This is a genomic window from Mesorhizobium sp. B2-8-1 (assembly GCF_006440955.1).
Lineage (GTDB): Bacteria > Pseudomonadota > Alphaproteobacteria > Rhizobiales > Rhizobiaceae > Mesorhizobium.
On sequence record NZ_VFTX01000004.1, the window covers coordinates 1 to 110,390 of the forward strand.

Below are 110,390 nucleotides of genomic sequence, written 5' to 3' on the forward strand. Positions count from 1 at the left end.
GCAAGGGTGGGGGCAAGGGTGGAAGCAAGGGGTCAAGTCGTGACGGTGCGATGGAGATCGAAACCGGGCTGATACCCAGTTCAGTCAACGCAACAAACCCTACGCAGGTAAGATCTTTCAAAATTTTCGAAGGCAAGGGATGTCGCCGCGACTACGCACGGTTTTGCCCGACGAAACCGATGGGTAAATGCGACCTTGAAAGCCAGATCGAACGGCTTTCACCTGCGTGCAGAGATTTCGTCGAGAAGCATCGGTGAAGTTGCGTGGCTATTATGCTAATGTAGCTATCTCTCATTCGATGCGTCAGTCTGACGATAGGTCCTCAGCTGACCGTCTGTCGAGCATGGCCGCGGGAAATAAACATCCCTGGCCCGAGCCGGTTGCGGGGCCTGTAGCTGGAGGGCCGTCAACGGGCCATGAGGAGAAAAAGGGCGAGAAACCGGGATCGCGACGCAAATCCTATGTCCGACAATCGGAACATTGCCGCTGCGATCGAGGCTTGCTACGACGCCGCGTTCGAGTTTAGGCAGTGGCCCGCAGCGCTTCAAATGCTGGCCCACTCCCTGGGAGCCACAAGTTGCGTTATCCGCACCTGCGATCCAACTCACCCGTTTCGTAGCGATCAGCGATCGCCGACCGCGCTCAGACCCGATTCGACCGAACATGCCGAATTCGCCGCCCTTTGGATCGAAAGAATCGAAGGTGCTCCCGATCCGCATGAACGTAGACCGCGCAAGAGGTTGGCAAAACTGACAGACAGCTTCGTTGTCGAGGATGAGATCACCACTCGTGATGAGCGCGAGGTTCTCCCTTATTACCAAGAAATCGCGCGTCCAGGCGACCGGGAATGGTGGGCTGCAATAGACTTCATGGTGAAGGATCGAAGGTGGATGCTCTCGATGTTTCGTGACGCTCATAAGGGGCCATTCTACCGGAATGAAGCCGAGGATTTCTTGGCGATCGTTCCGTCGATGGTTCGCATCATCAGTGCTGCGGAAAAGGTTTGGGAAACGGCAGTCGAACCGAACCTGGCCATTCTGGATCGGATGGGAAGCGCAGCGCTGTTGCTGAATTGCCGAGGCCGCGTCACCCGCTACAATAAACACGCGGAAGCTCTGCTTGGTACTGGCCTCGTTATCCACGGTGGTCGTCTCCGGGCGGCAGATCGGCCCAGTGATTCACGCTTGCAGAAATTGATCGCAGGCGTGGTCAGCCAATGCGGCGACTTGAGCGACGGGGAGCCCGTTTTGATTGCTCGCGAGGGTTCGCCATGGCTTCTTGCTGAAGCCATTCCGATGACCTCGTTCGTCCATGACCTCTTTAACGGCGGAGACGCGCTCCTCTATTTTACCGATCTTGTGGCCGAACCGGCGCTACCCAAGCAACTGATAAGGCACGCCTTTCAACTAACAGCAGCCGAAACGCGGCTGGCCTGCCGCCTTGCCGATGGCCGAGGTATAGGCGCGGCAAGCTCTGCCCTGGGAATTGGCCGTGAAACCGCCAGAACCCAGCTCCGTGCAATATTCTCGAAAACAAGCACCGGAAGTCAGGCGGAACTCGCGAAGCTCTTGTCCCGATACCAAGGGTCCTCCACGCATTGAAGTCGCGGTGTCACCCGTTCGGGTGAAGCCCTGACGGTCCAAGGGTTGCACTCTGCGCTGAATCGGGGCCGTGGCACTTCACAACAACAGGCGCCGGTCTCGATCCGATACGTCTCAAGCGGGGCGGGCGGTCAGACGATATTTGGTTTTTGCAACGGCGCGTGCCTGAATCCCTCTGGTGTCCGACTAGTGCCTTCGGGCCGAAGAGGTGAGCAGAAAACATCGCGTCCGCTATTACATTAGCAGTAGGAAATATATTGCCAAACGGCGGCGCGAGGCGGATCATCAACGCCCGCACCTCCGATCGAGAATTGGAAAGACAGGGCTGATCGGAGCTTGCCGATCGTACCGAACGCCAGGAGGTTCAGATGAAACTGCGTGCTTGCCTGCCAAGTGCAGGATGGACAGCTATTGCCTTAATGAGTTTCGGCACAGGTGCTGCCATTGCTTACGCCGCGGACAGTCCGTTGCAGTCGCAGCTTGCGGCGCCAAGAGTATCGTTGCCGGGGGAACTCGACATCACACACTGCGTCGCTCTGGCCGCTGCCGGCCAATCACTGGCCCCGCAAGACTTGAAGGCCTACGAGGAGGCCCAGCCGCCATTGTGGGATGACCTGGGCTCCCTGAGCTATCCGATCAGCACAAAGAGCGCCGATGCCCAAAAATACTTTGACCAGGGGCTGCGGTTCGCCACCAACTTCAATCACGCGGAGGCGCGACGCGCCTTCCGCAAGGCACAAAGCCTCGATCCCGACTGTGCGATGTGCTTCCTCGGCGAGGCACTGGTCCTGGGCCCGAACATCAACGTGCCGATGGATCCCACCGCAAATGCACCAGCGATCACTGCTCTTCGAAAGGCGCAGGCGCTTTCATCCGGTGCCACCGAGAAGGAGCGGGGACTGATCGAGGCGGTCGCCACGCGGTATTCCGAAGATCCCAAGGCCGATCGAAACACCCTGAACGCCGCCTTCGCCGATGCAACTGCGGCGCTTTCCGACAAATATCCTGACGATCTCGAGCTCGCTGTGCTGGCCGCAGAGGCCGGCATGGACACGCAGCCTTGGGACTATTGGCAGCCGGGCGGCAAGGAACCCAAGGGCCGCACCGCCGACATCCAGAGGCGGCTGGAAGGCGTTCTCGCCAGGAAGCCCGACAATCCGATGGCGATTCACCTCTACATTCATCTTGTTGAGGCCTCGGGTCGTCCGGAGCGCGCCGAGCCCTACGCGGACCGGCTAGCAGCGCTGATGCCGGGGGCCGGACACATCGTCCATATGCCGAGCCACATCTACTATCGCGTCGGCCGCTACACGGATTCGCTGAAGTCCAACGAAGCTGCCTCGAAAGTGGACGAGACCTATCTCGCCGAAACCGGCGCTACCGGTGTCTATCCGCTCGGCTACTATTCCCACAACGTGCACTTCGTATTGGTTTCGGCCCAGCTCCTCGGTGACTCGAAGACGGTGCTTGCAGAGGCTGAGAAGCTGGACAAGTTTCTGACTAACGAGGTGGCCACGGCAATACCGATCGTGCAGCCGGTGAAGGCAGCTCCGTATTTCGCCTGGGCGCAATATGCCGAACCGGATGCGATCCTGGCTAAGGCCGAGCCGGCCGGCGCGCCGCCTTACATCACATCGATGTGGCACTATGCGCGCGGCGTCGCCCTGGCCGAGAAGAAGGACGCCTCGGGCGCGCGAGTCGAGGCGGACGCCATCCACAAGATCGCTCAGGAAACCGACTGGTCGGTGCACGATGCCTGGGGAATCCCGGCATTGTCGGTCCTGCAAGTGGCCGAAGATGTCGTACGTGCCCGCGCTGCGCAGGCCGAGAATGACGTCGGCGGCTCGATAGCCTTCTGGAAGAAAGCGGTCGAAACGGAGGACACGATCCCCTACATCGAGCCTCCGTACTGGTATTATCCCGTGCGGCAGTCCCTCGGTGCCGCCCTCCTCAAGAACGGTCAGCCGGCGGACGCGGCGAAGGAGTTTGTGGCGGCGCTCCACCGCGCACGCAGCAGCGCCTGGGCACTGTTCGGGCTGCAGCAGGCGGCGGAGGCCCAAGGCGATACTGCCGCCGCAACGAAAGCCGCGGACGAACTTTCCAAAGCCTGGAAGGGCGATCCGGGCATGCTGACACTGGAACGGCTCTGAACCTCATCCCGGACGGGACCGCTGCGGTCCGTCGACCGGGCTCCAACCAATCACCCAATTCCCGATTTGTCGGAACGTCTGCAAGCGCTTTTCTGACGTTATTCGAACGGTAGAAATCCGCATGCAGGTTCCGTACAGATGACCGATGCGACCCCGGTGATCGGCTCTGGTTTCAGTCCGATTCAGGTCCGACAGTATCCGGGTTAAGCAGCAAAACGTGGTGATCCCGACAGGAATCGAACCTGTGACCTACAGATTAGGAATCTGCCGCTCTATCCTACTGAGCTACGGGACCACGCGGCCCGACACATAGCCGCTTCCGATCGTTTCGCCAAGGGGCGGGCCGAACACAATCGGCCGGCCCCTGCCGCCGTCAGGCCTCAGGCGGCGAGCGCGGTTTCGGCCAGCTTCACCCAGTAGCTCATGCCGTGCGGGATGGCCTCGTCGTTGAAGTCATAGGCCGGGTTGTGAAGGCCGGCGGTGTCGCCATTGCCAATGAAAATGAAGGCGCCGGGCCTGGCTTCCAGCATATAGGAGAAGTCCTCGCCGCCCATCACCGGCTGGATGCCGCGGTGGACATGAGCGTCGCCGGCGACGTTTGCCGCGACGTCGCTGGCAAAAACCGTCTCTTCCGCATGGTTGAAGGTTACGGGGTAGTTCGCCTGATAATCGACCTCGATCTTCGCGCCGAAGGCCGTGGCCAATCCGTCGCAGATGGCACGAATGCGCTCTTCCGACTTCTTGGCGATTTCCTTGCGCAAGGTGCGCACCGTGCCTGCGATCTCCGCCGATTCCGGGATGATGTTGTAGGCGTCGCCGGCATGGAATTTGGTCACCGACACCACCACGGCTTCAACCGGGTCGGTGCTGCGCGAGGCGATCGTCTGCAGGGCGCCGACCAACTGGCTGGTGATGACGATCGGGTCGATCGTGCCGTGCGGCATCGCCGCATGGCCGCCGCGGCCTTTCACGGTGATGGTGAATTCCGCGGTCGCCGCCATGATCGCGCCCGGCCGGATGGCGAACTGGCCGACCGGCAGGCCCGGCATGTTGTGCATGCCGAACACTTTCGCGATGTCGAAACGCTCCATCATGCCGTCCTTGACCATCTCGTTGCCGCCGCCGCCGCCTTCTTCGGCCGGCTGGAAGATGACCGCCACCGAACCGGCGAAGTTGCGGGTCTCGGCGAGATATTTCGCCGCACCCAAAAGCATCGCCGTATGGCCGTCATGACCGCAGGCATGCATCTTGCCGGGAACGGTCGAGGCATAGGGCTTGCCGGTGATCTCGTTAAGCGGCAGCGCGTCCATGTCGGCGCGCAGGCCGATGGTGGCGCCTTCGCCCTGGCGGCCGCGAATGATACCCACGACGCCGGTCTTGCCCAGCCCCGTCACCACATCGTCGCAGCCGAAGGCCTTCAGCTTCTCGGTGACGAAGGCGGCTGTCTTGAAGACGTCGAAATTCAGTTCCGGGGTCTGGTGCAGATATCGTCGCCAGCCGGCAACCTCGTCCTGCATTTCGGCGGCACGGTTCAGGATTGGCATGATGGTTCCATCTCGCTGTTGGGGCAGGTCCGCTGCCTTGCAATTGTGATCGTCAGGCACTTTGCCATGTTGACGTCACATAGAGTAAATAGCACCGCAACAATGCGGTCCGTTTTTGAGGGCGGACTCATTTTGCTGGCGATCGCGTAAATCTTACGGAGCCAGGGGCGACTACGGCAAGAGGCGATTTCGGATTCGATCATGCGGCACAGGCATTTCCTCAAACTATTCTGCGCGGGCGCCGTGGCGTTCTCGGCGCTGGCCGGGCCGGCGCTGGCCAATCCGGTCGTGCTGTTCGACCTGAACAGCGGCAAGATCCTCCAGCATCAGGACGCGTTCAAGCGCTGGTACCCGGCATCGCTGAGCAAGCTGATGACGGCCTATGTGACCTTCCGGGCGATAGCGGCCGGCGAGGTCCGGCTCGATTCGCCGATCAAGGTAACGAAACATTCCGCCGCCGAGCCGCCGAGCAAGATGGGCTTCAAGCCAGGCTCGGTGATGCGGCTCGACAATGCGCTGAAGATGATGCTGGTCAAGTCGGCAAACGACATCGCCATGGCCGTCGGCGAGAATGTCGGGGGATCGCAGGCAGCCTTTGCCGAGCGCATGAACGCCGAAGCGGTCCGGCTCGGCATGAACGGAACGCATTTCGTCAATCCGAACGGGCTTTATTCGCCGGACCAGTACACCACAGCGCGCGACCTGGCCGTGCTGGTGACGGCGATCCGCCGCGAGTTTCCGCAATATGCGCCGTGGTTCTCGATCGAGGGGCTTGCGGTCGGCAAGAAGGCGATCCCCAACTACAACCTGTTGATCGGTCGCTATCCCGGGGCCGACGGCATGAAGACGGGCTTCGTCTGCCCCTCCGGCTTCAACATGATCGGTTCGGCGACCCGCAACGGCCGCACGCTGGTGGCGGTGGTGCTCGGCGAGAAGTCGGCGATCACCCGTGCCGAGGCCGCGGCCAAACTGCTCGACCAGGGTTTCGATACGCCTGCCGCCGGCTCGGCCACCATTGCCACGCTGGCGCCCTACGGCGACACCATCTCGCCCAACGACATGCGTGACGAGATCTGCAAGAAGAAGGCGCCGGCTGAGCAGTCCGAGGCTCCGCCCGTCGTCGCCAAGAACGTGCCGAAATCGCCCTACCAGGAAAAGCTCGACCACGTGCCGACACTGGTTGCCGTGGGGCTTGGCGGCGCGACCGGCCCGACCCCGCTGGCCATGCTCGCCCAGGGCAGCCAGGAATATGCCGACGTGCCTATTCCGACCTGGCGGCCGGACAGACCGGCGCCCGGCGCCGGCCCGACGGTGGCGGGCTCGGCTGCGCAGGGCGACCAACCCGTCAAGGTTGCGAACTAGGCAATGAGTGGTTTTCCCATCCCTGTTTCCGTGCTGACCGGTTTTCTCGGCGCCGGCAAGACGACGCTGCTCAACCGGCTCCTGAAGGACCCGGCGCTGGCCGACACGGCCGTCATCATCAACGAATATGGCGAAGTGGCGATCGATCACCTGCTGGTGGAACAGGCGTCCGACGGCATCATCCAGCTTTCGGACGGCTGCCTTTGCTGCACGGTACGCGGCGAACTGGTCGACACGCTGGCCGATCTGGTCGACCGGCTGCAGACCGGCCGCATCGCCCGCCTTGCCCGCGTCATCGTCGAGACCACCGGCCTTGCCGATCCGGCACCGGTGCTGCAATCGATCATGGCGCATCCGGCACTGGTCCAGGCTTTCCGGCTCGACGGCGTCATCACCTTGGTCGACGCGGTCAACGGCGATGCCACGCTCGACGCCCATGTCGAGGCGGTCAAGCAGGTCGCCGTCGCCGACCGCATCGTGCTCTCCAAAACCGATCTGGTCGCTGGTCCGGATGGACTGGAAGCGCTGCGGACGCGGCTGCGGCAGATCAATCCGGGCGCCGAACTGCTGGCTGTCGACGATGCGAAAACGAGCGTCGCGGCGCTGTTCGACTGCGGCCTCTATAACCCGGCGACCAAATCAGCCGATGTGCGGCGCTGGCTCGGCGAAGAAGCGATGCATAACCATGATCATCATGATCATGACGGGCATGACCACGGGCATGACCACGGGCACGGCCACGACCACGGGCACCGGCATGATCAGCGCATTCGCACCCACTCCCTGGTGCATGACGGCCCGGTGCCGTTCTCGGCCATCGAGATGTTCCTCGATCTTTTGCGCTCCACGCATGGCGAGCGCCTGTTGCGCATGAAGGGCGTCATCGAACTCGAGGAAGATCCGTCGCGGCCGCTGGTGGTGCATGGCGTTCAGAAAATCCTGCATCCGCCGGCTCGATTGCCGTCCTGGCCGGACGGCCAGCGCGGCACCCGGCTGGTGCTGATCACGCTCGACATGCCCGAAGATTATATAAGGCGACTGTTTGCCGCCTTCACCAACCGGCCGTCGATCGACACGCCCGACCGCGCGGCGCTGGAGAACAATCCCCTGGCGATCGCGGGACGCTGACCCTTTACGACAGCTATTCGCCGCGCTCGACCAGGAAGCGGTGACCGCCTGATATGGCGGATGTCTCTACGAGATGATGACCAGAGTCGGCGCAGAACGCCGGAATGTCGATAACGGCGAGCGGATCGGTCGTTTCCAGCCAGAGCCGGCTGCCCGGCGGCATCCCGGCCAGCCGCTTCTTCGCCTTCAGCACCGGCAAAGGGCAGTTCAGCCCCTTCAGATCGTAGACGGTGTCGTTGGTCACGGCGAAAAATGTCAGCCGCCGAACATGCCGAGTAGCTTGTTCTTCAGCCTCGTCACGCGGCTCTCGTCGGCACTCGCGGCCTGCGTTTCGGCCGGCGTTGCGGGCTCGGCCGGCGCTTCGATCGTCGCGGTGGCGACAGGGGCTTCCTTGGCGGTCTTGGCCGCTTCCTTTTCGGCCAGCGCCTGCGCCTTGGCGGCTTCCTTTTCGGCCAGCGCTTGCGCCTTGGCCTGCTTGGCAGCTTCTATCGCGGCCAGCCGCTGCTCCTCGGCTTTTTGCTTCGCGGCCTTTTCGGCATCGAGCGCGGCCATCTTGCGGCCGGCGGGCGAATCGATGCGGCCCATGCGCGCCGTCTCGGTGACCGAGCCGTCCGAGTTGAGCGATGGCGGGTCGATCGGCACGCGCTCGCCGCGCGCACGGCGCTTGGACCAGTCGGAGACGATGCTGGCTTCCTTGATGCCGGCGATGGTGGGCTTGGGCGCCGGCGTGCTTGCCTTGAGGGCGCCGTTGAACGCAGCCTCATACGTGCTCTGATAGGCACTGTAGGCGCTTTTCAGCGAATCCGGCTGCGTGGACGCAGGGCAGGGGCCGGTCGGATTGAATGTGGTGCCTTCTGGAGCCACCTGGTTGAAGACGTAGCGCTTCTCGCAAACGTCGACTTTCGGCGGTACCTTGGTGATCTCGAAATTGTCGTAGCCGACCTTCAGCATCTTCCAGAATTCGTAATTCGGGTCGTTGCGGTAGCGCGCCATGTTGGCGGCGGTCATGCGGAACGGGAAGGCCTGGATCTGGAACTCGGTCTGGCCGCCCTGGAAGGCATCGCGGCCGAACGCATAGATCTGCTCGATCTGGGCATCGGTCATCGAATAGCAGCCCGAAGACGAGCAGGCGCCGTGCACCATCAGGTTGGAGCCGGTGCGGCCGTTGGCGCGGTCATAGGCGTTGGGATAGCCGATGTTGAAGGACAGATGGTAGTTCGAGCGCGGGTTCATCTGCGCCGGACGCACGGTATAAAAACCTTCCGGCGCCTGGCGGTCGCCCTCGGTGTATTTCGGCCCGAGCTTGCCCGACCATTTGCAGATATCGTAGCTGGCGACCATGTCGTAGCGGCCGTTGGTCTTGGCCTTCCAGATTTCTAGCTTGCCCTCTTCCTTGAAGATGCGCGCCATCACCGAGGAGGTGCGCACCATGCCCTTGGCCCTCATGTCGGCCAGGATCTTGTCGGGCAGAGGCTTGTTGGCCTCCGGGGCAAAATCCTTCATCGACGAATCGTTGCAGCCGGCGACGGCTATCGCGGTGATGAGAATTCCGGTGCGGGCAAGCTTGGCAAACATGGATAAGGCTACGTCTTCTCTTTCGGGCCAATGGCTTCGAAACGGCCGAGCCCGCATGCTGAACACAGACGGACCGTAAGCCCGTTAACCTTGAAAATTCCTTACCGCAAGCCTCGGCCAGCCCTCACGGCAATTCCATTGAACCGAATCCGGCGGCATTTTTGTGGCGAAATTGCTCATCGCCGCCACATTGCCGTGGAGCGTTGCCGTGGAGGCGGCTTGCGGCGGCCTGGTTGAGCCGCCAAATCGTGATCAGAGGCTGCGGCCCATTGCCAGATACTTCTCGCGGCGCTGCTCGCGAAAATCCATGTTGGCGCCGGCAAAATCCTTCATCGTCCTGGCGATGAGATCGCCCGTCGCGGCAATCACCGTTTCGGGTGCGCGCTGGGCGCCGCCGATCGGTTCGGGAATGATGGCGTCGATGATCTTCAGTTCCAGAAGGTCCTGGGCGGTGATCTTCATGTTGGTCGCCGCGTCCTTGGAGCGCGTCGTGTCGCGCCACAGGATGGAGGCCGCGCCCTCGGGCGAGATCACCGAATAGATGGCATGTTCCAGCATGTAGACGCGGTTGGCGGTGGCGATGGCAATGGCGCCGCCCGAACCGCCTTCACCGATGACAACCGAAATCGATGGCACCTTGAGCGCAAGGCAGGCCGAGGTCGAACGGGCAATGGCTTCGGCCTGGCCGCGCTCCTCGGCGCCGACGCCGGGATAGGCGCCGGCCGTGTCGACCAATGTCAGCAGCGGGATCTTGAAGCGGTCGGCAAGCTCCATCAGCCGCACGGCCTTGCGATAGCCTTCGGGGCGCACCGAGCCGAAATTGTGCTTCAGCCGGCTCGCCGTGTCGGAGCCCTTCTCCTGGCCGAGGATCGCTACCGGTTCGCCGCGGAACCGGGCAAAGCCGCCGACGATCGCCTGGTCCTCGCCGAAATTGCGGTCGCCGGCGAGCGGCGTGAAATCGCTGAACAGGCCCTTGATGTAGTCGACGCAGTGCGGCCTGTCGGAATGGCGCGCCACCTGCACCTTCTGCCATGGGGTCAATGCCTTGTAGAGATCGCGCAGGGCATCGCGCGACCGCTTCTCGAGCCTGCTGATCTCGTCGGCGACATCGACCGCCTCGCCGTTCTCGGCAAGCTTCTTCAGTTCCAGGATCTTGAGTTCCAGATCCTGCACCGGCTTTTCGAAATCGAGGTAGTTGTACATGCTTGGGCGGACCGATACGTCGGAAGCAAAGACTGGCGGGACCCTGAAATCCGGGGCTCCGGGCGATGGAACGTCGCCCTCACATAGCGATATGAGGTCTAGTCGGCAAGCGGGTGATGATCGTTGACCAGCCGCACCAATCGCTCCTCCAGCACATGGGTATAGATCTGTGTCGTCGATATGTCGGCATGGCCGAGCAGTTGCTGCACGGCCCTGAGATCGGCCCCGTTCTGCAAGAGATGGCTGGCGAAAGCATGGCGAAGCACATGTGGCGAGACCTTGGCCGAGGCGATGCCGGCCCGGGCCGCCAGCCCCTTGAGGTCGCGAGCGAAGACCTGGCGCGAGAGGTAGCCGCTGTCCGACGCGGCAGGAAACAGGAACGGGCTGTCAGCGAAAGCGGACACCTTGGCCCGGGCGGCGAGCCAGGCTCGCATCGCCGCGCGCGCCTTGGCCGACAGCGGCACCATGCGCTCCTTGTCGCCCTTGCCGCGCACCATGAAGAAGCGATCGTCGCGTTGCGCCACCGTCACCGGCAAGCCGACCAGTTCCGAAACGCGCAGGCCTGTCGCATAAAGCACTTCGACCAGCGCGTGCAGACGCAGCGCCGCCAGCCTGTCGCTCTCGCCAAGCCCGGCATCGCCGGCCTCCTGCGCGGCGCGGTCGATCAGCCGGCCGGTGTCGGCCTCGCTCATGGTCTTCGGCAGCGGACGGCCTTTTTTCGGGCTGTCCAGCGTGCCGGTCGGGTCGTCGCCGCGCAGACCCTCGGCGTAGAGGAATTTGAAGAACTGGCGGATCGCCGACAGTTTGCGTGCCTGCGATGTCGGGGCGAAGCCGCGTGCGGCGATGTCGTCGAGATAGGCGAGGATGTCCGCGGCGCCGGCGCCGGCAAGACCGCCAGGGATTTCCTGCGAAGCGTCATCGAGGTCGCGGCGATAGGAGGAAAGCGTGTTTTCGGCGGCACCCCGCTCGGCGCTCATCATCTCCAGAAAGGCTTCGATGCGGGCGGCGCTGTTCATTTCCTGAAGTTTTTCTTCGGGCTCAGTTTTTCTTTGGGTTCAGCTTTTCCGGAGGGATGCGCACGCTCATTTCCGCCTTTTTCGGCTCGACGAACATCACCAACGCGAACATCGTACCATAGGCGATGCCCGCCAGAATCGCTGTTATCACGACAAGGCGAAACAGTGTCGGCATCAATCTTCGCCCGTCTTCTTGTTCTGCGTTTCCAAACCCTGTGCCCTTATGGGACGCCAATCCGGCCAATTCAAGCAAGAAGCTGAAGCGCGCCGGCAACTTCCAATGCAGCCGGTTCCTCGCTCGCGGGAGGCCAGCCTGCCTCAGTGCGCTTGACGCAACCGGGCTTTTCATGTCGATACGCCGGCAAAGAGGGCTTCGAGGCTGATGAACGCGCTACCAGCAAATCCTCCGGGCGGGAGCCATGCCGCGCTGCTGGGCAGGCTCGGCGGCCGCTCCATCGTCTTTGTCGGCCTGATGGGCGCCGGCAAGACCGCGATCGGCCGCAAGGTCGCCACCGTGCTGGCGCTGCCTTTCATCGACAGCGACCAGGAGATCGAAAACGTCTCGCGCATGACCGTTCCGGAACTGTTCGAACGCTATGGCGAAACGGAGTTCCGGGCGCTGGAGCAGCGCGTCATCCTGCGCGTGCTGGAAAACGGCCCGCAGGTGCTGTCGACCGGCGGCGGCGCCTTCATGAACGCACAGACGCGCGAGGCGATAGCGGCACATGGCGTGTCGGTATGGCTGAAGGCCGAACTCGACCTTTTGATGGACCGGGTCTCCAAGAAACAGAACCGGCCGCTGCTGAAGAGCCCCGATCCGCGTGGCGTGCTCGAGCGGCTGATGAGTGAACGCTATCCGGTCTATGCGACATCGGACGTCACCGTGCCGACCCGCGACGACCGCAAGGAAGTCATCGCGGCCGAGGTGGTGGAGGCGCTGTGCCGGCATTTCGATATAGCCCAGACCACTCCCGCGGGCGAGGTCGAACCATGAGCGCCGCTGCTGCCGTTGCCGTCGAGGTCGGACTTGGCGAGCGGGCTTACGATATCCTGATCGGGCCGGGGCTTTTGTCGCACGCCGGCGCCGAGATGTCGCGCCGCCTGCCGGGCCGACGCGCCGCGGTCGTGACCGACGAAAACGTCGCGGCGGCGCATCTCCATACGCTGAAGGCCGGCTTGCTCGAGAGCGGCATCGAGCCCGCCGTGATCACGCTGCCGCCCGGCGAGAAAACCAAGAGTTTCGCGCATCTCGAAGCGGTGGTGGACGGCGTCCTGGCCGCGAAGCTGGAACGCGGCGATGTCGTCATCGCCCTCGGCGGCGGCGTTATCGGCGACCTGGCCGGCTTTGCCGCCGGCATCGTGCGCCGCGGCATGAACTTCGTGCAGATCCCGACCTCGCTCCTGGCGCAGGTCGATTCCTCGGTCGGCGGCAAGACCGGCATCAACAGCGCGCGCGGCAAGAACCTGGTCGGCGTCTTCCACCAGCCGAAGCTGGTGCTGGCCGATACCGGAGTGCTCGATACGCTGCCGATCCGCGAATTTCGCGCCGGCTACGCCGAACTCGCCAAATACGGGCTGATCGACCGGCCCGAATTCTTCGCCTGGCTGGAGAAAAACTGGGCCAGCGTGTTCGCCGGCGGACCGGAGAGGGTAGAGGCCATCGCCGAGGCCTGCCGCGCCAAGGCCGATGTCGTTGCCCGCGACGAGTTCGAGACCGGCGACCGCGCGCTGCTCAATCTCGGCCACACTTTCGGCCATGCGCTGGAGGCCGCCACCCGATATGACGGCGCCCGCCTCGTGCATGGCGAGGGGGTCGCCATCGGCATGGCGCTGGCGCATCGCTTCTCGTCGCGGCTCAACCTGGCCAGTCCTGACGCCGCGGCGCGCGTCGAGGCGCATCTCAACACGGTGGGACTGCCGTGGCGGATGGCTGACATTCCCGGCGAACTGCCCGACGCCGATGCACTGCTTGGCTTCATCACCCAGGACAAGAAAGTGTCGCGCGGCGCGCTGACCTTCATCCTGACGCGCGGCATCGGAGAGGCCTTCATCGCCAAGGACGTGCCGGCCTCGGAAGTGCTGTCGTTCCTCAGGGAGAACCACCCGAGCGCGACGGAAAGCCGTCCGGGCCGGCAAGGAAGCCGTCCGGACAGGCAAGAGAGCCGTCCGGACAGGCAAGGAAGCCGTCCGAAATGAACGGGGCCGGCTGGATCGTCGTCGCTTTCCTTGCCGTCCTCATCCTGTTGGCCGTCGCCATGCGCACGCGCCTGCTTGCCGCTTTCGGCTATGAACTGTCGCGCATCGAGCCGCAGCGTTCGAGCGGGGACGAGCTGCGCGGCGCCGTCGACGATTTCCGCCGTGACGGCCAGGTGGTGCGCGAGGAGCGCGATCGCATCGGCGGGTTGTTCGACCTCGAGGAGCTCGAAGTCTCCGACGTCATGGTCCACCGCACCAATATGCGCTCGGTCAACGCCGACAATGCACCGGAAGCCGTGGTGCGCGAGATCCTGCAGAGCCCGCACACCCGCATGCCTTTGTGGAAGGGGTCGCTCGACAACATTGTCGGCGTGCTGCACGCCAAGGACCTGCTGCGCGCCCTCAACGATGTCGGCAACGACTTCTCCAGGATCGATGTGATGAAGATCGCGTCAAAGCCCTGGTTCGTGCCCGATACGACGACATTGCAGGAACAGCTCAACGCCTTCCTGCGCCGCAAGGCGCATTTCGCCGTCGTCGTCGACGAGTATGGCGAGGTCGAAGGGCTGGTGACGCTGGAGGACATCATCGAGGAGATTGTCGGCGAGATCGCCGACGAGCACGATGTCGACATACAGGGCGTCAAGCAGGAGGCGGACGGTTCCGTCGTCGTCGACGGAACCGTGCCGATCCGCGACCTGAACCGGGCGCTCGACTGGGACCTGCCGGACGAGGAGGCAACCACCATCGCCGGCCTAGTCATCCATGAGACGCAGTCGATCCCCGAGGAGAAGCAGGCCTTCACCTTCCACGGCAAGCGTTTCATCGTCATGAAACGCGACAAGAACCGCGTCGCCAGGCTCAGGATCAGGCCGGCAGGCGACAGCTGAACGGTCCATCGTGTCGCAGACACGCACAACCGCGTCATCCCTGATGCTCAACAGTCCTTGGTCGAGCGTTCGCCGACCATTGCGTCGGTGTCGGCGTCGACGGCCGCCAGGCTGACTTCATAGCCCCAGAGATGCCGGATGTGGCGAAGGGTCGCGTCGCGGCTGTCATTCTCCAGCACGACCCCATTCTTCACCTTGTGCTGTAGCCGCAAATGCCGGTCGCCGAGCAGGTCCACGTCCACAACCTGGATGTCGGGCCGGCTCGCGCCCACATCATAGCTGTGGGCCAGCGCGGCGCGTATGTTGTTGTAGCCCCGCTCGTTGTGGATCGATGCTACTTCGTAGTGCGGTTGGTCGGCTCCATCGGCCAGGACGAAGAGCCGCCATTTTCGTATCAAGGTCGGGCTGAGATACTGGCGAATGAAGGATTCGTCGCGGTGGTTGGCCCAGGCGTCGAGCAGCGTCTCAAGCCAGTCGCCACGGCCGGCTATGTCCGGGAACCAGTCGCGATCTTCGGCTGTCGGCTCGGTCGAGATGCGCTGAATGTCCTGCATCATGTCAAGCCCGAGCGCGTAGGGGTTGATGCCGGAAAACCGCTGGTCGTCGAAGGATGGCTGGAAGATCACGTTCGAGTGGTTGCGCAGGATTTCGAGCATCGCGCCTTCGGTGATCCGGCCACGGTCGAACAGCATGTTCATGAGCGTGTAGTGCACGAAAGTGGCGCAGCCTTCGTTCATCACCTGGGTTTGCCGCTGCGGGTAAAAATACTGCGCAATGACGCGGACGATCCTGAGGATCTCGCGCTGCCAGGGTTCGAGGACAAGGCTGTTCTTCTCAAGGAAATAGAGCAGGTTTTCCTCGGGCAGATTGAGCGATTTCTTCCGCTCCGACACGCCTTCATCGCCCGCTTCGGAGTTGTCGGCGTCCTGCGCGGGCGGCAGGGTGCGCCATAAGTCATTGTAGGAACGCTCCTCGTATTCGAGGCGCTCGCGAAGTCCCTCGCGCTGCTGCTCCGACGACAGTTTCGGCGGCCGGTGATACCGGAACACGCCTTGCTCCATCAGCGCGTGTGCGGAATCGAGAATGGCTTCCACGGCAGCCAGGCCGTGCCGCTCCTCGCACCGGGCGATGTAGCCCTTGGCAAAGTCCAGATAGCTCAGGATTCCTCCGGCATCCGTCCATTGCCGGAAAAGGTAATTGTTCTTGAAGAAGTGATTGTGTCCAAGTGCTGCATGGGCGGTCACCAAGGCCTGCAGCGCCATGGTGTTTTCCTCCATCAGGTAGACGATGCAGGGATTGGAATTGATGACCAATTCATAGGCCAGCCCGCGACCGCCTTTGCGATAGAGAAGCTCGTTATAGAGGAAATGCTTGCCGAACGACCAATGCCGGTACATCAGCGGCATGCCGACCGACGAGTAGGCGTCGAGCATCTGCTCGGAAGAGATGACCTCCATCTGCACCGGATAGGTGTCGAGATGAAGCTGGTCGACCGCAATCGCCTCGATCTCCTCATAGACCCGCGACAGCTTTTTGAAATCCCAGTCGGATCCGGAGAAAAGCAACCCCGATTTGTTGGCCTGGCCAGCCATCCGGCACCCCTTACGCGCTCTTGGCCATAGCCGGCTGCCTGGCGAAAAGCTGGCGAAATACCGGGTAGATGTCGGCCGGAGCGGCGATGCGCCTCATCTGGAAGTTCGGCCATTTTTGCTCGACGGCGCTATAGGCGCGCCAGAGCGAGGTGCCATTTTCGGTCGAGCCGAAAATATGACTTTCGCGTTCGTCGATGATCTCCACATAGGCGAAATACTGGCACAGGCGCATGAGCTTGCCGTGGAGCAGTTCTATGCAGCGCTGCGAGTCGGTGGCGAAATTGTCACCGTCCGAAGCCTGGGCGGCATAGATGTTCCACTCCGTGGCCGGATAGCGTTGTTCTATGATGCGTTGCATTTCCTCCAGCGCGGTGGAAACGACCGTGCCTCCGCTTTGCGTGCAGTAGAAGAATGTCTCTTCGTCCACCTCCTGGGCCTCGTGCGTGTGGCGGATGAAGACGATCTCCGTGCGCTCATAGCGTCGGGTCAGGAACAGGTGCAGCAGAACGAAGAAGCGCTTGGCCAAATCCTTCTCGCGCTCGCCCATCGACCCGGAGACGTCCATCAGGCAGAACATGACGGCGCTGGCATTCGGCACCGGCTGCGGGTCGAAGCGATTGAAGCGGATGTCGACGGGATCGACAAAGGCAATACGCTTTCGGCGGCGCTCCAGCCGCTCGAGTTCCTCCCGCAAAGTCAAGATGCGTTCGCGGGTCGCGGCGTTTGGCGGCTTCGATTCCAGTTTGGCCAGCTGCCGGAGGATCGCATCCAGCTCCGGCTGCTTTGGGCGCCCAAGCGCGATACGGCGGGCGTGGCTGTTTCGCATCGTGCGCCCGACATTGATGTTGGTCGGTGATCCTGTTGCCGCAAAACCTGCCCGCCTTGGCTTGAATGCGAGTATCTGCTTGAGATTGAGCTTGACCAGATCCGGCAGTTCGAGATCCTCGAAAAAGAGGTCGAGAACTTCCTCGCGCGAAAGCACGAAGCGAAAGTCGTCCTCGGATGCCGTGTTTCCCGGCGACGAGGAACCTGCGCCGCCCTGCCCGGGTTTGGGCACCAGGTCACCGGGAATGAACGTCCTGTTTCCTGGCAGGATGTGCTGGCGCCGGCCGCTGTCCCTGGCATCGCTGAAGGTCGGTTCGCTGGTGCCTCTGTGAGGCATCGGCACGGCATGCCCGCTGTCCACATCGGCGATCCGGCCCGTCCTTATCTGGTCACGGATGCTCCGCTTGAGTTCTTCCCGCGCGCGCCTGAGAAAGCGCTGGCGATTGCCCAGGTTCTTGTCCTTCGGATTGAGGCGGCGGTCGATGAAGATCGGCATGGAACCATCCGGGCTTTTCTCAGCCCGCCTTGTTCACGCGCATGTACCAGTCGACCAGCCGCCGTACCTGCCGCTCGGTGTAGCCGCGTTGCACCATGCGCTGCACGAATTCATTGTGCCGCTTTTCCGTGACGCTGTCCTGCTTGGAGCCGAAACTGATCACCGGCAGAAGATCTTCGACTTGGCCGAACATGCGCTTCTCGATAACCTCGCGCAGCTTTTCGTAGCTTGTCCATGATGGGTTGCGGCCGTGGTTGCGTGCCCGGGCACGCAGCGTGAACTTGACCACTTCGTTGCGGAAATCCTTGGGGTTGGCGATGCCGGCCGGTTTTTCGACCTGCGACAATTCCTTGTCCAATATCTCGCGATTGAGGATCTGGCCCGTATCGGGATCCTTGTAGTCCTGATCTTCGATCCAGGCATCGGCATAGGCGATGTAGCGGTCGAATAGGTTCTGGCCATACTCGCTGTACGATTCCAGATAGGCCTTCTGGATCTCGTGGCCGATGAACTCGGCATAGCGCGTTGCCAGTTCCGACTTGATGAACTCGAGATAGCTCGCTTCCGTCTCCTTTGGGAACTGCTCGCGCTTGATCGCCTCTTCCAGGATGTACATCAGGTGCACGGGATCCGCCGCGACCTCGTTGGTGTCGTAGTTGAATGTCTGCGACAGGATCTTGAAGGCGAAGCGCGTGCTTACGCCGGTCATGCCCTCGTCGACGCCGGCGGCGTCGCGATATTCCTGAACCGACTTGGCCCGGGGGTCGACCTCCTTGAGGTTTTCGCCGTCATAGGCGCGCATCTTGGTGTAGAGCGGCGAATTGTCGTGCTCGGCAAGACGGGTCGAGACCGTGAACCGGCTGAGAATATCCAGCACTTCAGGTGCGCAGGGGCTGCCGGCCAGCTCGCTCTCGCGCAACAGTTTCTCGTAGATATGCCTTTCTTCGGTGATCCGCAGGCAATACGGCACCTTGACCACGAGGATGCGGTCGAGAAAGGCCTCATTATTCTTGTTGTTCTTGAACTGTTGCCACTCCGATTCGTTGGAATGGGCAACGATGATGCCCTGATAGGGGAAGGCGCCGAAATTCTCGGTGCCGTTATAGCTGCCTTCCTGGGTCGCCGTCAGCAGCGGATGCAGGACCTTGATGGGCGCCTTGAACATCTCGACGAATTCGAGCAGGCCTTGCGTGGTCCGGTTCAGCCCGCCGCTGTAGGAATAGGCGTCCGGATCGGACTGGCTGAAATCCTCCAATTGCCTGATGTCGACCTTGCCAACCAGAGCCGAGACATCCTGATTGTTCTCGTCGCCAGGCTCAGTCTTGGCTATAGCGATCTGGCGCAGCCGCGAGGGCATCAATTTCACCACGCTGAATTTGGAAATGTCGCCAGACAATTCATCAAGCCGCTTGGCCGCCCAGGGCGAGATAATGCCGTTGAGGCGACGCCGGGCTATGCCGTATTTGTCCTCCAGCAGGTCGCCCATGCGATCGGGATGGAACAGGCCGAGCGGCGACTCGAAAATCGGACTGATCTGATTGCCGGCCTTGAGCGTGTAGATCGGGCGTTCCTCCATCAGTTTCTTCAGCCGTTCGGCCAGGGAGGACTTGCCGCCGCCGACAGGGCCGAGGAGATAGAGGATCTGCTTGCGCTCCTCGAGCCCCTGCGACGCATAGCGGAAATAGCCGGCGATGCGTTCGATCGTATCCTCCATTCCGTAGAAATCGGAGAAGGTGGGATACACCTTGACCGTGCGGTTGGAGAAAATGCGGCCGAGCCGCTCGTCCTTGCTGGTGTCGACCAGGTTCGGCTCGCCGATTGCCTCGACCATCCGTTCCGGCGCCGAGGCATACATTGACTTGTCTTCCCGGCAGGCAAGGAGATACTGCTGGAGGCTTATTTCCTCCTGGCCCGCGTTTGCATAAATCTCCGAAAACAGATCGAAGACGTCGGACTGGTTCTCACCCATGATGGTTGCCCTCAGAGCCATTCTGGCTGCCGCCCGGCTCATCTCATTCAACTACCGGGATGCATTGTGGTTCCCTCCACATTGGAGAGAGAGCGTGTATCTGCATCGAACTTGGACAGCACACAGTTACAATGCTCGTCTGATATCTCAGGTGGTGATGGCCAGAGGAGACCGTCAAGGGCAAATATCGATTTCGTGAACCGAACGGCAAAGCGAGTGCATTGATGCGGCTGGTACGGTGTTGAATCAGATCGTTGAGCACTCCCAAGTCTAACGGGATGCTCGTGGTGCGTGCGGGCATTCCTCGTCTACATATCGGGCCCAACGATCGGGAGATTGCGATGATCGATCGACGAAGCCTTATTCTGGTCTCCGCGGCGGCGATGTTGCCATTGGGCACATCGGTCGCATGGGGCCAGCGCCAACCCGTGCCGACAACCTTCGATTACGGGCCGGCCAAGCTCGATATCTATGCGCCGGATGGCGCACGCGGATTGCCGGTCGTCTTCTTCGTCCATGGCGGCGCCTGGCGCTCCGGCAAGCGCTCGCAGGTCAACGCGAAGCCGGCCTTCCTGCTCGCCAACGGGTTTTGCCTGGTCTCCATCGACTATCGCATGCTGCCCGAAGCGGAGGTCGCCACCCAGGCCGACGATGTCGAAAAGGCCTATGCCTATGTCCGCGCCAACATTGCCCGGCATGGCGGCGATGCCAGGCGGATCGTGGCCATGGGCCATTCGGCCGGTTGCCACCTCGTTGCGCTGACCGGCATGCGTGGCGGTCTACCGGGTGTCGCCGCGCTGCTTCTCGACGACACCAGGGCCTATGACCTCGCCGCGCTTTCCAGGAATGGCGGCATGGCGGGGGCCTATGCGCGGGCCTTCCCCGATCCCGCGCAATGGGCGGCGTTGTCGCCGGCCAGTTATGTAGATGGCCGCAAGCACCCGCCGACCTTCATCGCCTACTCAGGCGCTTCGGGCCGGGACGGGGACTCCAAGGCGTTCGCCGAGCGCTTGCGCGCCACCGGCACCAAGGTGACGCTGTTCGACGGCAGCGCCTATACGCACATGTCGATCAACCGCGATTTCGGCGAGGATGGCGACGCCTTGACCGGGGCGGCACTGGCATTCCTGAAATCGGCGGTTGGGTGATTGCGGCATCGAAACGGAGCTCTGAACGTCACCGCGAGGAGCGAGGAGGACCGGCCTACCAGCGCGTCTTTTCGCCGGGAGCCGCCGGTTCGATCGCCAGCGCGTGCAGGCCAGCCTTCAATTCGTCGGCCAAAAGCGCGTTGACCGCGCGGTGGCGCTCGATGCGGCTCATGCCGGCAAAATCCTGCGAAACAATGCGGACGCGGAAATGCGTCTCGCCGGTGCCGTCGAACGTAGCCTGGTGGCCGGATTCCACATGATGATGGCCGGCGTGCAGATGGCTTTCGTTGATGACGACCAGCCGCTCCGGCGAAAATGCCTTGCTCAACTTGTCTTCCATGGTTGCCTGTATGGACATTGCCGTCTCCCTTCACCACATATCGCCAGCGGGATCGCGGAAGCCGAACCGACTTCGTTGCATGTCGCGCTTCAACAAAATCGGTCCTTCGCCTGCTTTATGCCGCGATTCAGCGGTTAGGGCGATCATCGCGAAAATGTCAATTCTTGTTTCGCATCTGCGAACGCCCCATAAATGGGTTAGATGAAGCCGTATCCCAAATATTTCGAGAAGATCCGCATCCGCCAGGAGAAGGACGCGGAGCTGAAGTCGCACGCGCCGATCTGCCAGTGGGATGGCTGCAAGGAGGCGGGCACCCATCGCGCTCCGGTCGGGCGCATGAAGGAGGGCGAGTATTTCCGCTTCTGCTTCGACCATGTGCGCGAGTACAACAAGGGTTTCAACTATTTTTCCGGCGTTCCGGACACCGAGGTCGCCCGTTTCCAGAAGGAGGCGATGACCGGCCATCGGCCGACGTGGAAGATGGGCGTCAACGGCGCCTCGACGCGCTCGTCTCCCGATATGGCGCAGATGCGCTCCGGCCGCGCCGGCTACTACAACCGGATGCGCGACCCGTTCGACCTGTTCAAGGGGCCGAAGGATCCCCGGGAGGTGCGCGAGCGCAAGGCCAAGCCGCTTGAGGCCAAGGCGCTGGAAACGCTTGGCCTTGATACAAAGGCGACTGGCAAGGAGATCAAGGCGCGCTATAAGGAACTGGTGAAGCGTCACCATCCGGATGCGAATGGCGGCGACAGAGGTTCGGAAGACCGGTTCCGCGATGTGCTCCAGGCCTATCGCGTGCTCAAGCAGGCGGGTTTGTGCTGAGCGACCCAACGGTTCGTGTCGTTTTCCAACTTTCATAAGGGTGGAAAAGGCTCTAAGACCGCCCCCGGAGAAAATCGATTGCCGGCGAAATCAGTCGTTTCGCCCGTGGAGACGTGGATAGAGATGAACAAGGTCGATCGCGACATCGCCAACCTGCCCGACACCACGGTGTCGGTGAAGGACAAATTCGGCTTCGACTCCAAGATGGTGGTGCCGGCCTATTCGGTCACCAGCGAACATGTGCCCGACATCGATCCCGACTATCTTTTCGACAAGGCGACGACGATGGCGATCCTCGCCGGCTTCGCCTACAACCGGCGCGTCATGGTCTCGGGCTATCACGGCACCGGCAAATCGACCCACATCGAGCAGGTCGCGGCCCGCCTCAACTGGCCTTGCGTGCGCGTCAATCTCGACAGCCATGTCAGCCGCATCGACCTCGTCGGCAAGGACGCGATCGTGGTCAAGGACGGCTTGCAGATCACCGAATTCCGCGACGGTATCCTGCCTTGGGCTTATCAGCACAATGTGGCGCTGTGCTTCGACGAATATGACGCCGGCCGTCCGGACGTGATGTTCGTGATCCAGCGCGTGCTGGAATCGTCGGGTCGGCTGACGCTGCTCGACCAGAGCCGCGTCATCCGTCCGCATCCGGCGTTCCGGCTGTTCTCGACCGCCAACACGGTCGGGTTGGGCGACACCACCGGCCTCTACCACGGCACCCAACAGATCAACCAGGCGCAGATGGACCGCTGGTCGATCGTCACCACGCTGAACTACCTGCCGCACGACAACGAGGTGAACATCGTGCTGGCCAAGGCCAAGCACTATCGCGACGGCAAGGGCAAGGACATCGTCAACAAGATGGTGCGCGTCGCCGACATGACGCGCTCGGCCTTCATCAATGGCGATCTGTCGACCGTGATGAGCCCGCGTACCGTCATCACCTGGGCCGAGAATGCCGAGATCTTCGGCAATATCGGCATGGCGTTCCGGCTGACCTTCCTCAACAAATGCGACGAACTGGAGCGCTCGGTGGTGGCCGAGTTCTACCAGCGCGCCTTCGGCGAGGATCTGCCGGAGAGCGCCGCCAATGTGGTGCTGGGCTAAGCAGAGCCTCGATGGCGGGTCCGGGCGACAATACGCGCAACAAGTCGAAGACGGGCTCTGAAGCCGACAGCTTCAAGCGCGCCGTCACCGTCTGCATGCGCGCCATCGCCGGCGACAAGGAGCTGGAAGTCGGCTTCGCCAAGGACCGCCCGGCGCTCGCAGGCAGCCGCGCCCGGCTGCCGGAATTGCCCAAGAAGGCGTCCAAGACCGACATAGCCATCACCCGCGGCCTCGGCGATTCCATGGCGCTCAAGCGCGCCTGCCATGACGTGCGCATCCACAGCAGACTGGCGCCGGAAGGCAAGGCGGCCCGCGCCATCTACGACGCGGTCGAGCAGGCGCGCGTCGAGGCGATCGGCAGCCGCGCCATGCAAGGGGTCGCCGACAATATAGGCTCGATGCTGGAGGACAAATACGCCAAGGCCAATCTCGTCGACGTCAAGGACAAGGCCGACGCCCCGATCGAGGAGGCGCTGGCGCTGATGGTGCGCGAGAAGCTGACCGGCCGGCCGATCCCCAAGAGCGGCGAGCGGCTGGTCGAGCTCTGGCGCCCCTGGGTCGAGGAAAAGGCCAGCGCCGACCTCGACGGGCTGTCGTCCAAGCTCGACGACCAGCAGGCCTTCGCCCGCGTCGTGCGCGATATGCTCGCCTCCATGGAAATGGCCGAGGAACTCGGCGACGATCAGGAGACCGAAGACTCAGAGGACAATGACGATAACCAGCCGCAAGGCGAGGAACAGAGCGAGGAAGGCGGCGAGGACGATTCCGGCTCCGAACAGTCGCAGTCCGAGGATGCCGAGGCTTCCGCTGACGACGAGCAGTCGGCCGAGACCGAAGCCTCCGACGCCACTGCCGACGATTTGTCCGACGATGACGATGCCGATGCCGAGACGCCCGGCGAGGCGCGCCGCAATGACAACCCTTTCACCAACCTGCCGAAGGAGATCGATTACAAGGTCTTCACGTCAGCTTTCGACGAGACGGTGGGGGCGGAGGAGCTTTGCGAGGAAGAAGAACTCGACCGGCTGCGCGCTTTCCTCGACAAGCAACTCGCCAACCTGTCCGGCGTCGTCGGCCGGCTGGCCAACCGTTTGCAGCGCCGCCTGATGGCGCAGCAGAACCGGTCGTGGGATTTCGACCTGGAAGAGGGCTATCTCGACCCGGCACGGTTGGTGCGCGTCGTCATCGATCCGATGCAGCCGCTGTCCTTCAAGCAGGAGCGCGACACCAAATTCCGCGACACGGTGGTGACGCTGGTGCTCGACAATTCGGGGTCCATGCGCGGCCGGCCGATCACCGTGGCCGCCACCTGCGCCGACATTCTGGCGCGCACGCTGGAACGCTGCGGCGTTTCGGTCGAGATTTTGGGCTTCACCACGCGCGCCTGGAAAGGCGGGCAGGCCCGCGAGAAGTGGCTGAAGGACGGCAAGCCGCCGAATCCGGGCCGGCTGAACGACCTGCGCCACATCATCTACAAGTCGGCCGACCATCCCTGGCGGCGGGCACGGCGCAATCTCGGACTGATGATGCGCGAGGGCCTGCTCAAGGAAAACATCGACGGCGAGGCGCTGCTGTGGGCGCATAACCGGCTGATCGCCCGACCCGAACAGCGCAAGATCCTGATGATGATCTCCGACGGCGCGCCGGTCGACGATTCGACACTGTCGGTCAATCCGGGCAATTATCTCGAGCGCCATCTGCGCGCCGTCATCGAGCTGATCGAGACGCGCTCGCCGGTCGAGCTGCTTGCCATCGGCATCGGCCATGACGTCACCCGCTATTACCGGCGCGCCGTCACCATTGTCGATGCCGAGGAACTGGCCGGCGCCATGACCGAGCAATTGGCTTCGCTGTTCGCCGAGGAAAGCGCACGCGATACGCGGCGCGGCGGCATGCGGCGCGCCGGATGATCTTTTCGCACGGCGGATTTCGACAAGCACTTTTCGCCGCCATCGCCCTGTTTGCCGGTGCAGCCCCGGTGCCATCCAGTTCGGCCGGCGCGACCTCGGTTGAACCGGTCGAGGTCTTAGCCCGCCCGATCACCGAATTCCGTATAGGCCGTGCCGACAAGCAATTCGGTCCGCTCGAATTCGTCGGCGGGCTGGAGATGACGTCGCCGTCGCGCGATTTCGGCGCGCTGTCGGCCTTCCGTTTCCTGAAAGGCGGTCGCGACTTCGTCGGCGTCGCCGATACCGGATTCTGGTTCTTCGGCACCGTGACCCATGATGCGGACAAGCGCCCGTCAGGCATCGGGGACTTCCGCATGGAACAGATGGTCGATGCATCGGGCCAGCCGATCGACGAGAAATCGGAAGTCGATGCCGAGGGGCTTTCCGTCAAGGACGGCATTGCCACCGTGGGTTTCGAGCGCAACCATCGCGTCGCCCAGTTCAAAATTGGCCCCGACGATATGAAGGCGCCGTTCAGGCAGATGGATTTCCTGGTTCCGGCATGGGAGCTGCGCCGGAACCGAGGCTTCGAGACCGTCACCCACGCCAATGCCAATGGCCGCCACCAAGGCGGCCTGGTCGTGGTGTCGGAAAAGAGCTTGGACAAGGCCGGCAACATCTATGCCGCCATCATCGAAGGTCCGCACAAGGGCGTCTTCACCGTCAAGCGCAACGGCGATTTCGACATCACCGATGGGGCTTTCCTGCCGGATGGCGACCTTCTGCTGCTGGAGCGCAGTTTCACGATGGCAGGAGGTCTCAAGATGCGGCTGCGGCGCATTGATGGCGAGACCGTGGAGAAGGGCGCGGTCGCCGACGGTCCGGTGCTGCTGGAAGCCGATATGGGCTACCAGATCGACAATATGGAAGGGCTCGACGTCTGGAAGCGCGAAGACGGCGCGCTGATGGTGTCGCTGATCTCCGACGACAACCACTCGATCCTGCAGCGCAATCTCTATCTGGAATTCATTTTGCACCAGGACTGATTTGGCGCTCCAACTGCGAAGCTGAAGTTGAAGGTATTCAACGCCGGCTTCGATTTGGTCGGCTATTCATCAAATGACGGCGTCCGCTCAGGGTCGCGAGCCGTTGGTGGCGATCCAGATGACATGACGCGCGCCGCGCTTGCCGTTGGCGCGCGTGCTCACCTCCTCGACCGCGAAACCTGCCTGCTTCAGCCGCCGGGTGAAGCCGCTGTCCGGCCCTTGCGACCACACGGCAAGCACGCCGCCGGGCTTCAGTGCGGTGCGCGCTGCCGCCAGACCCTGCAGGCTGTACAGCGCGTCGTTGGATTTGTGAACGATGCCGTCCGGGCCGTTGTCGACATCGAGCAGGATGGCGTCCCAGACCGCGGGCCGGGATCTTATAAACTGCCCGACATCGGCCTCCCGGACGATGACGCGCGGATCGTCGAGACAGCCACCAAACAGTTCGGCCATCGGCCCTCGCGCCCACGCGATGACCGCCGGCACCAACTCCGCGACAGTGATTTCGGCATTCTCGCCCAACTCGGCGAGAGCGGCGCGCAGCGTAAAACCCATGCCAAGCCCGCCGATCAGCATTCTCGGCTGTCTGCGGCCGGCGATCCTCCGACAGGAGAGCCTGGCCAACGCTTCTTCCGAGCCGCTGAGGCGGCTGTTCATCAACTCGTTGGTGCCCAGCATGATCGAGAATTCGGAACCGCGCCGCTTGAGCCGAAGCTCCTGCGCGCCATCCGGGGTTTTCGCGGAGTCCAGCTGGATCCAGGGAATCACGGCCTAGACCGCAGCAACAGCCGGCTGGCTCCAGCGGGCGGCGAGCAGCCGATAGGGGATCAGTGCCACGACGGCGATGATCAGCTTCACGCTGAGGTCGCCAAGCGCCCAAGAGACCCAACGCATGGCCTCGACCGGCAGCACGCCCATCAGCGGCGCCGTTTCCAGCGCAAAACTGTCGCTTGGGCCAACGAAGGCGAAAGCCGCGGAGAAAGCGACGCTGAAGAACACGACGGTGTCGAACACCGAGCCGACCAGCGTGCCGACGATCGGCGCCCGCCACCAGCTCTGTCGGCGCAGACGGTTGAACACGGTCACGTCTAGCAATTGCGCGGTGAGGAAGGCCGCGCCGGACGCCGCCGCGATGCGCACCAGCCGGTCGGCGGCGGTCTCGAACTCGATGAAACCATGGCGGAACAGGAAGGGCGGCACGAGGACCGAGCAGACCACCGCCGTCATGAAGCCGACAAAGACGATCCGGCGCGCCACGGCAGGCCCGTAGCGGCGGTTGGCAAGGTCCGTGACCAGAAAGGAGAACGGGTAGGTGAACGCGCCCCAGGTGAGCAGGTCGGCCAGCGACAAGCCGCCGATCCGACCCTGCATCGGGAACTGCACGAGGATATTCGATGCCACGACGACAAGCGCCATGGCGGCCACGAAGGGCAGGTATCGCGAGAAGGAAGTCATTTTTTTATCCTGGGTAATGGAACCAGCGGAGCGTCATGCCGAAACCGGATCGCGCTCGCTTTGTTCGAGCATCGGATTTCCGAAACCGCCTTGCGGACGGCGACCCGATGTCCAAGGCCAACAAGAGGTTGGCCAGGGCGGTTGTCCCCCGCCTGAAGGCAGTTTACGCGGCAGCCTGCTCGGCGAGCTTCTTGGCGATCTGCTTCTTCAAGAGGCGCGCGCGCTGCGACAGCTCCTTGACGTCAGCCTTGGCCAGGAAGGCGTCGAGACCGCCGCGATGCTCGACCGAACGCAGCGCGTTGGCGGAAATGCGCAGGCGCACATTCTGGTTCAGCGCTTCCGAAATCAGCGTCACATTGACGAGGTTCGGCAGGAAGCGACGCTTGGTCTTGTTGTTGGCGTGGCTCACATTGTTGCCGGTCTGGACTGCCTTGGCAGTGAGTTCGCAGGTGCGGGACATGGTTCTAACCTTCAGTTCTCTCGGGGACCTGCCAAACCTTCGTGCCCACGCCGGGTGGCGCGCGGTTCTGGTCAAGCGGCCTTATGGAAAAAGTTGGCGTTCCATAGTTGCATTTCGCCCATGCGTCAAGCTCCAGCCTGGGCCCAGCGGCATTTCATACTAAGGCCGGAATTCGTCGTATAAGCGGTTCCATAGGGACATGCCAGACCGGAGTTGTCCGCCTCCGGTTGAAATCAAGGATCCGATCGCGCCATGCTTCGCTTGCCCCATGCCCTTGCCGCCGCGCTGGCCGTCGCCTTGCCGTCGGCCGCGACGGCCGCCTCGCCGCAGTCCTTCAGGGGCGAATACACAGTGTCGTTTCTCGGCCTTTCTATCGCGAAATCAAGCTTTTCAAGCCATTATGAGAACGGCGTCTACTCGATCGACGGCAGCGTTTCCGCGGCTGGTCTCGCCAAGCTGTTCGACGATACGCGCGGCACGATCTCGTCCAAGGGTACGATTTCGGGCCAGAAGATGGTGCCGCAGGCGTTCCGCGCGGACTACACTTCCGGCAAGAAAGCCTCCGCCATCGACATTCGTTTTGCCAATGGCAACGTCATCTCGACGACGGTCGTTCCCGCGCCGGAAAAGCGCGATCCCGACAGTTGGGTGCCGCTTGGCGCCGGCGACCTGGCATCGGTGCTCGATCCGATGGCGGCAACCGTCATCCATGCCGGCAGCCTCGACAAGGTCTGCGGCCGCACCGTGAGGCTGTATGACGGCGAGATGCGCGCCAACCTGACGCTGAGCTACGCTTCAAAAGGGTCGATCTCGGTGCCCGGCTACAAGGGCGACACGGTCACCTGCCGGATGGGCTTCGAACCGGTGGCGGGCTACCGCAAGGGCCGCAAGGCACTCAATTACCTCAAGAACAAAAGCCGCATCATGGTGACATTTGCGCCGCTCGGCCAAACCGGGGTATATGCGCCGATCCGCGCGACGGTCGGGACGCAGATCGGCACCTTGACCATCAGCGCCAGGCGTTTCGAAGCAATACAATAAGGCGCCACGCGCGCCACTGGAGACAGAATGGGGCGCGCGACACTGATCGGCTTTTCGGCCGTCGCCATGTGGGCGCTGCTCGCGTTGCTTACGGACGCATCCGGCAAGGTGCCGCCGTTCCTCTTGTCGGCGATCACCTTCTCGATCGGCACCGGGGTCGGGCTTGTCGCGCGTCTCTTCATGCCGGCCGCGGATAAAAGCCAGAGGATACCGCGCCAGGTCTGGGTGATCGGCATTGCCGGCCTCTTCGGCTACCACTTCTTCTACTTCACTGCGCTGCGCAACGCGCCGGCGGTGGAGGCGAGCCTGATCGCCTATCTGTGGCCGCTGCTGATCGTGCTCGGCTCGGCGCTGATGCCGGGCGAGCGGCTGGCCTGGAACCATATCGTGGGCGCGCTGCTCGGCCTAGCCGGCACCGTGCTCATCGTCACCAAGGGCGGCGGCCTCGCCTTCGACGCGCGCTATGCCTTCGGCTACGCCATGGCTGCCGTCTGCGCCGTGCTGTGGTCGTCCTATTCGCTCCTGTCGCGGCGTTTCCCCTCGGTGCCGACCAGCATCGTCACTTGGTTCTGCGCGGCGACCGCGCTGTTGTCGCTTGCCTGCCATCTGGCGCTGGAAGAGACGGTGCTGCCCGCGAGTGCCGGGCAATGGCTTGCCGTGCTCGGGCTCGGCCTGATGCCAGTGGGGGCAGCCTTCTATGCCTGGGATGTCGGCGTCAAGCGCGGCAACATCCAGGTGCTGGGCGCGGCAAGCTATGCCGCGCCGCTCCTGTCGACGCTGGTGTTGATCGCGGCCGGCGTCGCCGAGCCGTCGCTGCGCATTGTCGCGGCCTGCGTGCTCATCACCGGGGGGGCCGCACTTGCGGCAAAGTCGCTGTTCCTGCGCAAGCCCGCTGCTTCCGAAAGCGGAGCCGGTGCATCCGAAGGCGGAGCCCGGGCGTGACGATGCCGTTTCCAGGCGGCATCGACGCCAACGCCAATGCGACGCTGATCTTTTCGCTGGTGGCGGCGGTTGTCTACGCCTTCACATCAGGCATGGCGCCGACGCTCGCCCATTCGGCGGCAAAAACGCTCGCCGTGGCCATGCTTGCCGTGCTGGCGGCGATGCAGGGCGGGCCGCTGCTACTGGTCGCCGCTCTTGCGCTGAGCGCCATCGGCGACGCCTTCCTGTCGCGGGATGGCGAAAAGATGTTTCTGGGCGGGCTGGGCAGCTTTCTCGCCGCGCATATCGTCTACGTCGTGCTGTTCCTGCGCAGCGGCGGGGGAATGGGAGTGCTGGGGGCCGAACCTTGGCGCGCGGCAATCGCACTTGCGATGGCGGTATTCGTTATTCTCATGCTGGCGGCGCTGTGGCGCCGCGTCGGCCCGGCCCTGCGAGCGCCGATCGCGGGCTATGTCGCGGCCATCCTCGCCATGGGCATTTCGGCGCTGACGACGAGCAGTGCCGCTGTTATCGGCGGTGCCGTGCTGTTCATGGCGTCCGACGCGCTGCTGGCCACGGAACGCTTCCTGGCGGCCGCCATTTCGCCACATCGCGCCTGGATGCGTTTGGCGGTCTGGGTGCTTTACTACGCCGCGCAGCTCGTGGTCACGCTTGGTTTCCTGCTGCGCTAAGGGTTTCCGGCTGGGTCAGAGCTGTTTAGGCCGCCAACCAGGCTCCGCCAGTTCAAACGCCGCAAAGTCGAAGCCCGGCGCCACGGTGCAGCCGACCAGGGTCCACTCGCCCAGGCTGCGCGCCGATTGCCACCAGCCCGCCGGCACGACGATTTGCGGCCGCTCGCCGGCCGCAAGCTCGATGCCGAGCACCTGCTCGATCACCCGGTTAGCCTTTGGGCCGCCTTCTTCCCATATCGACAGCGCCAGCGGCGCGCCGGCGTAGAAGTGCCAAGCCTCGGCTGCATCCCTGACGCGATGCCAGGCGGAAACCTGGCCCTGCTCCAGCAGAAAATAGATCGCCGTCGAGTGGCCTCGAGCTCCGCCGCCACCGTCGCGAAAGGTTTCCGTGTACCAGCCGCCTTCCGGATGCGGCTTCATGCCAAGGATGGCGATGATTTCTGCGGAACTCGTCATGGTTTCGACCAGTGTCGCTTGGCCTAGAAATTATCCTTGCGCTTGCGGACCTCGGCAAAAACCTCGACATCCGACGCCTTCTCCATGCCGAGATGCCTGCGGATTGCCGGATCGTGCCAGCGCAGGAAAGGGTTGGTCGACAATTCCTCGCCGATCGTGGTCGGCAGCGTCGGCTTGTTATCGGCGCGCAGCGCTTCAATTTTTGCCGCGCGTTCCTTCAATGCCGAATTGGTCCGGTCGACGCTCAGCGCGAAACGGGCGTTGGCGAGCGTGTATTCGTGCCCGCAATAGATCACGGTCGCGGCAGGCAGTGCCGCGAGCTTCTTCAGGGATCCATACATCACCGGCGGCTTGCATTCGAACAGCCGCCCGCAGCCGAGCGCGAACAGCGTGTCGGCGGTGAACGCCACTTTCGATGCCGGCAGGTGATAGGAGACGTGGCCGGCGGTGTGGCCGGGGGTGGCGATCACTTCGATGCGCTCCTCGCCGAGATGCAGGATCGAACCGTCCTCGACAGTGTCGTCAATGCCGGGAATCTTGGCCTTTTCGGCTTCGGGACCCACGATGCGCAGCTTGAAGCGCTGCTTCAGCGCCAGATTGGCCTCGACATGGTCGGCATGGTGATGCGTGGTCAGGATCATCGTCGGCGTCCAGCCGGTGCGCTTGACCGCAGCCAGGATCGCCGCTTCTTCCGGCGCATCGATAAGCGCGGTCTGACCGCTTTTGGGGTCATGCACCAGCACGCCGAAATTGTCGCTGCGGCACATGAACTGTTCGATTTCGACCGCCATCGCATCTCTCCATCTTTCGCCGCAGACATAGGACGCCGACGCGCGGATGTCATCCCGGAGATGACTAATGTCAGGATGTCATTCGACATCCGGGATCTCGGGACGTCGCGGCCTTTTGTTGAAACCCGCCGATATCGCGGCTACATCCCTGACATGCATTCCGACATCGTCGATCTCCGCTCCTTCTATTCGACAGCGCTCGGTCGCTTCGCCGAGCATTCGATCACCATGGCCTTGTCATCGATATGGGCCACCGTGCCCAATGAGCGGCTTGTCGGGCTCGGCTACACCTTGCCTTGGCTGGAACGGTTCGGCAGCGACGCCGAGCGGGTGTTCGCCTTCATGCCGGCGACGCAGGGCGCCGTGGTCTGGCCGGCGGCGGGACCGACGGCGACGGCTCTGGTTTTCGACGAGGAACTGCCGCTGGTCGATTCCTGCATCGACCGCATGCTGCTCGTGCATTCGCTCGAGCATGTCGAAAACCCGCGCGAAACGCTGAACGAGATCTGGCGCGTGCTGTCGCCGGCCGGCCGGGTGGTCATCGTCGTGCCCAACCGGCGCGGCGTCTGGGCGCGGTTCGAGCACACGCCGTTTGGCAATGGCAGGCCGTTCTCGCGCGGTCAGCTCACCGAGTTGCTGCGCGAGGCGAATTTCACGCCCGCCGCCTGGTCCGACGCCCTGTTCTTTCCGCCATCGCGGCGGCGTTTCATGATGCGCTTCCACAATATGGTGGAGCGCGCCGGCCGGCGGCTGTGGCCGATCTTTTCCGGCGTCATCGTGGTCGAGGCGCAGAAGCGGCTCTATCAGGGCGTGCCGGCCGCCCAGCGCGCTTCCCGACGGGTTTTCGTGCCGGTGCTTTCGCCGCATGCAGCAACGCGGCTCGGCCGGCGAATAGAGACCGGGGCCACGACATCGCCGGGTCCGCGAATGACACCTTCGTGATCATGCCAGAAACTTGCGCCGGACGGCATTTCGCGACCTATCTGTCGCTGACGGGCTCGCAGCCTGGCTGAGTGACCAGTGGCGTCACTACACTTCATCCGGTTTTCAGCACCGCTTTTGAACGCAAGGACTTCAGCTCATGGCCGATTATCCGGACAATGATGCCTCTGCCCGGCCTATCGCTGCGGTCGAAGCTTCGAGCCTGCGTGATCAGGTGGCAACCATCAAGCTGGCGCTTGCCGGGTCGCCGGTCCGCAAAGGGCTACGCTGGGCCTCCATCGGAATGGTTGCCGTCATTGTCGCGACCTCGATCGGCCAGGTTCTGCTCAACCGCTGGAACCAGCCTTTCTACGATGCGCTTGCACGCCGCGACATGCAGGCCTTCCTGCACCAGCTCGCCGTTTTTGCCGCGATTGCCGGTGGGCTTCTTGTGCTCAATGTCGGCCAGACCTGGCTCAATCAGACGATCCGGCTGAAGCTGCGCGAGGCGCTGACGCTCGATCTGATCGATGGATGGATGCGGCCGGCGCGCGCTTTTCGCCTGGCGCATGCAGGCGCCATCGGGGTCAATCCCGACCAGCGCATGCAGCAGGACGCGAGCCATCTTTCCGACCTGTCGACGGATCTCGGCGTTGGCCTGCTGCAATCCCTAATCCTGCTCGCCTCCTTCGTCGGCGTGTTATGGGAGCTGTCCTCGGGCTTCGTCTTCCATGTCGGCGGGACATCGCTCGCCATACCAGGCTACATGGTGTGGGCGGCCATCCTCTATGCCGGAACGGCTTCCTGGCTGAGCTGGCTGGTCGGACGGCCACTGATCCACCTCAACAGCGACCGCTACACACGCGAGGCGGAGCTGCGTTCCTCGATGGTGCGCGTCAACGAGAACATCGATGCCATCGCGCTCGCCCGAAGCGAGCCCGATGCCAGGCGGCGGCTGGAAACCGACCTGGGCACCGTGCTCGGCGCCATGCGACGCATCTATAACGCCCAGATCAATCTCGCCTGGGTGACGGACACCTATGGCTGGATCACCGTGGTGGCTCCCATCCTGGTCGCTTCGCCGGTCTATTTCGCGGGCGATATCAGCTTCGGCGGACTGATGATGGCGGTCGGCGCCTTCAATCAGGTCCATTCTTCATTGCGTTGGTTCATCAACAATATCGGCAGCATCGCCGATTGGCGCGCGACGCTGATGCGCGTCGCCGATTTCCGCATTGCGCTGGATGAGACCGATGTGCTGCACGACCAGGAAAGGCGCATCGAATTCGGCGAGAATGCAAACGGCAAGCTGACCTTCGAGAAACTCGAAGTGGCCTCGCCGGGGGGCTGCACGAGGCTCGCCGACCAGCATGTCGAGATCCACGCCGGCGAACGCGTCATGCTCACCGGCGAGCCTGGCGCGGGCAAGACGCTGTTCTTTCGCGCCATTGCCGGCCTGTGGCCGTGGGGGAGCGGGCGCATCGGCATGCCGGCGGGGGAGGTGCCTATCTTCGTGCCGCGCACGCCCTACTTCCCAACCGCCACGCTGCGCGAAGTGCTCGACCGCGTGGACGGGGTTGCGCCGGCAAGCGATACCGATATCTCGGCCGTGCTGGCCGAGATCGGCCTGGAGCGCCTGTCGTCGTCGCTCGACCGTAGCGCGCGTTGGGAGCATGAACTGGCCGACGACGAACTGCGCCTGCTGGCCTTCGCCCGGCTCGTGCTGCGGCAGCCGAAATGGGTGATCATCGATGAGGCTCTCGATGCCTTCGACGGACCGACACTGCGGCGGGTCCTGTCGACGCTGGAGAAGCGGCTGGGCGGGGCGACGATCCTCAATATCGGCCGCGGGCAGCACAACAATCAGTTCTTCCCGCGCGCGCTGACCATCGTAAAGGCGTCCGGCGTGCCGGCCCTGAAGCCCGCGCGTATAAGGGCAGGCGCGATCGAGCCGCCGCCGGCCGCTCCTCGCCGCAAGAAATAGCACTTCCGGCATCTGTTCGGGCTGGCCCGCGGCACGCCATGCGGCAGCTTTATTTCGCCGTGATCGCGAGGGAAGATTGCGGCGGAAACATCGCTTGAGCCGGCCATGCTTGATGCTCTCAGCCTGCTTGCCTGCCTGGCCTGCACCGAGGCCGCCGTGACTGCGCCTGCGCCGGACAGCCTGGCCGTTGACGTCGAATTGGTGCTGGCGGTCGATATCTCATTGTCGATGGACGAGAAGGAGTTCGCCCTGCAGCGCGCCGGCTATGTGGAGGCGCTGCGTCATCCCGACTTCGTCAAGGCGGTCCGCGCGGGGAACGCCGGTCGCATCGCGCTCACCTATTTCGAATGGGCCGGCACCGTCCGCGACGACGCGCTCATCGGCTGGCAGGTCATCGACGGCGCCGAGAGCGCCAACGCCTTTGCCGACAAGATAGCGGCCCGTCCGTTCCGCAGCTTCCGCGGCACGTCGATCTCCGGCGCGCTCGCCTTCGGCGCGGGGCTCTTCGACCGCACCGCTTACGAAAGCGAACGCAGCGTCATCGATATTTCCGGTGACGGACCGAACAATATCGGGCCGCCCGTCACCGCCACGCGGGATGCGGCAAACGCCAGAGGCATCGTCATCAACGGCCTGCCGATCCTGATCAATCCATCGCCCACCTTCAGCCACCTCGACCGGTATTACGCCCAGTGCGTCACCGGCGGGCCGGGCTCCTTCGTGCTGCCGATTTATACAGCCGCCGAATTTTCGACGGCAATCCGGCGCAAGCTGATTCTCGAAGTGAGCGGCGTTCAGAACGAGACCAGGATCATTCCCGCCGAAGCCGAGGCTCCGATCGACTGCCTGCAAGGCGAACGCGACAGACGGTTCTTGTCGGATCCGTATTTCCCGGAGCTCGATCGCTGAGCCTTCGCCGGGCTATGCGTTCCAACCTGCTGATGACCTTCGTCGCAGAGATCAGCCTGCAGCTCGACTTCGCCCGAAAAGGGGGTGTCATAGCCACCTCCGGGATGGCCCTTATCGCTTCAACAAGAACACTGCCTGCTGGCCGAAGAAGTTCCAGAACCACCATGGCATCGACAGGCCGATCTTCTGGCCGTTGGCGTCGAGCGCGGTCGCCCTTTCCACGGTCGCGCCAAGCTCCTCGCACAGATTGACGAAGTCGCGGATGGTGCAGAAGTGGATGTTCGGCGTGTCGTACCAGGAATAGGGCAGGTCCTTGGTCACCGGCATGCGGCCCTTGACGAACAGCGACAGGCGCACCCGCCAGTGGCCGAAATTGGGGAAGGAAACGATGGCGTGTTCGCCGATCCTGAGCAGTTCGTCGAGAACGAGCTTCGGGTTGCGGGTCGCCTGCAAGGTCTGCGACAGGACGACGAAATCAAAACCCTTGTCGGGATAGAATTCGAGATCCTTGTCGGCGTCGCCCTGAACGACGGAAAGGCCGCGCGCCACGCATTCGTTGACACCGCGCTGCGACAGCTCCAGTCCGCGGCCGTCGATCTGCTTGGTTTCCTGCAAAAGCTCGAGCAGCGAGCCGTCGCCGGAGCCGACGTCCAGCACCCGCGATTGCGGCGGGATCAGACCGGCGATCACCTCGAGATCGACGCGCTGGGCGCGGTTGACGCTCATGGCTTGCCCCTTGTCGTGGTGCGTGACCCTTGATGGACAGGTCTGCAATTTTGCGGGGTCATGCGCCGAGCCCTCTCGCTCGCGCGGCCGAGCCGATGAAGCCATTGATGGCGGCGAACAGTTCCGGCTCGTCGAGCAGGAAGGCGTCGTGCCCGCGATCGGTCTCGATCTCGACGAAGGACACCGACGCGCCGGCGGCATTCAGCGCATGGACGATCGAGCGGCTCTCCTCGGTCGGGAACAGCCAATCCGAGGTGAACGACACCAGGCAGAAGCGGGTCTTGGTGCCGGCAAAAGCATCGGCCAGCCTGCCGCCGTGGTCGGCGGCGAGGTCGAAATAGTCCATGGACCGCGTCATGTAGAGATAGGAATTGGCGTCGAAGCGGTCGACGAAAGTCATGCCCTGGTGACGCAGATAGCTCTCGATCTGGAAATCGGCGTCGAAGCCGAAGGTCAGCGCTTCGCGGTCCTGCAGGTTGCGGCCGAACTTCCGGTGCAAGGCTGCTTCCGACAGGTAGGTGATGTGGGCGGCCATGCGCGCCACGGCGAGCCCCTTTTCCGGGCGTTTGCCGTGGTCGAAATACTTGCCGCCATGCCATTCTGGGTCCGCCATCACGGCCTGCCGGCCGACCTCGTGGAAAGCGATGTTCTGCGAGGAATGACGCGCGCCGGTGGCGATCGGCAGCGCCGAGAAAACACGCTCCGGATAGCTCGACGCCCATTGCAGCACCTGCATGCCGCCCATCGACCCGCCGAGCACGCAAAACAGTTTTTCGATGCCGAAATGGTCGATCAGCATCTGCTGGGCACGCACCATGTCGCGGATGGTGATGACCGGAAGGTCGAGCCCATAGGGCTTGCCGGTAGCGGGATTGGTGGAGGCCGGGCCGGTGGAACCGAGGCAGCCGCCGATGACGTTTGAGCAGATGACGAAGAAGCGGTTGGTGTCGATGATCTTGCCGGGTCCGATCAGCACTTCCCACCAACCCGGCTTGCCGGTCACCGGATTGGTGCTGGCCACATGCTGGTCGCCGGTCAATGCGTGGCAGACGAGAATGGCGTTTGAACGGGCGTCGTTCAGCGTGCCGTAGGTCTGGTAGGCGATCTGGAACGGCGACAGCAGCGTGCCGGCGTCGAGCTTGAGCGGCTTGTCGGCGCCGAAGCGCACGACCGGGCTCGACGGTTGGTCTGCCTCGTTGTTGGTTCTGCCAGCGCGCTGAGCGGCCATCTCGTCTCTCTTGCTGCACCTTGCCTTTGCGGAAATCGCTGCCGATCTCCGCGCCGCCGATGCGTTCGTCCGGCCGATCGCGGACAACAAAAAACCGGCATTGCCTTCGCAAAGCCGGTTACGTCGCGCAAACGGCCCTTTAGCGAATTGTTTAACGTGGCTGCAAGCCGACCGGCCAAATCACCACGGAACTGTCGATGCCCTTCTAGAACTCACCTGCCTCGCCGTCAATGCCGCTTGCTGGCACCACTGCCACCTCTCGACATTGCCGGCCATGGCTTGTATTTCCGCAGCGGCTTCCAGGATGGAGGCGTTCTCGACGGATTTTGCGATATGAGCCAGACCTCGGACAAGACACGTCCAACCCCGCGCGCGGGCATCATGGACATCCAGGCCTATGTGCCGGGCAAGAGCTCGGCCCCCGCCGGGGTGGACAAGGTCCACAAGCTGTCGTCGAACGAGAACCCGCTCGGCCCCTCGCCGAAGGCAATCGAGGCCGCGCGCGAGGTCGCCGCCAAGCTCGACGTCTATCCCGACGGCACCGCCCGGCGCCTGCGCGAAGCAATCGCCGAGGTGCATGGTCTGAACGCACAGAACATCATCTGTTCCAACGGCTCCGACGAGATCCTCGGCCTCATGGCGCAGACTTATCTCGCCCCCGGCGACGAGGCCATATTCACCGAACACGCCTTCATGGTCTACAAGATCTACATCCAGTCGGCGGGGGCGACGCCTGTCGCGGTCAAGGAGACCGAGGAGCGCGCCGACATCGATGCGATCCTGGCGGCCGTCACGCCACGTACGAAGATCGTGTTCCTCGCCAATCCCAACAATCCAACCGGCACTTACGTGCCGTTCCAGGAGGTGCGCCGCCTGCATGCCGGCCTGCCGAAGAACGTGCTTCTGGTGCTCGATGCCGCCTATGCCGAATATGTCAGGCGCAACGACTATGAGGCCGGCATCGAGCTCGCGGGCAGCTCTCAGAACGTGGTCATGACCCGCACCTTCTCCAAGATCGGACTTGGCGGGGCGCGGATCGGATGGATGTATGGGCCGATGCACATCGTCGACGCGATCAACCGCATACGCGGTCCCTTCAACGTCAATGCGACGGCGATCGAGGCCGGCATCGCCGCCGTCCGCGACCGCACCCATATCGAGCGCAGCGTCGCGCATAACGAGACCTGGCTGGCCTGGCTGAGCGAACAGATGACCGGGCTCGGGTTGCGGGTGACGCCGAGCGTCGGCAATTTCCTCCTCATTCATTTTCCCGACGACGGCAAGCATTCGGCCGCGGCGGCGGACGATTATCTCACCCAGCGCGGCTACATACTGCGGCGTGTTTCGGGCTATGGCTTTCCCAACGCACTGCGTATGACGGTCGGCACCGAAGAGGCCAATCGCGGCGTTGTCGCGGCACTCACGACATTCCTGAAAAGCTAGAACGCCATGGCATCACCGATGTTCGAAAAGATCGCGCTGGTCGGCATCGGCCTGATCGGCTCGTCGCTGGCCCGCGTCATCCGCCGCGAGGGCCTGGCCGGCCATGTCGCCATCTCGACGCGCAGCGCCGCAACGCTGGCGCGGGCGCAAGAGCTTGGGCTGGGCTCCTCCTACGCCATAGATGCCAAGGAAGCGGTCCGCGATGCCGACCTGGTTATCGTCTCGGTGCCGGTCGGCTCGTCCGGCGCGGTGGCGCAAGAGATCGCGCCGGCGCTGAAGAGGGGCGCCATCGTCACCGATGTCGGCTCGACCAAGGCTTCCGTGATCGCACAGATGCAGCCGCATATACCCGGTGGGGTGCATTTCATTCCCGGCCATCCGCTGGCCGGCACGGAGAAATCTGGGCCCGATGCCGGTTTCGCCGATCTGTTCGACAACCGCTGGTGCATTTTCACCCCGCTGCCGGACACGGATCCGGACGCGCTGGAAAGGCTTTCCGAATTCTGGCGCCGTTGTGGCGCCAACATCGACACGATGGATCCGCAGCATCACGACATGACACTGGCCATCGTCTCGCATTTGCCGCACATCATCGCCTACAACATCGTCGGCACCGCCGATGACCTGGAATCGGTGACCAAGACGGAAGTCATCAAATATTCCGCTTCCGGTTTCCGCGACTTCACGCGTCTCGCCGCCTCAGATCCGACCATGTGGCGGGACGTGTGCCTGCACAACAAGGACGCGATCCTGGAAATGCTGGCGCGGTTCTCGGAGGATCTGGCTTTTCTGCAGCGGGCGATCCGCTGGGGCGACGGCGACAAGCTGTTCGACCTGTTCACCCGCACCCGCGCCGTGCGACGCTCGATCATCGAGGCCGGCCAGGACATCGACGTGCCGGATTTCGGTCGCCAGGCGGTCGAGCATCCGGCGAAAAACTAGGCTCCTTCAGGCCAGGTCGCCGCCATCATCGCCAGTGTCTCGGCACGATCGGGCGCGCCCAGCCTGCCGCCGAAGCGCTGGCATTTGAGCGCTGCGGCCGCGCTGGCAAAGCGTAGCGCCTGCTCGATCGGCATGGCTTGCGCCAATCCGGCTGCGAATGCGCCATGAAAGACGTCGCCGGCTGCCAGCGTATCCACCACCTTGACCTTTGGCGCAGCGACGTGGCGTACGCAACCGGCCTGCCTGTCATGCCACCAGGTTCCAGCCCCGCCGGCGGTTACCGCGACGAAAGCGTCGGTGCGCGACGCAAGGTCGGCGCATGCGGCCTGCGGGTCCAGCGCCTGGCCGCAGACGATGCGCGCCGCCGGTTCGGAGGCGACGATGTGCGAGGCGAGCGGCAACAGCCGCTCCAGCACTGCCAATGGCGCGGTGTCGGCATCGAGGATCCCAGGGCGGCGGGCAGCGCGCGCAGCGCTGAGCGCCAGCGCCGCCGCACCCGGCCAGCGCACATCGACCAGCACGGCATCGAAAGCCGTGAGATCGGCGACCGGCAAGCCGTCGGGATCGGCCTGGGCGCGCTGATCGTAGAAAGGCACGATGATGCGCTCGCCATGGCCGTCGACAAGGATCGCGGCCAGCGCCGAGGACGCTCCGGGAACGCGACGGACGAGGCTGCAATCGACGCCCTCCGCCTCGATGCCCGATATCAGCTGGTCGCCGACCTGATCATCGCCGGCGCTCGCCCAAAGCCACACTTCGGCGCCCAGCCGGCGTGCGGCGCAGGCGGCACTCGTGGCCATGCCGGAAGCGATCTGGACGCCATCGGCGGCCATGAACTTGCCCTGATGGATGGGCAGCGCTTCGACGCGAAGAATGGTGTCGAGCGTCAGCGCGCCGACGCTCAGGAGTTTTGCCGGTCTGTCCATTGGGGATGCTTAGTCGACCGGCTTGATCTTGCCCAGCGGGATAAAGCCGAGCGAGGCCTTGCCCTTGACCACCTTGAGCGGCATCGACGGTTCGTTGCCGAGCAGCGCCAGGGCGGCAAAGCCTTGTTCGATCTGGTTCTTCTGTTCGGGTATGGCGGCCCCGAGAATGGCGGCCACGGCTTTCGGGTCTTTCAGCCTGATCATCAGATCGGCATCGACCAGGCCCTCGGCGTCGACCGACAGCGGCCCGGAAACGGTGACGTGCGCCGTGCCCGACGACAAATCGAGCCTGCGGATCTCGACGGCCTGGCCGCGCAGGCTTTTCAGTTGCGTGCCGATCAGGGCCAGGCCGTTCTTCAGCGTCGCCTCGCCACTGGCGTCGAGCGGCGGCAGGACGCGGCCCCCGATCGCATCGGGGTCGATCTCCAGATCGCCGAAGCTGCCGATATAGTCGATATCCCTGCCGTTCGGCTGCAGCTGGCCCGCCGCCTTGCCGGCGCTGAACAGTTGCACCGGATCGGTGTCGTCGGCCGGATCGGTCTGGCCGGACAGGCCCTCGGCCGTGAGCGAAATGCGTCGCGGCAGCGGCCATGAGAGCTTGACGTTGGCCTTAAGATCATCCCAGTCGATCCACAGCGGCACCATGCCCGGAACCGAGGTCCTGAGCGGACCGCGCAGGTCCGCGACCGGCGACAGCGGCTGGATGATCTGGGCGACGGCGTTGAAGGAGCCGGCAGAGGCGGCAAGGTTCTTGGCGTCGTCCTCATAAGCAAGATTGTCGCAGGAGACGGCGAAGCTCAGGGGATAACCGCTGACCTGGAGATTGGCGCAGCCGGCCTCGATGCCACTCTTGTTGAGCGTGGCGATCGCCTTGTCGGCTTCGCTCCGGACCCTGTCGGCGAGATAGAACCAGCCGCCGCTGTAGATGGCGAACAGCGCGATGACAAACGCTGCAAGCCAGAACAGGCGGCGGCGATGCTTCGGCTGGCGTTCGTCAGTGGACGTCATGCTGCGGTTCTCGTTCACGCATGGGGGCTGTGGGCGGGCTGTCGATTCTGGCAACGACAAAAGGTAGACAGAGATGGACGGAAAAAACACCGATTCCGGTGTGGTGTTGCCATTCTTACGCAATCAGGCACGGCGATATGGGCGATTTTTGGGTGTTTGGCTATGGTTCGTTGATATGGCGGCCGGGGTTCGCGCATGTCGAGACAAGGCGGGCGCGCCTGCATGGCTATCGTCGCGCGCTGTGCGTCTATTCCTTCGTGCATCGCGGCACGCGGGAACGTCCGGGGCTGGTGCTCGGCCTTGACCGCGGGGGTTCCTGCGTCGGGCTGGCTTTCCGGGTGCCGGGCGAGTTGCGGGACGAGGTCATCGCCTATCTGCGTGAGCGCGAGCTGGTCACCAATGTCTATCTCGAGCGCATGCTCAATGTCCGCCTTGACGGCGGCGGCACGGTCGAGGCCGTGGCCTATATCGTCGACCGCAATCATGAGCAGTATGCCGGTGCGCTCGATGCGGCCCACGCCGCTGATGTGGTGCGCGGCGCTGTCGGCCAGTCCGGCAATAATGAGGATTATGTGTCGAGCACGCTGGACCATCTCCGGGCGCTCGGCATCCGCGATCACTGGTTGGAAGACGTGGCCAGGCGGATCGCGCCTTTGTGAAGCGCTGGCTTGCGGAAAAATCCGGCGAGGTCTTTGACCTCGATGCGGCGAGACCTAGGTTAGGCTCCGACTCTCAACGGGCGATAGCCGCCCAATCCCACCAACACGGAGATCAGCCTTGCAGAAACGCCGTCTCGGTCGCACCGACCTTTCCATCGCGCCGCTGGTTCTGGGCGGCAATGTCTTCGGCTGGACCGCCGACGAGAAGACGTCGTTCGACCTGCTCGACCGCTTCGTCGGCGCCGGCCTGAACGCGGTCGACACAGCGGACGCCTATTCGCGCTGGGTGCCCGGCCACGAGGGCGGCGAATCGGAAACCATCATCGGCAAATGGATGAAGGACCGCGGCAACCGCGATAAGGTCGTGGTGGTCACCAAAGTCGGCTCGGACATGGGACAGGGCCACAAGGACCTGTCCGCCGCTTACATCGAAAAGGCCGTCGATGCTTCGCTGAAGCGGCTTCAGACCGAGTTCATCGATCTTTATCTGTCGCACTGGCCGGATCCAACCACGCCCTATGAGGAAACCCTCGGCGCCTATGAAAAGCTCCTCGCCAAGGGCAAGATCCGTTATGCCGGCTGCTCGAATCTCGACGCCGGCCAGTTGCGCGCCGCGCTCGACGTGGCAAGCCTGCGCAGCCTGCCGCGCTATGAAGTGCTGCAGCCGGAATACAATCTCTACGACCGCTCGTCGTTCGATGGCCCGCTGCGCGATCTCTGCATGGCGGAGGACATCGGCGTGATCACCTATTTCAGCCTGGCCAAGGGTTTCTTGAGTGGCAAATACCGCAGCGAGGCCGATCTCGGTCAAAGCCCGCGCGGCGGCGGGGTGAAGGATTACCTCAATGCGCGCGGTATGCGCATCCTCGCGGCACTCGACGCGGTGTCCGCCAGGCATTCGGCCAAACAGGCGGAAGTGGCGCTTGCCTGGGTCATTGCCCGGCCGGGCGTCACCGCGCCTATCGCCAGCGCCACCAAGCCTGAACAGATGGACAGCCTGATCAAGGCGGTGTCGCTGGAGCTGAGCGCCGACGACATGGCCGAGCTCGACAAGGCGAGCGGCTGAGCCGTCAGCAGCGCGCACGATCGTCCAAGACGGTCGCCCCGACCTTGCCATACCGTCATTGACGCTTGGCAAGACAGGAGGCGCGGATGGCAGGCCCGCTTTTTTCGCAGCCGGATATGTGGCGTCAGCTCGTTGCGCTGATGCTTGCCGCCACGGCCGTCATGGGCAGCCCGGGACCGGCGACGATAAGCGTCACCGCCGTCGGCGCGGCGTTCGGCCTGCGCCGTTCCCTGAGCTACGCCTTGGGGGTCATCCTGGGCACGATCACCGTGCTTCTGGTCGTGGCAAGCGGGGTGAGCGCCATGCTTGCCACGATGCCGCGGCTCGCGCCGCTGCTTGTCGCGGCGTCGGCTGCCTATATCCTCTATCTCGCGTTCAAGATTGCCAGCGCGCCGCCCCTGGCGGCGGATGCCGGCGAGGCCGCGCGACCGACATTCACCGGCGGGTTCCTGCTGGCGGTGGCCAACCCGAAGGCTTATGTGGCCATCGCCGCGGTGTTCGCCGGCGCGTCCGCGGATTCGGGCGCCGGCGCCATCGGCACCGGGCCGAAGCTGACCGCTCTCGCATTCATGATCGTCGCCATCCATGCCGTGTGGCTGCTTGCGGGCGCTGCTTTCGCACGCTTTCTTCGCAGGCCGGTGGCTTCGCGCATCATCAATCTGGTCTTTGCCGCGACGCTGGTGCTGACGACCGCACTGGCTGTGTTCGCTTGAACGTTGCGCGGGCCGCCATCGGTCGCGCCGAAGGCCGCACTTCAGGCTTTGGCGCCGAGTTCCCGCAGCCGCTTCACCGCCGTCGGCGGCAAGGCGGGCGGATTGGGTGCACGGGACGCGTCGATGAGGAACTGGTCGCAGGCGGTTTCGGTTTCGCCGATCAGCCGCCGCATGAATTCCTCCTTGTCCAGGCCCGGCGGGATCGGCGGCAGGAAGCGCGCCTTGATGGTGCCGGGATAGCGCAGGAACTTGCGGCGCGGCCAATAGAGGCCGGCAACATGGGCGACCGGCACCACGGGAATGCCGAGCTGCGCATAGATTTCGACAATGCCGTATTTGTAGGCGGGTTCGTCGCCGGGCGCGCGGCGGGTGCCTTCGGGATAGATGATGAGCTGCCGCGGGTTGCGCGCGATTTCTTCCTTGGTCGCCGCAACCACCGCCTTCAGCGCCTTGGAGCGGCTGCCGCGGTCGACCGGGATCATGCGCATTTTCAGGATGTACCAGCCGAAGAACGGAATCCAGGTCAGCTCGCGCTTCAGAATGTAGAGTGGATCCTGGAGATAGGGGAAGAAGGCGATCGCGTCCCAGAAGGACTGGTGCTTGGGCGCCAGGATGAAGGAACCTTCGGGCAGATTTTCCACCCCGGTGATGTCGCTCTTGGTCCCGGCGATCTTGTCGTAGAGCCACATCGAGGTGCGCGACCAGAACTTCGGCACGAACCAGGCGCGATGGCGCGGCGACAGGAAATAATAGGGAGTCCAGAGGATCATCTGGACGATCAGATTGACGTAGAAGACGAAGTTGAACGCCAGCGATCGGACTTGGAGCATTGGGGGAGGCCCGGTAAGGAGGTGTGCGTTGGTTACACCAAGCGGGCGCAAAAAGGAAATGGCCGAAGATGCCCCCGAACGGCGCCGAAAGACGTTTCGGCTTCGCCCACGGCCCAGCCGCGCTACATCAGCCGCGCCAGTCTTTCTTTCAGGCGCGGGGCGGCGAAGTCAAGAAATGCGCGCAGCTTGACCGGCAGCAAGCCGTGGCCTGCGTGCACCAGGCTTACCGGCCAGGGTTCCGGTTCGAACTCCCGCAGCAGCACGCGCAGCGCGCCTGACCGCACCGCCGCGTCGACCTGGTAGGACAGCACCCTCGTCAGCCCGACGCCGGCGAGCGCGGCATCGATCGCAGCTTCGGCGGTGTTGACCTGAAGCCGCGAGCGGACTCGAATCGGCATCTCGGCCTTCCCGACGGTGAAGCTCCATGTCGAGAGCGCGCCCGGCCCTTCGAAGGTAATGCAGCTGTGGGACTCGAGGTCCGCAAGCGCCGTCGGGGCGCCGCGTTCGGCCAGATAGCCGGGGCTCGCGCAAACGACACGGCGGATCGTACCGATCCGCATGGCGACAAAACTGGAGTCGGGAAGCCGGCCGATGCGGATGGCGAGGTCGAAATGGTCCTCGACCAACCGGGTTATGCGGTCGGCCAGCGTCAGGCGGATGTCCACGTCGGGATAGGCGGCGAGGAAGCCGGTCACGACCGGCAGCACGTGCAGGCGGCCGAAGACGACCGGCGCGGTGATGGCCAGTTCGCCCGTCGGGGCGCTGTATTCGCCGGCCGCCATGCGCTCGGCCTCGCCGACCTCGCCCAGGATGCGGCGGCAGGCGGCAAGATACGCCTGGCCCGCATCGGTCAGCGTCAGCCGGCGTGTCGAGCGGTTCAGAAGGCGGGTCTTGAGATGCCGTTCCAGGTCGGAAACCTTGCGGCTGACCGTCGCCAGCGGAATGCGAAAACGGCGCGCGGCGGCAGACAGGCTGCCAGCCTCCGCCGCGGCGACAAAAAGCGACATGGCTTCGAGCCGGTCCATCGATTCTTCCGGAAATTGGAAGGATAGATTACAAATATGGCATCTACATCTGTCTGATGGAAGCCTCCATATTGGCCGTGACGCAGACGACCCGGGTCAAGAAAGGAATTGTCATGTCGCAAGAGCGTCCGCCGCTGCCGCCATTCACCGCGGAAACCGCCGCGCAGAAGGCGCGCATGGCCGAGGATGCCTGGAACTCGCGCGATCCAGCCCGTGTCGCGCTTGCCTATACGGTAGACAGCCGCTGGCGCAATCGCGCCGAGTTCCTGCAAGGCCGCGATGCCATCCAGGCTTTCCTGACGCGCAAATGGAGCCGGGAACTCGACTACCGGCTGATCAAGGAGGTCTGGGCTTTCCATGGCAACCGTATCGCGGTGCGTTTCGCCTATGAGTGGCATGACGACAGCGGCTCGTGGTTCCGCAGCTATGGCAATGAGAACTGGGAATTCGACGAATATGGGCTGATGCGGCTGCGCATCGCCAGCATCAACGACCTGCCGATCGGCGCTGCCGACCGTAAATATCACTGGCCGCTCGGTCGACGGCCGGACGACCATCCGTCGCTGTCTGAACTCGGGCTTTAACCTCTCCGGGTAAGAAAGGCTACCGATGGACGCGCATGCTTTTACCAGCGACGTCGCTTTCACGCCGACCGTCAAGGCGATCCAGGCCCGCAAGGGCTCTCGCCAGGCCTATTCCCGGGTCGAGGAGCGCGGTGGCTGGCAGTCGGTGATTACATCGGACCTTGCGGCCTTCATCGAGATGCAGACCAGCGTCTTCCTGTCGACGGCCAACGGTGTTGGCCAGCCCTATATCCAGCATCGCGGCGGGCCGGCCGGCTTCCTCAAGATGCTCGATGAAAAGACGATCGGCTTCGCCGATTTCGCCGGCAACAGACAGTTCATCACCCAGGGCAATCTCGCCGACAATCCGCAGGCCTTCCTGTTCCTCATCGACTATGCCCATCGCCGGCGCGTCAAGATCTGGGGCAGCGCGCGCGTGGTGGAAGGCGACGCCGAGTTGATGGCGAGGCTGATGCCGCGGGATTATGCGGCACGGCCCGAACAGGTCATCCTGTTCACCGTGGCGACCTGGGATGCCAATTGTCCGCAGCACATTCCGCAGCGTTTCGAGGCCGCCGATGTGGCGGCGGCGCTGGCCGAACGGGACAGGCGGATCGAACGGCTCGAACAGGAAGTCGCTCGCCTGCGGCAGGCGCCGGGATCCGTCGTCACCAAATGACGAGCAGGTTCAGCTGCCGGCGGCGATCTCGGCCAACGCGATGCCGTCCGGCGTCGGCTTCACCGGAACGATGCCGCGCGCCAATGCCAGCAGATATTTATTGTATTCGGTGAACAGCACGCGCAGCGCCCGCGGCTTGGTCAGCCAGCCGCCATTGTCGAGATTGCTGTTGACCACCGGATAGGGTTCGAGCTTGGCCTTGTGCAGCAGCCGGCCCATTTCCAGCAGGCTGCGCGGCATGTGGTAATTGTTGGTGACGAGGATCACCGTGCCATAGGCATGGCTCTCGACCCATTTGGCGCTTTCCTCGGCATTGCCGATCGTGTCGAGCGCGGCGCGATCGATGTCGACGCAGCAGGAAAACAGCCTGATGTCACCGCCGGTCGCGGCCTGAAGCTGACGCCGGCTGGCGGAGGGATGCACACCGCTGATCAAAAGCCGCGCGCCCTTGCCGGACGCCAGCAGTTCCATCGCCGCATCGAGGCGCGATTGGCCGCCGGTCAACACGATGATCGCGTCGGCCTTGGCCGGGTTGGCAGGGGTGGTCAGATGGCTGACGGTGTTGGCGAACCAGCCGAAGCCGCCGGCAAACAGGGCGACCAGGGCAAGTAAGGCGAAAGAAGAAACGCGCAGCACGGCCGAAACCCGGCCGCGTCCATGCGGACGCGCCGCCAACGCCGGCATCGGTCCAACGGTACTGGTCGAGTCCCGCACCTCCATCATGGCATGGTTAATCCCGAAATGCGGCCTTTGGTAGGTAAAAATCGCAATTTGCGTTACGGCGGTTCTTCATGCGTGATCGATCCTGGTCATTCGACGTCGTCATGCTTCAGGCTGGCGCACGTCGATGTCGCTGAGATAGGCGACGACGGTGGCGTGCGAGGTTGCAGCCGTCAGCGCGCCGATAATCAGCACCATCAGCACGACACCGAGATAGCCGGCCGAGCCGATGGCGAAGTTGCCGAATAGCGCAGTCGCCTGGTCGGCCTGCGGGGTCGCCATGTTGCGCGAGGACCACCAGGAAAAGACGATGAAGACGGCGACCGCGGCGGCTCCGCCGGCGGCCGCGCCCTTCATCCCGGTGATCAGGAAATGGCGACGGAACTCGCGGGCGATGAAACGCGCTTCGGCGCCGACGAAATGCAGCACCTCGATGATGTGGCCGTTGCCGGCCATGGCACCGCGCGTGGCGAACACCACGGTCAGCACCGTCGCCGAGAGCATCAGCGCCAGCACCGCGATACCGATGGTCACCGTGGTGCGGGCCATGGCCACCAGCCGGTCCACCCAGGTGCGGTGATCGTCAAGCGATGCGCTCGGCAGCTTCGGCGTGATCGCGGCGCGCATGGCGGCGAAATCGGGCGGGTTGCTCTCGTCGATGGTGACGATGATCAGCCGCGGCACCGGCAGTTCGTCGATGTTGAGGCCCGAACCCAGCCACGGCTCCAGCAATCTGGCGGTGGCGTCGCGGTCGATGATCCTGGTCGCCTTCACGCCGGGGAATTCGCCGGCGATCTGCGAGGCCTGGGCAAGGGCTGCCTCCATGTCGAGGCCGTCGACCGGCTTGATCTGGATCGTCGCCTCTCGCGAGATCTGGTTTTCCCAGACCGAGGCGGTGTCGCGCACCAGGGTAACCGCGCCGAAGGTCAGGCAGGACAGGAAGGTCATGATGGCGATGACCAGCACCAGGGCGCGGCCGGCGATGTTCTGCGCCGGCACGATGGGCGCCATCTTGCGCTGGACGCGCGGCCTTGGCGCGGCCGCTTCGTCGGCCTGTGCGTCGAGGTGTTCGGCGGAAAGCTCAGTCATAGATATCAAGCCTCCCGCCGGCCAGGATCATGCGGCGCGCATCGACCTGCTCCATCAGGCCGAGATCGTGGGTCGCGATCACCACGGCGGTGCCCAGGCGGTTGAGTTCGATGAAGAGCCTGAGCAGGCGTCGCGCCAGCGGCGGATCGACATTGCCGGTCGGCTCGTCGGCCAGCAGGATCTCCGGCTGCTCGATCAGGGCGCGGGCGATCGCGGCTCGCTGCTTCTCGCCGCCCGACAGGACTGGCGGCAGCACATGCATGCGTTCGCCGAGCCCGACCCATTTCAACAGCTCGGTGACGTCGGTGCGGTAGCTCGCTTCCTCGCGCCCGCGCACGCGCAAGGGCAACGCGACATTCTCATACGTGGTCATGTGGTCGAGCAGGCGGAAATCCTGGAACACCACGCCGATGCGGCGCCTGAGATGCGGCAGTTCGGCGCGCGAGATGCGCGAGCGGTCCTTGCCGAAGATGGTGATCAGCCCACGCGTCGGCTTCAGCGACATGAACAGAAGGCGCAGCAACGTCGTCTTGCCGGCGCCCGAAGGCCCGCTCAGGAACTGGAACGAGCGCTCCGGTATGTGCAGGGAGATGTCGCGGAGGATTTCCGGACCCATGCCATAGCGGAGGCCGACATTTTCGAAGCGAATCACTTTCGGCGACCTGAAATTCCTAGAGCGTGATGCCGAAAAGTGTGAGGCGGTTTTCGGGCGACATCATGCTCTATCACTCTAATTCAGAGGCGGATTCAGATTTCAGGTCGATTTGACCTGAAATCGGAATCCGTCGGCGGCAAGCCGGCCTGTTCTGGGAAAAGACCATCGGCCGGCATGGTTAACCGGCGGTTAATTAGCGGGTTGTTTCGGCTCGTCACAAGGGCTCCGGTGGGGAAGCGTTAACCATTTGCCTTTACGCAAAAGAAACGAAAAGCGAACGTGCTGCAATGCTGGGGCCATGATGGCTGAGGATCGAACCGCGCGCCCGGTTTCCGGCGAAATCATGACCGATCCGCCGGCAAATGCCGCGCCGGAGCGTATCCTGCGCGCTGGCGCGGCGGATATCGTCGATGCCGACTATGTGGTGGTGCCGCGGGCCGCGCCCCATGCCGAGGCCATTTCACCGCGGCGCGTGATGTCCATGCCATCCCTCGAAGGCATGGACATGCTGCGCAAGTCCGAGCCGCCGGCGGAGCGGCCACCGGCGCCGCGCGGCGGGCCGATCTTCTGGATCGCCGGTATCGGCGCCGTCTTTGCCGCCTTCTGGGTTTCCGGCGGGCACGCACTGGTGCGCCAGGCGCCGCCCGCCGCGGGCGGACCGGCCTCGGCGTTGAGCATTTCAGGGGTGACGTCACGTGTGGACGCGTCCGGGGCGAACCCCGTGCTGTTCGTCGACGGCGAGGCCGCCAATGACGGTGCAAGTCCGGCGACGCTGCCGCCTCTCGAGATCCGCGTCACCGGCAATGACGGGCGCACAACGCGCTATACTTTGGGGACATCCAGCCGCTCATTGGCGCCAAGTGAAAGATTCGGCTTTGCCAGCCGGCTCGACGTCCCTAGAAACGGCGTAAGGACGGTGTCGGTCACCTTCGCGGAATAGCATGTGCGACAGGTGAGGCCGGCCCGCAAACGGCTGATGTCAGCGCTTCCGGTGCGCGAAGGCCTTTGAAAATCTTGAAGGGACGAAGAATGCCAGTTGTGCGCGGCAAGGACATCGAGGTCCTGTTTTCGGCGTCGGCCATCGCCCGACGCAATCTCGAACTCGCCAAGGAGATCGCCGGGCACGACTATCACGATCTTCTGGTGATCTCGGTGCTGAAGGGCTCGTTCATCTTCGCCGCAGACCTTATCCGCGCCATGCATGATGTCGGCCTGTCGCCAGAGGTCGAGTTCATCTTCATCTCCAGCTACGGCGCCGGCACCACAAGCGGCGAGGTGAGGGTGCTGCGCGACATCGACAACGAGGTCGCCGGCCGCGACGTGCTTCTGATCGACGACATTCTGGAGTCGGGCAAGACGCTGAGCTTCACCCGCGACCTGATGCTGTCACGCGGCGCCAGAAGCTGCGCCATCGCGGTGCTGCTCGACAAGCGCATGCGTCGCCAGACCACCCTCAATGCCGATTATGTCGGCTTCGACTGCCCCGACTATTTCGTCGTCGGCTACGGCATGGATGTCGCGCACGCCTTTCGCGAACTGCCGTTCGTCGGCGTCGTCAAAGGCGATGCGTGAGGCAGCGGCAAATACTGAAAAAGGCCTTAACGGCTTCAAGAAAATAACCCATGCCGGAGCGCCGGGCCCTTCAGAAAAAGTCAACGTTTGCTCGCCAAACATGCCGGCCATGGCAAAGCTTCTGATCGTTGAGGACGATGAGTCCGTCCGCACCCTCGCAGCCCGGGCGCTCGAACGCGCCGGGCACGCAATCGACATCGCCGCCGACGGCGCGCAAGGGCTGGCGCTGATACGCGCCGCGAAGGGCGCCTATGATCTCGTCGTCTCCGACATCCGCATGCCCGAGATGGACGGCATCGAGATGGCGATTGCAGCTTCGGCATTTTTCCCGTCGATGAAGATCCTGCTGATGACCGGCTATGCCGATCAGCGCGAGCGCGCCGAGGAACTGAACGGCATCATCCTCGACGTCGTGCAGAAGCCGTTCACGCTGGCCGAAATCCGTTCACGCGTCGAACGGGCGCTGAGCATTTTCGCCTGATCAGGCGGGATCGGCAGCGACGAGTATGGGGAGCTTGCGCCGTCCGGTGTTGAGCGCAAGCAGGCCGGCGCCGATGATAAGGGCGGCGCCGATCACGGTCGTCGACCGCGGCACTTCGGCGAAGAACAGAAAACCCCATAGCGGCGACCACAGGATGCCGGTGTATTCGAAGGTGGCGACGCGGTTGGCCGGCGCCATCCGGTAGGCCTGCGACAGCAAGATCATGCCGGCGGAGGCGACGAAGCCGCAGGCGGCCATCTTGAGGAAATCCGGCATTGTCGGCCACAGCCAGGGGCGAACCAAGAATTCCAGGCTGGGATGGGCGGCATGATTGATGCCGGCTAGCCAGAACAGGCTTGCGACCAGTGCGGCACCGGCGAGATAGGCACCGTTCTGGTAGAAAGCCATCACGGTCGAGGATTCGGTGTCGCCGATCTTGCGCGCCATCAGTTGCGAGAAGCCGTAGAGCACCGCGGAGCCCAGCGACAGCAGCGCCGCCCAGTCGAACAGTCCCGCACCCGGGCGCAGCATCACGACGACGCCAAGCAGCCCGATCAACACGGTCGCCAGCGTCTGCCAGGAGACCCGTTCGCCAAGATAGGGCCCGGCCAGCACCATGATGCAGAGCGGGGCCATGAAATAGAGCGCCACGGCATCGGCCAGGGGCAAGGCGGCGATGGCGAGGTAGTACATGGTGTAGGAGGTGAACTGAATGAAGGCGCGCATGGTCAGCATGCCGAACCGCCGCGACAGGATCGCACGCAGCCCGACATCGGCATGGACGAGCACGATCAGGATCGGCAGGGCGACGACCGCGCGGATGGCCATCACCTCGGTCACGGGGTAGCCGCCCGACACCGCCTTGACCAGCGGGTCCTGCAACGAGAAGACCAACACGCCCAGGCACAGGCTCAGCATGCCGAGCACCATCCGATTGCGCATAAGGATCCCAAGCTCCCGTACCAGGACGCAAGCAAGCTTGCAGCAAGCTAAAAAGAACCCGCCACCGTTTCGGGCAGCGGGCATGAGTGAGGACTGTTGATTGGTCCGTGGCCGAATCCTCAGCCACATATCCAATGGGTGAACCAACTATCATCCCGTGTTTGACATGTTGCAAACGAATTGGAATGATACCAGCAATCAAAATTCCTTATGGCGGACGGGATGCGGCCCACTCTCGACAGCGATCTCCTGCGCACCTTCGTGGCCATTGTCGAAGCAGGCAATTTCACCAAGGCGGCCGAGCAGGCCGGTCGCACCCAATCGGCGGTTTCGATGCAGATGAAGAAGCTCGAAAGCGTCATCGGCGACAGCCTGTTCGAGCGTGGGTCGCGCGGCGTGGCGCTGACGCGGCGCGGCGGCGATCTGATCGTCAATGCCCGCCGCATCGTCTCGCTGCTCGACGAGACGGCAGCGTCGATGGCGGCGGCGCCGCTCGGCGGGCCGGTGCGGATCGGCATTCCGGAGGAATATGGCCATGCCATCCTGTCGCGCGCGCTCGGCGCATTCTCAAAGCGTCACACCAAGGTCGAGGTCACCGTGCGCTATGCCCATTCGGGGGCGCAGATAGCGGCGCTTGCCGCCGGCGAGCTCGATCTTTGCGTGGTGTTCGAATGGCAGGATCCTTCAGGCGGCGAAGTGCTGATGCACGATCCGACGGTGTGGGTGACATCGATCCTGCATAACATGCATGAGGAGCGTCCGGTGCCGATCGCGCTCTACAACCGGGCCGGCTGGTGCAAGGATTTCGCCATCAAATCGCTCGAGCAGCGCGGGCTCGGCTATCGTGTCGCCTACACCAGCGACACGACCGGCGGCCTGAAGCTTGCCGTCACCTCGGGACTGGCGATCGCACCGATTTCGCGCAGCAACATTCCGGACGGCTGCCGCGAGTTGACGTCCGCCGACGGTTTCGGCGACATCGATTCCTCGAATGTGGTGATGCATCGCAACCCGAATGCGTCGGGCGAGGCGATCGACGGCATGCAAGAGGCGATCCGCGAGGCGTTCGTCAACAGGCAGACTCAGCCGGCCGCATCCTCGTAGAAATGCAGCCGGTTGCCGAACGGATCGGCAACCGACACCTCGCGGGTCTTCCACGGCGTCTTTTCCAGGCCCGGCCTGGCGAAACGGTATGCTTTGCCGATCAGCTCGCGATGCAGGGCGGCGATGTCCTCGACCTTGATGCGCATGGCGATGCCGGGCGCGCCGTCGCCATGGTGTTCGCTCAGATGCAGGATGCAGCCGTCACGGCCGACCGCCATGTAAAGCGGCGCGTTGTCGTCAAAGCGGTGCTCCCACAGCACCTGGAAGCCGAGGAAGCCGACGTAAAACTCGTGGGCCTTGGCAATGTCGAAGATGCGCAGGATGGGCGTCACTGTGCCGAGTTTGGGCATGATGTTGCAGCCGCTCCCAGCGGATGCCGCGGCGGCGATCCCTATTTCAGTTCCAGCAGCCGTTCCAGATAGCTGCGCTCGATATCGGGGCTGAGCGCATTGCCGAGCCGCTTGCGGATCGCTTCCAGGATCTGGCGGGCGCGCTGCACGTCGATCTCGTCCGGCACCTTCACCGAATCGCCAAAATCGGGACCCTGGCTGGCACGCGGCCGGCCGAGCGGATCGCGATCGGCGTTCTGCTGGCGACCGCCTTCCTCGCTGCCGCCTTCGTCGCCCTGCATGGCCTGCATCTGCTTCATCATGTCCTTGGCACCCTTGCGCAGCGCCTCCAGAGCGCGGCCCTGGTGGCCAACGGCCTGATCACCTTCACCATCGCCCAGGGCCTGCTCGGCATTGCCCATTGATTTGCCGGCCTCGCCAAAGCCTTCATTGGGCTCCATGCCCATGCCCTCGAGCCCCTTCTTCAACTGCTCAAGGTCGTTCTTCAGCTGGCCCTGGCCTTCCTGCAACTGCTTCAGCGCGTCGGCGAATTCCTGCGGCGTCATCGGCTTTTGCCCGGCGAGCGGATCGCGGTTCTCGCCTGCGCCCGGTCTGTCCTGATCCTCGCCACCGCCTTCGCCGAGCTGTTCGTCGCGGTTCTGGCCGCGCTGGCGCTCGCCGCGCTGCATCTGGTCCATGCGGAAGGTATCGTTCATCATCTCCTGCTGGCGCCGCAGGATGTCGCCGAGCTTGTCCATCTGCTGGCGCATCTGGCTGTCCTGCTGGCCACCCTGCTGCTGGCGGCCTGCCTGGAGGTTGTTCATCATGTCCTGCAGCTGCGACAGCAATTGCTGCGCCTTGTCGCGATCGCCGGACTTCGCCAGGTTCTCGATCTGGTCCATCATGCGATCGATGTCGCTCTGGCGCAGTTCCTGGCCGTTCTGCTGCATCTGCGGGGCGTTGGGATTCTGCTTGGCGCGCTCGGCGAATTCCTGCAGGAACTGGTTCATCGCCTCGCGCAGTTCCTTCATCGCCTTTTCGATCTCCGCGTCGCTGGCGCCGTTCTTGATAGCGTCCTGCAAAGCCTGCTGCGCCTGGCGCAGCCGCTTCTCGGCAGCCGAGAGATTGCCCTCCTCGATGCCGAGCGCGATTTCCCAGAGATAGGAGACCTCGTTGCGCAACTGGTCGTCGCTGTCGGCCATCTTCAACCGGCTGCGCGCGCTCATGATGGCGAGGTAGTGGGACATGTTGTCGAACGTGTCCTCGGGCCGCAGCGTGATCGCATCCATCAGGTCGAGCACGCGCGGCTTGGCGTTGGCGTCGAGCGCCAGCAGGCGGCGCTGCTCGATAACGGCTCGCGCCAGCGGATTGGAGAACGGCCGCTCCGGCATCACCAACGTCTTGGTTTCGCTGCTCGCCGTATGCCCGGCATCGTCGGTGGCGACCAGCGTCAGCTTGATCTCGGCGCCAGCCCAGACGTGTTCGGTCAGGTCCTTCGAGGTCCTGGCGGCATTCGCCTTGCCGCCGCGGCGCGGTAGCGTCAGCGGCATGTCAGGCGGACCGTAGAGCGGACGCGCATCGGGAGCCTGCGGATCGGCGAGCGCGAACACGGCCTTGGCGTTGGCGGCGCCATAATCGTCGTCGATCTGGTAGTTGAGCTCGAAAGCGCCGTTGACAGCGCGCTTCGGCTCGCCGACGAAACGGATCTGCGGCGGCTTGTCCGGGATCACCGCGAAGGCCCAACGGCCGAGTTGGTCCTCGCCCGACTTCAGCGTCAGCGTGCCATCGCTCGTCAGCTTGCCGATGAACTGGCGTACTTTGGACTGCGCTGCCGGGCTTGCCGCCGGCTTGGCCGCGGCCGTCTGCGGGTCGGCGGGATCGATGGCGCGGGCATTGCCATTCTTGTCGGCATAGGCAAGCGTCTCCTCGCCCGAGCCGCCGGTGACGCGCAGCGAAACATCACTGCCTTCGGGAACGTGGAAAGCCGGCGCCGCCTGGTTGGCGTCCGCGGTCAGGAAGATCGGCGGCTTGCCGGTATAAACGGGCGGCGTCACCCATGCATCGATGCGCGGCGGCACGGCGTCATGCGCGTCCTGGGCGCGGAACGCGTCGGCTATCCGGCCACCGGTCGGTCCGAAGGAAAAAGCGAAGGCGGTGACCAGCAGAAGCGCCGCCACGGCACGCAACCCCCAGGGATCGCGTTCCGGCACGCGCGTGCGCGGCACGTCGGCGCCGAGGCTGTCGAGCCTGTCGGCCATGCGCTTCTGGTGCTCGCGCCACAGCGCCTGCGAGAAGCTGCTTTCGCGACCACTCGGCCGGTCCGTCTGGGTCTGGACGGGGTGGTGCAGCAAATGGTTGGCCGCCTCGATGCGGCGGTCGATCTCGGCGCCGCCCGGCATGCGGAAAAAGCGTAGCGGGTAGAGCGCGGCCAGTGTCGCGACGCCGAAGGCGGCGACCAGCCCGATGCGCGCGGCATCGGGCAGGCGCGGGAAAAGCCCTAGCCAGGAAATGCTGAGAAACAGGCTGGCGACGACGAGAAGCGGCAGCAGGAGCGGCCAGCCCCGTTCGACCATCATCGACACCCGCGTCGCCAGCCGGCTGAGCGCCAGGCGCCCGGCGAGACCGCGATCGCTGCTGAAGATCGGTCGTTCCGTCATCGGCCCTTCCACGGGAGCGGGCGGGATGGCCCGAACCTCACGACTCGAAGAATACCCAGCAAACGCGGCGAAGGCGAGGCAGTTCCTGAAAAACGTGAAGGAGAGAAAGGCGCAGCGATCAGAATTTCGCCGGGTTTGCGTTCGCGCCGCAGACCAGGACGGCGAGCCGTTCGCCGGGTGCCGGCGCATAGCGGCCGGACAGGATGGCGCCGAACGCCGCGGCGCCACCGGGTTCCGAGATGATCCGCACCCGGTCCCACAGCGCCTTCTGGGCGACGACGATCTCGTCGTCGCTGACCAGGATGGAGCGTTCCACGAAGGCCTCGGCGATCGGGAACATCATCTCGCCGACGCGTTTGGGCGCCAGGGAATCGGCGGCGATGCCCTCGGCCGGCGCATCGACCGGATGGCCGGCCTCGAGGGCGCGATAGAGTGTCGGCGCGCCCTCGGGTTCTACGGCGACGATGCGGATACGGCCGGCGAACCAGGCGGCGATGCCGCCGATCAGGCCGCCGCCGCCCACGGCGACCAGCAAAGTGTCGATCTCAGGCAGGTCGTTCTCGATTTCCAGCCCGAGCGTGCCTTGCCCGATAAGCGTTTCCTCCTGGTTGAAAGCGTGGATCTGCAAGGCGCCGGTTTGCTCGGCGAAACGTTCGCTGGCGGCCAGCGCCTCGGCATAGCGGGCGCCGCCGACGACCAGCTCGGCGCCGTAGCTGCGAATGCGCTCCAGCTTGGCCGGCGGGCTCACCTCCGGAACGAAGATGGTCGCCCTGTGGCCGAGACGCATGGCGGCATACGCCACCGCCGCTCCATGATTGCCGCCCGAGGCGGCGACGACACCGGCCCCGGGGACCTGCCGCTCGAGAAGATTGGTGAACGCGCCGCGCGCCTTGAACGAACCGGAATGCTGCAGGCATTCGAGTTTGAGATCGACCGCCAGCGGCGGCCGGTTGAAGTCGGCCATGTCGACGCGTAGCACCGGCGTGTGGCGCACATAGCGACGGATGCGCGGTTCCATCATCGCGATGCGTTCGCGCGTTATGGTGTTGCCGTTGGTCATGGCCATCTCCTTGGGATTGACAGCAATTAGTAACTTGGCAAAATGCCTAAATGCAAGAGGTTGACGTGTTCAAGGCGATTGCCAACGAACGAAGGCTGCGGATCCTCGACTGGCTGAAGGATCCGCGCGCGCATTTCCCGGCCCAGGCGGATGGCGATCTGGTCGAGGACGGCGTCTGTGCGCTGCTGATCGCCGAAAAGCTCGGCATTACCCAGGCGACGCTCAGCGAGCACATGCGTGTGCTCACGCAGGCAGGGCTGTTACGGGCCAAGCGCATCAAGCAATGGACATTCTATCGCCGCGACGAGGACAGGATCGCCGAGACAAGAGCGCTCATCCAGAACCGGCTATAGCTAGTATGCAAGCCAGTCGGGGATCGAATCCAGGCCGATCAGTTCGTCATAGGTCTGGCGCGGGCGCACGACGTGGAAACGATCGCCGTCGACCAGCACTTCCGGCACCAGCAGGCGGGTGTTGTAGGTGCCCGCCTGCACCGCGCCATAGGCGCCGGCGGTGGCGATGGCGATCAGGTCGCCGGACTTGAGCTTTGGCAGGTCGCGGTCGAGGCCGAGATAGTCGCCGGTCTCGCAGACCGGGCCGACGATATCGACCGTCATGCGCGGCGCGTCGGCGGGGGGCAGCACCACCGGTCTTATGTCGTGGAAAGCGTCGTAGAGCGTCGGCCGGATCAGGTCGTTCATGGCGGCGTCGACGACGAGGAAATTCTTGGCATCGCCTTCTTTGGCGAAGATCACTTGCGAGACGAGGATACCGGCATTGCCAACGATCAGCCGGCCCGGCTCGAACATCACCTTCAAGCCAAGCTTGGTGACGTGCTTGCGGACGATCTGCGCGTAGGCGTCGGGGAGCGGTGGCGGGTTGTTGTCGACGCGGTAGGGAATGCCGAGACCGCCGCCGAGATCGACATGCTCGATGGCATGGCCGTCGGCGCGCAGCGCGCCGACCAGTTCCACCAAAAGCGCGAAGGCATCGTCGAAGGGTTGCAGCTCGGTGATCTGGCTGCCGATATGGGTGTCGATGCCGGTGACCTTGATGCCCGGCAATTCAGCCGCGCGCGCATAGACCTGACGCGCCTTCTGCCATGGGATGCCGAACTTGTTCTCGGCTTTGCCTGTCGAGATCTTCTTGTGCGTCCTGGCGTCGACATCCGGATTGATGCGCAGCGAGACCGGCGCCACCTTGCCCAGGGCAACGGCGCGCGACGAGAGCAGTTCGAGTTCGGGCTCGGATTCGACGTTGAAGCACAGGATGCCGGCTGCCAGCGCAAAGTCCATCTCACGCGCGGTCTTGCCGACGCCGGAGAACAGGATCTTGCTGGCCGGGATGCCGGCTGCCAGCGCGCGCCGCAACTCGCCTTCCGACACCACGTCGGCTCCCGCGCCGAGCCTGGCCAGGGTTTTGAGCACCGCCTGATTGGAATTCGCCTTCATGGCGTAGCAGACCAGTGCATCGAGCCCGGCAAATGCCTGGACGAAGACGTGGTAGTGCCTGGTCAGCGTGGCCGTCGAATAGCAGTAGAATGGCGTGCCGACGGTTGCGGCGATGTCCGATATCGCCACGTCCTCGGCATGAAGCACGCCGTCGCGGTAGTCGAAATGGTTCACGAGAGTGGTTCCGAAAAGTTGGAGCAGGGTAGGAGCGGGTTTAGCACTCTAAACCGCTCTGACCGGCTCTAGAGCAGCGGGTCGAGAATGAACTTCTTGTCCGCGACCGGTTTTTCCGGTTCCGGCGGCACGGGTTGGTGTGCCTTCTCGGCGTCCTTGCGCGCCTGCACGGCCGCCTCGTAAGGCGTGTCGAGACCGGACCTTCTGCCGCAAGCCGTAACGGCGGCAACCGCCGCAAGCAGCGTCAGTGTCACCAAAATCCTGCTTCCGGTCATCGATCCATCCGTCCGAAACTTTTTTCCGCCGCTGCTTTTAGCCGAGTTCTCGGCGCATTGCACCCTGGATATTGCCGTTGCAATATCGTGGATATTGGCGGTTGCAATATCCGGGATATGGCTGGCCGCAATGTCCGGCATCACGCCTTGGCCAGCCGCTTTTTCCAGTAGCGGATCTGCTTCCTGACTTCCGACGGTGCGGTGCCGCCGAAGGAGGTGCGGCTCTTCACAGAGTTCTGCACGGCCAGCACCGAAAAAATGTCCTTCGTGACGCCGGGGTGGATCGACTGCAAGTCCTCCAGCGCAAGCTTCTCCAGGCTCAGCTTCTTCTCTTCGGCCAGCGCCACCGCCCGTCCCGTGACATGATGCGCTTCCCGGAACGGCAGGCCGAGTGTGCGCACCAGCCAGTCGGCAAGGTCGGTCGCGGTTGCGTGGCCGGAGCCGGCAGCCTTCTTCATCGCCGCCGCGTTCACCGTCATATCGGAGACCATGCCGGTCATCGCCGCCAGCATCAGGTCGAGCGTCTCGGCGGCATCGAACACCGATTCCTTGTCTTCCTGCATGTCCTTGCCATAGGTCAAAGGCATGCCCTTCATCACCGTCAGCAGGCCGACCAGATGGCCGGTGACGCGCCCGGTCTTGCCGCGCACCAGTTCGGCGGCGTCGGGGTTCTTCTTCTGCGGCATGATCGAGGAGCCGGTGGAGAAGCTGTCCGACAGCCTGATGAAGCCGAATTGCGGCGTTGACCAGATGATGATTTCTTCCGCCAGCCGCGACAGATGCGTGGCGCATATGGCCGCCAGTCCCAGGAATTCCAGCGCGAAATCGCGGTCCGAGACGCTGTCCAGCGAATTGCGCATGGGCTCGCGGAAGCCGAGCGCACTGGCGGTCTGGTGGCGGTCGATCGGAAAGCTGGTGCCGGCAAGGGCTGCTGCACCGAGCGGGCTCTCGTCCATGCGTTCGATGGCGTCGCGCACCCGCGACAGGTCGCGCGAAAACATCTCGACATAGGCCATGCAGTGGTGGCCGAATGTCACCGGCTGCGCCGCCTGCATATGGGTGAAGCCCGGCATCACCGTCGCGGCGTGCTGCTCGGCCCGCTCCAGCAACGCACTGATGAGACCCTTCAAGGCCTCGGCGACGCGAAAGCACTCGTCCTTGACCCAGAGCCGGAGGTCCACTGCAACCTGGTCGTTGCGAGAGCGGGCCGTGTGCAGCCGGCCGGCGGCCGGACCGATCAGCTCGGCGAGGCGGGCCTCGACGTTCATGTGGATGTCTTCCAGCCTGGTCGAGAATTCAAATGTGCCCGCCTCGATCTCTTTCAGGATCGTGTTCAGGCCGTGAGCGATTTTCTCTTGATCGGCCGCCGAAATAATGCCCGTTTGCGCCAGCATCGCGCTATGGGCGATCGAACCTCTGATGTCCTGCGCATAGAGTTTGCGGTCGAACGAGATCGATGCGTTGATTGCTTCCATGATCGCGGCCGGACCCGAGGCAAATCGTCCGCCCCACATCTGGTTGCTGGTCTTCTTGTCGCTCATGGCTATAACCCGTGCTCGGAGCAGTTTTGAGAACATGGCAGACGGAAACAGATTTTTCCCGGCCCCGCGCCTGATCCTCGCCGCCCTGGTGGCGGGAGCGCTGGCCGGCGCGGTCGCGGTATATGTCAGCGAGAGCCAGTCTGGCAACAACGCCGCGTCGCAAGTCGCCGTCGGCGACAGCAAGGACGATGTCGCCTGCGCCGCCAAGAGCGAACGCGCCAAGAAGATCGCCGCAGCCGCCACCGGCGAGGTCGCGGCGCTCTTGCCAGCCGATCCGCCGCAATCGATGAAGAGCCTCGCCTTCAACGGCCCGGACGGCAAGCCGATGACCATCGCCGACCATGCCGGCAAGACGGTGCTGCTCAATCTGTGGGCGACATGGTGCGCGCCATGCCGCGCCGAAATGCCGGCGCTGGACGCCTTGCAGAAGGAGAAAGGCAGCGATGCGTTCCAGGTCGTCGCCGTCAACGTCGATGCCGGCGACGACGTGAAGCCGAAGAAGTTCCTCAAGGACACCGGCGTCGAGGCGCTCGGCTATTACAGGGATTCGACGATGGCGCTGTTCAACGAGCTCAAGACGCGCGGCCTGGCGCTCGGCCTGCCCGTCACCATGCTGATCGACGGCGAAGGCTGCCTGATCGCCCATATGAACGGCCCGGCCGAGTGGTCGGGGCCGGACGCTAAGCGGCTTGTCGAGGCCGCGCTCGGGTCTTGAAGAGGCTGGGACAAGGCTGGGCGCAAGCGCGGCTTGACCACGCAACGGTTCCGCCCAGCCCATCCGCGGCGGCCTGAGCCGACCCGGTCAATTCGTCGAATGCCTGGATCGGCGCCGGCTTGCCGAGATAGTAGTCCAAGCCTCGGCGTCCAGGGACTCACCTTAAGGACATATATGGCGAGCCGTTTGTGCTATCGGCCAGACGAGCCGTTGGTCGGCAGGGGATAGACGCCCTTCAATACTTCGTCGAAGTGATGACTGACCGCCGCATTGCACTCGCAAGCAAGCCACCGCAGGCCGTCGACCTTGCGAACGACGATCCGGGCACGATGGGTCTCAATGAGACCGTGTTCTTTCAGATCGCGTATGACGCGGCTCAAATAGCTCCGGCCGACTCCGAGCATTACGGCGAGCTGTTCTTGTGTCAGCGCCAGATCGGGAGTGCCCGTCCGATCAATGGCGGCCAGCAGCCATTTCGCTGTCCGTTGCTCGATCGAATGCGCGGCATTGCAGGCCACGGACTGGAACATCTGCGCCATCAGGCAGTCCGCGTACCGCGCGAACAGATTCCGTAGCGTCGACGACCTGGACTTCGCCTCTTCAAGGTTAAGCAGGTCGATGCGGAAGAACGAACCTCCCAATTGTACTTCAGCGCGAGCGTAAGCTGGGAGCCTGCCTTGGCTGACAACTCCGCCAATTGCCCCTTCTCGTCCGACCAGAGCCGTCTCGATCGCACGCCCGTCGCTCAGCACGACGAGATAGGAAATCAGGCTGGGACCTCTCGGGAAGTATGCATGGCGAACCGTGTCACCAGGTTCATAAAGCAGTGTTCCGGTGGGGGCCGACCACTCATCCAGCCAAGGCTCGAGGATTGCCCAATCTGCCGCGGTGAGTGCCCGCAGAAGATTGTTGCCGATCATGCCGGAGTCTATGTGGGCGCGGGCTTCCATTTACACTCCTCCGAACGATCGCTTGCGGCCCATATCCCAATAACCGGAGAAATGTCCACTAGTGCGCAGACGCGCAAAGCGCGAATGTCTAAGAAGTGACAGGGGTGCTGATCCAGGCCCCATCGAGCGCGAGCTGTGGCGCGTCGGCTCCAGGCGAAATGCTAGAAGATCGCCCAAGGCGGACAACAAAGCCCTGCGGTTGAATTGCTGGCGTGTCGCGTAGAGCACGTCGATACTGAACCCGTGCAACCAGCGTGAGATATGAACCCGGAACAACCGCCCGCTTCAGGGGCCCATCCCCTTCTCCGGCTCTACATCGCCGGAGACACGCCCGGTGCTCGTCGGGCACTGGAAAGCCGCCTGAAGATAATCGAGGAGATGAGCGCATCCATTGAAATCCAGATCTTCGATATCCTGGAACATCCTCATGAGGCGGAGCGAGCAGGGATACTAGCAACGCCGACGCTCTCCGACGAATCCGCCGATCCCCCGCGCCGTCTGGTGGGCGACATCAGCAATATCGCTCAGGTTCTGGACTATTTCGGTTTTCGCAAGAAGGATGATATTCATGACCGCGACGGATGAGATCTCTATCGACCCGGTTCTTGAACGCGTCAATACAGGGATCGAGGCTTTTGACGACTTGGTGATGGGTGGCTTGCCGCGCGGACGCACCACCATCGTGGGCGGCACGCCCGGTAGCGGCAAGACCGTATTCGCCACGCAGTTCCTGGCGCATGGCATCACCGGTCTCAATGAGGCCGGTGTCTTCGTCACTTTCGAGGAGTCGCCAACCGAGATCGAGGTAAACATGGCGAGCTTCGGCTGGGACATCCGCGGCTGGCGAGCGGCGGACAAGCTTGTTTTCGTCGATGCGAGCCCGCGCGATCAGGACCAGGTGGTTGTGGGCGATTTCGACCTCGCCGGTCTTCTGACCCGCATTCTGCACGCGAGCCGAAGCGCCGGGGCAAAGCGCATCGTGCTCGATTCGGTTACCCAACTTTTCGATCATTTCGTAGCCGAGCAGACGGCAGTGCGCCGCGAACTTCTACGTATTGCGACCGCGCTGAAGAAAGAAGGGCTGACGGTCCTTATGACCGCGGAACGCAACAGTGAATATGGTGAAATCTCCCGTCACCGAATAGAGGAGTTCGTCGCAGACAATGTCGTGATCCTTCGCAATGCCCTTGATCGCGAGCGCCGTCGGCGGACCATAGAAGTCCTGAAAATGCGCGGCAGCCGTCACGTTGAGGGCGAAGTGCCCATAACGCTGGTCGCCGAACAGGGCATCGTAGCTGTGCCTCTGTCATCATTGCGCCTGGAGCAGCAATCAAGCACGAAACGGGTCACCAGTGGTAATTCCGAACTCGACAAAATGTGCAGCGGCGGGTTCTTTCGCGACAGCGTAACCCTTGTCAGTGGAGCCACAGGCACCGGAAAGACTCTACTTGTCACCAACTTTCTAGCAGGCGGAGTGGCTGCGGGCGAACGCGCCTTGCTCGTCGGCTATGAGGAGAGCCGCGGCCAGCTTTTCCGCAACGCGCGTAGCTGGGGCGTCGATTTCGAAGCGATGGAGGCGGATGGTCGCCTGAAGGTAGTCTGCCTTTATCCGGAAGCGCAGAGTTTGCCGGATCACCTTCTGATGATCCGCGAACTGGTGGCGGAGTTCAAACCCGATCGCATGGCAATCGACAGCTTGTCGGCATTGGAACGCATCGCGCCAGAAACCGGGTTTCGTGAGTTCTTGATCAGCGTCACCTCCTTCATAAAGAAGCGCGAAATTGCCGGCCTTTGCACCGCTACCAACAAATCGCTTGTCGGAGGCCAGAGCGCTAGCGAGCAGCATATTTCCACACTCACCGATTCGATCATTCTGTTGCGCTACATTCAGCAGGAAGAATTCATGCATCGCGGCATGATGGTGCTGAAAATGCGCGGCAGCGAACACGACAAACAGATACGGCGCTTCACCATCGACAGTGGCGGTATGCATCTTGGAAAGCCCTTTGACAGCGCGCCTGATGTGTTCGGCGACTCCGCCGTGGACAACACGTCGACATGAAGAGCGCCTTGAATACGGCGCAAAACGCCGCCGAAATGCTGGAATCGCCCGGAGATACATCTCCGGCTGGCATCAGCCAGCTCAGCTTTCGCCAGTTGATCGAAAATACCGCCGACGGGATGCTGGTGGTCGATTTGGACGGAACAGTGCTCTATGCCAATCCTGCGGCAGCCGTAATTTTTGGACAGCCGCTTGACGAACTCCTCCACGTTCCGCTCGGCCGTCCGGTCGTCTCCGGAGAGATCGCCGAGATCACCGTTCACCGTTCCGGCCGCAAGCCGGCAGAAGTGGAAATGCGTACGGTCGAGGTTACCTGGGACAGCAGGCCCGCATTGCTTGCCAGCCTGCGCGATGTCTCGGCCCAGCGATCAAGAGAAGAAAACGCACGCCAGTCACAAAAGCTCGAGGCCATTGGACGCCTCGCAGCTGGCATTGTCCATGACTTCAACAACCTACTCGCCGTTTTCGGGTCTGGCCTTCGGCTTCTGGAGAAACAGATCGCTAAAGATCCTGCGGATGAGAAAGTCGCTCTGCTGGTCGAGGAGATGTTCAGGCGGATCGAAAATGGAGGAGCGCTAACACAGCAACTGCTTGCCTTTTCGCGACGCCAATCCCTGGTCCCGGAACAGATTGATCTCAATGAACGTATCAAGGGGCTGACGACGCTGCTGGAACGGACGTTGGGGAGCGGCATCCGGGTACAATGCAATCTGGATCCAGCCTTGGGCCCTATCCTTATCGATGCCAACCAGCTCGACATCGCCGTTCTTAACCTTGCCGTGAACGCCAGAGATGCAATGAAAGGCAGTGGCACTCTCACGATTGAGACCAGCAATTTTCCAAATGATCTGGAGGATTTGCGTTCAGCGGCGGCTTCATTTGTTCGCGTGACTGTACGCGATACCGGCTGTGGAATGAGCAAGGACACCCTGGCGCGCGTTTTCGAGCCGTTCTTCACAACAAAATCGGAAGGGCAGGGTACGGGACTCGGGCTAAGCCAAGTTTACGGCTTCATCAAGCAATCCGGTGGGCATGTCCGAATCGATAGCGAAATCGGTCAGGGAACAAGCCTGCATCTCTACTTGCCGCGCGCTTCTGGAACCCAGCGGCAGCAGAACTGAGCGGCGGCAGACCCATTCCCGGCCAGCAGACTGATTGGCCGATGTCAAATCCGTCAGGCTGAGCGCGGGACGGGAATTTCCACGCATCGACCGAGCAAACCGACGCCTTTTTCAGCGTTGTCATGTCAGCGTTGTCATGTGCTGTTAGACGCCGTTCGTCGGTGAGGTCGCTGACCGTCTCGAGACAGGTCCCTGGTACATCAATTCAAGCAGCAAGCCGCTATGCAATCCTTTTCCGGGTCACTTTCATCCGGAAGTGAACGCTACTTTAGCTGGACATGAAGTGCGCCTGCCCGCAACAAAACCGTTGTCCGCTGCGCGCGAACGACACATAGTGCCATTGCGGGAGTGCCCCTTTCGCCAATGACAAGCAATGAGAACGGGAGACGAAACATGAAGTTCTTTGGCTTCGCGGCCGGTGTCGCCGTGACCCTGCTTTCCACAACCTCCGCCTTCGCCGTCACGCAGATCAGCTGGTGGCACGCCATGACCGGCGCCAACGCAGAGGTCGTCGACAAGATTTCCAAGGATTTCAACGCCAGCCAGGGCGACTACCAGATTGTTCCGGTTTTCAAGGGCACCTATCCCGAAACGCTGAATGCCGGCATCGCCGCCTATCGCGCCGGCCAGTCGCCTGACATCATCCAGGTGTTCGATGTCGGCACCGGCGTGATGATGGCGGCCCGGGACGCGATCAAGCCAGTGGCCGAGGTGCTGACCGGCGCCGGGATGAACTTTGACAAGAGCCAGTATCTGCCAGGCATCGTCGGTTATTATTCGACGCCGGACGGCACCATGCTGTCCTTCCCCTACAACTCCTCCTCGCCGATCCTCTACTACAACAAGGACATCTTCCAGAAGGCGGGGCTCGATGTGAACAACCCACCCAAGACCTGGAACGAGGTGTGGGAGGATGCCAAAAAGATCAAGGCGAGCGGCGCCGCCGCTTGCGGCTACACCTCGACCTGGCTGACCTGGATACACCTGGAAAACTTCGCGGCGTGGAACGATGTGCCGTGGGCCACGCAGCAGAATGGCCTGGCCGGCGGTGATGTCGAACTCAAGATCAACTCGCCGATCTTCGTCAAACATTTCCAGGCGCTCGCCGATCTGGCCAAGGACGGCACCTTCAAATATGGCGGGCGCACCTCCGAAGCCAAGCAGATATTCCTCGCCGGCGAATGCGGCATCTTCACCGAATCCTCGGGCGGCCTAGGCGACATCGTCAAGTCGGGCATGAACTACGGCATTGGCCAGTTGCCCTATGACAGCGACGCCAAGGGCGCGCCGCAGAACACGACGCCGGGCGGTGCCAGCCTTTGGGTCTTCGGCGGCAAGTCCGACGAGGAGTACAAAGGCGTCGCGGCTTTCTTCGCCTATCTGTCCAAGACCGATGTGCAGGAATATCTGCACCAGAAATCGGGATACCTGCCGGTGACGCTCGCCGCCTATGAGGCGACGAAAAAGTCCGGCTTCTACGACAAGAATCCCGGTCGCGAGACGCCGATCCTGCAGATGACGGGCAAGGCGCCGACCGACAATTCGAAGGGCGTGCGGTTGCCGAACCTGCCGCAGGTGCGCGACATCCAGAACGAGGAGTTCGAAAAGATGCTTGCCGGCCAGGAAACCGCCCAGCAGGCGCTCGACAATGCGGTCACGCGTGGCAACGCGGCGATCAAGGAAGCGCTGGGGAATTAGGGCGCGTCGAGCCTATCGAGTTATAGTCCTTGCTCTACGAGACCCCCCTCCGCCCTGCCGGGCATCTCCCCCTGGAGGGGGGAGACTGGCTGTCGCGACCGTTTTCGGCAATTGTCAAAGCTGGAGAATGGCAGCTGCCGCAGGAACTGCCAATCTTCCTCCAAGAGGGGGAGATGCCCGGCAGGGCAGCGGTGAGCGCCGTAGAGTGCCGCTCGGCTTTCCACGCCGGAGCGGCGCATTGACCCCGCGCGTCGTCTTTCCCAACAAAGTCTTGCCATACCTCCTGGTGGCGCCGCAACTTGCCATCACGCTGGTGTTCTTCTACTGGCCGGCCGGGCAGGCGCTCTACCAGTCGATGCTGAGGCAGGACCCGTTCGGGCTGAGGAGCAGGTTCGTCTGGTTTGCCAATTTCCGCAAGGTGCTTGCCGACCCGGCCTATCTCAACTCGATCAAGGTCACAGTGGTGTTTTCGCTCGCGACCGTGATCGTTGCCATGGGCGTGGCGCTGCTCCTTGCCGTGATGGCGGAAAAGGTGGTGCGCGGCAAAGGCCTCTACCGCACGCTGATGATCTGGCCCTACGCGGTGGCGCCGGCGATTGCAGGCATGCTGTGGCTGTTCCTGTTCAATCCATCGATCGGCTCGCTGTCTTATCTGCTGAGACGTTTGGGCGTCGCCTGGGATCCGCTGCTCAACGGCACCGACGCCATGATCCTTCTGGTGGCGGCGGCCGCCTGGAAGCAGATCAGCTATAATTTCCTGTTCTTCGTCGCCGGGCTGCAGGCGGTGCCGAAAACGCTGATCGAGGCGGCGGCGATCGACGGCGCCGGCGAAACCAAGCGCTTCTGGACCATCGTCTTCCCGCTTTTGGCGCCGACGACGTTTTTCCTTTTGGTCGTCAATACCGTCTATGCGCTGTTCGACACGTTCGGCATCGTCCACGCCGTCACCGGCGGCGGGCCGGGCAAGGCCACCGAGACACTGGTCTACAAGGTCTACAATGACGGCTTCGTCAATCTGATCCTCGGCGATTCGGCGGCGCAGTCGGTCATCCTGATGGTCATCGTCATCGCGCTCACCGCCATCCAGTTCCGCTACGTGGAACGGAAGGTTCATTACGGCTGAGGAGCGCGATGATCGGTCAATCCCCGTTTCGCATTTTCCTTGCACATGCCGTGCTCATCCTCGGCATACTGATCGTGGCCTTTCCGATCTACTACACTTTCGTTGCCTCGACGCAGACGCTGCAAACCATCCTTAGGCCGCCACTGCCTTTCCGGCCGGGCAGCGAGTTCTGGAACAATTACGGCGAGGCGCTGTTCGGCGGCGTCGGCCGCATCGGCGGGCTCGGCGTCGGCAGGCTGCTCCTCAACTCCACGATCATGGCGCTCGGCGTTGCGGTCGGAAAGATATTCATCTCGATCCTGTCGGCCTATGCGATCGTCTTCTTCCGTTTTCCGCTGCGCATGACTTTCTTCTGGCTGATCTTCATCACCCTGATGCTTCCCGTCGAGGTGCGCATCCTGCCGACCTACAAGGTAATGGTCGACCTCGGTATGATCGACACTTATGCCGGACTGATCATCCCGCTGATCGCCTCGGCCACCGCAACGTTGTTGTTCCGCCAGTTCTTCATGACCATCCCGGGCGAGTTGGTCGAGGCGGCGCGCGTCGACGGCGCCGGTCCATGGCGGTTCTTTTTCGATATCCTGTTGCCATTGTCGCGCACCAATATCGCGGCGCTGTTCGTCATTCTTTTCATCTACGGCTGGACGCAGTATCTGTGGCCGCTGCTGGTCACCAACAGCAACGATATGAACACCATCGTCATCGCACTGAAGAAGATGGTCTCCTTCGCCGATGCCGACACCCAATGGCATTTGGTCATGGTCACGGCGATCCTGGCAATCTTGCCGCCAATCCTGGTTGTGGTGCTGATGCAGCGCTGGTTCGTGCGCGGACTGGTCGACACCGAAAAGTGAGAAGCCGATGGCGACGGTCGATCTGAGGGACGTGAAGAAAGTATATGCCGGCGGCGTCGAAGCCGTGAAGGGCGTCTCCATTGCCATTCCCGACAAGGAACTCTGTGTGCTGGTCGGGCCGTCCGGCTGCGGCAAGTCCACGCTTTTGAGGATGATCGCCGGGCTGGAGACCATTTCTTCCGGCACGGTCGCTATCGACGGCAAGATCGTCAACACGATCGGCCCGACCGAGCGCGACATCGCCATGGTGTTCCAAAACTATGCGCTCTATCCGCATATGAAAGTCTACGACAACATGGCTTACGGGCTACGCAATCGCGGTACGCCCAAGGACGAGATCGACAGCAGGGTTCGTTCGACCGCCAAGGTGCTGGAGCTTTCAGCGCTGCTTGACCGGCGCCCGCGCGAGCTTTCAGGCGGTCAACGCCAGCGCGTCGCCATGGGCCGCGCCATCGTGCGCAATCCGAAAGTCTTCCTGTTCGACGAGCCACTCTCCAATCTCGATGCCAAGCTGCGCGGCCAGATGCGGGTCGAAATCAAGAACTTGCAGCGCTCGCTCGGTGTCACCTCGGTCTACGTCACCCATGACCAGTTGGAAGCGATGACGTTGGCCGACATCCTTGTCGTCATGAATGGCGGATTGGTCGAGCAGGCGGGCGCGCCACTCGACATTTACGAAAAGCCGGCCTCGACGTTCGTCGCCTCTTTCATCGGCGCACCGCCGATGAATCTTCTGTCCCTTTCGGGTCCGGCGCTGACCGGCAGCAAGACGAGCGACTTTGCGCCTGCGAATGCCGTCACGCTTGGCTTCCGCCCCGAGGATGCCGATGTCACTTTCGCGGCCGAGGCACCGTCCGGCGCGCTCGTGCTGCCGACAATGGTGGAGGCGGTCGAGCCGGTGGGAGCGGACAGCTTTCTTCACTGTGCGGCAGGAGGCGACCGCATCGTCGTGCGTGTGGCCGCGCGCGCCACAGCCAAGCCCGGCGACCAGTTGCGCGTCGTGGCCAAGGCCGAGAAACTTCACTGGTTCGATCAGGCTGCAAAGAGGGTCGACTGACGCCAATCTTGCATGCCGATTAGCGAGCCGCGAACCGTCGGCCGGTCAGGCGAATACATGCGCCTGTCCCGACACGGTGAGCCGGACGATCTCACCGACCGCCGGCGCGTCCATGCCGGACTTGCGCAGGATCAGCGGCGTACTGCCGATGGCGGCGGCGTCCGGCGGGTCGGGGCTGTTGAGCAACCGCACCGCGACCGTGCAGGTCGAGCCGGCGAATTCGGATTCCGTTACCTCGCCAAAAAGCATGTCCGGCGTGCCCGACATGCCCTCGCGCGATGTCCGCTTCAGTCCGATCTGCTCCGGCCGCAACATGATACGGGCGACATCGCGGCTGTCCGACGTATCGACGGCGATGCGGCCAAGCGGCGACGTGGCGAAACCGCCCGCTATCTTCGCCGGCAGGATGATGGCGTCGCCAAGGAACTCGGCAATCATCCTGTCCTTCGGCTTGAGATAAAGTTCGCGCGGCGTGCCGACCTGCGAGAACCGGCCCTCGCGCATTACCGCGACCTGGCTGGCGAAGGACAACGCCTCGGCCTGATCGTGCGTCACCAGGATGGTGGTGATGCCGGCGGCTTCGAGCAGTTCCGCCACGGCTTTGCGCATGGAGGCGCGCAGGCCGGTGTCGAGCGCCGAGAACGGTTCGTCGAGCAGCATCAGCCGCGGCTTCATCGCCATGGCGCGGGCGAGCGCCACGCGTTGCTGCTGACCGCCGGAGAGTTCGTGCGGGCGGCGCTTCAGGATCGCCTTGTCCAGCCCTACTATATAGGCCAGTTCGACGATGCGTTCGGAGCGTTTGTCCAGCCTGCGGTCCATCCCGAAACCGATATTGTCGCCAATCGTCAGGTGCGGAAACAGGGCGCCGTCCTGTGCAACCAGGCCAATACCGCGGCGGTGCGCCGGAACGGCGCCGCCGCTGTCGGCCAGCATCTTTCCGTCAAGCACAATGCTGCCCTGGTCGGGCGCCTCGAAACCGGCGATCAGCCGCAGCAAGGTGGTCTTGCCGCAGCCGGACGGCCCGACGATGGCCGTGCGGCTGCCGCTGGCGATGTCGAGATCGATGCCGGCAAGCGCCGCGACCGAGCCGTAATGCTTGTGCAAGCCCCTGAGTTCGAGAAAGCTCATCGTCCAGCCATCCGTTTTGACTGGACATAGAGCAGCCAGGTCAGGGGCAGCGACATCGCCACCATGATGAAGGCGTAAGGTGCTGCCGAAGCGTAGTCGATCTCGCCGCTGTAGGACCAGAACGCCATCGCCAGCGTGCGGGTGCCGTTCGGCGCCAGCATCTGGGTCGCGGTCAGTTCGTTCATGATGCCGAGCGCCACCAGCGCCATGCCGGCGGCGGCACCCGGCGCCGACAGGCGGATCGTCGTCGACCACAATGCATGGAGCGGCGACCGCCCGAGGCTGGACGCGGCGCGCTCGAGCTCGACCGGCGCCTGCGCGATCGACGCCCGCAGGCTGATCAGGGCGCGGGGCAGGAACATCAAGGCATAGGCAACCAGAATGGTGAACAGGGTCTGGTAGAGCGGCAGGGCGATGCGCACGGTGATGGTGACCAGCGCCAGTGCGATCACGACCCCGGGCAGCGATCCGACGATGTAGTTGCAGCCCTCCAGCAAGCGCTGCAGAGGCCCCGGCGCGCGGATCGAGATCCAGGCCATCGGCATGGCGGCGACGGTGGCGAGCAGCGCGCCGGCGAGCGCCAGGAACAACGTCTGGCCGAGCGCCAGGCCGATCTCGTCGAGCCGCCAGACCTCGGCGCCGCCGGCGGCAAGCCAGCGTCCGATGGTGACGAACGGTACGCCGAGCGCCAGAAGCGTGGTGGCGGCAAGCAGCAGCAGGCAAGGCACGGTCGCCCGGCCGAGCGGCGCGCGCTGTTGGTGGCGCGCGGCGCCCGAACCGACGCGGGCATAGCGCTCTTCCCCGCGCACCAGCACCTCCAGCCCGAGCAGCACGAAGCAGCAGCTCACCAGCACGCCGGCCAGCATATTCGCGGCCGGCCCGTTGAAGGTCGATTGGAACTGGTCGACGATCGCCGTGGTGAAGGTGTCGAAGCGGATGAAGACGTAAAGGCCGTATTCGGCCAACAGGTGCAGGCCGACCAGCAATGCGCCGCCACAGATGGCAAGCCTGAGCTGCGGCAGCACGACGCGCCAGAACACACGCCAGGGACCAAGGCCGAGTGCGGCCGCGGCGTCTTCGAGCGCCGGATCGAGCCGGCGCAGGGCCGCCGATACCGGCAGATAAAGGAACGGGAAATACGCTATGACAGAGACAAGCACGCCGGCCCACAAGCCATGCAGCCCGGGCACCATGGTGATCCAGGCATAGCTGTGCACGAAGGCGGGAATGGCGAGCGGCGCCACGCATAGCCAGGCCCACAGCCGGGCGCCGGGCAGGTCGCTGCGTTCGGTCAGCCAGGCCAGCGCCACCGACAGGATGATGGCGATCGGCACGGCGAGCGCGACAAGCAGGACGGTGTTGGCCAGAAGCTCGCCGACACGCGGCCGGAAAACCAGCGCCGAGACGGTTTCCCAACCGGTCTGCACGGCGACCCAGACGATGAAGGCAAGCGGCAGCAGGGCCAGCAGCGAAACGAAGATAGCGGCGGCAACGATCCATGACGCAGCGCGCCGGCGCGCCCTGCGGCGCGTCCTCGGCGGCAGGCCCGGGCTTGCAATGTCGGCCGCGAACTGCATCGGCTCAGACTTCGCGCCCTTGCCGCCCGGCGGCGGCAATCGAAAGACCACGATCATGGTCGGGAATACAGCGTGTCGTCATCGACGAATGCCATCTCGAAAAAACAAAACGCTCCCGCGGAATTCCCGCGGGAGCACGGCCGGTGTCCTTATTAGGACGAACGGCAACTAAAGCAAGCCGGCCGCCGTCATCAGGTCGGTGGCTTTCTTGGAGTTCAGCGTCGCGGCATCGATCTTCGGCGCCTGCAGGTCGGCCAGCGGCACCAGCTTCGGATTGGACTCTGCGCCCTTGCCGACCGCGTATTCGAAGGACGTTCCGTTCTTCAGCACGTCCTGGCCGCCCTTGCCGGTCACCCACTTCAGGAAAGCCTGGGCTTCCTTGGGATGCTTGCTCGAAGCCAGCACGCCGCCGCCGGAGGTCGAGACGAAGGCGCCCGGATCCTGGTTTTTGAAATAATGCAGCGCAACGTTCTTGCTGTTCTCGCCGGTCTTGGCCTGATCGCCGAAGTAGTAGTAGTGATAGATCACGCCGCCTTCGATCTCGCCGGCGTTGACCGCCTTCATCACGGTGCTGTTGCCCTTATAGGCGGTGAAATTCTGCTTCATCGCCTTCAGCCAGTCCGCTGTCACGGCTTCGCCCTTGAGCTGCAGCAGCGCGCTGACGATAGCCTGGAAATCGGCGCCCGACGGCGAGGCGGCCCAGCGGCCTTTCCAGCTCGGATCGGCAAGGTCGAGCAGCGACTTGGGCAACTGGTCGGCCTTGAGCTTGGTGGTATTGTAGGCAAAGACGGTGCTGCGGGCGGCAACGCCGACCCATTTGCCGCTCGCTGCCTGATAATCCTGCGGAACCTGCGCCAGTGTGTCGGCGTCGACCGGCGCGAACAGGCCGGCACTCTCGACCAGCACCATGGCCGGCGAATTCTCGGTCAGGAACACGTCGGCGGGCGAGGCGGTGCCCTCCGCGACGATCTGGTTGGAGAAATCGCTGTCGCCGCCATTGCGCAACGTGACCTTGATGCCGGTTTCCTTGGTGAAGCCGTCGGCCCATTCCTTGGCGAGGCTCTCGTGCTGGGCATTGTAGACGATGATGCCTGTATCCTCAGCCATCGCCTGGCCAGCCATCAGGCTGACCGCCACCACCGCGGCGCCGGCAAGGGTGGAAAGAGCGTATTTCATGGGCGTCGTCCTCGATCTCGTTGAACTGGCACGCAGCACCTATCGATACATGACAGGTGTAGTCAACATTTTTGGCCTGCTTCAATCGGCCGCTGGCGGCATAGACCCATGCCAGGCGGACAATTCCGCGTGATGGCCGCGCGCGACCGACGGTCCAGGACACAGTCGCCGTCGACGAGCCCAAGTTCGCGTTCGCCCGCAATCTTTCGTGACTTGCCGGTAGTTTGCCTTGGACATTATTTCGCCGGCCACGTAACAAATCAGCGCCGAGGCGCGAAGATCGGGGAGTGAACTCTTGTGAGCGGCAAGGACGAGGCCGAGCTTTCCCGGCTGATGCGAGCCGCGATCGCGGGAGATGAAAGGGCCTATGCCGACTTTCTGCACCGGACGGCCGCTCTGGTTCGCGGTTTTGCCAGGCGCAAGATCGTCAAAGGCGGGGTCGATCCCGAGGATGTCGTGCAGGAAACCTTGCTGGCCATTCATGTGAAACGGCACACCTGGCGCCAGGACGCACCTGTGCTGCCCTGGGTCTATGCCATCGCGCGCTTCAAGTTGATCGACGCGTTCCGGCGGCGCGGACGGCGCATCGAGATCGATGTCGACGATATTGCCGAAACCTTCGCCGAGCCGGAAACGGAAACCGTCAGCGAACGCGACATCAACCGGGCGCTCGACGGCCTGCCGCCGGCACAGCGCTCCGTGGTGTCGTCCGTGTCGGTGGAGGGGCGCTCGATCGGCGACACGGCAGCCAAGTTCGGCATCAGCGAAACAGCGGTGCGGGTTTCCTTGCATCGCGGACTTGCAGCCATTGCCAAGCGGTTCGGGCAGGGGCGGTTTGGGCGGGAATGACATGAGGACCGAAGATCTCATCAAGGCGCTTGATGCCGACGCCCGCAGCAAGGCGATGCCGCTGCGCTCGGCCTGGTGGCTGGCTGCCGGCGTGGCCGCCGTGATCGCGGGCGCGGTTTTCATGATGACGATCGGTCCGCGCCCCGACTTCATGGCTGCCGCACATACGATGCGCTTTCTTTCGAAGTTCCTGTTCACCATCGTGCTCGCCGCCAGCGCCTTCGCCTTCGTCAGGGCATTGTCGACACCGGGAGCATCGACAGGCAAGGCGGCGGCCTGGATGGCGGCTGCGCCCGTGCTCGTGGCAGTGGCCGTGGTGCTGGAGCTTTACGCCGTGCCCGAGGCCGACTGGGGCAGGCGTCTCGTCGGTTCCAACATGATGGTCTGCATGGGGCTCATCCCGCTGATCGGCATCGGCCCGCTTGCCATCTTCCTGTGGATGCTGCGCTATGGCGCGCCGACACGGCCGGTGCTGGCCGGCACGGCCGCGGGCCTGCTCGCCGGCGGGCTGGCGGCAACCTTCTATGCCGCGCATTGCTTTGATGATTCGCCGCTTTTCGTCGCCACCTGGTATACGATCGCGATCGCCGCGCTGGCGCTGCTCGGCGCGCTCGGCGGCCGGTTTTTCGTGCGCTGGTAGCGCGACGCCCGCTGCTGCATCCCGCCCATACCGATCCTTAATCATGCCGGCAAATGTTTGCCGGCCGGCGGCATCGCCGATACCCGACGCAACCTTTCCTTAAAATCGATCCGTCAGGATTTTCACGGGAAATGCGATTGCCCACGGGGTGGTACAAATCGTGGCAATGCGAAGGATCATCGGGCCGGCGCCGCACAGACATGCGGGGTTGGCTCTGCTCGTGGGCGGGACAGCGGCGATGACGGCATCGATCCTGCTGTCGCGGCTGGATCCCGGCGCCGAGACGCTCGAATTATGTGTGCAGGCGTCGGTCGGTGTGGCAGCCGGCGCACTTCTCCTGGCCTGCATGTTCGCGCGCGTCATCCGCAAGGACCGCCGCCAGATCGCCGAGAGCGAGCAGCGCTTCCGCCGTGCCATGGAGGATTCCTCCATCGGCGTCGCCATCGTCGGCCTCGACGGGCGCATTCTCGAGGCCAACCCGGCTTTCGCTGCCATGCTCGACTACCGCCGCGACGAGATCGAGGCGTTGACCTTCTTCCAGCTCACGCATGCCGACGATCTGGAGATCGGGCGGGAGACGATGGAAGACCTGAAGGCCGGCAAGATCGATTCCTTTCATTTCGAGAAGCGCTATCTCAAGAAGGACGGCACGCCCGTCTGGGCCAGGCTGGCCGGCTCCGTCATTCGCGACGGGAATAGCGGCCGGCCGCTGTATCTCGTCTCGCAGATAGAGGACATCGATGCGCGCAAGCAGGCCGAGGCGCGGATCGCCGAGGCCGAAACGCGCTGGAACTTTGCATTGGCCGGCGCCGGCCAGGGCGTCTGGGACTTCGACAAGCGCAGGGGCGGCACTAACTATTCCTCGACCTGGGTCAAGATGCTGGGTTACGCCGACGGGGAACTCGACGGTGACCCCGATCACTGGCTGGCGATGATACATCCCGACGACCGCGAAGCAGTGGCCGAGGCGGACCGCGCCCATCTCGAAGGCCGCACGCCGTTCTTCGAGGCCGAATTCAGGATGCGCCACAAGGATGGCCGCTGGCTCTGGTTCCTCGACCGCGGCAAGGCGATCGAGCGCGACGAAGAGGGGCGGCTGATCAGGGCGATAGGCAGCCTGACCGACATCACCCGGCGCAAGCAGGCGGAGGAGCGCCTCGCCGTGTCGGCGGCCATGCTGGCGGACGAAAAGGAGCGCCTCAAAGTGACGCTCCAGTCGATCGGCGATGCCGTCATCTGCACCGATGCCGCCAACCGCGTCACCTTCATGAATCCTGTCGCCGAAAAGCTGACCGGTGTCTCCTGCAATGATGCCCTCGGCAAGACGCTCGGCCATGTCTATTGGGCGGTCGACGAGGAGACCGGCCACAGGATCGGCGTGGCGCGGCCTGCGATCGGCGGCCAGGGAGCCGATGACCAGAACAGCCGCGCCGTCCTCATCCGGCGCGACGAGACGCGCTGCAGCATCCGGCAGGTCGTGTCGCCGATCATGAACGAACGCAACGAATTCTGCGGACTGGTCATCGTCTTCCAGGACTTCACCGATGCGCGCGCGCTGCAGCGCCAGCTTGCCCACGCCGCCGCGCATGATGCGCTGACCGGCCTTGCCAACCGCGCGAGTTTCATCCGCGCCATGGAAGAACTGGTCGATCAGGCCCGCAAGGAGGGGATCGGACATCAGTTCATGTTCATCGATCTGGATCATTTCAAACTGGTCAACGACACAGGCGGCCACGCGGCGGGAGACGCATTGCTCAAGCGCGTTGCCGAGGCCGTGCGTGGCGTGCTTGGTCCGCAGGACATGGTCGCGCGTCTGGGCGGCGACGAATTCGCGGTCATTCTGAAGTCGGGCTCGGCCGCCGGGGCCAGGATCGCGGCGCGATCCATCATCGATGCGATACAGGGCCTCGACTTCACCTGGGAAGGCCGTCCCCATTCGATCGGCGCCAGCATCGGACTGGCTCCTATCAACGCAGATTGCGGCGCGGTCGACGAGATCATCGCCAGGGCAGACGCCGCCTGCTACGTGGCCAAGGCTGCGGGTCGCGGATGCGTGTCCATGGCGCCCGAGAATGACGCCACGGACGACAGGATCGAAATCGAGACGCCCAAGCCCCTGGCCGCAGCGTCGTAGCCCCGCGATAGGGCCGCGATCAACCCTGGCGGGTCAGCGTGTCGGAACCGGATGCTCGCCGCGATAATCGTAGAAGCCGCGGCCGGTCTTGCGGCCGAGCCAGCCGGCCTCGACATATTTGACCAGCAACGGGCAGGGGCGGTACTTCGAATCCGACAGGCCGTCATGCAGCACCTGCATGATCGACAGGCAGGTGTCCAGGCCGATGAAATCGGCCAGCTGCAGCGGCCCCATCGGATGGTTGGCGCCGAGCCGCATGGCGGTGTCGATGGCATCGACCGTGCCGACGCCCTCATAGAGCGTGTAGATCGCCTCGTTGATCATCGGCAAAAGGATGCGGTTGACGATGAAGGCCGGAAAATCCTCCGAGACCGTGATCGTCTTGTCGAGCTGCTTCACATAGGTCTTTGCCGCCTCGAAGGTCTGGTCCTCGGTGGCGATGCCGCGCACCAGTTCGACCAGCTTCATCAGGGGAACCGGGTTCATGAAATGGATGCCGATAAAGCGCTCGGGGCGGTCGGTCTGCGCGGCTAGCCGCGTGATCGAGATCGACGAGGTATTGGTCGCCAGTATGGCCTCGGGATTGAGCTGCGGACAAAGCTGGGCGTAGATCTTGCGCTTGACCGTCTCGTCCTCGGTCGCTGCCTCGATGACCAGGTCGGCACCGGCGAGATCGGCCATGGATGGCGCCGCCGCGATGCGCGCCATCGCCTGGTTGCGGAGCTTCTCGTCGAGCTTGCCGGACCCCACCTGGCGGGCCATGTTGCCGCTGACAGTGGCGATGCCCTTCTCGATACGGTCGGGCGATATATCGTAGATCAGCACCTTGTAGCCCGAAAGCGCGGAGACATGGGCGATGCCGCCGCCCATCTGGCCCGCGCCGATGATGCCGATCGTTTCGATCTTGCTCATTACACCGATCCCGTCGAAAAAGGCCTTTGCGGCCTGCTTTTTGTGCGGTGCAAACTAAAAGGGTGGGGCGACTTCGTCTACCCCACCCCTCACAATTTAATACGCTTTGCGGCAGGGCGTCAAAGCGCCTTCTGCAACTCCGGCAGGACAACGAACAGATCGCCGACGAGGCCATAGTCGGCAACCTGGAAGATCGGCGCTTCCTCGTCCTTGTTGATGGCGACGATGACCTTCGAATCCTTCATGCCGGCGAGGTGCTGGATGGCGCCGGAGATGCCGACGGCGATGTAGAGGTCGGGGGCGACGACCTTGCCGGTCTGGCCGACCTGCCAGTCATTCGGCGCATAACCGGCATCGACGGCGGCGCGGGATGCGCCGACGGCAGCGCCGAGCTTGTCGGCGACCGGCAGGATGACCTCCTGGAACTTCTCCGAGGAGCCGAGCGCGCGGCCGCCCGAGATGATGATCTTGGCCGACGTCAGTTCCGGACGATCGGTCTCCGATAGCTTGTTTTCGACGAAGGAGGAGAGGCCAGGATTGGCCGCAGCGCTGACGGTTTCGACAGCGGCCGAACCGCCCTCGGGCGCCGCCTGGAAGGAGGCGGTGCGCACGGTAATGACCTTCTTGGCATCGGTCGACTGTACCGTCTGGATGGCGTTGCCGGCATAGATCGGCCGCTTGAAGGTGTCCGGCGAGACCACTTCGATGATCTCGGAGACCTGCGCCACGTCGAGCAAAGCGGCTACGCGCGGCGCGACGTTCTTGCCCGACGAGGTTGCCGGCGCGACGATGGTGTCATAGGAGCCGGCCAGCGACACGACGAGCGCCGCGGTCGGCTCGGCGAGACGCTCGGCAAGCTCGTCGGCTTCGGCCAGCAGCACCTTGCTCACGCCCTTCAGCTTGGCGGCGGCATCAGCTGCGCCCTTGGCGTTCTTGCCGGCCACCAGCACATGCACGTCCGAGCCGATCTGCAGCGCGGCCGACAGCGCCTTGGCGGTCTGGTCGGAAAGGGTTACGTTGTCGTGTTCGGCGATGAGGAGAATGGTCATTTATCTGTTCCTTCCGATCTCAGAGCACGCCGGCTTCGTTCTTCAGCTTGTCGATGAGCTCGGCGACGCTCTTGACCTTGACGCCCGCCTTGCGGCCGCCCGGCTCTTCGGTCTTGATGACCTTCAGCCGCGGCTTGACGTCAGCGCCGTAGTCGGCCGGGCTCTTCTCGTCGAGCGGCTTCTTCTTGGCCTTCATGATGTTGGGCAGCGATGCATAGCGCGGCTGGTTGAGGCGAAGGTCGGCAGTGACGATCGCCGGCATCTTCAGCTCAACCGTCTGCAGGCCGCCGTCGACCTCGCGCGTCACCCTGGCCTTGTCGCCGTCGAGCACCACCTTGGAAGCAAACGTGCCCTGCGCCCAGCCGAGAAGGGCTGCGAGCATCTGGCCGGTCTGGTTGGAATCATCGTCGATCGCCTGCTTGCCGAGGATGACAAGGCCGGGCTGCTCGGCCTCGACCACGCCCTTCAGTACCTTGGCGACGCCCAGTGGCTCTGTCTGCTCGTCGGTCTTGACCAGGATGGCGCGGTCGGCGCCCATGGCGAGCGCGGTGCGAAGCGTCTCCTGCGCCTGCTGCGGGCCGATCGACACGACGATGATCTCTTCGGCCTTACCGGCTTCCTTGAGCCGGATCGCCTCTTCCACCGCGATCTCGTCGAATGGGTTCATCGCCATCTTGACGTTGGCCAATTCCACCGCCGAACCGTCAGCCTTGACGCGAACCTTCACATTCGCATCCACAACCCGCTTCACGGGCACAAGGATCTTCATTTTCCTGTCACCTCTCTTGAGATAGTTGGAGCGCGCTATACCAGCGTGAACCCTGTCAGAGTTGTCGAAAGCCGACATTCCGGATGGAAATTCTGCTCTTCAACCGCCAAAGGCGGGCGGAAACGCTTCCGTAGTTGCGGCGAACCCGCACGTCAATATGCCACGGCGTCGGGCAATTCACTCAATCGGTTCAGTCGGGGCCGGGGGCACTTCCTCGACCCCAGCGTGGCACGGGCTGCGCGGCAATCGGCTCGTTTACGGCCGGATCTACGGCGATGGCGGGCTGGTCGGCGGGTGCGGCCTCTTCGTCCGCGCCCGCAAAAAGCGGCACGCCGCGGCTACGCAGCACGAGCACCAGCACGGCGCCGGCGATGATGCCGCCTATGTGGCAGGCCCAGGAAATCTGGTCCTCGCCACCGGCGGCGAACATGACGATCTGGAACAGCACCCACAGGAGGAGCGGGATGAAGGCCGGGATGCGCAGCGGAATGCGGGCAAAGGCCAGCACCCAGACCTTCACCCTGGGATAGAGGATCAGGTAGGCGACGACCACGCCGGCGATGGCGCCGGAGGCGCCGATCAGCGGCACCTGCGAGTCCCACGCGATGAGGCCCTGGAAGGCGGCTCCGGCGATGGCGCACAGGAGGTAGAAGATGAGATAGCGGATATGGCCGAGCGCGTCCTCGACATTGTCGCCGAACACCCACAGGAACAGCATGTTGCCGCCAAGGTGGAAAATGTCGGCATGCAGGAATGAGTAAGTGAGATAGCTCAGGCTTTCGGGAATGACGATAAAGCGCGGGTCGAGCTCTGCCGTGTCATGCACCACGGAGGGGATGAAGCCGAGGCCGAGCACGGCGGCATTGGTGAAATTCTCGCCCCCGAGCGCGGTGGCGCAATAGACCAGCGCGTTGGCCAGGATCAGGGCGATCGTCACATATTGCAGCCTGATGTGCCGCAGCCTGTTGGTGTCGTAGAGCGGGATGAACATAGGTGCCTGGCCTCTCCCGCCTTGGCATAGTTCAGCGGTTCTTGCCAGGAACCCATAACACGTCGGCATTTCCATTGTCATTGACCGCCCTGGCGGCGACGAACAGGAAATCGGAGACGCGGTTGATGTATTTCAGCCCGTCGCGGTTGACGTGCTCACCAGGATGCTGTGCGAGCGCCACCATCAGCCGCTCGGCCCGCCGCGCCACCGTTCGGGCGAGATGGAGCGCAGCGGCGGCCGGCGTGCCGCCGTTCAGCACGAAGGATTTGAGCGGCTGGAGGTCGTTGTTGAGGAGGTCGATGTCGTGTTCGACGCGCTCGGTCTGCGCGGCAATGATGCGCAGCGGTTCGTAGCCGAGCGGCTTGCCGTCGTCGGGCACGGCCAGATCGGCGCCGAGGTCGAAGAGATCGTTCTGGATGCGGGCAAGCATGGCGTCAATCGCCGGGTGGCTTGGGGCGGTGTGAACACGAGCCATGCCAATGCAGGCGTTGGCTTCGTCGACAGTGCCGTAGGCGTCCACCCTGAGATCGGACTTCAGCCGCCGCTCACCCGTGCCGAGCCCGGTGGTGCCGTTGTCGCCGGTGCGGGTGTAGATCTTGTTGAGCTTGACCACGTCGCCTCCCGAACGGCCGGCGTCCTCATTTGCGGGTGAAATACACCGCCAGCAGGATCAGCGCCAGCGCCACGGCCTGCAGCACGACGCGCGTCTGCATCAGCTTGTTGGAGGTCATGCCGGAACCGCCGCGCATCATGTTGATCAGGCCCCGGACCAGCACGATCACCACGGCGACCATGACCAGGATGGCAAGGATGTTGAAGACGGATGCCATTTTGCGTTTCCAGTCCTTTTCTTGTTCAGGCGCGTTTGGCGAGCAGGCGGTGAAGCATCGATGCCGGAAGGATGCGTTTGAGCGTGGCGCCGACCTTGGCCGGCACTGTTACCACATAGTGCGGGCGCGGGCGCCGCGACAGAAGTGCATGGCGAAGCGCTTTGTGGACCACTTCCGGCCCCGGCTTCAGCGCCGATTGGCTGCCGCCGGTGCGCATCCGTTCCAACTGCGCCTCATAGTCCGCGCGGTGCACGGAATTCTCATGGTCGATATTCCTGAGAAACCAGGCGAGGCCATTGCTGGCGATCTTCGATTTCACCGGCCCCGGCTCGATCAGCGAGACATGCACGCCGCTGCCGGCCAATTCCTGGCGTTGACAGAGCATCAGCGCCTCCAAAGCGTGTTTGGATGCCGAATAGGCGCCGCGAAAACGTACCGGCACCAGGCCAAGGATCGACGAGCAATGAACGATCCGGCCACCGCCCTGGCGGCGCATCACAGGCACGAGCCGGCGGGTTAGGTCGTGCCAGCCGAAGAAATTGGCCTCGAACTGCTCGCGCAAGGCGGCCACCGGCAGATCCTCGACCGCGCCCGCTTGCGCATAGGCGCCATTGTTGAACAGAGCATCGATCCTGCCGCCGGTCCGCTCCAGCACTGAAGCCGCAAGCGCTTCGATGGAGGCAGGTTCGCGATAGTCCAGATAGAACGCCTCGATGCCCTCCTTTTCCAGGGCCGCGATGTCTTCGGGCTTGCGCGCCGTGGCGAACACCCGCCAGCCTTCCGCCTTGAGCGCCCGCGCGCAATAAGCGCCTATGCCGGACGACGCGCCGGTGACGATGATGACGCGCAACGCGCGTGCCGACGGATTCGCCTTATGACCAAGGGTTGCCATTTGCCGCATTCCCTTCCCATATTCGCGGCGTCGAGACAATCGAAGGGGAGCGCGGTTCTTGTTGCGGAATATCGTCGCCCTGCGCCGCGTGCTCTACGACGCGATCGGTCATTTCAACACCGATGACGGCTGGGCGATGGCCAGCCATCTGGCAATCACCTCGCTGATGGCGCTGTTTCCGTTCCTGATCTTCGCCACCACGCTGGCGAGCTTCCTCGGCGCGCAAGCCTTCGCCGACACGGCCGTGCACCTGGTCTTCGACACCTGGCCGGAACAAATCGCCAAACCGATCGCGCGAGAGGTGCTGAACGTGCTCACCGTGCGACGATCGGATCTGCTCACCTACGGCGTGCTGCTGGCCGCCTATTTCGCCTCGAACGGCATCGAGGCGCTGCGCACCTCGCTCAACCGGGCCTATCGCGTCACCGAGACGCGCGGCATCATCTATCGCCGCGTGCAGAGCATCTTCTTCGTGCTGATCGCCACGGCAGGCTTCCTGGCGATCAGCGTGCTCCTGGTCTTCGCGCCATTGCTGGCGCGGCTGGCCGAGGCGCATTTCGAGTGGATAAAACCCTATACGGGCACCATCACGCTGTGGCGCTACGTCATCGCCTCGACCGTCATCGTCGGCGGTCTGTTTTCAGTGCATTACTGGCTGCCGGCCGGCAAGCGCCGTTTCGTCTCGCTGATCCCCGGCATCGTCTTCACGCTCGCCGCATGGCTGATAGGCTCGACCATTTTCGCCACCTATCTCGACCATTTCTCGTCCTATGTGACGACCTATGCCGGGCTTGCCTCGATCATGATCGCGGTGGTCTTTCTCTACATCGTGTCCGCGATCTTCATTCTCGGCGGCGAACTCAACGCAGCAATCAGCCGCTATCTCGAGGCACGCGCGCGGGTGGGATGACCGGCTGAATTGAAGAACTGGAGAATTGGAGAATTGGAGAATTGAAGAAGAAGCCCCCAGCGCCAGATGGCACCATTTTCCTCAATTCCTCAATTCCTCAATTCCTCATTTCTACAATTCTTCCCTTGGTCTGCCGCGCCGTTGCCAGACCGACACCGAAGGTCGTGATCGCCATGCCGGCAATCTGAAGCGCGTTGAGCTGCTCGTCGAACAAGGCCCAGGCGATGACGGCCGTCACCGCCGGCACCAGATAGAACAGCGAAGCGACCTTCGACATCTCGCCGTCGCGGATCATCACCATCAGAAGGAAGATGGCGCCGATCGACAGCACCAGCACCAGCCAGGCCATGGCGAAGATCAATTCGCCGTTGATGACGACCGTGTGGGTCTCGAAGGCCAGTGAAGCCACGATCATCACCGAAGCGCCGCCGACATATTGCCACATGGTCGCGGCGACGAGGTCGCCGCCGGAAGCAAAACGCTTCTGCCATATCGTGCCGGCGCTCATGCCGAGCACCGAGACCAGCGAGGCGGTCAGCGTGGCTGACGTCACGCCGCCGCCGAGCGCGCCGAGCTTTGGCCAGAGCACGATGACGACGCCGGCCAGGCCGACCGCGAGGCCGGCCCAATGGCGCGGCAGGATCGCCTCGCCGAGAAACTTGCCGGCGAGCACCGCCGTGATCAGCGGCTGCAGGCCGACAATCAGCGCCGACAGCCCGGCGGGCATGCCCCTGTGGATAGCCCAGAAGACCGCGCCGAGATAGACGCCATGCATCAGAATGCCGGCCCCGGTGGCGTGCAATGCCTCTTCGCGGGAGGCTCTCTTGGAGCCAAGCACGACCACCAGGCCGGCGAACAACGCCGCCGCCAGGACGAAGCGCGCAGCCAGGAACGTAAACGGTTCGGCCCACGGCATGGCATAGCGGGCGCCGATGAAGCCGGTCGCCCACAGGACGACGAAAGTGGCGGGGATGAGCCGCTTGACGCTGTGCATTTTCCGGGGACCGCGCTTGATGAGAATTGAGCCGTGGCGAAGCTCTAGTCCGGTTCAAGCCGGCGCGCAAAACGAAACGATTGATCCATGCATCACCGGAATTCAACCGGCCGCCTTTTCTGCAAGCTGTCTCTTCGGCCTTCGCCTGCGTCAGAGACCGACCATCCGCCTGACATCGTGAGCCGACACGCCCGCTTCGCGCAAGACGGCAAGGCCGGTGTCCTTCAGGCTTTTCGACAGCTTGCGCCCGTCGGGTCCCAGGATCAGCCGGTGATGGAAATAGGCTGGCTGCGGCAGGCCAAGCAGTTCCTGAAGCAGCCGCTGTACCCCGGTGGCGGAATAAAGATCCTGGCCGCGCACGACATGGCTGACGCCCTGCAGCGCATCGTCGACGACGACGGCGAGATGATAGCTGGTCGGGATTTCGCGGCGCGCCACAATCACGTCGCCCCAATCGCGCGGGCGGGCCTCGACGACGCGCGTCGCGGAAAGCGATTCGTCTGAAAATTCGTTCCATGACAAATCCTTGCCGACGCGTGCCATCGCCGCATCGACATCCAGCCGCCAGGCGAAGGGAGCGCCCTCGGCAATGCGGCGCCGGCGTTCCTTCGCCGGCAGAGCCTTGTCGACGGCGGGATAGACCGGCACGCCGTCGGGATCGCGCGGCCAGTCGCGCTTTTCGCTGTCGGCGATGAAAGCCCGGATTTCGCTTCTGCTCATGAAGGCGGGATAGACGAGGTCCTCCCGGATCAGCCGGCCAAGCACCGTCTCATAACAGGCGAAGTGCTCGGATTGCCGTCGTACAGGCTGTTCCCAGGCAAGTCCGAGCCATTTCAGGTCGGCAAAGATGCCCGCCTCGAATTCCGGCGAGCAGCGCGTGGTATCGATATCCTCGATGCGCAGCAGCAGACGGCCGCCGACCGCTCGCGCCAGTTTCTGGTTGAGCAGCGCCGAAAAGGCATGGCCGAGATGCAGTTCGCCATTGGGACTGGGCGCGAAACGGAACGTCAGGAGTGTCATCTCTTGAGCGGCAATCGGGTTGTGCGGCGGTTTTGCCAATTGCTACCGTGCGGCCGGTTCAGGGACAAGAAAGCATGCAACGTATCGCCACATTGGACGACATCGCCCGGGGACTCGACGCGCTTTGCGCGATCGACCCAAGGCTGGAAAAGATCCGCGGCATGGCGGGCGAGGTGCCGCTACGGCTGTCCCAACCGGGATTCTCGAGCCTTGCCTCGATTATCGTCTCGCAGCAGGTGTCGCGCGCCAGCGCCGATGCGATCTTCGGCCGGCTGACGAAACTGGTCGACCCGTTGACGCCGCTGGCGATCCTTGCCGCCGGCGAGGACATGTTTCGCGAGGCGGGCCTGTCGCGACCCAAGCAACGCGGCCTCCTCGCCGCCGCCCAGGCGGTGGCGGACGGCCTCGATCTTCGTCATTTGTGTTCGCTTGACGCCGGCGAGGCAATCACGACCATGACGGCCGTGCCCGGTATCGGTCCGTGGACGGCGCAGGTGTATCTGCTGTTCGCCGCAGGCCATCCCGACATCTTCCCGGCGCGCGATGTCGCGCTCCAGACCGCCGTCGGCCATGCGCTCGGCATCGACCCGCGTCCGCAGGAGAAAACACTGATCCAACTCGCCGAATCATGGAGCCCATGGAGAGGTGTCGCATCGCGGCTTTTCTGGTCCTATTATCGCGAATTGAAGGGCAGGGATGCCGCACCCCCGGCCTGAAAGCGCGAAAAAGCATCAAAATCTCGTTTTTTTGTGCCTTCGGACGCGTGACAATCCGCTTCACATCCCTGTCATGTCGGGCTTACAGTATCCGCGCCATTCAGGTTAGAGAACCAAGGAGGCCAACGACGTGACGGTTGCCGTATCTCCGGATGGGCTTCCAGCGCTGGTGCTGAATGCGGATTACCGTCCGCTCAGCTATTACCCCCTGTCGCTCTGGTCGTGGCAGGACGCCATCAAGGCGGTGTTCCTCGAACGGGTGAACATCGTCGCCGAATACGAGCACGCGGTGTCCTCGCCGACCTTCTCGATGAAGCTGCCGAGCGTCGTCAGCCTGAAGGCCTATGTGAAGCCGTCGCGGCATCCCGCCTTCACACGCTTCAATGTCTTCCTGCGTGACCGCTTCCAGTGCCAATATTGCGGCACGCCCGACGATCTGACCTTCGATCACGTCATCCCCCGCCACCGCGGGGGTGCTACGACGTGGGAGAATGTCGTCGCCGCCTGTTCCCCCTGCAATCTCAGGAAAGGCGGCATGATGCCGGCGCATGCCAAGATGTGGCCGTTGCAGAAGCCCTACCAGCCGACGGTGCACGACCTGCACAATAATGGCCGTCTGTTCCCGCCCAACCATCTGCATGAAAGCTGGATGGATTATCTGTACTGGGATGTCGAACTCGAACCCTGAGAGCGTCCGACAATTCGGGACGCTGGCCGTCTGAAGCGATTGTCTGCGCTTCCGATGCTCACGGACCAATGTCCGCTCCGCTTCGGTTCTCGACAATCACTCCATGCGACTCAGCCTGCCGAATTCTTGAACGATCTCGCGTCGGCGCTTTCGCGCTACTCAGTCGCGCGAAAGAGCGCTGCGGAAGGCGACGGCCGCAAGGACAAGGCTGGCGATGGCGTTCCAGCCGGCGAGCGACAGGCCGAGAATGCGAAGCGCGGCCTTGTCGCAGGAGGGGGGCACGAATTTGTCGAGCGCGTCGAGCACGCCTTTGCCGCCGGTGTCGACCGGGCCTCCGCCCGCGGTGCAATCGGCCGGGCCCTGCCACCAGGCCCACTCCACGCCGGCGTGATAGATGCCGAGATACAGCCCATAGAGCATCAGCAGGCCGCCGATGGCCAGCAAGCCGCGCACCACCCATGCCGGCGCGTGCAGCGCCGATGCAAGCAGCGCCAGCAGCATCAGCGGCACGCCGATATAGTAGGGCGTGCGCTGTTCCAGGCAGAGATGGCAAGGGATGTAGCCGCCAATGTACTGGAAGGCGAGCGCGGAGCCGACAGTGGCGGCCATGGCTACGGCAAGGAACAGGGCCGTCATGGTCCGCTGGCGTCCGGTGTTGGCAGTCATGGTCGCAGTCATGGGGTCTTTCGTCCGTTATGTTCGCCGCTCGCCCGGTCTTGTGGTCCATGTCGCCACGCCGCCGCGCGGTTTGGGCGACATGAATCAGAAGGCGTATTTGACCAGGATATAGAGCAAAATCAGGGCGGCTGCCGCCGCACCCGCGATCAGGCCGAGGCGCTTTTCGATGAACTCGCGGATCGGCTCGCCATAGCGGCGCAGCAGCCAGGCCAGAAGCAGGAAGCGCCCGCCGCGCGCCACGATTGCCAGCGCGATGAACAGCAAAAGATTGACGCCGATGACCCCCGAAAGGATCGTCACCACCTTGATCGGCGGCAGATGGGCGGCGCCCGAGGTGATCAGCATCAAGATGATGAAGCCGATGCCCGAAGAGACGCGCAGCGCCTCGAACTCGTCATACTTGCCGTAGAATTCGAGGATGGGCCGCGCCAGCGCGTCGTAGGCGTAGTGGCCGATGAACCAGCCGGCGATGCCGCCCAGCACGGAGGCGACGGTGGCGATCAGCGCATAGCGATAGGCGCGATCAGGCCGCGACAGTGCCATCGGCAGATAGAGCACGTCGGCCGGCACCAGGAACACGGAACTCTCGACGAAGGCGATGAAGGCCAGCCACCATTCGGCGGATTTGCGCGCCGCCAGCGACAAGGTCCAGTCGTACAGTCCGCGAAGCATCGGCTCTCCTAATGTCGTAAATGCCTACCGCACGGCGCCCACATGCACGGCGTGGCCGGCATAAGGGCAGGCAGAAAACCAGGGGCATGGATGAAACAGGTGCATGCGTGAAACCAAGACCCGAAGCGCGCCGCGTTCCTTCTTCCGGACGCCAGGCGCTTCGACACGACGCCTGTCTAGAAAGATTTTCCGCGCCGCACAATGGCAGTGCCCGCAGGAAACCGAAAGGGGCAGTTTGGTCGCGGCTCCGCAGGCTATCGGCAACAGGCCAGTTGACGAACAGGCCTCCAACCGTATAGTCCGCGCCATCCAGGCCGCCCGGCCTGAGCCCCTATGGCGGAATTGGTAGACGCGCTCGACTCAAAATCGAGTTCCGCAAGGAGTGCTGGTTCGATCCCGGCTAGGGGCACCATTTCAGTCGCCGCTTCGATACGTCTGCCGCTAATTCCCGATCGGCGTTTCGGCAAATGCGGATATGGTGTTCGAGTTTGTCGTGCGCCGTTTAAAGCCGATATCGCAAGAGCGACATCCGGGAGCGGCTCGGCAGGGTGCAGGACGGCCTGTCCAATGCGGTAGCCGCTTTCACGCTTCAGGACCTATGTTGGCCGCCTGACCGTTCCTCGGTGTGGATATATCAGGCCTTGAGATTGCCCCTTGCATCAGTTGTTGCTTATTTATCTGAAAGGGAGGAACTCATGCCGATTCGTCAGAAAGCTCAGGAGGCTGGCGTCTTCGATTCCTCCGAAGTGGCCCTGCTTGGCCGCGTGTTCGACAGGCTGAAGCTCGACGCCCGATCGGCCCAGCAACGCGAAGCGATTTCATCCCGCATAATCGCGAATTACATGGCCGGGATCAGGGACGAAGACGAATTGGTTTCGGCATCCAGACAGCCGCTGGGACGCTAGCAAAACGGTTTCATCGACGAGCTTCGGAATCCACGTGAAAACAAACGGTTAGGGTGAGCCGGCGGTTCCATCAACGCCGAACCGCGCCAATGGGTCGGCGTAGACACCGGCCATAGTCGCAAGAAACGCCACTCGTGCCGTCCCATCCGACGACATCCGGGTTCAACAAGGAAATCCCGCGAAGCTGAATTCGGCGACCGTGCCGTCCTCCGATCTGGTGACCCGAACGAACAGCGCACCTGGAATGCGGGGTTGCATCGGATGACCGGTTGCCCGTCTGGCAGCCCCTGCGGGACTTGAAGCCGCCACCTCGTGCGTGCCGATAATTCTCTCGCCCAGGATTTCCTCCACCTTGTAGCTGGTCATTTTCCCCGTTGGGCGACGATCTTGACTATCGACAGAAGGAGCCCGGCCTGCTTTTGGCGGTAGGTTCGGCACTTGGCGAGCAGGCCGGGCTGTGCTCCCGGCTGTCAGGTACCTTGGTGGAGGGCTTAGCCGGTGCGAAAGGCAGACTGTCTCCTTCTCTTCGGACCCGCAATTGGGACTGAAGTCCGAAGCATCGACGCATTGGTCCTAAACCCTGAACATAAGCCGCCGTTCCTCATTGGCGTGGAAGCCGTCGAGTAAAGTCCCTTCATCGACGGTCCCTGGACGCCCGCCGTTGCTGCGAGCGGCGGGTGTCCGACTTCGGGGAGAAAGACATGCAGCTTGGCGAGATCATCGCGAACACCTTCGCCGTCCTGCTGCTGATTTGTTTTCTCGCGATCGTGTTCTTCCTGTTTGGAAAGCCGCTGTGGCCGGACCACTATGCTCGCATGTCGATTATTCTCCCGGTCGACGCGATGACCACGGCTTCGGTGAGACGGACCGGCGCGCATCCTCACCTGCCGGACACTTTCGACATGGCGCTCGCTCGCCCAAGACCGTCCCCGTAGGGCTCCGTGGCGGGCTTCTACGCGTCCAGGATTCTGGCGCCGGCAGCTTTCCCATGGCGGCTCACCCGCTGGTTCCGGCAGGTGGATTTCTCGCGTTCAGCGCCTGTTCCTCGCAATCCGCGCGCCACCGCCGAAAGCGACGGGGAAGAAAGAGGACGAGTGGCTCAAGTTGGATCTGGTCGGCCGTTTCAAGTTCCTGAAGAGCAATGAAGATTAGCTTCATGCTCGCTGCCGGATTTCGTGAAGGCGGACCAAAGTCCCAGGGTCTGGTCCCAAAGGTCTTATGTTACCACTTAAGTTCCGTGAATGTCCTTTATATGTTCGAATGAATTAGCTAATTCTGATGTCCGCCACGAGGAAAAGCGCTGAAGAAAAACGGATGCGCCGCCGGCAAGCGACATGAATTATACCCAAAATCGCATCACCTTTGTCGCGCTTTGTTGAAAGATTGTGACTGTTGCTCAAGTAGGCGCTGGCGAATAAACGCTATCAATACAGTGACTGTTTATCCCATGAAGCAACCAAATGCTCAGGCTTGAAGCAAGCATCCACGCGCTCCAGAAGATGCGAGCGCGTCTATCGTCTCTTGAGCAGGCTCTTCATCCGGTTGCGCAGCAGGCGGGCCATGTTGCGGGTCTCCCGGTAGAGATGCAGTTGCGAGGCCGCCTGGCGGGCGAGACGGTCGGCGTCCGGCGTCAGGCCGATCACCAGCGTGCCCATCGGCTTGCGCTCGGTCCACAGCCTGCTCATCACTGGATGGTCGGGCACGGCACAGGAATCGGTCATCATGATGTTGGGATCGTCGAGATGCTGCCTGGTCACCTCGATCATCAGCAGCGTGCCCGGCGAATAGCCGGCCAGCGTTTCGTCGTAAGCCGTCTTCCAGGTGTAAGCGACGCCGGCTTCGACGAAGACGATCAGGCACGCAATGGTGCGGCCGTCGAGCGTCAGCGAATGGATGCGGCACAGGTCCTGCTCGGCCAGCCTGTGCACGGCCTCGCGGGCGAAGGCGGCGCGGTAGCGGTCGATCGCCATGGCCGTGCGCTCGCGGCCCTTCCAGCCAGCCGCCTCCAGCGTCAGGAAGCTCTCGATGGCGTGACGGATCTCGTCGGGGCCGCGCGCCACGACATGTTCAAGCTTGCCGAGGTCGCCCAGCCGCCGCTTGAGGCGGCGGAACTCGCGATAATGGTGCGCGCGCAGCGAAGCCTTCAGATAGTCCTCGGCGTCGCGTTCGCTCTCGAGCAGCGGACGCTGGGCGTGACCGGTGGTGACCAACATCAGGCCACGCGTTTCGGCCACAGTGGCAACCAGGCTCGCCACCGCGCCGTCGAGCCTGATGTCGGGCAGGACGAACACTTTCGGCAGCTTCAGATGCGGGCGCGACAGCATGGAGAAGAAATCCTCGAGGACACCGACCGGATCGTCGCGGTCGACCAGCGGGGTGCCGAGCGGGCCGAACGGGCTCGACCATGTGCGCATGACCGGAACCCCGAGCGGCACCACCGGCCGCTCCACCGAGAACGGCACCAGAAGGCGTAGCCGGTTGCGGTATTCATCGCCGTCACGGATGACGGCCAGACGCACCTCGCGGTCTTCCAGCCGGGGCATTGCGGGCGCGAGGAAACGCGGGTTGAAGAAGACGTTGGGCTCGATGGTGCGGGCGCACAGATAATCCAGCTCCTCGACGAGGTCGAACCCGGCCGACGCCGGATAGATGGCCAGTTTCCGCTCGGGCCGGTTGTTGGCGAGGATCTCGATATGGGCCGGGTCGGTGTCGCGCCCCAGTCCGGCAAGGCCGGACACCATGGCGCCGGCGGGGCCGCCGCTGGTTTCCTCGAGCAAGGGGATGGCGGCCATCACGCGGCTCCTTTGGCTGGCACGAAGATCGCCATGACGATGCCGAGCTTGCGCCAGACCGTGAAGGACAGCGCGCCGGCCTCGAAGATCATGGCGAAGGCGGTGGCCATTGCGGCGCCCCACAGGCCGAAGAGCGGGATCAGCACCACGTTCAGGCCAATGTTGAAGGCCAGCGTCATGGCATAGACGGCGGCGCAGACATTCTGGTTGCCGCTCATGGTGAGCAGGCTTTCGCACGGGCCCACGGCGGCGCGCGCCACGACGCCGAAGACGAGCAGGAACAGAAGCGGATAACCCGATGTGAATTCGGGACCGAACAGCATCAGCATCGGTTTGCCAAGCGCCAGCACCAGCAGCGCCATGGCGAGCGATGGCCAGAAGGTCCACGACACCGTTTCGCGGGCGAAGGCGGCGAGCTTTTCCGGCTCGCCATGGGTGAACTGGGCATAGCGCTGAGCGACGCCTGCCTTGACGGCGAAGTAGACGAAATGCACCAGCGCCAGTGTCTTGACCGTGGCGAAATAGACGGCGACGTCGTTGGGGTCCATATAGGCGCCGACCATCAGCACGTCGGCATTGGTGAGCAGGAAAAAGAAGCTTTCGACCAGGAAGATCGGCAGCGAGACAATGAACCATTGTGCGAAATGCACCTTCATCGGCCCGGCCGGAATCTGCTTTTCCATGCGCCGGGTGACGCCGATAAGCTGGGCGAGCGTGGTGACGTAAGTGGCGGCGATCGAGGCGAAGATCGCGGTCTTCGCGTCGGGCGCGTAGCCGGCGAAAAGCATCAGCGCCATGAACAGCAGGATCAGCACGGGCCGTATCAGATAGGTCGGCGCCAGGGCGAACAGCGCCCAGCTGTTCGCCCTGGCTTGGCCCTGCAGCAGGTCCGACAGCGCTATCATCGGCAGGCAGATGACGCCGAGGATGAACGGCAGGACATAGTAGTTTTCAGTCCATGACGAAGCGAGCCACACGCCGAGCGCGCCGAGCCCGGCGATGACCGTCGAAGCGATCAGGACGAACAGGCGGCTGGCCACGACGATACCGCGCAACTCGTCGATGAGGCCGCGCTCGCGGTATTCGGGAATGAAGCGGATAACCGAGGTGTGGAAGCCGAGGCAGGCGAGATTGCCGACGATGACCATGGTCACCCAGACAAGGACGAAGATGCCGTATTCGAACGAGCCCATCCAGCGTGCCATCAACACCTGGCTGACGAAGGCGATGACGGCGCTGACGATGCGGATGGAAAAGGCAATGACCGACATGCGGCCGGCCTCGCCGCGCTCGTCGGCGGTGAACAGCACGGCGTCGACGCGGCCAAGCAACGGCTCCACGCGCAGCGCCAAACGCTGCGGCAAGAACCGCCCGGCTGTCGTGGCCGCGGAAAAGCGCATCCCGATTGTTCTCCGTTCTCCGCTTCTTTTCAGGCTTTGGTGTAGCGGAGACACCTTAAGAAAGGGTGGGTGGGGAGTGTGCGTCCCAGACGAAAGCCAGCGATTTGGCCTTTGGAGTGACGAGTGGTGAAGGCCCTGGTCCGCCTTCGGGCGGATCAAAAGGTCCAGTGGATCTTTTGAAGGGCCGAACGCCCGAAGGGCGGGGAGGAGTAGCGGAGGGCGCATTTACGTCGTTGAACAGATGCAATGGCTTGGTGTCAGCAGCGACGAAGAATTTGCTATCAACGCTTGCTTAGGGCGCCAGTTGTGGATTCATTGGCAGAATCGGGGGACCGCATGGACATTCGTTTCGACATCTATCTGAAAGCGCTGGCGGCCAACTATCGCGACGGCGGTACCGAACACACCGGGCGAACTGCTCTTGAAAACCTTCTTAATACATTCGCCATCGATGCGATGGCGACCGGTATAGAGGTACAGCATGAGCCGAAACGGGACGTGGATAAGGGCGCGCCTGATTTCAAGGTCAAGCGGCTCGGCATGATCCTCGGTTATGTCGAGGTGAAGGAGATTGGCGCCAATCTCGACAAGGTCTTGAAATCCGAGCAAATCATCAAATACCGCAAGCTATCGAACAATATTGTCGTCACCGACTATCTCCAATTCATCAGGATCGACGGTGACGGCAAGATACTTGACCGTCAGTCGCTGGCCTTTCCAAGTGATATTGAAAGTCGCGCGATCCGGGTCAACGCAGATAAGGCGGAAGCAGTGTCAAAGCTGCTGTCGGCGTTCTTCTCGTCCCCGCCGCAGGGCTTGCAAAGGGCACAGCAACTGGCTGTCGCGCTGGCGACACGCTCAAAGCTGCTCCGCGACTATCTTACGGAAGAACTGGTTCGACAGACGAAGATGCACAGAGAAGGTCGGCTGCATGCGCTCTATGACGTTTTTCGCGAGCAAGTCTTTCACGAACTGACAGTGCAGGAATTCGCTGACGCCTTTGCGCAGATGCTTGCCTATGGCCTCTTCCTCGCCAAGCTGAATGCCAGTGACGACGAGGTGATCAGGCTCGATAATGTGCGTGGGTTCATTCCCGGATCGTTTCGGCTGATCCGTGAATTGGTCCGCTTTCTGGAAGAGATGCAGGAAGCTGAGTATGACGAGGCGAAATGGGTAGTTGATGAAATCCTTTCGATCGTCAACGGGCTCGCCATAGCTAATATCCGCGAAGACCTGTCATTCCGCCAACGGAAGGCGATCAGCCGCAAGGTTCGCGCTGGCGATGAAGAAGAGCATCGACTCTTTGAGCGCGACCCGTTCATCTATTTTTATGAGGATTTCCTCAAGGCCTACGATAAGGAAACACGCAAGAGCCGCGGCGTCTACTATACACCGCCGCCCGTTGTGAACTTCATCGTGCGCGCAGTGGACGACATCCTCAAGGATGTCTTCAAAATCGGCGACGGCTTAGCTGACCATAAGCAGGTGACGGTGCTGGATTTCGCTGCCGGCACTGGCACATTCCTGCTTGAGGTTATGCAACGCATCTTCGACAATATCGGTGGATCTGATGCCGGCAAGGCCGACGCGGTAGTGCGTGAGCATATGCTGAGAAACCTATACGGGTTCGAGTATCTGATCGCACCCTATACGATCGCACATCTAAAACTTTCCCAATATCTGAAAGATCAGGGACACACGCTGCACGACGATGAGCGGTTACAAGTTTTCCTGACCAATACCCTGGAACCAGTCGAGCCGCAGAAAAACCTGCTGATGCCCGCCGTGGCGGCAGAAGTTGAGGCGGCACAGGGCGTAAAAAAGAAGCCCATTCTTATTGTTCTTGGAAATCCACCATACTCGGGTCATTCGAAGAATCCCAGCAAGCGGATTATTCAAGAAACGATTTCTACTAAGAATGTTCGTGGCAAAATTGTTCCGCTAAAGGAACCTAAAATCGTTAGGCGCGAGGTAAATACTTTTGCGGGGGACCTCATTGATCCTTACAGATTCGTAGATGGCAAAGAGCTCAGTGAGAAGAATCCTAAATGGTTGAATGATGACTACGTCAAATTCATTGGCTTCGCGCAATGGAAAATGGCTCAGGTTGACGAAGGTGTCGTCGGAATCATCACGAACCATTCATGGCTCGACAACCCAACATTTCGGGGAATGCGCCAGAGTTTGATCGATAGCTTCGACCAGATATATTTAGTTGACCTCCATGGCAGCACGAAGCCGAAGGAGATGGTGCCGGAGGGAGAAGAGAACGAAAATGTATTCGACATTCAAAAAGGGGTGGCGATCGCGCTGCTCGTGAAGAAGAAGGGCGTCGAACGTGGGGTATGGTACACAGATATGTGGGGAAGCCGTCTGTCCAAATACCAAGAGTGTGCTGCGGCAGAATTTGCGAAAATCGAATGGGTTCAGCCTAAGCCGTCCTCACCCTACTTCATGCTTTCACCACTCGATTGGACCGGGTGGGATGAGTATGGGCAATGGTGGCAGATTGCGGACAGTCTCAGCGCTGCGGATGACAAGAAGCAAATCTTCACAGTGAATGTGCTCGGTTTTCAGACCCACAGGGATCATTTCGCAATAGCACTCAAGCGGGATGAAATGATCAAACGCGTTGGCAAACTATCATGGCAAAGGGGCTAACGACATTGAGCATGTGCGCTGGTCGGCAGAGGACGAGCGTATCTCGATCAACAGGACGCAGAGCTTCTCGCCGGTGCCAGAGGCGGTGTGGAGTTTCCATATTGGTGGCTATCAGGTGATCGACAAGTACTTGAAATCACGTAAGGATCGGGTCCTTTCGCTCGACGAGATCAACCATGTTGGGCGTATCGCCGACGCGTTGGCCTTCACGATCGAGCAGATGTCGCTAATCGACGCAGCTTATGCACAGGCTTTTCCTAACGGGGGATAAGTAAGCCGATTCCACTCGCATCTGTCATGAACCTTTGCGATCATCGCCGTGATTCGAGGCGATAATGGCAAAGCAAAACGACCCCGATCTTTTCGGAAACACCGACCCGCAAGGCGACCTGTTCGGGGCGGTGCCGGTGCAGCCTACGTGGCAGCCCGACCCGGAAAAGGTGCGGCGGCGCCTGGAGCGCATTCTCGCCGAGGCTAGGGCGGCAGAGTCGATGCCGTGGGACTGGTCTAAGCAAAGCCTCTACCGGACAATCTTCCCGCAGATGGCTGGGCTGCTGCCTAGCGAGGAGGCGGCGCAGTATTGCTTTCAGTTCGAGCAGGAATGGGAGCGGCTTAAGGCGGCTTAAAGATAAGGCGTAGTCCGATAAGATCGAATCCGCGTCCGTGGACATGGCAAGAAATCAACTCGACCTTTTTGGCGCCGAAGAACAGTCCGAGCTCTTCGATGAAGACGCGCCGACCGTTTATTATCATGGCGATCCCGACCGGGTACGCGCGCGATTGCATAGGCTTATCGCCGAGGCACGCAATGCGGAAACGCTGCCGTGGGATCAGGACAGCACCCGGCTTTACCGAAAGATCGTGCCCCAGATGGTGCTTTGGCTGCCCGAAGAAGAAGCCGCGCAGTTGAAGTTCGAGTTCGAGGCCGAAATGGTGCGGCTGAAGGCGGCTTAGTCGGCGGGACAGCGCCCCCCTCTGGCCTGCCGGCCATCTCCCCCTCAGGTGGGGAGATCGGCCAATCGCGACCGCCGGCGCCGCCCCTCATCCGCCCTTCGGGCACCTTCTCCCCGTATAGTGACGGGGAGAAGGAAAGCGCTGCGCCTTTACGTGAAAGCCCCCGTGGCAGTGCTTGTATTTCTTGCCGGAACCGCAGGGGCAGGCTTCGTTGCGGCTGGCCTTGCCCCCTGGTGCGCAGCCTTGCCAGGAAGATACCGATCTCAATCATGATTTCTCCTCGCGACGCGTAAAAGGCCTGCCGGCACTGTTCCGGCAGGCGGTGCCGTCAGTCGGCCTTTTTCATGGCGTCGCATGAGACATTCGGGTTCATGTCGGCGAAGGCGCCGGTCGGGTTCTGCTTCCAGGCCCAGACATGAAGTTCGTAGAAGGGGCCGAGGCCATAGCGGTTGGGGGCGCTGTCGAAGTTGAACAGCTGGCCTTCGAGCGACGCGGGACCCTTCGCGGTGATATATTCGACGGCCACCAGCTTCAGCTTGCCATCGGCCATCGGCTCGTACATCACGGCCTCCGGCTTGGCGAGGTCGACGGCATCATCCTTGAGATAGGCGCCGTTGACGTAGTGAATGCCCATCGCGCCGCCGGTGATGCCGCTGGCGCAGGGAATCGGCGCATAGCCCTCGGCGGTGGCCGCCGCGACATTCACGAAGCGGCCGTTGGCCGCCCGCACCTCGGCGGCCAGCCGATTGCCACTCTCCGCAGATGCGGCAGTGGCGGTGATCGCCATGATGGACAGCGCGGCAAGGCGCCAGAAATTGACGTTCATTTTATTCTCCATTGGTTGTTGGTGACGCGCAGGCGGCAGGACCGGCCTGTAAGGCCCTGCTGCCATGCCTGCGCGTTGGATCGTCAGTTGCGGGACGGGTCCGATCCGTTCCTCTCTAGCCGGGCGGCGGTCTCATTGATGCCACCACCAATATTCCCAGTAGTCCCGCCGCATCTCGTGCTCCGGCAGGCCGACGTCCCGCCTTAAATAATCGTCTTGCGGTGGCAGGCGCCTGCGCCGGCTTCGCAATGGCGCGAGCAGCGCGGAGACAATCCGCGATGCGAGACCACGCCGGGAGGGTGCATGGTCGAACGCCACGACGGCGGCTGCCGTTTCGGGAGGAAACAGCACGGAAAGCCGACACCCATCGCTGCCCAGGACGATCTCACGCTCATTGTTCCATCCTTGGTCCATAGGGTCAGCGATAAAAGTAAGGGTCCAGGACCCTCACCTCCGTGATCTTGTCCACCGGTAGCGAATTCTTCTGCGCCGTGCTGCGGATCGCCTCCGGCGAGGGGGCGTCGTAGATGCAGAAACTCTTGTTCCTGTCGGGCGACACGAAGGAGTGCAGCCAGGTGACCCCCTTCTCGGCGTTGCGCATGATGATGCCGCCGAGCGCCGTCGCGCCGACGTCGTTCGTCGGCACGTTGAGCCCGTCGGGGAATGTCCGTTCGATCAGATAGCGAGGCATGGAGTGGCTTCCTTTTGTGACTGATTCACGCTCGAAATGAGCGCGGTTGGAGAAAAATCACGATCGTCGAAAGCGCACATCGGAGCCTTTCCCCATATTGCGCGGGACGATTCCCTATGTTTTCGACGTTTGGTCTGGGAGCCACACTGCGGATACCGAAGCGGGGGTATTTTGGAGAAGGGTCGAGGGACGACGATACTTATGGGCCAGTGACGATGCTTCTGGAACGGCAGGCACAACTCGATCAGTTGGAGGAACTGCTCGCGGAGGCCGCGCGCGGTCGCGGCCGCGTGGCGGCATTGCTGGGCGAGGCCGGCGCCGGCAAGACGGCACTCGTCGAGGCGTTCGTAACCCGTGCCGGGCAGCACGTTTCCATATTCCGCAGCGCTTGCGAGGACCTGTCGATTCCCGATCCGCTGGGACCGCTCTATGATCTGGCCCGGGACGCGCAGTGGGCACTGCCCCGGGCAATCGACGACCGCCAAGGTCAGCGGCTGCCCCTGTTTTCAGACGCTCTCGAGGTTTTCGAGGCGAGGTCTCGGCCGGGTTTGCTGGTCATCGAGGATATGCACTGGGCCGACGACGCGACCCTGGATTTCGTCCGTTTCCTGGGCCGGCGCATCACCAACACGCATATGCTGGTGCTGTTCACGGCACGCACCGACCGCAGCGAAGGGCAGATGCGTGCGCGCCGGGTGCTCGGCGAAATTCCAGCCGGCAACGTCCAGCGCATCGAAGTGCCACTGCTCAGCGAGGCGGCGGTGTTGTCGCTTGCCGAAGCAGCCAACCGCGACGGCAGCGCAATCTATCGCGCCACCGCGGGCAACGCCTTCTTCGTCACCGAATTGCTGGCTGCCGAAAGCGAGATGATCCCGCCGGCCAGCGTCCGCGACGCCGTGCTGGCGCGTGCCGAGCGCCTGTCGCAGGGAGCGCGCTCGATGCTCGACGCGGTGTCTGTGTTTCCACGCCGCGCCGATGCTTGGGCGCTGCGCGGCCTCTGTGGCGTCGCCAGCGCCGGCCAGCTGGCGGAATGTGTCTCGAATGGCTTGCTCGACGATCTCGGCGATGGCTACGCCTTCCGGCACGAGATCGCCCGTCGCGCCATCGAGATGGCGCTGACCTCGAGCCGTCGGCGCGAATTCAACCAACGCGCGCTTTCCGCACTGCAGGAAAACGCCGAGGTGGCTACCGCAAGGCTTGTGCACCATGCGGTGGAGGCCCAGAATCTTGAGGCGGTGCGCGAGCTTGCCCCGCTCGCAGCGCGCGAGGCTTCCCGCGTCGGCGCGCATCGCGATGCCGCCGGCTACTACGAGGTCGCCTTGCGGCATGCCGACAGCCTGCCGATGAGCGACCGGGCGAGGCTTTACGAAGGATATGCGTTTGAATGCCATCTGATCGGCCGCATCGATGCGGCCATCGAGGCGCAGAGCCAGGCGCGCCGGCTACAGCAGGCGCTGGGCGACACGCTCAGGGAGGGCGACAGCCTCAGATGCCTGTCGCGCTTCGCCTATCTGGTGGGTGACCGCGAACAGGCGGACCTGTTCGGGGCCCAGGCAGTGGAACTGCTGGAACAGGCGCCTGCCAGTCCGGAGCTTGCCATGGCCTATTCCAATCTCTCGCAGCTGGCGATGCTGGCCGAGAAGCTCGATGAGACGCTGCTGCTTGGCGGCAAGGCAGTCGCTCTGGCCGAACGGTTGAACAAGCCGGAGATAATCTGCCACGCGCTCAACAATCTTGGCTCGGCCGAGCAGTGGCTTGACCTGGCCAAAGGCCGGCTTCACCTCGCCCGCAGCCTTGAAATCGCGCTCGTGCAGAATTTCCAGGAGCACGCGGCACGCGGCTTCACCAATTGCGCCTGCGCCGAAATGAACCAGCTCGATCTTGTGCGCGCGCAATCCTTCCTCGACCGCGGCATTGCCTATTGCGTTGAGAACGACCTCGCGACCTGGCGCGACTATATGCGGGGCGTGCAGGCGCAGCTGCTTTTGCGACGCGGCCTTTGGGACGATGCGGCGGCCATGGCTCTCGACGTCATCGACGATGCTGCAACGACAGCCCTGGTGCGTTACCCATCCCTGGTCGCGCTGGCGAAACTGCGCATAAGGCGAGGCGATCCGGCAGGGCCGGTGCTGGAGGAAATGAAGCGGTTCCTGGACAGGGGAATGGAGCTGCAGCGGCTGGTGCCTTACACGGCGTCGATGGCCGAACTGGCATGGCTTGGGCAAGGCGACGCCAGTGAGGCGCTTCGCCTGATCGAGCTGGCAGAAAGCCTGTCGCCGACGAGGGCGATGTTCGCCGAACTGGCCGTCTGGCGGCTGCTCTTGTCGCCTGAAAGCGACCCTGGCGATACGACCGGCATGGCGGAGCCCTATCGCCTGCTGCTCGCCGGCGATTGGCACGGTGCCGCGACGCTGTGGGCCCGGCTGGGTGCTCCGTTCGAGCAGGCGCTCGCCCTGCTGCGCGGCGCCGAGCCGGCCCTGCGCCTGGCCCTGGATATATTCGAGGGGCTCGGTGCCCGGCCGGTCGCCCAGCACGTCCGCGCCGTCATGCGGCAGAATGGCGTCAATAACATTGCAAGGGGACCGCGGCAGAGCACGCGCGCCAATCAAGCTGGCCTGACGCTGCGCCAGATGCAGGTCCTGCAACTGATCGAACGCGGTTTTTCCAACAAGAGAATAGCCGAGCACCTGACCATCTCACCGAAGACCGTCGATCATCATGTCTCGGCGGTGCTGGGCAAGCTGGACGCCATTTCGCGTGGCGAGGCGACCGCCGCCGCGCGCGATTCCGGGCTGATCTGAGCACGTAGGAATCTCGCCCGGATCAGAAATCCGGGAATGTGAGCCCTGCAGGTTTTCCTTACGCGAAAGCGCCGTGGCAGTGCTTGTATTTCTTGCCGGAGCCGCAGGGGCACGCTTCGTTGCGGCCGACCTTGCCCCAGGTGGCGGGGTTGTTGGGGTCGCGGTCTTCGGGGGCGACGATGGCGTTGCTTTCCTGGCGCACCAGAAGGGCGGTTTCGCCGCCTTCGAAATCGTTCTCGCCGGTGGTACCGTCAATATGCGTGCCGAACATGTCGGGGGCTTCCGGCGGCGGGGCCTCGGCAGCCTGGCGGACCAGTTCGACGCGCATCAGCTGCGCGGTGACGGCCTGGCGCAGATTGCCCAGCATCGCCTGGAACAGCTCGAACGCCTCGCTCTTGTATTCCTGCAAAGGATCGCGCTGGGCGTAGCCGCGGAAGCCGACAACCGAACGCAGATGGTCGAGATTAACGATGTGCTCGCGCCACAGATGGTCGAGCGTCTGCAGCACCACGGAGCGCTCGACATAGGTCATCACCTCGGGCCCGAAGCGCTCGGCGCGCTCCTTGGCGGCGGCGTCGGCGGCTTGCGTGATGCGCTCGCGAATGTCGTCCTCGGCGATGCCTTCTTCCTTGACCCATTCCTCGATCGGCAGGTCGAGATTGAGGAACTCGGCGACCTCGGCCTTCAACCCGGCGACATCCCACTGCTCGGCATAGGCGTTCTCGGGAATGGCCTTGGCGACGATCTCGTCGATAACGCCTTCGCGCATCTCGGCAATGGTCTCCGACAGGCCTTCGCCGTCCATCAGCTCGATGCGCTGTTCGAACACGACCTTGCGCTGGTCGTTGGAAACGTCGTCATATTTCAGAAGATTCTTGCGGATGTCGAAGTTGCGCGCCTCGACCTTCTTCTGCGCCTTTTCCAGCGCCTTGTTGATCCAGGGATGGATGATGGCCTCGTCTTCCTTGAGGCCGAGCTTCTGCAACATGCCGTCCATGCGCTCGGAGCCGAAGATGCGCATCAGATCGTCCTGCAGCGACAGGAAGAATTTCGAGCGGCCGGGGTCGCCCTGGCGGCCGGAGCGGCCACGAAGCTGGTTGTCGATGCGGCGTGACTCGTGGCGTTCGGTGGCGAGCACGTAGAGGCCGCCGGCAGCCAGCGCCTTTTCCTTCAGGCGCTCGACGTCGGCATAGATTTCCTTTTCCCGCGCCTCGCGCTCGGGCCCTTCGGGCATGTCGCCCAGTTCCTCGGCGATGCGCATCTCGGCATTGCCGCCGAGCTTGATGTCGGTGCCGCGGCCGGCCATGTTGGTGGCGATGGTGATGGCGCCGGGCTTGCCCGCCTGGGCGACGATCGCCGCCTCGCGCTCGTGATGGCGGGCGTTCAGCACCTCGAAATCCTTAAAACCTTCCTTGCGCAGCCGCTCGGCCAATTGCTCGGACTTCTCGATCGAGGTGGTGCCGACCAGCGTCGGCTGGCCCTTGGCGCTGGCTTCGCGGATCTCCTTGACGATCGCCTTGTATTTCTCCTCGACCGTCCGGTAGACCTCGTCGTCCTCATCCTTGCGGATGACCGGCAGGTTGGTCGGGATCTCGGTGACTTCGAGGCCGTAGATGTTGCCGAATTCCTCGGCCTCGGTCAGCGCGGTGCCGGTCATGCCGGAAAGCTTCTTGTAGAGGCGGAAATAGTTCTGGAAGGTAACGGAGGCGAGCGTCTGGTTCTCCGGCTGGATTGCCACATGCTCCTTGGCTTCAAGCGCCTGGTGCAGGCCTTCCGAGTAGCGGCGGCCGGGCATCATGCGGCCGGTGAACTCGTCGATGATGACGATCTCGCCGTTGCGCACGATATAGTCCTTGTCGCGCTGGAACAGGCGGTGCGCCTTCAGCGCATTGTTGACGTGATGGACGATGGCGACGTTCTCGACGTCATAAAGCGACTCGCCCTTGAGCAGGCCGGCGTCGCGCAGCAGGTTCTCGAGCTTCTCGGTGCCTTCCTCGGTGAAGATGGAGGTCTTCTGCTTCTCGTCGATCTCATAATCCTGCGGCTGCAGCTGGATGATGAAAGTGTCGATGGTGTTGTACATTTCCGAACGGTCCTCGAGCGGACCGGAAATGATCAGCGGCGTGCGCGCTTCATCGACCAGGATGGAATCGACTTCGTCGACGATCGCGTAGTTGTGACCACGCTGTACCATCTGGGCGCGCTCGTACTTCATGTTGTCGCGCAGATAGTCGAAGCCGAGTTCGTTGTTGGTGGCATAGGTGACGTCGGCGGCGTAGGCGACGCGGCGCTCCTCGTCGGACAGGCCATGGACGATGACGCCGACCGAGAGGCCGAGGAACTTATAGACGCGGCCCATCCATTCGGAGTCGCGGGTGGCGAGATAGTCGTTGACGGTGACGACGTGGACGCCATTGCCGGCCAGTGCATTGAGATAAACGGGCAAGGTCGCGACCAGCGTCTTGCCCTCACCGGTGCGCATCTCGGCGATGCCGCCATTGTGCAGCACCATGCCGCCGATCAGCTGGACGTCGAAGGGGCGCATGCCGAGCACGCGGCGCGCCGCCTCGCGGGCGGTGGCGAAGGCCGGGATCAGCAGGTCCTCGAGGCTGGCGCCGTTGGCGATGTCCTGGCGGAACTTTTCCGTGCGGCCGGCGAGCTCTGCATCGGAGAGCGCCCGCATCTCGTTTTCCATGGCATTGATCGCCTCGACACGGGGCCGGGTCGACTTGACCCTGCGGTCGTTGGAGGAGCCGAAAACCTTACGGGCGAGACCGCCGAGACTGACCATCCAATGGTCCTTTCGATAGAATTCTCAAACTGAGACGAGCGCCGGCCGGCCCCATCAAATCCACGTGAATGCGCCGCCTGTATGCGGGCAACGCAAAAAGCGCCCGGAAAACGGTTCTGGACGCAAAGTCGTTGGACAGATAAGAGGGGGCTCAACTGATGTCAACGCCGCGCTGGCCCTGCCGGTCGCGCCAAATTCGGCCACAATCTGGCTGATCTGGAAGCCTCCCGTCCTTCACATCCTCATCGGAGTCATCTTAATGTCCTTGTTGTTCCGCCGTGCGTCGCTCGCCAGCCTCGGCCTGGCCGTCGGCCTGTCGGCTCTTTGCCTGTCGCCGCTGATGGCGCAGGAAACCGCACCAGCCCAGCCGGCACCACCAGCGGCACCGGCCGCACCGGTCGATCCGAATACAGTGGTTGCCACCGTCAACGGCCAACCCCTCACCGAAGCAGATCTCGTGCTTGCCGAAGGCGAGCTGTCGCAGCAGTTCGCGCAACTCCCGGCAGAGCAACGCCGCGCCGCGGCGCTTTCGGCCGCAATCGAGATCCGCGTCATGGCCGCCCAGGCCGTCTCGACCGGTCTCGACAAGGATCCCGATTTCCAGCGCCGCATGGCCTTCCTGCAGCAGCGCGCGCTGCATGGCGAGATGGTCGAGAAGGGCGTCGTCGACAAGGTCACCGACGCCGAGATCCGCGCCCGCTACGACCAGGAGATCGCCAACACGCCGCCGGTCAACGAGGTGCATGCCCGTCACATCCTCGTGAAGACGAAGGAAGAGGCCGAGGCGATTATCAAGCAACTCGACGGCGGCGCCGATTTCCAGAAGCTCGCCAACGAGCACACCTCGGATCCGAGCGGCAAGACCAGTGGCGGCGATCTCGGCTGGTTCGGACCTGGCCAGATGGTGCCGGAATTCGACAAGGCCGCTTTCGCGCTCGAGGTCGGCAAATACACCGAGCAGCCGGTGCAGTCGCAGTTCGGCTGGCATGTGATCAAGCTCGAGGACAAGCGCACCAAGCAGCCGCCGGCCTTCGACGACGTCAAGGACCAGGCCAAGCAGGCGGTCATCCGCGACAAGTATTTCGCGCTGGTCAAGTCGCTGCGCGCCGATGCCAAGGTCGAAATTCCCGACGCCAATTTGAAGAAGGCCGTCGATACGCTGGAAAGCGCCAAGTAAACCAGAACGGTTTCGAAAAAGGGGCGCGGTGGCCAAAGGGCGCCGCGCCCTTTTTGCGTCAGTTCAGCCGTCGGGCCCCTCTATGCCTCGCAGGAGATAGCGGACCACCTTGCGTATCGTCGCCTCGTCTTCGTCGAGCCGGTTGGTCAGGAGCTGCCGCCACGCATAGGAAGCCACCAGGTCGGCGGCCACAGCCGGATCGACATCGGCCGCGACCTCGCCCCTTGCCTTGGCGCGCTCGATGATCTGGCCGGTGTGGGCCCGGCGCCCGCCGGTATAGCCGGCAAGGGCCGTGGCCGCCGTTTCGTCCGACTGCGCCTCGGCGATCAGCGACCTGAACACGCTGCCCGACGACGTCTCGCGCCAGTGCGCGAACAGGTTCTTGAGGAAGCCGACGAGATCCTCTTCCAGTCTTCCCGTATCGGGAACATCGACGCGTTTCTGGCGCTGGTAGACCTCCAGCAGCAGCGAGGCCTTGCTCGGCCACCAGCGATAGATGGTCGGCTTTCCGGCACGCGCCCGCCGCGCCACGGCCTCGATCGAGAAGCCGGCATAGCCGGCCTCGACCAACACCGCCTCGGCGGCATCGAGAATGGCTTCCGCGCTGTCGGGATTGCGCCGCGCACCAATGGATTTACGCGTCGTATCCGCCTCTTCGGCCATCCTGTCGCCCTCGCGTCGGTTAGGCCGGCAATATAAGTGATCCGACGATGGAACGAAACGGCCCGTTCTTGGCGGCTGACGCAGGAGACATTTGCCTGCCATGTCTCCCCCGCACGATGCGCAGACCGCCATCGGTGCTGACCAACTCTGCCCGCGCTCCCGCGCCGAGTCGCAACGGCTCCCAGAAATACCAGGGCCAGGGTCAGAAGCTGCCCTCGGGAGAGATCGCAACCTGGGCAGGGCGGTGCCAGCGAACTGCAACGGAGCCGGCTGCGAACCGGTCAGGGCCAATTCCGGTTCTCACGCGGCCACCAAAACGCCTTGCGCGGGCGCGCCGTATCGGGCAAACCGGCGTTTCTCCGCCGATTTTTCCCGTCCGAGGTCCCATGTCCACGACGATTTCGCCGCTCGCGCCGAAGAAATACCCCAAGATGCCTGAGATCGAGGGGGTGCGCATCGCCACCGCCGAAGCGGGGATAAAATACAAGAACCGCACCGATCTCCTGGCCATGGTCTTCGAGCCCGGCACGGCGGTCGCCGGCGTGTTCACAAAGTCGAAATGCCCCTCGGCGCCAGTCGATTTCTGCCGGCAGAACCTTGCCGCGGGCAAGGCCCGGGTGCTCGTCGTCAATTCCGGCAACGCCAACGCCTTCACCGGCAAGAAGGGCCGGGACTCCACCGCGCTGACGGGCGAAGCGGCAGCCAAGGCTGCCGGCTGCACGCCAGGCGAGGTGTTCCTGGCCTCGACCGGTGTCATCGGCGAGCCGCTTGACACAACCAAGTTCAGCCATCTGCTGGCTGGTCTGGTCAGCAACGGCAAGCCCGACCTGTGGACCGAGGCGGCCAAGGCCATCATGACCACGGACACTTATCCGAAGGTGGCGACGCAGACCGTCAAGCTCGGCGAGACCGATGTCACCATCAACGGCATTTCCAAGGGCGCCGGCATGATCGCACCCGACATGGCCACGATGCTGTCCTTCGTCGCCACCGATGCGCCGATCGCTGCCCCCGTGCTGCAGGATCTGCTGTCGCGCGGCACGGCCAAGACCTTCAACGCGGTGACCGTCGACAGCGACACCTCCACCAGCGACACGCTGCTGCTCTTCGCCACCGGAAAGGCCGCCAAACGCGGCGCGCCGGAGGTAACCGATCCCAAGGATGCCCGTCTGGGGGCGTTCCGCCGTGCGCTCGGCAAAGTGCTGAAGTCGCTGGCGCTGCAAGTGGTGCGCGACGGTGAGGGCGCCCGCAAGCAGGTCGAAGTCACCGTTACCGGCGCGAAATCGGCGCGCTCGGCCAAGCGCATCGCGCTCTCGATCGCCAATTCGCCGCTGGTCAAGACGGCGGTCGCCGGCGAGGACGCCAATTGGGGCCGCGTCGTCATGGCCGTCGGCAAGGCCGGCGAGCCGGCTGACCGCGACCGCCTGTCGATCTGGTTCGGCGACAACAGGCTGGCGCATGAGGGCGAGCGCGATCCGGCCTATTCGGAGGAAGCGACCTCGGCGTATATGAAGCGCGACGACATCCGCATCCGCGCCGATATCGGCATCGGCCGCGGCAAGGCGACGGTGTGGACCTGCGACCTCACCAAGGAATACGTCGCCATCAATGGCGACTACCGGAGCTGACGGACTTGGTTTCCAAACATCCGGCCAGCATGCTGGCGACAGTGCGCCGCTATGAGGCGGCCGGGTTCCGCGCCTGGCCCGCGGCGGCAGTCCATTATGACGGCACCTGGGTGGTGCGGCTGACGGCCGGGCATCCGGCCAAGCGGCTGAATTCTGTCAATCCGCTCGACCCCGGCGACACCCAGCACATTGCCGACCGCATCGGTCGCGCCAGCCGTCGTTTCGATGCCTATGGCAGGCCGCTGACCTTCCGCATGTCGCCGCTATCGGGTCCGGATCTCGCCAGCCATCTCGACCGCGAGGGTTGGAGCCGGTTCGACGAATCGCTGGTGATGCGGCTGCCGCTGGCCGATGCCCAGCTCGATGCCGCCATGGACCAGATCCCGTTGAAGGACATCAGCCGCTTCATCGGCGCGTCGCTCAAGGTCAGCGGCTCGGACGCGTCGCTGCGGCCAGGCCTGTCGGAGATCATCGGCGCCATCCAGCCCGAGGCCGGGCTGTTCGCGCTCGAGGCTGGAGCGGAACCACTGGCCACGCTGATCTGCGTCCATGACGGCGATCTCGCCGGCCTGTTCGAGGTCGCCACCGACAAGTCGGCACGCAACAAGGGCCACGGCCGCAACCTGATCCTGTCGGCGCTGAAATGGGCGCGGCTGCGCGGCGCGCGGGAAGCCTGGCTGCAGGTCGAGGCCGGCAATGTGCCGGCGCTGGCGCTCTATCATTCGCTCGGCTTCGACGAGGTCTATCGCTACCACTACCGCCGGCCGCCTGTTCATGGGTGAAATCGGGCATGAATGATGTGACGATCGCCGGCAAGCGCCTGCTCCTGGTCGCCGCCTGCGCCCTGGTCGACGCCGACGGGCGCGTGCTCCTGGCGCAGCGGCCCGAGGGCAAGCAGCTTGCCGGGCTCTGGGAGTTTCCCGGCGGCAAGGTCGAGCCCGGCGAGACGCCGGAGCAATGCCTTATCCGCGAACTCTATGAGGAGATCGGGATCGAGACCGACATCCCGTGCCTGGCACCGCTCACCTTCGCCAGCCATAGCTACGACGATTTCCATCTTTTGATGCCGCTTTTCATCTGCCGCCGCTTTCGCGGCATCGCCCAGCCGAAGGAGGGGCAGGCGCTGAAATGGGTGCGGCCCAGGCAGATGCGCGACTACCCGATGCCGCCGGCCGACGCTCCGCTGATCCCGTTCCTGATCGACCTCCTGTAGGCGAACAGAACCGCTAGCGGCCTGTGGCTGAGCGGAGCTGCGGGGCGCATAAGCCAGCATTAATGGAAGATTTATCTCATCATGAAAAATTGATGCAAGGCTGCCTCGTCGCGGCCGTGCCGGCGATTTTCTGGGGAGCGACAGCATGAGCCTAGACAGGGATTGGGATTCGATCCGGCCCGACCGCAGTTTTCGCGCCGCGGATGCGGGCATGGGCGTGCTGCGCGTCACGCTGCTGTTCGGTTCGGCCGCGGTGGCGCTGGCCCTGATCGCAACGCCCTTCCTCGACA

At 63.3% G+C, this 110,390-nt stretch carries 111 protein-coding genes, 2 tRNA genes and 1 riboswitch (1 of these 114 running past the window's edge); of the genes, 59 read left to right on the forward strand and 54 right to left on the reverse strand.

The window, feature by feature from the left end; all coding sequences use genetic code 11:
* The 3 genes from FJ428_RS30505 to FJ428_RS11765 form a co-directional block, all read left to right on the forward strand.
* A partial coding sequence (locus FJ428_RS30505; protein ID WP_210241343.1) for a hypothetical protein occupies positions 1-257 on the forward strand: 257 nt, incomplete at its 5' end.
* 204 nt (positions 258-461) lie between these two features.
* Positions 462-1,601 (forward strand): helix-turn-helix transcriptional regulator, encoded by a 1,140-nt coding sequence (locus tag FJ428_RS11760; protein ID WP_140625667.1) that lies wholly within the window; start codon positions 462-464, stop codon positions 1,599-1,601.
* Positions 1,602-1,969: 368 nt separating this feature from the next.
* The gene (locus tag FJ428_RS11765) at positions 1,970-3,751 is read left to right on the forward strand and encodes a hypothetical protein (RefSeq protein WP_140879484.1); all 1,782 of its coding nucleotides are present in this window, start codon (positions 1,970-1,972) and stop codon (positions 3,749-3,751) included.
* A 218-nt stretch (positions 3,752-3,969) separates the two neighbouring features.
* Here FJ428_RS11765 and FJ428_RS11770 read toward each other — a convergent pair.
* Together FJ428_RS11770 and FJ428_RS11775 are read right to left on the reverse strand one after the other, a co-directional pair.
* Positions 3,970-4,046 (reverse strand) — tRNA-Arg (locus FJ428_RS11770).
* Between the two features lie 85 nt (positions 4,047-4,131).
* A complete protein-coding gene (locus FJ428_RS11775; protein ID WP_140879485.1) occupies positions 4,132-5,295 on the reverse strand; it encodes a M20 aminoacylase family protein in 1,164 nt (387 codons plus the stop codon).
* 201 nt (positions 5,296-5,496) lie between these two features.
* Between FJ428_RS11775 and FJ428_RS11780 the strand changes: the two genes are divergently transcribed.
* Together FJ428_RS11780 and FJ428_RS11785 are read left to right on the forward strand one after the other, a co-directional pair.
* Entirely contained in the window at positions 5,497-6,657 is a 1,161-nt protein-coding gene (locus FJ428_RS11780) for a D-alanyl-D-alanine carboxypeptidase family protein (protein ID WP_140500747.1), read from the forward strand.
* A gap of 3 nt (positions 6,658-6,660) precedes the next feature.
* Complete coding sequence (locus FJ428_RS11785; RefSeq protein WP_140879486.1) at positions 6,661-7,785, forward strand: GTP-binding protein; 1,125 nt, start codon at positions 6,661-6,663, stop codon at positions 7,783-7,785.
* Positions 7,786-7,798: 13 nt separating this feature from the next.
* Here FJ428_RS11785 and FJ428_RS11790 read toward each other — a convergent pair whose 3' ends face one another.
* The 5 genes from FJ428_RS11790 to FJ428_RS11810 form a co-directional block, all read right to left on the reverse strand.
* Positions 7,799-8,029, reverse strand: coding sequence for a sulfurtransferase TusA family protein (locus tag FJ428_RS11790; protein WP_181167283.1), 231 nt, complete (start codon positions 8,027-8,029; stop codon positions 7,799-7,801).
* A gap of 11 nt (positions 8,030-8,040) precedes the next feature.
* Positions 8,041-9,360 carry a murein L,D-transpeptidase family protein gene (locus FJ428_RS11795; protein WP_140879488.1) on the reverse strand — a complete coding sequence of 440 codons (1,320 nt, stop codon included), beginning with the start codon at positions 9,358-9,360 and terminating at the stop codon, positions 8,041-8,043.
* Between the two features lie 252 nt (positions 9,361-9,612).
* On the reverse strand, positions 9,613-10,563 hold the full coding sequence (locus FJ428_RS11800) for an acetyl-CoA carboxylase carboxyltransferase subunit alpha (protein WP_140500751.1): 951 nt from the start codon (positions 10,561-10,563) through the stop codon (positions 9,613-9,615).
* A gap of 98 nt (positions 10,564-10,661) precedes the next feature.
* Positions 10,662-11,579 (reverse strand): site-specific tyrosine recombinase XerD, encoded by a 918-nt coding sequence (locus tag FJ428_RS11805; RefSeq protein WP_140879489.1) that lies wholly within the window; start codon positions 11,577-11,579, stop codon positions 10,662-10,664.
* Between the two features lie 22 nt (positions 11,580-11,601).
* On the reverse strand, positions 11,602-11,754 hold the full coding sequence (locus FJ428_RS11810) for a histidine kinase (protein WP_140500853.1): 153 nt from the start codon (positions 11,752-11,754) through the stop codon (positions 11,602-11,604).
* A gap of 207 nt (positions 11,755-11,961) precedes the next feature.
* Between FJ428_RS11810 and FJ428_RS11815 the strand changes: the two genes are divergently transcribed.
* Genes FJ428_RS11815 through FJ428_RS11825 form a run of 3 tightly spaced genes read left to right on the forward strand, consistent with a single transcriptional unit; the run spans position 11,962 to position 14,665 of the window.
* On the forward strand, positions 11,962-12,573 hold the full coding sequence (locus FJ428_RS11815) for a shikimate kinase (protein ID WP_140500753.1): 612 nt from the start codon (positions 11,962-11,964) through the stop codon (positions 12,571-12,573).
* On the forward strand, positions 12,570-13,775 hold the full coding sequence (gene aroB / locus FJ428_RS11820) for a 3-dehydroquinate synthase (protein ID WP_224518914.1): 1,206 nt from the start codon (positions 12,570-12,572) through the stop codon (positions 13,773-13,775). Before FJ428_RS11815 ends, aroB begins: the two co-directional genes overlap by 4 nt.
* Positions 13,772-14,665, forward strand: coding sequence for an HlyC/CorC family transporter (locus FJ428_RS11825; RefSeq protein WP_140500755.1), 894 nt, complete (start codon positions 13,772-13,774; stop codon positions 14,663-14,665). The genes aroB and FJ428_RS11825 overlap by 4 nt, the downstream gene beginning before the upstream one ends.
* Positions 14,666-14,712: 47 nt before the next feature.
* On the opposite strand, the gene FJ428_RS11830 is transcribed toward FJ428_RS11825, so the two are convergent.
* From FJ428_RS11830 to FJ428_RS11840, 3 genes are read right to left on the reverse strand one after another with little or no spacing between them, the layout of a single operon-like run.
* Complete coding sequence (locus FJ428_RS11830) at positions 14,713-16,257, reverse strand: SpoVR family protein (protein WP_140500756.1); 1,545 nt, start codon at positions 16,255-16,257, stop codon at positions 14,713-14,715.
* Positions 16,258-16,267: 10 nt separating this feature from the next.
* Positions 16,268-17,578, reverse strand: a complete 1,311-nt coding sequence (locus tag FJ428_RS11835) for a YeaH/YhbH family protein (protein WP_140525767.1) — start codon at positions 17,576-17,578, stop codon at positions 16,268-16,270.
* A gap of 19 nt (positions 17,579-17,597) precedes the next feature.
* Positions 17,598-19,547: a PrkA family serine protein kinase gene (locus tag FJ428_RS11840; protein WP_140500854.1), complete on the reverse strand. Its 1,950-nt coding sequence runs from the start codon at positions 19,545-19,547 to the stop codon at positions 17,598-17,600.
* A 341-nt stretch (positions 19,548-19,888) separates the two neighbouring features.
* Here FJ428_RS11840 and FJ428_RS11845 point away from each other — a divergent pair, with 341 nt between their 5' ends.
* On the forward strand, positions 19,889-20,695 hold the full coding sequence (locus FJ428_RS11845) for an alpha/beta hydrolase (protein ID WP_140651058.1): 807 nt from the start codon (positions 19,889-19,891) through the stop codon (positions 20,693-20,695).
* Positions 20,696-20,750: 55 nt separating this feature from the next.
* On the opposite strand, the gene FJ428_RS11850 is transcribed toward FJ428_RS11845, so the two are convergent.
* On the reverse strand, positions 20,751-21,053 hold the full coding sequence (locus FJ428_RS11850) for a BolA family protein (RefSeq protein WP_140560160.1): 303 nt from the start codon (positions 21,051-21,053) through the stop codon (positions 20,751-20,753).
* Between the two features lie 183 nt (positions 21,054-21,236).
* Here FJ428_RS11850 and FJ428_RS11855 point away from each other — a divergent pair, with 183 nt between their 5' ends.
* From FJ428_RS11855 to FJ428_RS11870, 4 genes are all read left to right on the forward strand, one after another.
* On the forward strand, positions 21,237-21,857 hold the full coding sequence (locus tag FJ428_RS11855; RefSeq protein ID WP_140500760.1) for a J domain-containing protein: 621 nt from the start codon (positions 21,237-21,239) through the stop codon (positions 21,855-21,857).
* Positions 21,858-21,980: 123 nt separating this feature from the next.
* Positions 21,981-22,967, forward strand: coding sequence for a cobaltochelatase subunit CobS (cobS, locus tag FJ428_RS11860; protein WP_140500761.1), 987 nt, complete (start codon positions 21,981-21,983; stop codon positions 22,965-22,967).
* An 11-nt stretch (positions 22,968-22,978) separates the two neighbouring features.
* Positions 22,979-24,877 carry a cobaltochelatase subunit CobT gene (cobT, locus tag FJ428_RS11865; protein WP_140525765.1) on the forward strand — a complete coding sequence of 633 codons (1,899 nt, stop codon included), beginning with the start codon at positions 22,979-22,981 and terminating at the stop codon, positions 24,875-24,877.
* A complete protein-coding gene (locus FJ428_RS11870) occupies positions 24,874-25,902 on the forward strand; it encodes an esterase-like activity of phytase family protein (protein ID WP_140500763.1) in 1,029 nt (342 codons plus the stop codon). The genes cobT and FJ428_RS11870 overlap by 4 nt, the downstream gene beginning before the upstream one ends.
* 87 nt (positions 25,903-25,989) lie before the next feature.
* On the opposite strand, the gene FJ428_RS11875 is transcribed toward FJ428_RS11870, so the two are convergent.
* The 3 genes from FJ428_RS11875 to rpmB form a co-directional block, all read right to left on the reverse strand.
* Complete coding sequence (locus tag FJ428_RS11875; protein WP_140500764.1) at positions 25,990-26,670, reverse strand: hypothetical protein; 681 nt, start codon at positions 26,668-26,670, stop codon at positions 25,990-25,992.
* A gap of 3 nt (positions 26,671-26,673) precedes the next feature.
* Positions 26,674-27,357, reverse strand: coding sequence for a queuosine precursor transporter (locus FJ428_RS11880; RefSeq protein WP_140500765.1), 684 nt, complete (start codon positions 27,355-27,357; stop codon positions 26,674-26,676).
* A gap of 163 nt (positions 27,358-27,520) precedes the next feature.
* A complete protein-coding gene (gene rpmB, locus FJ428_RS11885) occupies positions 27,521-27,817 on the reverse strand; it encodes a 50S ribosomal protein L28 (RefSeq protein WP_140500766.1) in 297 nt (98 codons plus the stop codon).
* 252 nt (positions 27,818-28,069) lie between these two features.
* Here rpmB and FJ428_RS11890 point away from each other — a divergent pair, with 252 nt between their 5' ends.
* From FJ428_RS11890 to FJ428_RS11900, 3 genes are read left to right on the forward strand one after another with little or no spacing between them, the layout of a single operon-like run.
* Positions 28,070-28,858, forward strand: a complete 789-nt coding sequence (locus FJ428_RS11890; RefSeq protein WP_140525409.1) for a DUF3108 domain-containing protein — start codon at positions 28,070-28,072, stop codon at positions 28,856-28,858.
* 27 nt (positions 28,859-28,885) lie between these two features.
* Positions 28,886-29,800, forward strand: a complete 915-nt coding sequence (locus FJ428_RS11895) for an EamA family transporter (protein WP_140633313.1) — start codon at positions 28,886-28,888, stop codon at positions 29,798-29,800.
* Positions 29,797-30,471, forward strand: a complete 675-nt coding sequence (locus FJ428_RS11900; RefSeq protein ID WP_140513901.1) for a lysoplasmalogenase family protein — start codon at positions 29,797-29,799, stop codon at positions 30,469-30,471. The genes FJ428_RS11895 and FJ428_RS11900 overlap by 4 nt, the downstream gene beginning before the upstream one ends.
* 15 nt (positions 30,472-30,486) lie before the next feature.
* Here FJ428_RS11900 and FJ428_RS11905 read toward each other — a convergent pair whose 3' ends face one another.
* Both FJ428_RS11905 and gloB read right to left on the reverse strand, forming a co-directional pair.
* Positions 30,487-30,927 (reverse strand): cupin domain-containing protein, encoded by a 441-nt coding sequence (locus tag FJ428_RS11905; RefSeq protein ID WP_140513900.1) that lies wholly within the window; start codon positions 30,925-30,927, stop codon positions 30,487-30,489.
* Between the two features lie 23 nt (positions 30,928-30,950).
* A complete protein-coding gene (gene gloB / locus FJ428_RS11910) occupies positions 30,951-31,718 on the reverse strand; it encodes a hydroxyacylglutathione hydrolase (RefSeq protein WP_140513899.1) in 768 nt (255 codons plus the stop codon).
* A 153-nt stretch (positions 31,719-31,871) separates the two neighbouring features.
* Between gloB and FJ428_RS11915 the strand changes: the two genes are divergently transcribed.
* From FJ428_RS11915 to FJ428_RS11925, 3 genes are all read left to right on the forward strand, one after another.
* Positions 31,872-32,660 carry a methyltransferase domain-containing protein gene (locus tag FJ428_RS11915; protein ID WP_140565863.1) on the forward strand — a complete coding sequence of 263 codons (789 nt, stop codon included), beginning with the start codon at positions 31,872-31,874 and terminating at the stop codon, positions 32,658-32,660.
* Positions 32,661-32,799: 139 nt separating this feature from the next.
* Entirely contained in the window at positions 32,800-34,623 is a 1,824-nt protein-coding gene (locus FJ428_RS11920) for an ABC transporter ATP-binding protein/permease (RefSeq protein ID WP_140879490.1), read from the forward strand.
* Between the two features lie 105 nt (positions 34,624-34,728).
* A complete protein-coding gene (locus FJ428_RS11925; RefSeq protein WP_140879491.1) occupies positions 34,729-35,532 on the forward strand; it encodes a DUF1194 domain-containing protein in 804 nt (267 codons plus the stop codon).
* Between the two features lie 111 nt (positions 35,533-35,643).
* Here FJ428_RS11925 and metW read toward each other — a convergent pair whose 3' ends face one another.
* Both metW and FJ428_RS11935 read right to left on the reverse strand, forming a co-directional pair.
* On the reverse strand, positions 35,644-36,258 hold the full coding sequence (metW, locus tag FJ428_RS11930) for a methionine biosynthesis protein MetW (protein ID WP_140500775.1): 615 nt from the start codon (positions 36,256-36,258) through the stop codon (positions 35,644-35,646).
* A 58-nt stretch (positions 36,259-36,316) separates the two neighbouring features.
* Positions 36,317-37,486, reverse strand: coding sequence for a homoserine O-acetyltransferase (locus FJ428_RS11935; RefSeq protein ID WP_140513895.1), 1,170 nt, complete (start codon positions 37,484-37,486; stop codon positions 36,317-36,319).
* Between the two features lie 119 nt (positions 37,487-37,605).
* Positions 37,606-37,683, reverse strand: a riboswitch (SAM riboswitch).
* Positions 37,684-37,819: 136 nt separating this feature from the next.
* Between FJ428_RS11935 and hisC the strand changes: the two genes are divergently transcribed.
* Positions 37,820-38,929 (forward strand): histidinol-phosphate transaminase, encoded by a 1,110-nt coding sequence (hisC, locus tag FJ428_RS11940; RefSeq protein ID WP_140676366.1) that lies wholly within the window; start codon positions 37,820-37,822, stop codon positions 38,927-38,929.
* 6 nt (positions 38,930-38,935) lie between these two features.
* Positions 38,936-39,871 carry a prephenate/arogenate dehydrogenase family protein gene (locus tag FJ428_RS11945; protein ID WP_181167284.1) on the forward strand — a complete coding sequence of 312 codons (936 nt, stop codon included), beginning with the start codon at positions 38,936-38,938 and terminating at the stop codon, positions 39,869-39,871.
* Here the strand turns inward: FJ428_RS11945 and FJ428_RS11950 are convergent.
* The gene (locus tag FJ428_RS11950; RefSeq protein ID WP_140664832.1) at positions 39,868-40,797 is read right to left on the reverse strand and encodes a sugar kinase; all 930 of its coding nucleotides are present in this window, start codon (positions 40,795-40,797) and stop codon (positions 39,868-39,870) included. The two genes, FJ428_RS11945 and FJ428_RS11950, sit on opposite strands and share 4 nt — an antisense overlap.
* Positions 40,798-40,806: 9 nt before the next feature.
* On the reverse strand, positions 40,807-41,805 hold the full coding sequence (locus FJ428_RS11955) for a DUF2125 domain-containing protein (protein WP_140513891.1): 999 nt from the start codon (positions 41,803-41,805) through the stop codon (positions 40,807-40,809).
* Between the two features lie 137 nt (positions 41,806-41,942).
* On the opposite strand from FJ428_RS11955, the gene FJ428_RS11960 reads away from it, so the two are divergent.
* The 3 genes from FJ428_RS11960 to FJ428_RS11970 all read left to right on the forward strand — a co-directional run bounded on the left by FJ428_RS11960 (position 41,943) and on the right by FJ428_RS11970 (position 44,243).
* Positions 41,943-42,464: a gamma-glutamylcyclotransferase gene (locus tag FJ428_RS11960; RefSeq protein ID WP_140500781.1), complete on the forward strand. Its 522-nt coding sequence runs from the start codon at positions 41,943-41,945 to the stop codon at positions 42,462-42,464.
* Positions 42,465-42,582: 118 nt separating this feature from the next.
* Positions 42,583-43,530 carry an aldo/keto reductase gene (locus tag FJ428_RS11965; RefSeq protein ID WP_140525418.1) on the forward strand — a complete coding sequence of 316 codons (948 nt, stop codon included), beginning with the start codon at positions 42,583-42,585 and terminating at the stop codon, positions 43,528-43,530.
* An 86-nt stretch (positions 43,531-43,616) separates the two neighbouring features.
* A complete protein-coding gene (locus FJ428_RS11970) occupies positions 43,617-44,243 on the forward strand; it encodes a LysE family translocator (protein ID WP_140513889.1) in 627 nt (208 codons plus the stop codon).
* A 41-nt stretch (positions 44,244-44,284) separates the two neighbouring features.
* Here the strand turns inward: FJ428_RS11970 and FJ428_RS11975 are convergent, their stop codons facing one another.
* Both FJ428_RS11975 and FJ428_RS11980 read right to left on the reverse strand, forming a co-directional pair.
* Positions 44,285-45,073, reverse strand: a complete 789-nt coding sequence (locus FJ428_RS11975; protein WP_140633304.1) for a 1-acyl-sn-glycerol-3-phosphate acyltransferase — start codon at positions 45,071-45,073, stop codon at positions 44,285-44,287.
* A gap of 122 nt (positions 45,074-45,195) precedes the next feature.
* Positions 45,196-46,098 carry a LysR family transcriptional regulator gene (locus tag FJ428_RS11980; protein ID WP_140513887.1) on the reverse strand — a complete coding sequence of 301 codons (903 nt, stop codon included), beginning with the start codon at positions 46,096-46,098 and terminating at the stop codon, positions 45,196-45,198.
* Between the two features lie 113 nt (positions 46,099-46,211).
* On the opposite strand from FJ428_RS11980, the gene FJ428_RS11985 reads away from it, so the two are divergent.
* Both FJ428_RS11985 and FJ428_RS11990 read left to right on the forward strand, forming a co-directional pair.
* Positions 46,212-46,682: a DUF1348 family protein gene (locus tag FJ428_RS11985; RefSeq protein ID WP_140565877.1), complete on the forward strand. Its 471-nt coding sequence runs from the start codon at positions 46,212-46,214 to the stop codon at positions 46,680-46,682.
* A gap of 25 nt (positions 46,683-46,707) precedes the next feature.
* Positions 46,708-47,340 carry a pyridoxamine 5'-phosphate oxidase family protein gene (locus FJ428_RS11990; protein WP_140879492.1) on the forward strand — a complete coding sequence of 211 codons (633 nt, stop codon included), beginning with the start codon at positions 46,708-46,710 and terminating at the stop codon, positions 47,338-47,340.
* Positions 47,341-47,349: 9 nt separating this feature from the next.
* Here the strand turns inward: FJ428_RS11990 and FJ428_RS11995 are convergent, their stop codons facing one another.
* From FJ428_RS11995 to ftsE, 3 genes are all read right to left on the reverse strand, one after another.
* Positions 47,350-48,063, reverse strand: a complete 714-nt coding sequence (locus FJ428_RS11995; protein ID WP_140500788.1) for a YdcF family protein — start codon at positions 48,061-48,063, stop codon at positions 47,350-47,352.
* Between the two features lie 99 nt (positions 48,064-48,162).
* On the reverse strand, positions 48,163-49,149 hold the full coding sequence (locus FJ428_RS12000; protein ID WP_140633289.1) for an ABC transporter permease: 987 nt from the start codon (positions 49,147-49,149) through the stop codon (positions 48,163-48,165).
* A complete protein-coding gene (gene ftsE / locus FJ428_RS12005) occupies positions 49,142-49,801 on the reverse strand; it encodes a cell division ATP-binding protein FtsE (protein ID WP_027023302.1) in 660 nt (219 codons plus the stop codon). The genes FJ428_RS12000 and ftsE overlap by 8 nt, the downstream gene beginning before the upstream one ends.
* Positions 49,802-50,102: 301 nt before the next feature.
* Here ftsE and FJ428_RS12010 point away from each other — a divergent pair, with 301 nt between their 5' ends.
* The 3 genes from FJ428_RS12010 (at position 50,103) to FJ428_RS12020 (ending at position 51,857) form a co-directional block, all read left to right on the forward strand.
* Positions 50,103-50,744 (forward strand): hypothetical protein, encoded by a 642-nt coding sequence (locus tag FJ428_RS12010; protein ID WP_140633286.1) that lies wholly within the window; start codon positions 50,103-50,105, stop codon positions 50,742-50,744.
* A gap of 89 nt (positions 50,745-50,833) precedes the next feature.
* Positions 50,834-51,376, forward strand: coding sequence for a hypoxanthine phosphoribosyltransferase (gene hpt / locus FJ428_RS12015; protein ID WP_023677924.1), 543 nt, complete (start codon positions 50,834-50,836; stop codon positions 51,374-51,376).
* 109 nt (positions 51,377-51,485) lie between these two features.
* Positions 51,486-51,857, forward strand: a complete 372-nt coding sequence (locus tag FJ428_RS12020; protein WP_181165388.1) for a response regulator — start codon at positions 51,486-51,488, stop codon at positions 51,855-51,857.
* Here FJ428_RS12020 and FJ428_RS12025 read toward each other — a convergent pair whose 3' ends face one another.
* The gene (locus tag FJ428_RS12025; RefSeq protein WP_181167285.1) at positions 51,858-52,799 is read right to left on the reverse strand and encodes a DMT family transporter; all 942 of its coding nucleotides are present in this window, start codon (positions 52,797-52,799) and stop codon (positions 51,858-51,860) included.
* A 222-nt stretch (positions 52,800-53,021) separates the two neighbouring features.
* On the opposite strand from FJ428_RS12025, the gene FJ428_RS12030 reads away from it, so the two are divergent.
* Positions 53,022-53,903: a LysR family transcriptional regulator gene (locus FJ428_RS12030; protein WP_140500792.1), complete on the forward strand. Its 882-nt coding sequence runs from the start codon at positions 53,022-53,024 to the stop codon at positions 53,901-53,903.
* On the opposite strand, the gene FJ428_RS12035 is transcribed toward FJ428_RS12030, so the two are convergent.
* From FJ428_RS12035 to FJ428_RS12045, 3 genes are all read right to left on the reverse strand, one after another.
* On the reverse strand, positions 53,882-54,253 hold the full coding sequence (locus tag FJ428_RS12035) for a glyoxalase superfamily protein (protein WP_140500793.1): 372 nt from the start codon (positions 54,251-54,253) through the stop codon (positions 53,882-53,884). The two genes, FJ428_RS12030 and FJ428_RS12035, sit on opposite strands and share 22 nt — an antisense overlap.
* A 41-nt stretch (positions 54,254-54,294) precedes the next feature.
* A complete protein-coding gene (locus FJ428_RS12040) occupies positions 54,295-56,889 on the reverse strand; it encodes a TIGR02302 family protein (RefSeq protein WP_140879493.1) in 2,595 nt (864 codons plus the stop codon).
* Positions 56,890-57,007: 118 nt separating this feature from the next.
* Complete coding sequence (locus FJ428_RS12045) at positions 57,008-57,949, reverse strand: threonine/serine dehydratase (RefSeq protein ID WP_140558124.1); 942 nt, start codon at positions 57,947-57,949, stop codon at positions 57,008-57,010.
* Positions 57,950-57,999: 50 nt separating this feature from the next.
* On the opposite strand from FJ428_RS12045, the gene FJ428_RS12050 reads away from it, so the two are divergent.
* Positions 58,000-58,302, forward strand: a complete 303-nt coding sequence (locus FJ428_RS12050) for a metalloregulator ArsR/SmtB family transcription factor (RefSeq protein WP_140513877.1) — start codon at positions 58,000-58,002, stop codon at positions 58,300-58,302.
* On the opposite strand, the gene lysA is transcribed toward FJ428_RS12050, so the two are convergent.
* The 3 genes from lysA to argH all read right to left on the reverse strand — a co-directional run bounded on the left by lysA (position 58,303) and on the right by argH (position 61,390).
* Positions 58,303-59,574 carry a diaminopimelate decarboxylase gene (lysA, locus tag FJ428_RS12055; protein WP_140565890.1) on the reverse strand — a complete coding sequence of 424 codons (1,272 nt, stop codon included), beginning with the start codon at positions 59,572-59,574 and terminating at the stop codon, positions 58,303-58,305.
* Between the two features lie 68 nt (positions 59,575-59,642).
* Complete coding sequence (locus FJ428_RS12060) at positions 59,643-59,849, reverse strand: lipoprotein (RefSeq protein ID WP_140500798.1); 207 nt, start codon at positions 59,847-59,849, stop codon at positions 59,643-59,645.
* Between the two features lie 140 nt (positions 59,850-59,989).
* A complete protein-coding gene (argH, locus tag FJ428_RS12065) occupies positions 59,990-61,390 on the reverse strand; it encodes an argininosuccinate lyase (protein ID WP_140879494.1) in 1,401 nt (466 codons plus the stop codon).
* Between the two features lie 34 nt (positions 61,391-61,424).
* On the opposite strand from argH, the gene FJ428_RS12070 reads away from it, so the two are divergent.
* Positions 61,425-62,105 (forward strand): TlpA disulfide reductase family protein, encoded by a 681-nt coding sequence (locus tag FJ428_RS12070; protein WP_140558128.1) that lies wholly within the window; start codon positions 61,425-61,427, stop codon positions 62,103-62,105.
* Between the two features lie 191 nt (positions 62,106-62,296).
* On the opposite strand, the gene FJ428_RS12075 is transcribed toward FJ428_RS12070, so the two are convergent.
* Entirely contained in the window at positions 62,297-63,055 is a 759-nt protein-coding gene (locus FJ428_RS12075) for a Crp/Fnr family transcriptional regulator (RefSeq protein WP_140513873.1), read from the reverse strand.
* Positions 63,056-63,316: 261 nt separating this feature from the next.
* Between FJ428_RS12075 and FJ428_RS12080 the strand changes: the two genes are divergently transcribed.
* The 7 genes from FJ428_RS12080 to FJ428_RS12110 all read left to right on the forward strand — a co-directional run bounded on the left by FJ428_RS12080 (position 63,317) and on the right by FJ428_RS12110 (position 70,973).
* Positions 63,317-63,640 carry a circadian clock KaiB family protein gene (locus FJ428_RS12080; RefSeq protein ID WP_140500802.1) on the forward strand — a complete coding sequence of 108 codons (324 nt, stop codon included), beginning with the start codon at positions 63,317-63,319 and terminating at the stop codon, positions 63,638-63,640.
* Entirely contained in the window at positions 63,624-65,117 is a 1,494-nt protein-coding gene (gene kaiC, locus FJ428_RS12085) for a circadian clock protein KaiC (RefSeq protein WP_140500803.1), read from the forward strand. Before FJ428_RS12080 ends, kaiC begins: the two co-directional genes overlap by 17 nt.
* A complete protein-coding gene (locus FJ428_RS12090) occupies positions 65,114-66,238 on the forward strand; it encodes an ATP-binding protein (protein WP_140500804.1) in 1,125 nt (374 codons plus the stop codon). Before kaiC ends, FJ428_RS12090 begins: the two co-directional genes overlap by 4 nt.
* Positions 66,239-66,631: 393 nt before the next feature.
* Positions 66,632-67,936: a sn-glycerol-3-phosphate ABC transporter substrate-binding protein UgpB gene (ugpB, locus tag FJ428_RS12095; protein ID WP_140500805.1), complete on the forward strand. Its 1,305-nt coding sequence runs from the start codon at positions 66,632-66,634 to the stop codon at positions 67,934-67,936.
* A gap of 238 nt (positions 67,937-68,174) precedes the next feature.
* Positions 68,175-69,059: a sn-glycerol-3-phosphate ABC transporter permease UgpA gene (gene ugpA / locus FJ428_RS12100; protein WP_140513871.1), complete on the forward strand. Its 885-nt coding sequence runs from the start codon at positions 68,175-68,177 to the stop codon at positions 69,057-69,059.
* Positions 69,060-69,067: 8 nt separating this feature from the next.
* On the forward strand, positions 69,068-69,916 hold the full coding sequence (ugpE, locus tag FJ428_RS12105; protein WP_140500807.1) for a sn-glycerol-3-phosphate ABC transporter permease UgpE: 849 nt from the start codon (positions 69,068-69,070) through the stop codon (positions 69,914-69,916).
* 7 nt (positions 69,917-69,923) lie between these two features.
* The gene (locus FJ428_RS12110; RefSeq protein WP_140500808.1) at positions 69,924-70,973 is read left to right on the forward strand and encodes a sn-glycerol-3-phosphate import ATP-binding protein UgpC; all 1,050 of its coding nucleotides are present in this window, start codon (positions 69,924-69,926) and stop codon (positions 70,971-70,973) included.
* Positions 70,974-71,018: 45 nt separating this feature from the next.
* Here the strand turns inward: FJ428_RS12110 and FJ428_RS12115 are convergent, their stop codons facing one another.
* The 3 genes from FJ428_RS12115 to FJ428_RS12125 all read right to left on the reverse strand — a co-directional run bounded on the left by FJ428_RS12115 (position 71,019) and on the right by FJ428_RS12125 (position 74,854).
* Positions 71,019-72,101, reverse strand: coding sequence for an ABC transporter ATP-binding protein (locus FJ428_RS12115; protein ID WP_140879495.1), 1,083 nt, complete (start codon positions 72,099-72,101; stop codon positions 71,019-71,021).
* Positions 72,098-73,678, reverse strand: coding sequence for an iron ABC transporter permease (locus FJ428_RS12120; RefSeq protein WP_181165391.1), 1,581 nt, complete (start codon positions 73,676-73,678; stop codon positions 72,098-72,100). The genes FJ428_RS12115 and FJ428_RS12120 overlap by 4 nt, the downstream gene beginning before the upstream one ends.
* Before the next feature lie 168 nt (positions 73,679-73,846).
* Complete coding sequence (locus tag FJ428_RS12125; RefSeq protein ID WP_140879496.1) at positions 73,847-74,854, reverse strand: iron ABC transporter substrate-binding protein; 1,008 nt, start codon at positions 74,852-74,854, stop codon at positions 73,847-73,849.
* On the opposite strand from FJ428_RS12125, the gene FJ428_RS30880 reads away from it, so the two are divergent.
* The 4 genes from FJ428_RS30880 (at position 74,853) to FJ428_RS12140 (ending at position 78,477) form a co-directional block, all read left to right on the forward strand.
* Entirely contained in the window at positions 74,853-74,987 is a 135-nt protein-coding gene (locus FJ428_RS30880; protein WP_263490082.1) for a hypothetical protein, read from the forward strand. The genes FJ428_RS12125 and FJ428_RS30880 overlap by 2 nt on opposite strands.
* A gap of 164 nt (positions 74,988-75,151) precedes the next feature.
* A complete protein-coding gene (locus FJ428_RS12130; RefSeq protein ID WP_140513867.1) occupies positions 75,152-75,703 on the forward strand; it encodes a sigma-70 family RNA polymerase sigma factor in 552 nt (183 codons plus the stop codon).
* Position 75,704: 1 nt separating this feature from the next.
* Positions 75,705-76,343: an NrsF family protein gene (locus FJ428_RS12135; protein ID WP_140500813.1), complete on the forward strand. Its 639-nt coding sequence runs from the start codon at positions 75,705-75,707 to the stop codon at positions 76,341-76,343.
* Positions 76,344-76,581: 238 nt separating this feature from the next.
* Entirely contained in the window at positions 76,582-78,477 is a 1,896-nt protein-coding gene (locus tag FJ428_RS12140) for a PAS domain S-box protein (protein WP_224518915.1), read from the forward strand.
* 33 nt (positions 78,478-78,510) lie between these two features.
* Here FJ428_RS12140 and FJ428_RS12145 read toward each other — a convergent pair whose 3' ends face one another.
* The 7 genes from FJ428_RS12145 to FJ428_RS12175 form a co-directional block, all read right to left on the reverse strand.
* Complete coding sequence (locus FJ428_RS12145) at positions 78,511-79,389, reverse strand: 3-hydroxybutyryl-CoA dehydrogenase (RefSeq protein ID WP_140500869.1); 879 nt, start codon at positions 79,387-79,389, stop codon at positions 78,511-78,513.
* A 119-nt stretch (positions 79,390-79,508) separates the two neighbouring features.
* Positions 79,509-80,438 carry an electron transfer flavoprotein subunit alpha/FixB family protein gene (locus FJ428_RS12150; RefSeq protein WP_140879497.1) on the reverse strand — a complete coding sequence of 310 codons (930 nt, stop codon included), beginning with the start codon at positions 80,436-80,438 and terminating at the stop codon, positions 79,509-79,511.
* 19 nt (positions 80,439-80,457) lie between these two features.
* Entirely contained in the window at positions 80,458-81,207 is a 750-nt protein-coding gene (locus FJ428_RS12155) for an electron transfer flavoprotein subunit beta/FixA family protein (protein ID WP_140500871.1), read from the reverse strand.
* Positions 81,208-81,397: 190 nt separating this feature from the next.
* On the reverse strand, positions 81,398-82,198 hold the full coding sequence (locus FJ428_RS12160; RefSeq protein ID WP_140500872.1) for a rhomboid family intramembrane serine protease: 801 nt from the start codon (positions 82,196-82,198) through the stop codon (positions 81,398-81,400).
* 31 nt (positions 82,199-82,229) lie between these two features.
* Positions 82,230-82,811: a cob(I)yrinic acid a,c-diamide adenosyltransferase gene (locus FJ428_RS12165; RefSeq protein ID WP_140500873.1), complete on the reverse strand. Its 582-nt coding sequence runs from the start codon at positions 82,809-82,811 to the stop codon at positions 82,230-82,232.
* A gap of 25 nt (positions 82,812-82,836) precedes the next feature.
* Positions 82,837-83,028: a twin transmembrane helix small protein gene (locus tag FJ428_RS12170; protein WP_140500874.1), complete on the reverse strand. Its 192-nt coding sequence runs from the start codon at positions 83,026-83,028 to the stop codon at positions 82,837-82,839.
* A 25-nt stretch (positions 83,029-83,053) separates the two neighbouring features.
* Positions 83,054-83,920, reverse strand: coding sequence for an SDR family oxidoreductase (locus FJ428_RS12175; protein WP_140879498.1), 867 nt, complete (start codon positions 83,918-83,920; stop codon positions 83,054-83,056).
* A gap of 58 nt (positions 83,921-83,978) precedes the next feature.
* On the opposite strand from FJ428_RS12175, the gene FJ428_RS12180 reads away from it, so the two are divergent.
* Complete coding sequence (locus FJ428_RS12180) at positions 83,979-84,830, forward strand: YihY/virulence factor BrkB family protein (RefSeq protein ID WP_140500876.1); 852 nt, start codon at positions 83,979-83,981, stop codon at positions 84,828-84,830.
* A gap of 97 nt (positions 84,831-84,927) precedes the next feature.
* Here FJ428_RS12180 and FJ428_RS12185 read toward each other — a convergent pair whose 3' ends face one another.
* Together FJ428_RS12185 and gluQRS are read right to left on the reverse strand one after the other, a co-directional pair.
* Positions 84,928-85,824, reverse strand: coding sequence for a DMT family transporter (locus tag FJ428_RS12185; RefSeq protein ID WP_140513861.1), 897 nt, complete (start codon positions 85,822-85,824; stop codon positions 84,928-84,930).
* 150 nt (positions 85,825-85,974) lie between these two features.
* Entirely contained in the window at positions 85,975-86,844 is an 870-nt protein-coding gene (gene gluQRS, locus FJ428_RS12190; protein ID WP_140565912.1) for a tRNA glutamyl-Q(34) synthetase GluQRS, read from the reverse strand.
* Positions 86,845-86,918: 74 nt separating this feature from the next.
* Here gluQRS and FJ428_RS12195 point away from each other — a divergent pair, with 74 nt between their 5' ends.
* A complete protein-coding gene (locus tag FJ428_RS12195; RefSeq protein WP_140565915.1) occupies positions 86,919-87,560 on the forward strand; it encodes a DNA-3-methyladenine glycosylase in 642 nt (213 codons plus the stop codon).
* Between the two features lie 130 nt (positions 87,561-87,690).
* On the forward strand, positions 87,691-88,248 hold the full coding sequence (locus FJ428_RS12200) for an HNH endonuclease (RefSeq protein ID WP_023677956.1): 558 nt from the start codon (positions 87,691-87,693) through the stop codon (positions 88,246-88,248).
* Between the two features lie 159 nt (positions 88,249-88,407).
* Here FJ428_RS12200 and FJ428_RS12205 read toward each other — a convergent pair whose 3' ends face one another.
* Together FJ428_RS12205 and FJ428_RS12210 are read right to left on the reverse strand one after the other, a co-directional pair.
* Entirely contained in the window at positions 88,408-88,926 is a 519-nt protein-coding gene (locus FJ428_RS12205; RefSeq protein ID WP_140513858.1) for a disulfide bond formation protein B, read from the reverse strand.
* Positions 88,927-89,010: 84 nt separating this feature from the next.
* Positions 89,011-89,598, reverse strand: a complete 588-nt coding sequence (locus tag FJ428_RS12210; RefSeq protein ID WP_140500881.1) for a YqaA family protein — start codon at positions 89,596-89,598, stop codon at positions 89,011-89,013.
* Positions 89,599-89,925: 327 nt separating this feature from the next.
* Between FJ428_RS12210 and FJ428_RS12215 the strand changes: the two genes are divergently transcribed.
* A tRNA-Leu gene (locus FJ428_RS12215) sits at positions 89,926-90,010 on the forward strand.
* Between the two features lie 283 nt (positions 90,011-90,293).
* On the forward strand, positions 90,294-90,503 hold the full coding sequence (locus tag FJ428_RS12220; protein WP_140500898.1) for a hypothetical protein: 210 nt from the start codon (positions 90,294-90,296) through the stop codon (positions 90,501-90,503).
* Between the two features lie 162 nt (positions 90,504-90,665).
* Here FJ428_RS12220 and FJ428_RS12225 read toward each other — a convergent pair whose 3' ends face one another.
* Positions 90,666-90,869 carry a hypothetical protein gene (locus tag FJ428_RS12225; protein WP_140500899.1) on the reverse strand — a complete coding sequence of 68 codons (204 nt, stop codon included), beginning with the start codon at positions 90,867-90,869 and terminating at the stop codon, positions 90,666-90,668.
* A 335-nt stretch (positions 90,870-91,204) separates the two neighbouring features.
* Between FJ428_RS12225 and FJ428_RS12230 the strand changes: the two genes are divergently transcribed.
* On the forward strand, positions 91,205-91,438 hold the full coding sequence (locus tag FJ428_RS12230) for a polymerase (protein ID WP_140500900.1): 234 nt from the start codon (positions 91,205-91,207) through the stop codon (positions 91,436-91,438).
* Between the two features lie 576 nt (positions 91,439-92,014).
* Here the strand turns inward: FJ428_RS12230 and FJ428_RS12235 are convergent.
* Positions 92,015-93,295: a GNAT family N-acetyltransferase gene (locus tag FJ428_RS12235; RefSeq protein ID WP_140525444.1), complete on the reverse strand. Its 1,281-nt coding sequence runs from the start codon at positions 93,293-93,295 to the stop codon at positions 92,015-92,017.
* Positions 93,295-94,695, reverse strand: coding sequence for a lipopolysaccharide biosynthesis protein (locus FJ428_RS12240; RefSeq protein WP_140513849.1), 1,401 nt, complete (start codon positions 94,693-94,695; stop codon positions 93,295-93,297). The genes FJ428_RS12235 and FJ428_RS12240 overlap by 1 nt, the downstream gene beginning before the upstream one ends.
* Positions 94,696-95,031: 336 nt before the next feature.
* Here FJ428_RS12240 and FJ428_RS12245 point away from each other — a divergent pair, with 336 nt between their 5' ends.
* The 4 genes from FJ428_RS12245 (at position 95,032) to FJ428_RS12260 (ending at position 98,310) form a co-directional block, all read left to right on the forward strand.
* The gene (locus tag FJ428_RS12245) at positions 95,032-97,356 is read left to right on the forward strand and encodes an N-6 DNA methylase (protein WP_181167286.1); all 2,325 of its coding nucleotides are present in this window, start codon (positions 95,032-95,034) and stop codon (positions 97,354-97,356) included.
* Entirely contained in the window at positions 97,328-97,627 is a 300-nt protein-coding gene (locus tag FJ428_RS12250) for a type ISP restriction/modification enzyme (RefSeq protein ID WP_140879500.1), read from the forward strand. The genes FJ428_RS12245 and FJ428_RS12250 overlap by 29 nt, the downstream gene beginning before the upstream one ends.
* Positions 97,628-97,691: 64 nt before the next feature.
* Complete coding sequence (locus FJ428_RS12255; RefSeq protein WP_140500904.1) at positions 97,692-97,982, forward strand: hypothetical protein; 291 nt, start codon at positions 97,692-97,694, stop codon at positions 97,980-97,982.
* 43 nt (positions 97,983-98,025) lie between these two features.
* Complete coding sequence (locus FJ428_RS12260; RefSeq protein ID WP_140500905.1) at positions 98,026-98,310, forward strand: hypothetical protein; 285 nt, start codon at positions 98,026-98,028, stop codon at positions 98,308-98,310.
* 328 nt (positions 98,311-98,638) lie between these two features.
* Here the strand turns inward: FJ428_RS12260 and FJ428_RS12270 are convergent, their stop codons facing one another.
* Positions 98,639-99,136 carry a hypothetical protein gene (locus tag FJ428_RS12270; protein ID WP_140500907.1) on the reverse strand — a complete coding sequence of 166 codons (498 nt, stop codon included), beginning with the start codon at positions 99,134-99,136 and terminating at the stop codon, positions 98,639-98,641.
* Positions 99,137-99,554: 418 nt separating this feature from the next.
* Positions 99,555-99,827, reverse strand: a complete 273-nt coding sequence (locus FJ428_RS12280; protein ID WP_140500909.1) for a DUF4242 domain-containing protein — start codon at positions 99,825-99,827, stop codon at positions 99,555-99,557.
* Between the two features lie 215 nt (positions 99,828-100,042).
* On the opposite strand from FJ428_RS12280, the gene FJ428_RS12285 reads away from it, so the two are divergent.
* Entirely contained in the window at positions 100,043-102,628 is a 2,586-nt protein-coding gene (locus tag FJ428_RS12285; RefSeq protein ID WP_140879611.1) for an AAA family ATPase, read from the forward strand.
* Between the two features lie 58 nt (positions 102,629-102,686).
* Here the strand turns inward: FJ428_RS12285 and secA are convergent, their stop codons facing one another.
* Positions 102,687-105,419: a preprotein translocase subunit SecA gene (secA, locus tag FJ428_RS12290; protein ID WP_140500910.1), complete on the reverse strand. Its 2,733-nt coding sequence runs from the start codon at positions 105,417-105,419 to the stop codon at positions 102,687-102,689.
* A 259-nt stretch (positions 105,420-105,678) separates the two neighbouring features.
* Between secA and FJ428_RS12295 the strand changes: the two genes are divergently transcribed.
* The gene (locus tag FJ428_RS12295) at positions 105,679-106,596 is read left to right on the forward strand and encodes a peptidylprolyl isomerase (RefSeq protein ID WP_140500911.1); all 918 of its coding nucleotides are present in this window, start codon (positions 105,679-105,681) and stop codon (positions 106,594-106,596) included.
* A gap of 63 nt (positions 106,597-106,659) precedes the next feature.
* Here the strand turns inward: FJ428_RS12295 and FJ428_RS12300 are convergent, their stop codons facing one another.
* A complete protein-coding gene (locus FJ428_RS12300) occupies positions 106,660-107,259 on the reverse strand; it encodes a TetR/AcrR family transcriptional regulator (protein ID WP_140879502.1) in 600 nt (199 codons plus the stop codon).
* Between the two features lie 386 nt (positions 107,260-107,645).
* Between FJ428_RS12300 and argJ the strand changes: the two genes are divergently transcribed.
* The 4 genes from argJ to FJ428_RS12320 form a co-directional block, all read left to right on the forward strand.
* On the forward strand, positions 107,646-108,887 hold the full coding sequence (argJ, locus tag FJ428_RS12305) for a bifunctional glutamate N-acetyltransferase/amino-acid acetyltransferase ArgJ (RefSeq protein ID WP_140584060.1): 1,242 nt from the start codon (positions 107,646-107,648) through the stop codon (positions 108,885-108,887).
* A 29-nt stretch (positions 108,888-108,916) separates the two neighbouring features.
* Positions 108,917-109,669 (forward strand): GNAT family N-acetyltransferase, encoded by a 753-nt coding sequence (locus FJ428_RS12310; RefSeq protein ID WP_140500961.1) that lies wholly within the window; start codon positions 108,917-108,919, stop codon positions 109,667-109,669.
* A gap of 8 nt (positions 109,670-109,677) precedes the next feature.
* The gene (locus FJ428_RS12315) at positions 109,678-110,100 is read left to right on the forward strand and encodes a (deoxy)nucleoside triphosphate pyrophosphohydrolase (RefSeq protein ID WP_140525450.1); all 423 of its coding nucleotides are present in this window, start codon (positions 109,678-109,680) and stop codon (positions 110,098-110,100) included.
* 145 nt (positions 110,101-110,245) lie between these two features.
* A protein-coding gene (locus FJ428_RS12320) for a hypothetical protein (protein ID WP_140879503.1) crosses the window boundary here: on the forward strand, positions 110,246-110,390 show its beginning. The gene runs 170 nt beyond the window's last position; 145 of the gene's 315 nt are visible here — the first part of the coding sequence; its start codon is at positions 110,246-110,248; its stop codon lies off the right edge, out of view.

Bases quoted from the DNA above. Each gene is read 5' to 3' on its own strand.
- FJ428_RS12255 (WP_140500904.1), top strand. From the start codon at position 97,692: ATGGCAAAGCAAAACGACCCCGATCTTTTCGGAAACACCGACCCGCAA.
- hpt (WP_023677924.1), top strand. From the start codon at position 50,834: ATGCCAGTTGTGCGCGGCAAGGACATCGAGGTCCTGTTTTCGGCGTCG.
- FJ428_RS11955 (WP_140513891.1), bottom strand. From the start codon at position 41,805: ATGACGTCCACTGACGAACGCCAGCCGAAGCATCGCCGCCGCCTGTTC.
- FJ428_RS11845 (WP_140651058.1), top strand. From the start codon at position 19,889: ATGATCGATCGACGAAGCCTTATTCTGGTCTCCGCGGCGGCGATGTTG.
- secA (WP_140500910.1), bottom strand. From the start codon at position 105,419: ATGGTCAGTCTCGGCGGTCTCGCCCGTAAGGTTTTCGGCTCCTCCAAC.
- FJ428_RS12115 (WP_140879495.1), bottom strand. From the start codon at position 72,101: ATGAGCTTTCTCGAACTCAGGGGCTTGCACAAGCATTACGGCTCGGTC.
- FJ428_RS12020 (WP_181165388.1), top strand. From the start codon at position 51,486: ATGGCAAAGCTTCTGATCGTTGAGGACGATGAGTCCGTCCGCACCCTC.
- rpmB (WP_140500766.1), bottom strand. From the start codon at position 27,817: ATGTCCCGCACCTGCGAACTCACTGCCAAGGCAGTCCAGACCGGCAAC.
- FJ428_RS11815 (WP_140500753.1), top strand. From the start codon at position 11,962: ATGAACGCGCTACCAGCAAATCCTCCGGGCGGGAGCCATGCCGCGCTG.
- FJ428_RS12035 (WP_140500793.1), bottom strand. From the start codon at position 54,253: ATGCCCAAACTCGGCACAGTGACGCCCATCCTGCGCATCTTCGACATT.
- FJ428_RS12185 (WP_140513861.1), bottom strand. From the start codon at position 85,824: ATGCACAGCGTCAAGCGGCTCATCCCCGCCACTTTCGTCGTCCTGTGG.
- FJ428_RS12075 (WP_140513873.1), bottom strand. From the start codon at position 63,055: ATGGAAGCCCGCGCCCACATAGACTCCGGCATGATCGGCAACAATCTT.
- FJ428_RS11980 (WP_140513887.1), bottom strand. From the start codon at position 46,098: ATGGACCGGCTCGAAGCCATGTCGCTTTTTGTCGCCGCGGCGGAGGCT.
- FJ428_RS12030 (WP_140500792.1), top strand. From the start codon at position 53,022: ATGCGGCCCACTCTCGACAGCGATCTCCTGCGCACCTTCGTGGCCATT.
- kaiC (WP_140500803.1), top strand. From the start codon at position 63,624: ATGACCGCGACGGATGAGATCTCTATCGACCCGGTTCTTGAACGCGTC.
- FJ428_RS11950 (WP_140664832.1), bottom strand. From the start codon at position 40,797: ATGGACAGACCGGCAAAACTCCTGAGCGTCGGCGCGCTGACGCTCGAC.
- FJ428_RS12125 (WP_140879496.1), bottom strand. From the start codon at position 74,854: ATGAAATACGCTCTTTCCACCCTTGCCGGCGCCGCGGTGGTGGCGGTC.
- FJ428_RS11945 (WP_181167284.1), top strand. From the start codon at position 38,936: ATGGCATCACCGATGTTCGAAAAGATCGCGCTGGTCGGCATCGGCCTG.
- FJ428_RS11905 (WP_140513900.1), bottom strand. From the start codon at position 30,927: ATGACGAGTTCCGCAGAAATCATCGCCATCCTTGGCATGAAGCCGCAT.
- FJ428_RS12205 (WP_140513858.1), bottom strand. From the start codon at position 88,926: ATGACTGCGACCATGACTGCCAACACCGGACGCCAGCGGACCATGACG.
- FJ428_RS11795 (WP_140879488.1), bottom strand. From the start codon at position 9,360: ATGTTTGCCAAGCTTGCCCGCACCGGAATTCTCATCACCGCGATAGCC.
- FJ428_RS12140 (WP_224518915.1), top strand. From the start codon at position 76,582: ATGACGGCATCGATCCTGCTGTCGCGGCTGGATCCCGGCGCCGAGACG.
- FJ428_RS12170 (WP_140500874.1), bottom strand. From the start codon at position 83,028: ATGGCATCCGTCTTCAACATCCTTGCCATCCTGGTCATGGTCGCCGTG.
- FJ428_RS12220 (WP_140500898.1), top strand. From the start codon at position 90,294: ATGCCGATTCGTCAGAAAGCTCAGGAGGCTGGCGTCTTCGATTCCTCC.
- FJ428_RS11785 (WP_140879486.1), top strand. From the start codon at position 6,661: ATGAGTGGTTTTCCCATCCCTGTTTCCGTGCTGACCGGTTTTCTCGGC.
- FJ428_RS12245 (WP_181167286.1), top strand. From the start codon at position 95,032: ATGGACATTCGTTTCGACATCTATCTGAAAGCGCTGGCGGCCAACTAT.
- FJ428_RS11935 (WP_140513895.1), bottom strand. From the start codon at position 37,486: ATGGCCGCTCAGCGCGCTGGCAGAACCAACAACGAGGCAGACCAACCG.
- FJ428_RS12225 (WP_140500899.1), bottom strand. From the start codon at position 90,869: ATGACCAGCTACAAGGTGGAGGAAATCCTGGGCGAGAGAATTATCGGC.
- FJ428_RS12285 (WP_140879611.1), top strand. From the start codon at position 100,043: ATGCTTCTGGAACGGCAGGCACAACTCGATCAGTTGGAGGAACTGCTC.
- FJ428_RS12195 (WP_140565915.1), top strand. From the start codon at position 86,919: ATGCAACGTATCGCCACATTGGACGACATCGCCCGGGGACTCGACGCG.
- FJ428_RS12235 (WP_140525444.1), bottom strand. From the start codon at position 93,295: ATGGCCGCCATCCCCTTGCTCGAGGAAACCAGCGGCGGCCCCGCCGGC.
- aroB (WP_224518914.1), top strand. From the start codon at position 12,570: ATGAGCGCCGCTGCTGCCGTTGCCGTCGAGGTCGGACTTGGCGAGCGG.
- FJ428_RS11835 (WP_140525767.1), bottom strand. From the start codon at position 17,578: ATGCCGATCTTCATCGACCGCCGCCTCAATCCGAAGGACAAGAACCTG.
- FJ428_RS12210 (WP_140500881.1), bottom strand. From the start codon at position 89,598: ATGCTTCGCGGACTGTACGACTGGACCTTGTCGCTGGCGGCGCGCAAA.
- FJ428_RS12110 (WP_140500808.1), top strand. From the start codon at position 69,924: ATGGCGACGGTCGATCTGAGGGACGTGAAGAAAGTATATGCCGGCGGC.
- gluQRS (WP_140565912.1), bottom strand. From the start codon at position 86,844: ATGACACTCCTGACGTTCCGTTTCGCGCCCAGTCCCAATGGCGAACTG.
- FJ428_RS12150 (WP_140879497.1), bottom strand. From the start codon at position 80,438: ATGACCATTCTCCTCATCGCCGAACACGACAACGTAACCCTTTCCGAC.
- FJ428_RS12160 (WP_140500872.1), bottom strand. From the start codon at position 82,198: ATGTTCATCCCGCTCTACGACACCAACAGGCTGCGGCACATCAGGCTG.
- FJ428_RS12260 (WP_140500905.1), top strand. From the start codon at position 98,026: ATGGCAAGAAATCAACTCGACCTTTTTGGCGCCGAAGAACAGTCCGAG.
- FJ428_RS11805 (WP_140879489.1), bottom strand. From the start codon at position 11,579: ATGAACAGCGCCGCCCGCATCGAAGCCTTTCTGGAGATGATGAGCGCC.
- FJ428_RS11890 (WP_140525409.1), top strand. From the start codon at position 28,070: ATGCTTCGCTTGCCCCATGCCCTTGCCGCCGCGCTGGCCGTCGCCTTG.
- argJ (WP_140584060.1), top strand. From the start codon at position 107,646: ATGTCCACGACGATTTCGCCGCTCGCGCCGAAGAAATACCCCAAGATG.
- FJ428_RS12025 (WP_181167285.1), bottom strand. From the start codon at position 52,799: ATGCGCAATCGGATGGTGCTCGGCATGCTGAGCCTGTGCCTGGGCGTG.
- FJ428_RS11880 (WP_140500765.1), bottom strand. From the start codon at position 27,357: ATGACTTCCTTCTCGCGATACCTGCCCTTCGTGGCCGCCATGGCGCTT.
- FJ428_RS11830 (WP_140500756.1), bottom strand. From the start codon at position 16,257: ATGGCTGGCCAGGCCAACAAATCGGGGTTGCTTTTCTCCGGATCCGAC.
- FJ428_RS11850 (WP_140560160.1), bottom strand. From the start codon at position 21,053: ATGTCCATACAGGCAACCATGGAAGACAAGTTGAGCAAGGCATTTTCG.
- FJ428_RS12045 (WP_140558124.1), bottom strand. From the start codon at position 57,949: ATGACCAACGGCAACACCATAACGCGCGAACGCATCGCGATGATGGAA.
- FJ428_RS12090 (WP_140500804.1), top strand. From the start codon at position 65,114: ATGAAGAGCGCCTTGAATACGGCGCAAAACGCCGCCGAAATGCTGGAA.
- FJ428_RS11975 (WP_140633304.1), bottom strand. From the start codon at position 45,073: ATGCTCCAAGTCCGATCGCTGGCGTTCAACTTCGTCTTCTACGTCAAT.
- FJ428_RS12010 (WP_140633286.1), top strand. From the start codon at position 50,103: ATGATGGCTGAGGATCGAACCGCGCGCCCGGTTTCCGGCGAAATCATG.
- FJ428_RS11800 (WP_140500751.1), bottom strand. From the start codon at position 10,563: ATGTACAACTACCTCGATTTCGAAAAGCCGGTGCAGGATCTGGAACTC.
- FJ428_RS11765 (WP_140879484.1), top strand. From the start codon at position 1,970: ATGAAACTGCGTGCTTGCCTGCCAAGTGCAGGATGGACAGCTATTGCC.
- FJ428_RS11915 (WP_140565863.1), top strand. From the start codon at position 31,872: ATGCATTCCGACATCGTCGATCTCCGCTCCTTCTATTCGACAGCGCTC.
- argH (WP_140879494.1), bottom strand. From the start codon at position 61,390: ATGAGCGACAAGAAGACCAGCAACCAGATGTGGGGCGGACGATTTGCC.
- ugpE (WP_140500807.1), top strand. From the start codon at position 69,068: ATGATCGGTCAATCCCCGTTTCGCATTTTCCTTGCACATGCCGTGCTC.
- FJ428_RS12155 (WP_140500871.1), bottom strand. From the start codon at position 81,207: ATGAAGATCCTTGTGCCCGTGAAGCGGGTTGTGGATGCGAATGTGAAG.
- FJ428_RS11895 (WP_140633313.1), top strand. From the start codon at position 28,886: ATGGGGCGCGCGACACTGATCGGCTTTTCGGCCGTCGCCATGTGGGCG.
- ugpB (WP_140500805.1), top strand. From the start codon at position 66,632: ATGAAGTTCTTTGGCTTCGCGGCCGGTGTCGCCGTGACCCTGCTTTCC.
- FJ428_RS12240 (WP_140513849.1), bottom strand. From the start codon at position 94,695: ATGCGCTTTTCCGCGGCCACGACAGCCGGGCGGTTCTTGCCGCAGCGT.
- FJ428_RS12230 (WP_140500900.1), top strand. From the start codon at position 91,205: ATGCAGCTTGGCGAGATCATCGCGAACACCTTCGCCGTCCTGCTGCTG.
- FJ428_RS11810 (WP_140500853.1), bottom strand. From the start codon at position 11,754: ATGCCGACACTGTTTCGCCTTGTCGTGATAACAGCGATTCTGGCGGGC.
- FJ428_RS30880 (WP_263490082.1), top strand. From the start codon at position 74,853: ATGGGCGTCGTCCTCGATCTCGTTGAACTGGCACGCAGCACCTATCGA.
- FJ428_RS12315 (WP_140525450.1), top strand. From the start codon at position 109,678: ATGAATGATGTGACGATCGCCGGCAAGCGCCTGCTCCTGGTCGCCGCC.
- FJ428_RS11825 (WP_140500755.1), top strand. From the start codon at position 13,772: ATGAACGGGGCCGGCTGGATCGTCGTCGCTTTCCTTGCCGTCCTCATC.
- FJ428_RS11775 (WP_140879485.1), bottom strand. From the start codon at position 5,295: ATGCCAATCCTGAACCGTGCCGCCGAAATGCAGGACGAGGTTGCCGGC.
- FJ428_RS11855 (WP_140500760.1), top strand. From the start codon at position 21,237: ATGAAGCCGTATCCCAAATATTTCGAGAAGATCCGCATCCGCCAGGAG.
- FJ428_RS12175 (WP_140879498.1), bottom strand. From the start codon at position 83,920: ATGGCAACCCTTGGTCATAAGGCGAATCCGTCGGCACGCGCGTTGCGC.
- gloB (WP_140513899.1), bottom strand. From the start codon at position 31,718: ATGGCGGTCGAAATCGAACAGTTCATGTGCCGCAGCGACAATTTCGGC.
- FJ428_RS12040 (WP_140879493.1), bottom strand. From the start codon at position 56,889: ATGACGGAACGACCGATCTTCAGCAGCGATCGCGGTCTCGCCGGGCGC.
- FJ428_RS11920 (WP_140879490.1), top strand. From the start codon at position 32,800: ATGGCCGATTATCCGGACAATGATGCCTCTGCCCGGCCTATCGCTGCG.
- FJ428_RS11925 (WP_140879491.1), top strand. From the start codon at position 34,729: ATGCTTGATGCTCTCAGCCTGCTTGCCTGCCTGGCCTGCACCGAGGCC.
- FJ428_RS11870 (WP_140500763.1), top strand. From the start codon at position 24,874: ATGATCTTTTCGCACGGCGGATTTCGACAAGCACTTTTCGCCGCCATC.
- FJ428_RS11990 (WP_140879492.1), top strand. From the start codon at position 46,708: ATGGACGCGCATGCTTTTACCAGCGACGTCGCTTTCACGCCGACCGTC.
- FJ428_RS11970 (WP_140513889.1), top strand. From the start codon at position 43,617: ATGGCAGGCCCGCTTTTTTCGCAGCCGGATATGTGGCGTCAGCTCGTT.
- FJ428_RS12000 (WP_140633289.1), bottom strand. From the start codon at position 49,149: ATGACTGAGCTTTCCGCCGAACACCTCGACGCACAGGCCGACGAAGCG.
- FJ428_RS11995 (WP_140500788.1), bottom strand. From the start codon at position 48,063: ATGATGGAGGTGCGGGACTCGACCAGTACCGTTGGACCGATGCCGGCG.
- FJ428_RS12080 (WP_140500802.1), top strand. From the start codon at position 63,317: ATGAACCCGGAACAACCGCCCGCTTCAGGGGCCCATCCCCTTCTCCGG.
- FJ428_RS12310 (WP_140500961.1), top strand. From the start codon at position 108,917: ATGCTGGCGACAGTGCGCCGCTATGAGGCGGCCGGGTTCCGCGCCTGG.
- hisC (WP_140676366.1), top strand. From the start codon at position 37,820: ATGAGCCAGACCTCGGACAAGACACGTCCAACCCCGCGCGCGGGCATC.
- FJ428_RS12145 (WP_140500869.1), bottom strand. From the start codon at position 79,389: ATGAGCAAGATCGAAACGATCGGCATCATCGGCGCGGGCCAGATGGGC.
- cobT (WP_140525765.1), top strand. From the start codon at position 22,979: ATGGCGGGTCCGGGCGACAATACGCGCAACAAGTCGAAGACGGGCTCT.
- FJ428_RS12135 (WP_140500813.1), top strand. From the start codon at position 75,705: ATGAGGACCGAAGATCTCATCAAGGCGCTTGATGCCGACGCCCGCAGC.
- FJ428_RS12295 (WP_140500911.1), top strand. From the start codon at position 105,679: ATGTCCTTGTTGTTCCGCCGTGCGTCGCTCGCCAGCCTCGGCCTGGCC.
- FJ428_RS11760 (WP_140625667.1), top strand. From the start codon at position 462: ATGTCCGACAATCGGAACATTGCCGCTGCGATCGAGGCTTGCTACGAC.
- FJ428_RS11985 (WP_140565877.1), top strand. From the start codon at position 46,212: ATGTCGCAAGAGCGTCCGCCGCTGCCGCCATTCACCGCGGAAACCGCC.
- FJ428_RS12300 (WP_140879502.1), bottom strand. From the start codon at position 107,259: ATGGCCGAAGAGGCGGATACGACGCGTAAATCCATTGGTGCGCGGCGC.
- FJ428_RS12270 (WP_140500907.1), bottom strand. From the start codon at position 99,136: ATGAACGTCAATTTCTGGCGCCTTGCCGCGCTGTCCATCATGGCGATC.
- FJ428_RS12280 (WP_140500909.1), bottom strand. From the start codon at position 99,827: ATGCCTCGCTATCTGATCGAACGGACATTCCCCGACGGGCTCAACGTG.
- cobS (WP_140500761.1), top strand. From the start codon at position 21,981: ATGAACAAGGTCGATCGCGACATCGCCAACCTGCCCGACACCACGGTG.
- FJ428_RS11840 (WP_140500854.1), bottom strand. From the start codon at position 19,547: ATGGGTGAGAACCAGTCCGACGTCTTCGATCTGTTTTCGGAGATTTAT.
- metW (WP_140500775.1), bottom strand. From the start codon at position 36,258: ATGAGCGTCAACCGCGCCCAGCGCGTCGATCTCGAGGTGATCGCCGGT.
- FJ428_RS12120 (WP_181165391.1), bottom strand. From the start codon at position 73,678: ATGCAGTTCGCGGCCGACATTGCAAGCCCGGGCCTGCCGCCGAGGACG.
- FJ428_RS11780 (WP_140500747.1), top strand. From the start codon at position 5,497: ATGCGGCACAGGCATTTCCTCAAACTATTCTGCGCGGGCGCCGTGGCG.
- FJ428_RS12060 (WP_140500798.1), bottom strand. From the start codon at position 59,849: ATGACCGGAAGCAGGATTTTGGTGACACTGACGCTGCTTGCGGCGGTT.
- FJ428_RS12050 (WP_140513877.1), top strand. From the start codon at position 58,000: ATGCAAGAGGTTGACGTGTTCAAGGCGATTGCCAACGAACGAAGGCTG.
- FJ428_RS12070 (WP_140558128.1), top strand. From the start codon at position 61,425: ATGGCAGACGGAAACAGATTTTTCCCGGCCCCGCGCCTGATCCTCGCC.
- FJ428_RS11960 (WP_140500781.1), top strand. From the start codon at position 41,943: ATGGGCGATTTTTGGGTGTTTGGCTATGGTTCGTTGATATGGCGGCCG.